The 115,343-nt window shown below is 57.3% G+C and carries 101 protein-coding genes, 2 tRNA genes and 1 pseudogene (1 of these 104 running past the window's edge); 77 read left to right on the top strand and 27 right to left on the bottom strand.

Features of this window, described 5'->3' with window-relative positions; all coding sequences use genetic code 11:
* From otnK to ACK13D_RS13470, 4 genes are all read left to right on the top strand, one after another.
* Nucleotides 1-108, top strand: partial view of a 3-oxo-tetronate kinase gene (gene otnK, locus ACK13D_RS13485; protein WP_418796610.1) — the final stretch only. 1,155 nt of this gene lie to the left of the window's left edge; 108 of the gene's 1,263 nt are visible here — the last part of the coding sequence; its start codon lies off the left edge, out of view; it ends in the stop codon at nt 106-108.
* Complete coding sequence (otnC, locus tag ACK13D_RS13480; protein ID WP_167423425.1) at nt 101-745, top strand: 3-oxo-tetronate 4-phosphate decarboxylase; 645 nt, start codon at nt 101-103, stop codon at nt 743-745. The genes otnK and otnC overlap by 8 nt, the downstream gene beginning before the upstream one ends.
* The gene (locus ACK13D_RS13475) at nt 745-1,530 is read left to right on the top strand and encodes an HPr family phosphocarrier protein (protein ID WP_039389460.1); all 786 of its coding nucleotides are present in this window, start codon (nt 745-747) and stop codon (nt 1,528-1,530) included. Before otnC ends, ACK13D_RS13475 begins: the two co-directional genes overlap by 1 nt.
* Nucleotides 1,531-1,655: 125 nt before the next feature.
* A complete protein-coding gene (locus ACK13D_RS13470; protein WP_052270662.1) occupies nt 1,656-3,011 on the top strand; it encodes a GntP family transporter in 1,356 nt (451 codons plus the stop codon).
* A 58-nt stretch (nt 3,012-3,069) separates the two neighbouring features.
* Here ACK13D_RS13470 and sbcB read toward each other — a convergent pair whose 3' ends face one another.
* A complete protein-coding gene (gene sbcB / locus ACK13D_RS13465) occupies nt 3,070-4,497 on the bottom strand; it encodes an exodeoxyribonuclease I (protein ID WP_010248022.1) in 1,428 nt (475 codons plus the stop codon).
* Between the two features lie 261 nt (nt 4,498-4,758).
* Nucleotides 4,759-4,968: pseudogene (locus tag ACK13D_RS13460) on the bottom strand (type VI secretion system tube protein Hcp); the annotation flags it as partial.
* Between the two features lie 152 nt (nt 4,969-5,120).
* Here ACK13D_RS13460 and dacD point away from each other — a divergent pair.
* The 3 genes from dacD to tmaR all read left to right on the top strand — a co-directional run bounded on the left by dacD (nt 5,121) and on the right by tmaR (nt 8,095).
* Complete coding sequence (gene dacD, locus ACK13D_RS13455) at nt 5,121-6,284, top strand: serine-type D-Ala-D-Ala carboxypeptidase DacD (RefSeq protein WP_187495728.1); 1,164 nt, start codon at nt 5,121-5,123, stop codon at nt 6,282-6,284.
* A 265-nt stretch (nt 6,285-6,549) separates the two neighbouring features.
* Nucleotides 6,550-7,608, top strand: coding sequence for an FUSC family protein (locus ACK13D_RS13450; protein ID WP_010248016.1), 1,059 nt, complete (start codon nt 6,550-6,552; stop codon nt 7,606-7,608).
* Nucleotides 7,609-7,768: 160 nt separating this feature from the next.
* Nucleotides 7,769-8,095 carry a PTS system regulator TmaR gene (gene tmaR, locus ACK13D_RS13445; RefSeq protein ID WP_004571340.1) on the top strand — a complete coding sequence of 109 codons (327 nt, stop codon included), beginning with the start codon at nt 7,769-7,771 and terminating at the stop codon, nt 8,093-8,095.
* A gap of 93 nt (nt 8,096-8,188) precedes the next feature.
* On the opposite strand, the gene ACK13D_RS13440 is transcribed toward tmaR, so the two are convergent.
* The 4 genes from ACK13D_RS13440 to ACK13D_RS13425 form a co-directional block, all read right to left on the bottom strand.
* The gene (locus ACK13D_RS13440; RefSeq protein WP_346461884.1) at nt 8,189-9,250 is read right to left on the bottom strand and encodes a LacI family DNA-binding transcriptional regulator; all 1,062 of its coding nucleotides are present in this window, start codon (nt 9,248-9,250) and stop codon (nt 8,189-8,191) included.
* Between the two features lie 129 nt (nt 9,251-9,379).
* On the bottom strand, nt 9,380-10,294 hold the full coding sequence (locus ACK13D_RS13435) for a ketopantoate reductase family protein (protein ID WP_033758344.1): 915 nt from the start codon (nt 10,292-10,294) through the stop codon (nt 9,380-9,382).
* Between the two features lie 185 nt (nt 10,295-10,479).
* Complete coding sequence (locus tag ACK13D_RS13430; protein ID WP_418796607.1) at nt 10,480-11,253, bottom strand: phosphate/phosphite/phosphonate ABC transporter substrate-binding protein; 774 nt, start codon at nt 11,251-11,253, stop codon at nt 10,480-10,482.
* Entirely contained in the window at nt 11,246-12,208 is a 963-nt protein-coding gene (locus tag ACK13D_RS13425) for a fatty acid desaturase (RefSeq protein WP_418796605.1), read from the bottom strand. Before ACK13D_RS13425 ends, ACK13D_RS13430 begins: the two co-directional genes overlap by 8 nt.
* A gap of 208 nt (nt 12,209-12,416) precedes the next feature.
* On the opposite strand from ACK13D_RS13425, the gene ACK13D_RS13420 reads away from it, so the two are divergent.
* The 4 genes from ACK13D_RS13420 to katG all read left to right on the top strand — a co-directional run bounded on the left by ACK13D_RS13420 (nt 12,417) and on the right by katG (nt 20,460).
* A complete protein-coding gene (locus ACK13D_RS13420) occupies nt 12,417-13,439 on the top strand; it encodes an LLM class flavin-dependent oxidoreductase (protein ID WP_010247994.1) in 1,023 nt (340 codons plus the stop codon).
* A 424-nt stretch (nt 13,440-13,863) separates the two neighbouring features.
* A complete protein-coding gene (locus ACK13D_RS13415; RefSeq protein ID WP_418796603.1) occupies nt 13,864-14,961 on the top strand; it encodes an efflux RND transporter periplasmic adaptor subunit in 1,098 nt (365 codons plus the stop codon).
* Nucleotides 14,958-18,053, top strand: coding sequence for an efflux RND transporter permease subunit (locus tag ACK13D_RS13410; RefSeq protein WP_418796601.1), 3,096 nt, complete (start codon nt 14,958-14,960; stop codon nt 18,051-18,053). Before ACK13D_RS13415 ends, ACK13D_RS13410 begins: the two co-directional genes overlap by 4 nt.
* A gap of 187 nt (nt 18,054-18,240) precedes the next feature.
* Nucleotides 18,241-20,460, top strand: coding sequence for a catalase/peroxidase HPI (katG, locus tag ACK13D_RS13405; RefSeq protein ID WP_301248821.1), 2,220 nt, complete (start codon nt 18,241-18,243; stop codon nt 20,458-20,460).
* 125 nt (nt 20,461-20,585) lie between these two features.
* Here katG and ACK13D_RS13400 read toward each other — a convergent pair whose 3' ends face one another.
* The 4 genes from ACK13D_RS13400 to ACK13D_RS13385 form a co-directional block, all read right to left on the bottom strand.
* Nucleotides 20,586-21,608 (bottom strand): type II toxin-antitoxin system HipA family toxin, encoded by a 1,023-nt coding sequence (locus ACK13D_RS13400; RefSeq protein WP_418796599.1) that lies wholly within the window; start codon nt 21,606-21,608, stop codon nt 20,586-20,588.
* Nucleotides 21,605-21,916, bottom strand: coding sequence for a HipA N-terminal domain-containing protein (locus ACK13D_RS13395; protein WP_010670935.1), 312 nt, complete (start codon nt 21,914-21,916; stop codon nt 21,605-21,607). The genes ACK13D_RS13400 and ACK13D_RS13395 overlap by 4 nt, the downstream gene beginning before the upstream one ends.
* The gene (locus ACK13D_RS13390) at nt 21,901-22,245 is read right to left on the bottom strand and encodes a helix-turn-helix domain-containing protein (RefSeq protein WP_418796597.1); all 345 of its coding nucleotides are present in this window, start codon (nt 22,243-22,245) and stop codon (nt 21,901-21,903) included. The genes ACK13D_RS13395 and ACK13D_RS13390 overlap by 16 nt, the downstream gene beginning before the upstream one ends.
* Nucleotides 22,246-22,613: 368 nt before the next feature.
* Nucleotides 22,614-22,689 (bottom strand) — tRNA-Asn (locus tag ACK13D_RS13385).
* A gap of 333 nt (nt 22,690-23,022) precedes the next feature.
* On the opposite strand from ACK13D_RS13385, the gene ACK13D_RS13380 reads away from it, so the two are divergent.
* Nucleotides 23,023-24,144: a Gfo/Idh/MocA family protein gene (locus ACK13D_RS13380; protein ID WP_010247976.1), complete on the top strand. Its 1,122-nt coding sequence runs from the start codon at nt 23,023-23,025 to the stop codon at nt 24,142-24,144.
* Nucleotides 24,145-24,234: 90 nt separating this feature from the next.
* On the opposite strand, the gene ACK13D_RS13375 is transcribed toward ACK13D_RS13380, so the two are convergent.
* The 3 genes from ACK13D_RS13375 to ACK13D_RS13365 form a co-directional block, all read right to left on the bottom strand.
* Complete coding sequence (locus ACK13D_RS13375; RefSeq protein WP_418796595.1) at nt 24,235-25,065, bottom strand: glycosyltransferase family 8 protein; 831 nt, start codon at nt 25,063-25,065, stop codon at nt 24,235-24,237.
* Nucleotides 25,066-25,077: 12 nt separating this feature from the next.
* Nucleotides 25,078-26,460, bottom strand: coding sequence for a D-arabinono-1,4-lactone oxidase (locus ACK13D_RS13370; protein WP_061703798.1), 1,383 nt, complete (start codon nt 26,458-26,460; stop codon nt 25,078-25,080).
* A gap of 83 nt (nt 26,461-26,543) precedes the next feature.
* Nucleotides 26,544-27,176 carry a TetR family transcriptional regulator gene (locus tag ACK13D_RS13365; RefSeq protein ID WP_010670932.1) on the bottom strand — a complete coding sequence of 211 codons (633 nt, stop codon included), beginning with the start codon at nt 27,174-27,176 and terminating at the stop codon, nt 26,544-26,546.
* Nucleotides 27,177-27,327: 151 nt separating this feature from the next.
* Between ACK13D_RS13365 and ACK13D_RS13360 the strand changes: the two genes are divergently transcribed.
* Entirely contained in the window at nt 27,328-27,867 is a 540-nt protein-coding gene (locus ACK13D_RS13360; RefSeq protein ID WP_010247968.1) for a DUF2058 domain-containing protein, read from the top strand.
* Nucleotides 27,868-27,883: 16 nt separating this feature from the next.
* Here ACK13D_RS13360 and ACK13D_RS13355 read toward each other — a convergent pair whose 3' ends face one another.
* A complete protein-coding gene (locus ACK13D_RS13355; protein ID WP_172608016.1) occupies nt 27,884-28,582 on the bottom strand; it encodes an RluA family pseudouridine synthase in 699 nt (232 codons plus the stop codon).
* On the opposite strand from ACK13D_RS13355, the gene ACK13D_RS13350 reads away from it, so the two are divergent.
* Nucleotides 28,572-28,874: a hypothetical protein gene (locus tag ACK13D_RS13350; protein ID WP_154210388.1), complete on the top strand. Its 303-nt coding sequence runs from the start codon at nt 28,572-28,574 to the stop codon at nt 28,872-28,874. The two genes, ACK13D_RS13355 and ACK13D_RS13350, sit on opposite strands and share 11 nt — an antisense overlap.
* Before the next feature lie 116 nt (nt 28,875-28,990).
* On the top strand, nt 28,991-29,251 hold the full coding sequence (locus tag ACK13D_RS13345) for a hypothetical protein (RefSeq protein ID WP_010247965.1): 261 nt from the start codon (nt 28,991-28,993) through the stop codon (nt 29,249-29,251).
* Nucleotides 29,252-29,680: 429 nt separating this feature from the next.
* On the opposite strand, the gene ACK13D_RS13340 is transcribed toward ACK13D_RS13345, so the two are convergent.
* The gene (locus tag ACK13D_RS13340; RefSeq protein WP_266094094.1) at nt 29,681-31,603 is read right to left on the bottom strand and encodes a methyl-accepting chemotaxis protein; all 1,923 of its coding nucleotides are present in this window, start codon (nt 31,601-31,603) and stop codon (nt 29,681-29,683) included.
* A gap of 713 nt (nt 31,604-32,316) precedes the next feature.
* Between ACK13D_RS13340 and ACK13D_RS13335 the strand changes: the two genes are divergently transcribed.
* Genes ACK13D_RS13335 through ACK13D_RS13320 form a run of 4 tightly spaced genes read left to right on the top strand, consistent with a single transcriptional unit; the run spans nt 32,317 to nt 37,188 of the window.
* Complete coding sequence (locus ACK13D_RS13335) at nt 32,317-33,195, top strand: ABC transporter substrate-binding protein (RefSeq protein WP_010247954.1); 879 nt, start codon at nt 32,317-32,319, stop codon at nt 33,193-33,195.
* Nucleotides 33,192-34,115: an amino acid ABC transporter permease gene (locus ACK13D_RS13330; protein WP_033767719.1), complete on the top strand. Its 924-nt coding sequence runs from the start codon at nt 33,192-33,194 to the stop codon at nt 34,113-34,115. The genes ACK13D_RS13335 and ACK13D_RS13330 overlap by 4 nt, the downstream gene beginning before the upstream one ends.
* Nucleotides 34,108-34,869, top strand: a complete 762-nt coding sequence (locus tag ACK13D_RS13325; RefSeq protein WP_418796592.1) for an amino acid ABC transporter ATP-binding protein — start codon at nt 34,108-34,110, stop codon at nt 34,867-34,869. Before ACK13D_RS13330 ends, ACK13D_RS13325 begins: the two co-directional genes overlap by 8 nt.
* A gap of 33 nt (nt 34,870-34,902) precedes the next feature.
* Nucleotides 34,903-37,188 carry a molybdopterin-dependent oxidoreductase gene (locus ACK13D_RS13320; RefSeq protein WP_418796590.1) on the top strand — a complete coding sequence of 762 codons (2,286 nt, stop codon included), beginning with the start codon at nt 34,903-34,905 and terminating at the stop codon, nt 37,186-37,188.
* A gap of 5 nt (nt 37,189-37,193) precedes the next feature.
* Here ACK13D_RS13320 and ACK13D_RS13315 read toward each other — a convergent pair whose 3' ends face one another.
* Entirely contained in the window at nt 37,194-38,504 is a 1,311-nt protein-coding gene (locus ACK13D_RS13315; protein WP_010670926.1) for an MmgE/PrpD family protein, read from the bottom strand.
* A 79-nt stretch (nt 38,505-38,583) separates the two neighbouring features.
* The gene (locus ACK13D_RS13310) at nt 38,584-39,129 is read right to left on the bottom strand and encodes an N-acetyltransferase (RefSeq protein ID WP_033758314.1); all 546 of its coding nucleotides are present in this window, start codon (nt 39,127-39,129) and stop codon (nt 38,584-38,586) included.
* Nucleotides 39,130-39,381: 252 nt separating this feature from the next.
* Here ACK13D_RS13310 and ACK13D_RS13305 point away from each other — a divergent pair, with 252 nt between their 5' ends.
* The 4 genes from ACK13D_RS13305 (at nt 39,382) to ACK13D_RS13290 (ending at nt 42,780) form a co-directional block, all read left to right on the top strand.
* Entirely contained in the window at nt 39,382-40,452 is a 1,071-nt protein-coding gene (locus ACK13D_RS13305) for an iron-containing alcohol dehydrogenase family protein (RefSeq protein ID WP_418796589.1), read from the top strand.
* Nucleotides 40,453-40,499: 47 nt separating this feature from the next.
* Nucleotides 40,500-41,813 (top strand): LLM class flavin-dependent oxidoreductase, encoded by a 1,314-nt coding sequence (locus ACK13D_RS13300; protein WP_022624972.1) that lies wholly within the window; start codon nt 40,500-40,502, stop codon nt 41,811-41,813.
* A gap of 185 nt (nt 41,814-41,998) precedes the next feature.
* Nucleotides 41,999-42,280, top strand: coding sequence for a hypothetical protein (locus ACK13D_RS13295; RefSeq protein ID WP_010247933.1), 282 nt, complete (start codon nt 41,999-42,001; stop codon nt 42,278-42,280).
* 98 nt (nt 42,281-42,378) lie between these two features.
* Nucleotides 42,379-42,780, top strand: a complete 402-nt coding sequence (locus ACK13D_RS13290; protein ID WP_010247930.1) for a cell envelope integrity TolA C-terminal domain-containing protein — start codon at nt 42,379-42,381, stop codon at nt 42,778-42,780.
* A gap of 76 nt (nt 42,781-42,856) precedes the next feature.
* Here ACK13D_RS13290 and fhuE read toward each other — a convergent pair whose 3' ends face one another.
* Nucleotides 42,857-45,019, bottom strand: coding sequence for a ferric-rhodotorulic acid/ferric-coprogen receptor FhuE (gene fhuE, locus ACK13D_RS13285; protein WP_418796587.1), 2,163 nt, complete (start codon nt 45,017-45,019; stop codon nt 42,857-42,859).
* A gap of 395 nt (nt 45,020-45,414) precedes the next feature.
* On the opposite strand from fhuE, the gene ACK13D_RS13280 reads away from it, so the two are divergent.
* The 3 genes from ACK13D_RS13280 (at nt 45,415) to ACK13D_RS13270 (ending at nt 47,462) form a co-directional block, all read left to right on the top strand.
* Nucleotides 45,415-46,503, top strand: a complete 1,089-nt coding sequence (locus ACK13D_RS13280; RefSeq protein WP_311979194.1) for a YncE family protein — start codon at nt 45,415-45,417, stop codon at nt 46,501-46,503.
* Between the two features lie 298 nt (nt 46,504-46,801).
* On the top strand, nt 46,802-47,155 hold the full coding sequence (locus ACK13D_RS13275; protein ID WP_050680114.1) for a type II toxin-antitoxin system RelE/ParE family toxin: 354 nt from the start codon (nt 46,802-46,804) through the stop codon (nt 47,153-47,155).
* A 4-nt stretch (nt 47,156-47,159) separates the two neighbouring features.
* The gene (locus ACK13D_RS13270) at nt 47,160-47,462 is read left to right on the top strand and encodes a helix-turn-helix domain-containing protein (protein WP_010247918.1); all 303 of its coding nucleotides are present in this window, start codon (nt 47,160-47,162) and stop codon (nt 47,460-47,462) included.
* Nucleotides 47,463-47,552: 90 nt separating this feature from the next.
* Here the strand turns inward: ACK13D_RS13270 and ACK13D_RS13265 are convergent.
* A tRNA-Asn gene (locus ACK13D_RS13265) sits at nt 47,553-47,628 on the bottom strand.
* A gap of 505 nt (nt 47,629-48,133) precedes the next feature.
* Between ACK13D_RS13265 and ACK13D_RS13260 the strand changes: the two genes are divergently transcribed.
* The 27 genes from ACK13D_RS13260 to ACK13D_RS13130 all read left to right on the top strand — a co-directional run bounded on the left by ACK13D_RS13260 (nt 48,134) and on the right by ACK13D_RS13130 (nt 81,059).
* Complete coding sequence (locus ACK13D_RS13260) at nt 48,134-49,057, top strand: sugar ABC transporter substrate-binding protein (RefSeq protein ID WP_010247907.1); 924 nt, start codon at nt 48,134-48,136, stop codon at nt 49,055-49,057.
* A 32-nt stretch (nt 49,058-49,089) separates the two neighbouring features.
* Nucleotides 49,090-50,574 (top strand): sugar ABC transporter ATP-binding protein, encoded by a 1,485-nt coding sequence (locus ACK13D_RS13255; RefSeq protein ID WP_010247905.1) that lies wholly within the window; start codon nt 49,090-49,092, stop codon nt 50,572-50,574.
* 23 nt (nt 50,575-50,597) lie between these two features.
* Complete coding sequence (locus ACK13D_RS13250) at nt 50,598-51,623, top strand: ABC transporter permease (RefSeq protein ID WP_418796656.1); 1,026 nt, start codon at nt 50,598-50,600, stop codon at nt 51,621-51,623.
* A gap of 454 nt (nt 51,624-52,077) precedes the next feature.
* The gene (gene nac, locus ACK13D_RS13245) at nt 52,078-52,995 is read left to right on the top strand and encodes a nitrogen assimilation transcriptional regulator NAC (RefSeq protein ID WP_418796584.1); all 918 of its coding nucleotides are present in this window, start codon (nt 52,078-52,080) and stop codon (nt 52,993-52,995) included.
* A gap of 767 nt (nt 52,996-53,762) precedes the next feature.
* A complete protein-coding gene (gene tssD, locus ACK13D_RS13240; protein ID WP_010670916.1) occupies nt 53,763-54,254 on the top strand; it encodes a type VI secretion system tube protein TssD in 492 nt (163 codons plus the stop codon).
* Nucleotides 54,255-54,266: 12 nt separating this feature from the next.
* Entirely contained in the window at nt 54,267-54,623 is a 357-nt protein-coding gene (locus ACK13D_RS13235) for a tlde1 domain-containing protein (protein ID WP_418796582.1), read from the top strand.
* Nucleotides 54,620-55,072, top strand: a complete 453-nt coding sequence (locus ACK13D_RS13230; protein WP_010670915.1) for a hypothetical protein — start codon at nt 54,620-54,622, stop codon at nt 55,070-55,072. Before ACK13D_RS13235 ends, ACK13D_RS13230 begins: the two co-directional genes overlap by 4 nt.
* Before the next feature lie 185 nt (nt 55,073-55,257).
* Nucleotides 55,258-56,217: an HTH-type transcriptional regulator Cbl gene (gene cbl / locus ACK13D_RS13225; protein WP_418796580.1), complete on the top strand. Its 960-nt coding sequence runs from the start codon at nt 55,258-55,260 to the stop codon at nt 56,215-56,217.
* Nucleotides 56,218-56,377: 160 nt separating this feature from the next.
* Nucleotides 56,378-57,835, top strand: coding sequence for an NAD-dependent succinate-semialdehyde dehydrogenase (locus ACK13D_RS13220; protein ID WP_033758293.1), 1,458 nt, complete (start codon nt 56,378-56,380; stop codon nt 57,833-57,835).
* A gap of 444 nt (nt 57,836-58,279) precedes the next feature.
* A complete protein-coding gene (locus tag ACK13D_RS13215) occupies nt 58,280-59,749 on the top strand; it encodes an aldehyde dehydrogenase family protein (protein ID WP_263054103.1) in 1,470 nt (489 codons plus the stop codon).
* Nucleotides 59,750-59,777: 28 nt separating this feature from the next.
* Entirely contained in the window at nt 59,778-60,446 is a 669-nt protein-coding gene (locus ACK13D_RS13210; RefSeq protein WP_418796578.1) for a haloacid dehalogenase type II, read from the top strand.
* A 10-nt stretch (nt 60,447-60,456) separates the two neighbouring features.
* Entirely contained in the window at nt 60,457-61,734 is a 1,278-nt protein-coding gene (locus ACK13D_RS13205) for an NAD(P)/FAD-dependent oxidoreductase (RefSeq protein ID WP_010247879.1), read from the top strand.
* Nucleotides 61,735-61,816: 82 nt separating this feature from the next.
* A complete protein-coding gene (locus tag ACK13D_RS13200) occupies nt 61,817-63,424 on the top strand; it encodes an ABC transporter substrate-binding protein (RefSeq protein WP_033778880.1) in 1,608 nt (535 codons plus the stop codon).
* Between the two features lie 27 nt (nt 63,425-63,451).
* Nucleotides 63,452-64,408, top strand: a complete 957-nt coding sequence (locus ACK13D_RS13195; RefSeq protein ID WP_010247875.1) for an ABC transporter permease — start codon at nt 63,452-63,454, stop codon at nt 64,406-64,408.
* The gene (locus tag ACK13D_RS13190; protein ID WP_010247873.1) at nt 64,405-65,256 is read left to right on the top strand and encodes an ABC transporter permease; all 852 of its coding nucleotides are present in this window, start codon (nt 64,405-64,407) and stop codon (nt 65,254-65,256) included. The genes ACK13D_RS13195 and ACK13D_RS13190 overlap by 4 nt, the downstream gene beginning before the upstream one ends.
* Nucleotides 65,253-66,917 (top strand): ABC transporter ATP-binding protein, encoded by a 1,665-nt coding sequence (locus ACK13D_RS13185; RefSeq protein ID WP_033767692.1) that lies wholly within the window; start codon nt 65,253-65,255, stop codon nt 66,915-66,917. Before ACK13D_RS13190 ends, ACK13D_RS13185 begins: the two co-directional genes overlap by 4 nt.
* A 135-nt stretch (nt 66,918-67,052) precedes the next feature.
* Nucleotides 67,053-68,384: an NAD(P)/FAD-dependent oxidoreductase gene (locus ACK13D_RS13180; protein ID WP_010247869.1), complete on the top strand. Its 1,332-nt coding sequence runs from the start codon at nt 67,053-67,055 to the stop codon at nt 68,382-68,384.
* 11 nt (nt 68,385-68,395) lie between these two features.
* Nucleotides 68,396-69,238, top strand: a complete 843-nt coding sequence (locus tag ACK13D_RS13175; RefSeq protein WP_022624961.1) for a GNAT family N-acetyltransferase — start codon at nt 68,396-68,398, stop codon at nt 69,236-69,238.
* Entirely contained in the window at nt 69,238-70,164 is a 927-nt protein-coding gene (locus ACK13D_RS13170) for a 2-hydroxyacid dehydrogenase (RefSeq protein ID WP_418796575.1), read from the top strand. The genes ACK13D_RS13175 and ACK13D_RS13170 overlap by 1 nt, the downstream gene beginning before the upstream one ends.
* A gap of 1 nt (nt 70,165) precedes the next feature.
* Complete coding sequence (locus tag ACK13D_RS13165) at nt 70,166-71,299, top strand: M20 aminoacylase family protein (protein WP_033767683.1); 1,134 nt, start codon at nt 70,166-70,168, stop codon at nt 71,297-71,299.
* A 113-nt stretch (nt 71,300-71,412) separates the two neighbouring features.
* Nucleotides 71,413-72,729, top strand: a complete 1,317-nt coding sequence (gabT, locus tag ACK13D_RS13160) for a 4-aminobutyrate--2-oxoglutarate transaminase (RefSeq protein ID WP_418796573.1) — start codon at nt 71,413-71,415, stop codon at nt 72,727-72,729.
* Nucleotides 72,730-73,019: 290 nt separating this feature from the next.
* Complete coding sequence (locus ACK13D_RS13155; RefSeq protein WP_010247853.1) at nt 73,020-73,532, top strand: Lrp/AsnC family transcriptional regulator; 513 nt, start codon at nt 73,020-73,022, stop codon at nt 73,530-73,532.
* Nucleotides 73,533-73,803: 271 nt separating this feature from the next.
* Nucleotides 73,804-74,250: a GNAT family N-acetyltransferase gene (locus ACK13D_RS13150; RefSeq protein WP_033772121.1), complete on the top strand. Its 447-nt coding sequence runs from the start codon at nt 73,804-73,806 to the stop codon at nt 74,248-74,250.
* A gap of 18 nt (nt 74,251-74,268) precedes the next feature.
* Nucleotides 74,269-76,314: a hydantoinase/oxoprolinase family protein gene (locus tag ACK13D_RS13145; RefSeq protein WP_418796571.1), complete on the top strand. Its 2,046-nt coding sequence runs from the start codon at nt 74,269-74,271 to the stop codon at nt 76,312-76,314.
* A 1-nt stretch (nt 76,315) separates the two neighbouring features.
* Entirely contained in the window at nt 76,316-78,274 is a 1,959-nt protein-coding gene (locus tag ACK13D_RS13140) for a hydantoinase B/oxoprolinase family protein (RefSeq protein WP_122458193.1), read from the top strand.
* A gap of 62 nt (nt 78,275-78,336) precedes the next feature.
* Nucleotides 78,337-80,118, top strand: a complete 1,782-nt coding sequence (locus ACK13D_RS13135) for a thiamine pyrophosphate-requiring protein (protein WP_033767679.1) — start codon at nt 78,337-78,339, stop codon at nt 80,116-80,118.
* Nucleotides 80,119-80,216: 98 nt separating this feature from the next.
* Nucleotides 80,217-81,059 (top strand): oxidoreductase, encoded by an 843-nt coding sequence (locus ACK13D_RS13130; RefSeq protein WP_157352489.1) that lies wholly within the window; start codon nt 80,217-80,219, stop codon nt 81,057-81,059.
* 87 nt (nt 81,060-81,146) lie between these two features.
* Here the strand turns inward: ACK13D_RS13130 and ACK13D_RS13125 are convergent, their stop codons facing one another.
* Together ACK13D_RS13125 and ACK13D_RS13120 are read right to left on the bottom strand one after the other, a co-directional pair.
* Nucleotides 81,147-81,374: a hypothetical protein gene (locus ACK13D_RS13125; RefSeq protein WP_029519618.1), complete on the bottom strand. Its 228-nt coding sequence runs from the start codon at nt 81,372-81,374 to the stop codon at nt 81,147-81,149.
* The gene (locus ACK13D_RS13120) at nt 81,358-81,927 is read right to left on the bottom strand and encodes a hypothetical protein (RefSeq protein ID WP_033772110.1); all 570 of its coding nucleotides are present in this window, start codon (nt 81,925-81,927) and stop codon (nt 81,358-81,360) included. The genes ACK13D_RS13125 and ACK13D_RS13120 overlap by 17 nt, the downstream gene beginning before the upstream one ends.
* Nucleotides 81,928-82,294: 367 nt before the next feature.
* Between ACK13D_RS13120 and ACK13D_RS13115 the strand changes: the two genes are divergently transcribed.
* The 3 genes from ACK13D_RS13115 to biuH are packed head-to-tail and all read left to right on the top strand — an operon-like array spanning nt 82,295 to nt 85,711.
* On the top strand, nt 82,295-83,731 hold the full coding sequence (locus ACK13D_RS13115) for an amidase (RefSeq protein ID WP_418796568.1): 1,437 nt from the start codon (nt 82,295-82,297) through the stop codon (nt 83,729-83,731).
* Complete coding sequence (locus ACK13D_RS13110; protein WP_163640116.1) at nt 83,728-85,038, top strand: purine-cytosine permease family protein; 1,311 nt, start codon at nt 83,728-83,730, stop codon at nt 85,036-85,038. The genes ACK13D_RS13115 and ACK13D_RS13110 overlap by 4 nt, the downstream gene beginning before the upstream one ends.
* Nucleotides 85,025-85,711 carry a biuret amidohydrolase gene (biuH, locus tag ACK13D_RS13105; protein WP_033772104.1) on the top strand — a complete coding sequence of 229 codons (687 nt, stop codon included), beginning with the start codon at nt 85,025-85,027 and terminating at the stop codon, nt 85,709-85,711. Before ACK13D_RS13110 ends, biuH begins: the two co-directional genes overlap by 14 nt.
* Before the next feature lie 107 nt (nt 85,712-85,818).
* On the opposite strand, the gene ACK13D_RS13100 is transcribed toward biuH, so the two are convergent.
* Nucleotides 85,819-88,005 carry a putative bifunctional diguanylate cyclase/phosphodiesterase gene (locus ACK13D_RS13100; protein ID WP_418796566.1) on the bottom strand — a complete coding sequence of 729 codons (2,187 nt, stop codon included), beginning with the start codon at nt 88,003-88,005 and terminating at the stop codon, nt 85,819-85,821.
* Nucleotides 88,006-88,421: 416 nt separating this feature from the next.
* On the opposite strand from ACK13D_RS13100, the gene ACK13D_RS13095 reads away from it, so the two are divergent.
* Entirely contained in the window at nt 88,422-89,513 is a 1,092-nt protein-coding gene (locus tag ACK13D_RS13095; protein ID WP_033758264.1) for a mechanosensitive ion channel family protein, read from the top strand.
* Between the two features lie 184 nt (nt 89,514-89,697).
* Here ACK13D_RS13095 and ACK13D_RS13090 read toward each other — a convergent pair whose 3' ends face one another.
* From ACK13D_RS13090 to ACK13D_RS13080, 3 genes are all read right to left on the bottom strand, one after another.
* A complete protein-coding gene (locus tag ACK13D_RS13090; protein ID WP_418796565.1) occupies nt 89,698-91,338 on the bottom strand; it encodes a methyl-accepting chemotaxis protein in 1,641 nt (546 codons plus the stop codon).
* 578 nt (nt 91,339-91,916) lie between these two features.
* Nucleotides 91,917-92,414, bottom strand: a complete 498-nt coding sequence (locus ACK13D_RS13085) for an AAA family ATPase (protein WP_346553931.1) — start codon at nt 92,412-92,414, stop codon at nt 91,917-91,919.
* Nucleotides 92,415-92,554: 140 nt separating this feature from the next.
* Complete coding sequence (locus ACK13D_RS13080; protein ID WP_182504297.1) at nt 92,555-93,184, bottom strand: Vat family streptogramin A O-acetyltransferase; 630 nt, start codon at nt 93,182-93,184, stop codon at nt 92,555-92,557.
* Between the two features lie 255 nt (nt 93,185-93,439).
* Here ACK13D_RS13080 and fos point away from each other — a divergent pair, with 255 nt between their 5' ends.
* The 15 genes from fos (at nt 93,440) to phnE (ACK13D_RS13005) (ending at nt 105,396) form a co-directional block, all read left to right on the top strand.
* The gene (fos, locus tag ACK13D_RS13075; RefSeq protein WP_418796563.1) at nt 93,440-93,838 is read left to right on the top strand and encodes a fosfomycin resistance glutathione transferase; all 399 of its coding nucleotides are present in this window, start codon (nt 93,440-93,442) and stop codon (nt 93,836-93,838) included.
* Between the two features lie 239 nt (nt 93,839-94,077).
* Nucleotides 94,078-94,791, top strand: a complete 714-nt coding sequence (phnF, locus tag ACK13D_RS13070) for a phosphonate metabolism transcriptional regulator PhnF (RefSeq protein ID WP_010247805.1) — start codon at nt 94,078-94,080, stop codon at nt 94,789-94,791.
* On the top strand, nt 94,791-95,237 hold the full coding sequence (gene phnG / locus ACK13D_RS13065; RefSeq protein ID WP_418796562.1) for a phosphonate C-P lyase system protein PhnG: 447 nt from the start codon (nt 94,791-94,793) through the stop codon (nt 95,235-95,237). The genes phnF and phnG overlap by 1 nt, the downstream gene beginning before the upstream one ends.
* Nucleotides 95,237-95,812 (top strand): phosphonate C-P lyase system protein PhnH, encoded by a 576-nt coding sequence (gene phnH, locus ACK13D_RS13060; RefSeq protein ID WP_010247799.1) that lies wholly within the window; start codon nt 95,237-95,239, stop codon nt 95,810-95,812. Before phnG ends, phnH begins: the two co-directional genes overlap by 1 nt.
* Nucleotides 95,812-96,888, top strand: a complete 1,077-nt coding sequence (locus ACK13D_RS13055; protein WP_111533985.1) for a carbon-phosphorus lyase complex subunit PhnI — start codon at nt 95,812-95,814, stop codon at nt 96,886-96,888. The genes phnH and ACK13D_RS13055 overlap by 1 nt, the downstream gene beginning before the upstream one ends.
* Nucleotides 96,881-97,729: an alpha-D-ribose 1-methylphosphonate 5-phosphate C-P-lyase PhnJ gene (locus ACK13D_RS13050; RefSeq protein WP_010247794.1), complete on the top strand. Its 849-nt coding sequence runs from the start codon at nt 96,881-96,883 to the stop codon at nt 97,727-97,729. Before ACK13D_RS13055 ends, ACK13D_RS13050 begins: the two co-directional genes overlap by 8 nt.
* On the top strand, nt 97,719-98,480 hold the full coding sequence (gene phnK / locus ACK13D_RS13045; protein ID WP_013358336.1) for a phosphonate C-P lyase system protein PhnK: 762 nt from the start codon (nt 97,719-97,721) through the stop codon (nt 98,478-98,480). The genes ACK13D_RS13050 and phnK overlap by 11 nt, the downstream gene beginning before the upstream one ends.
* Nucleotides 98,481-99,194: a phosphonate C-P lyase system protein PhnL gene (gene phnL / locus ACK13D_RS13040; protein ID WP_022624938.1), complete on the top strand. Its 714-nt coding sequence runs from the start codon at nt 98,481-98,483 to the stop codon at nt 99,192-99,194. It abuts the gene before it with no gap.
* Nucleotides 99,191-100,327 (top strand): alpha-D-ribose 1-methylphosphonate 5-triphosphate diphosphatase, encoded by a 1,137-nt coding sequence (gene phnM, locus ACK13D_RS13035; protein WP_010247783.1) that lies wholly within the window; start codon nt 99,191-99,193, stop codon nt 100,325-100,327. Before phnL ends, phnM begins: the two co-directional genes overlap by 4 nt.
* Nucleotides 100,327-100,863 carry a ribose 1,5-bisphosphokinase gene (gene phnN, locus ACK13D_RS13030; RefSeq protein WP_418796558.1) on the top strand — a complete coding sequence of 179 codons (537 nt, stop codon included), beginning with the start codon at nt 100,327-100,329 and terminating at the stop codon, nt 100,861-100,863. The genes phnM and phnN overlap by 1 nt, the downstream gene beginning before the upstream one ends.
* A 65-nt stretch (nt 100,864-100,928) precedes the next feature.
* Nucleotides 100,929-101,699 (top strand): phosphonate metabolism protein PhnP, encoded by a 771-nt coding sequence (gene phnP, locus ACK13D_RS13025; protein ID WP_418796654.1) that lies wholly within the window; start codon nt 100,929-100,931, stop codon nt 101,697-101,699.
* Nucleotides 101,700-101,777: 78 nt separating this feature from the next.
* Nucleotides 101,778-102,608, top strand: coding sequence for a phosphonate ABC transporter ATP-binding protein (phnC, locus tag ACK13D_RS13020; RefSeq protein ID WP_010670883.1), 831 nt, complete (start codon nt 101,778-101,780; stop codon nt 102,606-102,608).
* Nucleotides 102,609-102,634: 26 nt separating this feature from the next.
* The gene (gene phnD / locus ACK13D_RS13015; RefSeq protein ID WP_033778922.1) at nt 102,635-103,561 is read left to right on the top strand and encodes a phosphonate ABC transporter substrate-binding protein; all 927 of its coding nucleotides are present in this window, start codon (nt 102,635-102,637) and stop codon (nt 103,559-103,561) included.
* Between the two features lie 93 nt (nt 103,562-103,654).
* Nucleotides 103,655-104,515, top strand: a complete 861-nt coding sequence (gene phnE / locus ACK13D_RS13010) for a phosphonate ABC transporter, permease protein PhnE (protein WP_132500001.1) — start codon at nt 103,655-103,657, stop codon at nt 104,513-104,515.
* The gene (phnE, locus tag ACK13D_RS13005; protein ID WP_418796555.1) at nt 104,512-105,396 is read left to right on the top strand and encodes a phosphonate ABC transporter, permease protein PhnE; all 885 of its coding nucleotides are present in this window, start codon (nt 104,512-104,514) and stop codon (nt 105,394-105,396) included. Before phnE (ACK13D_RS13010) ends, phnE (ACK13D_RS13005) begins: the two co-directional genes overlap by 4 nt.
* Here phnE (ACK13D_RS13005) and ACK13D_RS13000 read toward each other — a convergent pair.
* Nucleotides 105,350-107,965, bottom strand: a complete 2,616-nt coding sequence (locus tag ACK13D_RS13000) for an ATP-binding protein (protein ID WP_191924372.1) — start codon at nt 107,963-107,965, stop codon at nt 105,350-105,352. The genes phnE (ACK13D_RS13005) and ACK13D_RS13000 overlap by 47 nt on opposite strands.
* A gap of 147 nt (nt 107,966-108,112) precedes the next feature.
* Here ACK13D_RS13000 and ACK13D_RS12995 point away from each other — a divergent pair, with 147 nt between their 5' ends.
* The 4 genes from ACK13D_RS12995 (at nt 108,113) to ACK13D_RS12980 (ending at nt 112,591) form a co-directional block, all read left to right on the top strand.
* Entirely contained in the window at nt 108,113-109,627 is a 1,515-nt protein-coding gene (locus tag ACK13D_RS12995) for a sugar ABC transporter ATP-binding protein (RefSeq protein ID WP_010247760.1), read from the top strand.
* A 10-nt stretch (nt 109,628-109,637) separates the two neighbouring features.
* Entirely contained in the window at nt 109,638-110,618 is a 981-nt protein-coding gene (locus ACK13D_RS12990) for an ABC transporter permease subunit (protein WP_010670880.1), read from the top strand.
* 90 nt (nt 110,619-110,708) lie between these two features.
* Nucleotides 110,709-111,647, top strand: coding sequence for an ABC transporter substrate-binding protein (locus ACK13D_RS12985; RefSeq protein WP_089414051.1), 939 nt, complete (start codon nt 110,709-110,711; stop codon nt 111,645-111,647).
* 245 nt (nt 111,648-111,892) lie between these two features.
* Nucleotides 111,893-112,591, top strand: a complete 699-nt coding sequence (locus tag ACK13D_RS12980; RefSeq protein WP_418796552.1) for a D-lyxose/D-mannose isomerase — start codon at nt 111,893-111,895, stop codon at nt 112,589-112,591.
* Here the strand turns inward: ACK13D_RS12980 and ACK13D_RS12975 are convergent, their stop codons facing one another.
* Nucleotides 112,592-113,335, bottom strand: coding sequence for a response regulator (locus ACK13D_RS12975; RefSeq protein WP_192072833.1), 744 nt, complete (start codon nt 113,333-113,335; stop codon nt 112,592-112,594).
* A 422-nt stretch (nt 113,336-113,757) separates the two neighbouring features.
* On the opposite strand from ACK13D_RS12975, the gene ACK13D_RS12970 reads away from it, so the two are divergent.
* Nucleotides 113,758-115,056 (top strand): NCS2 family permease, encoded by a 1,299-nt coding sequence (locus tag ACK13D_RS12970; RefSeq protein ID WP_212685931.1) that lies wholly within the window; start codon nt 113,758-113,760, stop codon nt 115,054-115,056.
* Nucleotides 115,057-115,343 lie beyond the last annotated feature (287 nt).

Here is a 115,343-nt window from a genome sequence, read left to right as displayed (position 1 = left end):
CCCTGGGTGCGCGACATTCATCAGCCGCTCTCTCTGGCACTGAAATCGGGCAATTTTGGCGATGAAGATTTCTTCCGCCGCGCGCAAACGGAGTTTACTGATGTCTGAATCTTTCTCTTTAACAGAACAGCAGGCGCGTGACGAGATGGTGCGTCTTGGCGCTTCGTTCTTTCTGCGCGGCTATGCCACCGGCTCGGCGGGCAACCTCTCAATGTTGCTGGAGGATGGCAATCTGCTGGCGACTCCCACCGGTTCATGCCTGGGTGAATTACAGGGTGACCGGCTGGCCAAAGTCACGCCTGACGGTGAATGGCTCTCAGGCGATAAACCCTCCAAAGAGATTGCGTTTCACCGCGCGCTCTATCTGAATAATCCCGACTGCAGGGCGGTGGTGCATCTGCATAGCCACTACCTGACGGCGCTCTCCTGTTTACAGGGACTGGACACGGACAACTGCATCCGTCCGTTTACCCCCTATGTGGTGATGCGTGTCGGTGATGTGCCGGTTGTGCCTTACTACAAGCCGGGTGATGGGCGACTGGCCGAGGATCTCGCGGCGCTGGCTCCACGTTACCGTGCCTTCCTGCTGGCGAATCATGGCCCGGTGGTAGTGGGGAAATCGTTGCAGGAAGCGGCAGATAACACTGAAGAGCTGGAGGAGACCGCCCGGCTGATTTTTACCCTGGGCGACCGCCCAATCCGTTATCTCAATGATGCCGAAGTGGCGGAATTAAGGAGCCGATAATGCCGAAGTTTGCTGCTAACCTTTCGACGCAGTTTACTGAATTGCCGTTTGCTGAACGCTTCGCTGCAGCGGCGGAAGCCGGTTTCACCGCCGTCGAATTTCTGTTTCCTTATGACTATCCCGCCACGCAGATCAAGCAGTGGCTCGATGATAACCAGCTGCAACTGGTGCTGTTCAATACCGCACCCGGCAACGTCGCAGCGGGTGAGTGGGGCGTTTCGGCCATCCCCGGACGTGAAGCAGAAGCAAAGGCGGATATCGATCGCGCCCTGAGCTATGCGCTGGCGCTGAACTGCCCGCAGGTGCACATCATGGCGGCGACGGTGCCGCCCGACGCTGACCGTCAGCGCTACGTTGAGACCTTTATCAGCAATATGCGTTATGCGGCTGAGCGCTTTGCGCCGCACGGCATCATCCTGCTGATTGAGGCGCTGAATCCCACAACCAAACCCAACTATCTTTATGCCAGCCAGTATCAGACGCTGGAGATGGTCGAACAGATCGATCGACCCAATGTCTTCACTCAGCTCGACCTGTTCCATGCGCAACGGGTGGATGGCAACCTCAGCCATTTGATTCGCCACTATGCCGGACGCTATCGGCACGTGCAGATTGCTTCGGCACCGGATCGTCATGAACCGGATGAGGGTGAAATCAATTACCCCTATCTCTACTCACTGCTGGATGAGGTCGGCTATTCCGGCTGGGTGGGCTGCGAATATATCCCGCGCGGCAGCACTACTGCGGGCCTTGGCTGGTTTGCGCCCTGGGCGAGAAAAACCTGATTTAACGGGCTAAAAAAACCGGTGTTTCGGCACCGGTTGAGATTTTTTCGTCCTTTTTCTGACCCTGCACCTGTTTATTCTGTACGCCGATAACCTAAAAAATATAACAATTTCTGAGGTTTACTATGTCCACCGCACTGCTGTTAGCCATAGCGACCGCCAGCATCGTGATCCTGCTGCTGCTGGTCATCAAAGTCAAAGTTCATCCCTTTGTCGCCCTGTTAATTGTCAGTCTGCTGGTGGCCATCGCCACCGGCATTCCGGCTGAAAAAATCATGGAGACGATTATCACGGGGATGGGCGGGCTGCTCGGGCACATCACCATCATCATCGTTCTTGGTGCCATGCTTGGGGCGATTATTGAAGCCTCGGGCGGTGCCGAGTCGCTGGCGCAGCGTTTCAGTAAAACGCTGGGGCTGAAGCGTACCGTTGCGGCATTGACCATGGCGGCCTTTATCCTTGGCATCCCGGTATTTTTTGAAGTCGGCTTTATCATTGTTATTCCGCTGATTTATGGCTTTACCAAAGTGGCGCGGGTCTCGCCGCTGAAGTTTGGCCTGCCGATGGCGGGTGTGATGCTGACGGTACATGTGGCATTGCCGACCCATCCGGGCGCAGCGGCGGCAGCCGGGATCCTGCACACCGACATGGGATGGCTGATGATACTGGGAATCGCGATTTCCGTGCCGGTCGGGATCATCGGCTACTACGTAGCGAAATTCATGAACCGTCGCCACTACCCTCTGTCGGTGGAGGTGCTGGAACAGTTGCAGATGGCCAGGCCGGAAGGGCAGGAAAAGAAGAATGAACCGGCACCACCCGGTGCGCTCACCATCAGCGGCCTGATTGTGGTCCCGATTGTATTGATCGTGCTGGGAACTCTGTCACACACACTGCTGGCTGAAGGGAGTCTGCTGCGTAGTGTGATGACCGTGATCGGCACACCGCCGATTGCCCTGCTGATTGCCTTAGGGCTTGCGGCCTGGCTGCTGGGCGTAAGGCGTGGCTGGAGCAAAGATAAGCTGGAAGATCTGACCGGCCGGGCCATTCCCACCTCAGCCAGCGTGATTCTGGTGGCCGGGGCCGGTGGTGCATTCGGCAAAGTGCTGGTGGAGTCGGGCGTGGGTAAAGCGCTGGCGGTCACGCTTGAAACGCTGCATCTGCCGCTGGTGCCCGCGGCGTTTATCCTGTCGCTGGCGCTGCGTGCATCACAGGGTTCCGCCACGGTGGCGATCCTGACCACCAGCGGTTTGCTGACCCAGGCGGTGACCGGCGTGACGGATATGCAACGGGTACTGGTCACCCTGGCGGCCTGTTTTGGTGGTCTGGGATTGTCGCATGTCAATGATGCGGGATTCTGGGTGGTGACCCGTTATCTGGGACTTTCGGTGGCCGACGGTTTACGCACCTGGACAGTTCTGACAACGCTAATGGGGCTGAGTGGTTTTGCGCTGACCTGGCTGGCGTGGACCGTGCTCTGATTAAGCAGCATCAGAAAGTCTGACCCGGCAGGGGATACCGGGTCAGACTCTTAGTGCTTCAGGAAACCAACTCCTGCGCATAGAGATAGAGCGCTTTAAGCTGCCCAACCTTTTCTGCATCCGCTTCGTGCAGATTCGCCAGACCTTCCAGTTCCTGCATAAACGCCTGCACCCGATCGGCATTAAGCACGTCACGACGGTGCTGCAACCAGCGTTGCTGCTCGGTATCATCCAGCGTGCCGGGGAAGTTACGCGCCCGGTAGCGGAACAGCAGTTTCGCTACCCGTGCACTCTCAAAGCTCAGGTCCAGCGCAGGCAGATTCGCGGGCGCGGTCTGGCGGATAATATTCATCCCCGCCCGGTCGGCATCACTGAAGAAGCCATCATAGAGTTGCGTGTCCACATCATCTGACGGCGTAAACGGCTCCGCTTCGGCAAATAGCGTAACCAGTTTTTCCCGCACGTCGGGCTGCTGACGCAGCAGCGCCAGATTCGCCAGGCAGTGCTGACGATCAATATTCAGCCGGGCCGCATCTTCCGGCCGCAGCGTACTGGCAGGCGCCAGCACCGGACACTTATTGATATGCACCAGTTTGACCGGCACCGCAGGCAGATCGCCGAGATCGTTTTTCGGCGTGTAAAGACGCTCACGCAGCGTGTCGGCATCCAGTTGCAGCAGCGGTGACATGTCGCCCGCCAGATCCACCACAATCAGCGCATTGCGGTTATCGGGATGCCAGGCCAGCGGTACGATCCAACTGGTGTTACCGCGCGCGGCACCGAACATGCCGGAGACATGAACCAGCGGTTTCATCTGCGGGATATCAATCAGGTTCATCAGCTTGTTTTTGTTACGATGGGTAAACAAAAACTCAAACAGTTTTGGCTGCTTCTCCTTCACCAGCTTCGCCATCGCCAGCGTGGCGTAAACGTCGGACATGGCATCGTGCGCATTTTCATGGGAGACGCCGTTTGCTTTGGTCAGATGCTCCAGCCGGAAACTGGGAAAACCTTCTTCATTCTCAGGCCAGTTGATCCCTTCTGGCCGTAACGCGTAGCAGGCACGCATCACGTCGAGCAGGTCCCAGCGTGAGTTGCCGTTTTGCCAGGCCCAGCCATAGGGATCGTAAAAGTTGCGATAGAAGATATTGCGCGTCACTTCATCATCGAAACGCACGTTGTTGTAGCCCACCACACAGGTTTGCTCCGTGGTGAACAACGCGTGGATGCGTTCAGCGAACTCAGCTTCGATCACGCCGCGACTCATCGCTATCTGCGGGGTAATGCCGGTGATCATCACCGCTTCGGGCTGTGGCAGATAGTCATCAGGCGGACGGCAGTAGAACACTTCGGGTTCGCCGACCGGATTAAACTCACTGTCGGTGCGCAGGCCGGCAAACTGGGCTGGCCGGTCACGAGAAGGGCTGGTGCCGAAGGTCTCGTAATCGTGGAAGAGGAAAGTGGGCTGTACGCGGTCGTTATTCAAATTTCATATCCGTTCATTGCGTTCACTAAACTGATGAACAGAAAGTCATCAGGCTTCCCGTTCGCTGGATGCCTTTCTTCATCGGCGCCTGGCTGCTGGTGCGAGAGCGGTGCCTTTGCCGGGCAAGGTCATTCATGCTCAGGCTTCACTTACTACATGGTAAACCATAATCCCACTGGCCTGAAGTTTCGGATGGTAGCGGGGGGGCGTAGTATCTGACTGAGCGGTCAGGGGCAAGGAGTAAAGCGGACTTTTTACCTCTCAGGCTGTAGCTCGCTCATTCCATGAGTCACGATAGATAATATTCCCTTCGACATATTTCCAGGTTATTGCTGCATAGCGTAATTCCGGTGTTTCCAGATGCGTGCTGCTCATGCCGCTGGGTGCAAGGCAGGGCGATACCGTAGTGACCTTAACGTTTTCCAGGATGATATTGAAATATTCGGTCTCATTTCCTGCATCAATTAGCCGTTACCACCCCCCTGCAGGCATCAGCCATACTCGTCGCAGTTCATACTTTTTTTCAATTTATTCAAACCTTCACAACGCTTTTGCCGTAAAACGTGCGGCTGTTTCCGTTTCGTTTTAGAAATTTTCTCTCCCGTGCAATTAAGGATGAAGTGTTGAAAAGGCGTCTGCTGTTCACCGTTACCGCTACTGTTTTTTGGGCCTCGCTGGCGCAGGCTGATGCGATTCCCTTTCCTGTGACGCCTCCGGCGGTTGATGCGGCTTCCTGGGTGCTGATGGATGCCACTACAGGACAGGTTCTGACCGCTGGCAATCCCGATGAACGCCGTAATCCCGCCAGCCTGACCAAACTGATGACCGGTTACGTGGTTGATCGCGCCATTGACCAGAAGAAAATCAGCCGTGACGACATGGTTACGGTCGGAAAAGATGCCTGGGCGGCGGGTAATCCGGTGTTCAAAGGCTCCTCGCTGATGTTCCTGAAGCCAGGCGATAAGCTGAGCGTCCGGGATTTAAGCCGTGGCGTCATCATCGACTCCGGTAACGACGCCTGCGTTGCCCTGGCTGATTATGTGGCGGGCAGCGAAGCGAACTTCGTCGGCATGATGAATCACTACGTTGAGAAGCTCGGCCTGCAGAATACCCATTTTGAAACGGTTCATGGTCTGGATGCGCCGGGTCAGTTCTCCAGCGCGCTGGATATGGCGAAACTGTCACGCGCCATTATTGATGGTGAGCCTGATTTTTATGCCATGTACAGTGAGAAGACCCTGACCTGGAATGGCATTACCCAGAACAACCGTAATGGCCTGTTGTGGGATAATAATCTCCACGTTGATGGGTTGAAAACCGGTCACACTGAGACCGCGGGCTTTAACATCATCGCCTCGAATGTGGTGGGCAAGCATCGCCTGATCGCCGTCGTCATGGGCGGTAAAAGCCCGAAAGGCCGCGAAGAGCAGGCGCGTAAACTGCTGGTCTGGGGACAGAACACCTTTGATACCGTTCAGCTGTTCCATGCCGGTAAGAAAATTGGCAGCGAAAACGTCTGGTATGGCAATCCTCATCAGGTGGATGTGGGTACCGCAGAAGATGTTTATCTGTCACTGCCGCGCAGTGAAGTGCAGAACGTGAAGGCGAAGTACGTCATCGATCGCAAAGATCTGGAAGCCCCGCTGAAAGCCAACGAAGTCATTGGTGAAATTCAGGTGATGGATAAAGATCAGCAGATTGCCCACTATCCGCTGGTGGCGTTGAGTGCGGTTGAACCTGCAGGCGTCATTACCCGCCTGACGGATTATCTCAAGCAGAAGTTCTGATTAGCCGATTGTCAGCACTAAAACGGGTAGCCTGCGGGCTGCCCGTTTTTACTTGCACGCTGGCTGCCCTGAGCGTGTTACTGAGAGCCGATAAAGGTTAAAAAATCACATTAAGTTGTTTTTAACTACCGGGAAAGTATGTGAGGCGGATGTTGATAATTGTAAGCGAACGTCAAAACTGTTTTAAATATCCGGCCCGCGCTAAGCCTGAGCCGCGTTCAGCGTTAAGATAGCCACATCATGTTCCCGCAACCGGAAAGTCATTTTGCGTCCCGATAAGCCCATATCAAAACTGGAGTTCTGGTTTTATCGCCATTATCGCTCCGTCCACGGTGTGCGTATTGCCATCGCCTTTTTGCTCTGCTTTATCTTTGTGCGGGCGACCGATATCCCTGAAGGCACCTGGCCGCTGATTACGCTGGTGGTGGTGATGGGGCCCATCTCCACCTGGGGGAATGTATTTCCGCGCGCACTGCAGCGCATCAGCGGCACGGTCGCCGGGTCAATATCCGGTCTGATCGCCCTGAAGCTGGAGCTGATCTCGATGCCGATGATGCTGGCCTGGTGCGGCGGCATCATGATGATCAGTGGCTACCTGACGCTGGGCAAACATCCCTACATGGCGTTGTTGATCGGGATTACGCTGAGCGTGGTCGTGGGCGCACCAACCGGCGATTTCACGATGGCACTGTGGCGCGGCGGTGATGTGATTCTGGGATCGCTGATGGCGTTGCTGTTTACCGCTATCTGGGCGCAGCGTGCCTATACACACTGGCGCATTCAGCTCTCCGACGCGCTGGCGGAAATGGCAAAAATCTATCACGCCGGCTTCTCACCCAACCTGGTTGAAAAGCCACGCCTCAACAAGCCGCTGGGCAAATTGCTGAGCAGCGTGATCAAAATGCGGGCGCTGCTGGAGCCGTCAAGCAAAGAGACGCGCATTCCAAAATCGGTGCTTGAAGCGATCCAGACCATCAACCGTAATATGGTTTACACCATTGAGATGCAGATTAATGCCTGGTGGGCATCGCGCGAGAGCCATCTGATTATGCTTAACGCGCCTGCATTGCGCCGCACCCAGCAGATGACTGAGAACACGCTGCGGGCGCTGTCGGTCATGGCGATTGAAGGGGAAACGGAAGAGGTGGTGGCTAACAGTCACGAGCTGACCGAAATCAGTGGCGAACTGCGGCGACTGATCGCGGAAGCGGGCAGCGAAGGTCTGGAGGAGACGCCGATCTACGGCTACGTCTGGCTGACACTGGAACTGGCAAAACAGCTGGAACGGATGACCGACCTGATGCGGATGGCGCTGCGCAAATAATCACCTCAGACAATGACTTAATGTGAAACAGGGTTTCTTTGCGCTAAGATAAGAGCCAGTCTGAATTTAGCTGTGAAAATTGCTTACCTGGCGGGCTAGCCGCTAAGCTGATCGTTTTGACTCTCTCCCTGCGTCAGCAGGCTCAAAGAAAGGTGCCATCATGGAAAATGCCAAGCAATCATTTCAGGACGTACTGGAGTTCGTGCGTATGTTCCGCCGCAAAAACAAACTGCAGCGTGAAATTGTCGACAACGAGAAGAAAATTCGCGACAACCAGAAGCGCGTACTGCTGCTCGACAACCTGAGCGAATATATCAAACCCGGCATGAGCGTTGAGGCTATTCAGGAAATCATCGCCAGCATGCGTGTGGATTATGAAGATCGCGTGGATGAGTACATCATCAAAAACGCCGACCTGTCTAAAGAGCGTCGCGAGCTGTCGAAAAAGATCAAAGCGATGGGCGTGGGCGAACACCCGAAAGCGTAAGGGCAGACAGCAGCGCGCAAGCGCCAGACGTCCTATGCAAACCCGCATCCACTCCGGTGGGGCGGGTTTTTTATTGCCTGCGTCAGCGCAGGGTTATTTTCCCGCCAGCCTGCGGGCGATCACCTGTAACTGCTGTGACAGCGCCACTAAATTGACCCGCTCATCAGCAGGCGGGGCGGTGGTCTCCCGGATCACCAGCGTGGTTTCCAGCGCGTTGTCTGACGCCTCTGCTCCCTGAAGCCGGGCCAGCATCCGCTCGACGCTCTGCGCGCCGAGAAATTGCAAATCCTGCCGCACCGTGGTCAGCGGCGGCTGATACCACGCACTCTCGGCGGTGTCATCATATCCAATCACCGATATCTCGCCAGGAATGGCTACGCCATACTGATGCAGCGCCCGCATCGCACCCAACGCCATCTGATCGTTCGCCACCAGCAGCGCCTGCGGCAGATCGTCGGGAAGCTGCGCCAGTAGCGCCTGATAACCCGACTGCGCGCTCCAGTCCCCGCGCAGAGAACAGTGCAGTGTCAGCTGATGATCGGCCAGCGCCTGACGCCATGCATTTTCACGCTGACGGGCCGAGACCGAGCGCAGCGGCCCGTTTAACAAACCAATCTGACGATGACCCAGCGCCACCAGATGTTCAACGGCGGCACGTGCGCCAGACTCATTCGGGTACTGACACTGCGCTACCGCCGCCTGGGGTTCGACATCCAGAAACAGCACCGGTTTGCTGCCGCAGAGCAACTGGATCTGTTGCGCCTCATCTGCCTCCAGCGGCAGGTTGATCAGCAGTCCATCGACCCGCTGTGCCAGCAGTTCATTCACCGTTGCTGCCGCATCGTTACCACTGTCCATGGCGATCACCAGATGATAACCCGCCCCGGCGGCGCGCTGCTGGATCGCTGAGGCGATCTGCGCAGGAGCCATCAGGGCCAGGTCGCTGGTGGCCAGACCCAGCGTGCGCGTCGCCTTACCGGCCAGCTGCTGCGCCACACGATTGGGCACATAATTGAGCTGCAGCATCGCCGCCTCAACCCTTTCCCGCGTGCGGGCTGACACCTGTTCAGAACGATTTAAAACACGTGAAACGGTTTGATATGAGACGCCGGCCAGTTGAGCGACATCATCGAGGGTCACGGAGCGGGAAGTCATTGAACTCTCCAAAAGATGAAGCGACGAGTGTAGCAAATTTTCCTGCTGCACTGCTGCTGCACACCACACTTTCACGACCACAAAAACCGGGTCCGTTGCAGCACCCGGTCACGGTATCTGGCAGGGCCATTAACGCTGCTGCAGATAGACCTGAAGGTTCACATCCACCGCGTTAAGCAGTGGCGTGGCGAGACTATGGCGTTTCGCCCGCAGCAGCAGGTCACCTATCACCTGATCGGCTTCGATATCAAAGCCCTGGGTTAAATCGCGGTACATTGAGGAGGTCATCGGGGTGGCCGGATCGCTTAACAGCTCAAGAATGCGGGCAGTGGCCGCCGGACGCGTCTGATAGCCTTCGGCAGTAATGACTGACAGAATCTCCGAGAAAACACCCTGTAACAGCGCTTCGCCGCCGCGCGAGGTGAGTATCTGTTGGGTATTTCCGCGCGCCAGGCAGCAAACCGCGCCGAGCGTGCTCAGCAGCAGCCACTTCTCCCACAGCTCATCCATGATGTTATCGCTGAATCGGGTATCGACCTGACAGTCACGCAGCGCCGCATCAACCCGCTGCAGTCGCGCATCGTTGTTACCGTCCAGCGCGCCATAATAGAGCTGATGCAGCGGCGTCATCTGGATAACTTCGCCATTGTCACCCAGCGTCGCGTTGATTTTGCACAGGCCGCCAATCACCTTATCTTCGCCGAAACGCTGTTGCAGCGTTGCGATGTGCCGCAATCCGTTCAGAATCGGCATGATCAGCGTTTCCGGACCCACTGCAGGTGCAATATCCTCCATCACCTGATCAAGGGCAAAGCTCTTCACCGTCACGATAATCAGATCATAGTGGCCCGTCAGGCTGCTCGCCTGAGCCAGCTGCGGCTTTAGTGTTTCAGTGCCTTGCGGCGTCTGCAACACCAGGCCGCTGGCCTGAAGCTGCTGATAACGCCGTTCACGGACCAGAAAAGTCACGTCCTGGCCCGCCTGAGCCAGCCGTGCACCAAAATATCCACCGGTCGCGCCGGCGCCTGCCATCAGAATGCGCATCCCACTCTCCCTCTGCTGAAAACCTCTACCTTAGAACGCCGTGACCGGGCTTACCAGTCTTAGCCTGGGTCAGAGCGCATCGGGGAGCATGAAATGAGAGGCCGGGAAAGCGCGGGCAGGGAGGTGACGATGCAGAGAAATCAGATTTTCCCTGCCCGGTAAGCAGTTCGAAACAGAGGGGGGTGTTACAGCCGGGTGACGCCCAGCGCGGCAGCCTGCTGTTCCCACGCCAGCACGCCCTGATAATCGTCTCGCTGCACCGGGCTGAATCCGCCGATCAGGTTATCGTCGCAGACGGTGCGCCAGGTGGGATCGTTCACCAGCTGATGCAGCGTCGAGCGGAGTCTCTCCAGCCGGCCCACTGACGTCGGGGCTGCCGTGATCAACGGCAATCCGGGCGCGGCTGGCGTTTCACCGATGATATGCAGGCCGCGCAGCGCATCCGGCTCATAGCGCGCCAGCAGCGCCCAGCTGACGCAGTCGATAGCCGCGATATCCGCCTGTGAATCACGCAGTGCTGCCAGCGACTGACGATGCCCACCGCTCAGCAGTAGCTGCGAAAATCTCACGCCCTGAAGCGCAGCCACAAACCGCAGCGCGTTATAGCCGGAGTGAGAGTCCAGGCTGTTAGCTACGGCCCGCTGGTCGTTAAAATCGGCCAGCGTCGCCTGTTTGTCCCGCGCCACCAGCCAGCTGCGATAGTCACGGCCGTTGCAGCCTGGGGCCTGATAGTGAAAGGTGCCGACCAGCTGAACCGCAGGAAGCTGGCTGACCAGCGGATAGCCGCAGGTCTGGCTCAGCAGCAATCGATTATCCTGCCAGTGTGTCAGCAGATCCTCAGGCCAGACCGGCTGCGTAGCGATGCCGTGCTGCGTCAGCAGGGTAACCACTGCCTGCATCAGTGCTCGTGTGGCGGGCGGGTGAATCGCATACATCGGCAAGGCGAGCAGGTTATTCATGCGTTTTCTCCGCTGATCGTCCCGGATGGACATTGACCCCGACCGGTCTGACCCAGAACTGACGCAGCCAGACCCGATAACCCGCCACGCGAAAGCCATGATTGCGCTGGTAGTAATGCTCGCGGTCGCGCAGATAGAGGCGACGCAGGCCATACCAGGGGACGCCGGGGAGGTCGTGATGCACTGAATGGTAGTTCAGATTCAGGAATAGCATGCGCCACGGCCACGCCGCTTCATTATTCACCGACCGTGCCAGCGGATCGTCCGCCGCACGATGCTCATAGAAAGATCGCACTTTGGTCAGCGCCAGCGCCGGATAACTCACCGTCAGCAGATACCACAGCGGCGAAAATCCCTGCCGTGCCATCCAGAAAAACAGTAGTGCCAGCAGCGCCCCGTGCAGCAGCCACATCGCTATCGCGGGCCGATCGCCGCGGCGCAGTGCCTGCCACATCCCGCCGAAGGTCGCCGCCACATCCAGCAGCGGGCCGAGCAGCAACCGTCCCAAAAAAGTGTTACGCAGATGAATCAGCTGCTGCTGCCAGCGCGGCAACTTCGCCCAGCGAGCAGCGGAGAGATAGTAGGTTTCCGGATCCTCATCCGGCTCAGTCAGGGTGTGATTGCGATGATGGGCCAGATGAGAATCGCGATAGAGTCCGTAGGGATACCAGACCGCCAGCGGCAGGGTGCCAAATAGCTGATTCACCCGCGGCCAGCGTGTGGGATGGCCGTGAATCAGCTCATGCTGCAGCGACATATACCAGCCAGTGAAGACGATCAGCAGCAGGGTGGCGGGCAGCCGTCCCAGCATCTGCGCGTTCAGCATCACCGAAAACCAGCCGCCATAGATCACACCGATTAGCAGCCAGGTCGGCAGTTCGCTGCGCCAGAGCCAGCTGCGTGCGCGCGCTTTAAGCCAGGCGCGCTGCTGTAGAGAGAGATAACCGGTGTGCATGATTCACCTGACAGCGGAAGCGGGAATCTGAACAGTGAAAGAAAGGACGGGCAAAGGCAAAGTGGATAATCTGCTTAGCTATGTCGAAATTCCTGAATATGGCGCTGAAAGATATTGACTATCAGTGGCGGCTCCGGGGGCGTAACCTTTCTCTATCAGAAATCGCCTTGCATCCACGGGCGTTTACCGCCTGTCAGGAGAAATACAGATGAAAAATATTGGCTTCTTATCCTTTGGTCACTGGACGCCCTCGTCGCAGTCCGCCACCCGTACCGCGCAGGATGTGTTACTGCAATCGATCGACTTAGCGGTCGCCGCCGAAGAGCTGGGCGCAGATGGCGCTTACTTCCGCGTCCACCATTTTGCCCGTCAGCTCAGCTCGCCGTTTCCGCTGCTGGCTGCCGTTGCAGCGCGCACCAAAACGATTGAGATCGGCACCGGTGTCATCGACATGCGCTACGAAAACCCGCTCTACATGGTGGAAGACGCCAGCGCGGCAGACCTGATCTCCAATGGTCGTCTGCAACTGGGTCTGAGCCGCGGTTCACCTGAGCAGGTAATCGATGGCTGGCGTTACTTCGGCTTTGAACCGAAAGCGGGAGAAAGCGATGCGGATATGGGCCGTCGTCACACCGAAGAGTTTCTGGAGGTGCTGCGCGGCGAAGGTTTTGCTAAGCCCAATCCACAGCCCATGTTCCCCAATCCGCCAGGCCTGCTGCGTCCTGAGCCGCTCTCTGAAGGCCTGCGCGACCGCATCTGGTGGGGATCCGGCTCCAACGCCACCGCAGAATGGGCGGCAAAAATGGGCATGAACCTGCAAAGTTCAACCCTGAAAGATGATGAAACCGGCGAGCCGTTCCACATTCAGCAGGCTAAACAGATCCGCGCCTACCGTGAGGCCTGGAAAGCGGCGGGGCATCAGCATGCGCCACGCGTCTCCGTCAGTCGCAGCATCTTTGCACTGGTGAATGATATGGACCGCGCGTACTTTGGCCGCAGCGGTAACGACCAGGATTCCGTCGGCTTTCTCGATGAGAAAACCCGCGCTATCTTTGGCCGCAGCTATGCCGCAGAGCCAGAGGCGTTAATTAAGCAGCTTGCGCAGGATGAGGCGATTGCCGAAGCCGACACCCTGCTGCTTACCGTGCCTAACCAGCTTGGTGTCGCCTACAACGCCCATGTGATTGAGGCGATCCTGAAGTATGTCGCCCCGGAACTCGGCTGGCGTTAAGCGACAGAGCGCCCTGAAGAGCAGGGCGCTGTGAGATCCACCGCAGGCGCAGATGACATAGCGCCTGCGGTGAATCTGCTGTAAACGCGCGTCATCACTCCCCGCTTTTTCTGCTTTATCCTCTCTGAACTTCTCTCTGGCGAGCCATTCCAGGCCCTGGCAGAGCCTTTTCGTCACTCTGTTTCCAATGTCCGGAATATGCAGATTTTGTGACTTATGATTTATTTCGTCACTTGTTGCTGAATGGGATGTTTCCTCTGCTCAGGGTGGGTCTGTACCCTTCATCAACGCATTTCCCTGGTTTAACGTGTTTTCATAACCTGTATGAACGGATAATACCTTTACGCAATTTGTGACTATTGACAGTATTGGTCACATGATAAGAGAATGGCGGCACTCTCCTGCTTACTGTTGAAGGTAATCTATGCTCAGGTTCAATCCTGCCATTCTGGTTGTTTGTCTGCTGCCACTGGCGCTGGCGGGTTGCCGGGATAATTCACCCAAAGACGATCCGCGCACGCAGCCGCCGCTGGTCAGGGTCACAAAGGTCATCAGCGCCACCGATGGCAGCCGTGCGTTTAGTGGCGTCGTGGTTGCCCGGGTTCAGAGCGACCTCGGCTTTCGGGTCTCAGGAAAAATCCTCGAACGGCTGGTGGACAGCGGCCAGCGGGTGAAGCGCGGTCAGCCGCTGATGCGGCTCGACCCGTCAGATCTCCGGCTGCAGGCCCAGGCTCAGCAGCAGGCCGTTGCCGCCGCGCAGGCACGCGTCAGACAGGCCAGCGCCGATCAGGCGCGTTACCGCACTCTGGTGGCAACCGGGGCGGTTTCCGCGTCGGCATACGACCAGATTCGGGCCGCTGCGGCCACCGCTCAGGCTGAGCTGAAAGCCGCCCAGGCGCAGGCCAGCGTGGCAGGTAACGCCAGCGGATATGCGCTGCTCCTGGCTGATGACGATGGCGTGGTGATGGCAACGCTGGCGGAGCCGGGTCAGGTTGTGAGTGCCGGTGAGGCCGTCATCAGACTGGCCAGAGCCGGACAGCGCGAGGCAAGTGTTCAGTTGCCAGAGACCCTGCGCCCGGCAGTGGGAAGTGAGGCAAAGGCAACGCTGTATGGTGCGGACAGTGCGCCGGTTTCTGCCCGGCTGCGTCAACTGGCTGATGTGGCCGATCCGATGACGCGCACCTTTGAGGCGAGATATGTGCTGGAGGGCACACTGGCCAGCGCACCGCTGGGAGCCACCGTCACAATCACGCTGCCGAATAAACCGTCGCAACCGCTGCTGCAGGTTCCGCTGGCGGCGATCTACGATGCCGGTAAAGGGCCAGGCGTCTGGGATATTACCGGCCAGCCCGCTACCGTTGCCTGGCGGCCGGTGACGGTGGTGTCGATAAGTGACGAGGCGGCCACCGTCACGGGTCAGCTTAATGCTGGCGATCAGATAGTGGCGCTGGGCGCGCATCTGTTGCAGCAGGGGGAGCGCGTGCGCCCCGATGACGCTGCCGTTGCCGGGAGCCAGCCATGAGCCAGGGACGCTTTAATCTGTCAGCGCTGGCCGTGCGCGAGCGCGCCATTACGCTGTTTCTGATCATCCTGATTACCGTGGCGGGCGTCTTGTCCTTTTTCGAACTGGGACGGGCAGAAGATCCACCGTTCACCGTAAAACAGATGACGATTATCTCCGCCTGGCCGGGTGCGACGGCTCAGGAGATGCAGGATCAGGTGGCCGAGCCGCTGGAAAAGCGTCTGCAGGAGCTGAGGTGGTATGACCGTAGCGAGACGTACACGCGCCCCGGTCTGGCTTTCACTATGTTATCCCTGCAGGATAAAACGCCGCCTTCCCAGGTTCAGGATGAGTTTTACCAGGCGCGTAAGAAGCTGGGTGATGAGAGCAGAAATCTGCCTGCCGGGGTCATCGGGCCGATGATCAACGACGAGTTCTCCGACGTGACCTTTGCACTGCTGGCGCTGAAGGCAAAAGGGGAGCCGCAGCGCCTGCTGGTTCGTGAAGCGGAATCACTGCGTCAGCGACTGCTGCATCTGCCTGGCGTGAAAAAGGTCAATATCATCGGTGAGCAGAGTGAACGCATCTATGTGTCGTTTTCACACGATCGACTGGCGACACTCGGCATCACTCCGCAGGCAATTTTTGCTGCGCTGAACGATCAGAATGTCCTGACGCCAGCGGGATCGATTGATACGCAGGGGCCGCAGGTCTTTATACGGCTGGATGGCGCGTTCGATAAACTGGAAAAAATCCGTGAGACGCCGATTGTGGCGCAGGGGAGAAGCCTGAAGCTGGCGGACGTGGCTACGGTGACCCGGGGTTACGAAGATCCCGCCACCTTTATGGTGCGCAATCAGGGCGAACCGGCGCTGCTGCTGGGTATCGTAATGCGTGAAGGCTGGAACGGTCTGGAACTCGGCAAGGCACTGGCGGCTGAAACCGCCCGCATTAACCAGGCGATGCCGCTGGGGCTCTCACTGACTCAGGTCACCGATCAGTCCGTCAATATCCGCTCGGCGGTTGATGAATTTATGGTTAAGTTCGTCGTGGCGTTGCTGGTGGTGATGGTGGTCTGCTTTGTCAGCATGGGCTGGCGCGTTGGGGTAGTGGTCGCGGCTGCGGTGCCGCTCACCCTGGCGGTGGTGTTTGTGGTGATGGAGGCTTCCGGCAAAAACTTTGACCGCATCACGCTGGGTTCGCTGATTCTGGCGCTGGGCCTGCTGGTGGACGACGCCATTATCGCCATTGAGATGATGGTAGTGAAAATGGAGGAGGGCTACGACCGCATTAAGGCCTCTGCCTATGCCTGGAGTCATACGGCGGCACCCATGCTGGCCGGCACCCTGGTTACGGCCGCCGGGTTTATGCCCAATGGGTTTGCGCAGTCCACGGCGGGCGAGTACACCAGCAATATGTTCTGGATAGTCGGCATCGCGTTGATCGCCTCCTGGATCGTCGCGGTGGTGTTCACCCCTTATCTTGGCGTAAAGCTGCTGCCAGGCATCAAAACGGTAGAAGGCGGTCACGCAGCGATCTACAACACCCGCCACTACAACCGCTTTCGCCGCCTGCTGACCCGCGTGATTGCCCGTAAAGGCTGGGTGGCAGGCGTGGTGATTGCCCTGTTTATCGCCGCTGTGCTCGGTATGGCGCTGGTGAAAAAACAGTTTTTCCCGACCTCAGACCGGCCTGAAGTGCTGGTTGAAGTTCAGCTCCCCTACGGCAGCGCCATAGAACAGACCCGCGCAGCGGCTGAAAAGGTTGAGACCTGGCTTAAACAGCAGCAGCAGGCAAAAATCGTCACCACCTATATTGGTCAGGGGCCACCGCGTTTTTATCTGGCGATGGCACCGGAACTGCCCGATCCGGCCTTTGCTAAGCTGGTGGTACTGACCGACAGTCAGGACGCGCGTGAGGCACTGAAAACGCAGCTGCGCGCCGCCATTGCCAGCGGTCTGGTGCCTGAAGCGCAGGTTCGTGTAACGCAGCTGGTGTTTGGCCCATACTCCCCTTATCCGGTGGCGTGGCGGGTGATGGGGCCTGATCCGGCCCATCTGCGCGCGATTGCCGATCGGGTGGAAGCGGTCCTGCGGGCCAGCCCGATGATGAGGACGGTGAACACCGACTGGGGCGCCCCCGTGCCGACGCTGCATTTCTCACTGGATCAGAACCGGCTTCAGGCTGTGGGGCTGACATCCAGTGACGTCGCCCGGCAATTACAGTTTCTGCTGTCGGGCGTGCCTGTCACTACCGTGCGGGAAGATATCCGCGCGGTCCAGGTGGTGGGGCGTGCGGCCGGAGAAACCCGGCTCGATCCGGCTAAAATCGCCGATTTCACGCTGGTGGGCGCCGCGGGTCAGCGTATCCCCTTATCGCAGATTGGTGATGTGCAGGTGAAAATGGAAGATCCCGTGCTGCGGCGGCGCGACCGCACGCCGACCATCACCGTTCGGGGTGATATCGCCGATTCCCTGGAGCCGCCAGACGTCTCGACGGCGCTGAACAAAGCCCTGCAACCGATCATCGCGACGCTGCCCGCGGGCTACCGCATTGAAATGGCCGGTTCAATAGAGGAGTCCGGTAAAGCGACCCAGGCGATGGCCCCGCTGTTCCCAATCATGATTGCAATCACTCTGCTGATCATCATTCTGCAGGTGCGTTCTCTGTCGGCGATGATCATGGTCTTTCTGACTGCGCCCCTCGGGCTGATTGGCGTCGTGCCGACGCTGCTGCTGTTCAGTCAGCCTTTTGGTATTAATGCACTGGTCGGGCTGATTGCCCTGTCGGGCATCCTGATGCGTAACACGCTGATTCTGATAGGGCAGATCCACCACAATGAACAGGAGGGTCTGGCACCCTTTGATGCAGTGGTCGAAGCGACAGTGCAGCGTGCCCGTCCGGTGCTGCTGACGGCAATGGCGGCGATTCTGGCGTTTATTCCACTGACCCATTCGGTGTTCTGGGGAACGCTGGCCTATACCCTGATTGGTGGCACGCTGGGCGGCACCCTGATCACGCTGGTTTTCCTGCCCGCAATGTACGCTATCTGGTTCCGCATCCGCCTGCCGGGCAGCAAAACGGCAGTTGTGAAACCGGCGCTGTCGGAATAGTCTCAGGGTGACGGTTGCCGCTTCGCTGCTCTCTGCAGCCTGGCAGTAACCGTCAATTCATTGTTTTAAGCTTTTGAAGAAGGTGTATAAAAAGGTAAAAGCTATCAAACAGATAGGATGAGACAGGTGTGCGATCCTGAAAATCCTCTATAGAGTAGCGATGAAAATACAAAAAAGAGGTGTGACCATGAGCAATTCCATTGATGAAGATGCAAAAGATGCAAAGCCTATTGTCGAAGCCGATCGCGAAGCGCCCGCGGGCAAATGTCCTTTTCATGCTGGTAAGCCTTCTCAGGAAAATCAGGCGCCGGGCGGCGGAACAACCAACCGCGACTGGTGGCCTAATCAACTCCGTGTTGACCTGCTGAACCAGCATTCATCCCGTTCGAACCCGCTTGATGAATCCTTCGATTACCGTAAAGAATTTGCCAAATTAGATTACTCAGCGCTGAAAGCTGACATCAAAGGGTTGCTCACCGAGTCACAAGCCTGGTGGCCCGCTGACTGGGGCAGCTACATCGGCCTGTTTATTCGTATGGCCTGGCACAGCGCCGGAACCTATCGCTCCGTGGACGGACGCGGTGGTTCAGGTCGTGGTCAGCAACGCTTCGCACCCCTAAACTCCTGGCCAGACAACGTCAGTCTGGATAAAGCGCGCCGCTTACTGTGGCCGGTTAAACAGAAATATGGTCAGAAGATCTCCTGGGCCGACCTCTACATTCTGGCGGGCAACGTCGCGCTGGAAAACTCCGGATTCCGTACCTTTGGCTTTGGTGCCGGACGTGAAGATGTCTGGGAACCGGATATGGATGTGAACTGGGGCGAAGAAGCCGCCTGGCTGGAACACCGTCACCCGGAATCCCTGGCGCAGTCGCCACTAGGCGCTACCGAAATGGGTCTGATCTACGTGAACCCGGAAGGGCCGGAACACAGCGGCGATCCTGCCTCTGCGGCCCCGGCCATTCGCGCCACTTTCGGCAACATGGGCATGAACGACGAAGAGATCGTGGCATTGATTGCCGGTGGACATACGCTGGGTAAAACCCACGGTGCCGCACCGGCCAGCCACGTCGGTGTCGATCCGGAAACTGCACCGATTGAGGCGCAGGGCCTGGGCTGGGTCAACAGCCACGGCACGGGCGTTGGCGCAGATGCGATTACCTCCGGTCTGGAAGTAATCTGGTCTCAGACGCCAACCCAGTGGAGTAACTACTTCTTCGAGAACCTGTTCAAATATGAGTGGGTTCAGACGCGCAGCCCGGCCGGTGCCATCCAGTTCGTGGCAGCTGATGCGCCGGATATTATCCCGGATGCGTTTGACGCCGCGAAGAAACACAAGCCGACCATGCTGGTGACCGATCTGACGCTGCGATTTGACCCGGAGTTTGAAAAGATTTCGCGTCGTTTCCACAACGATCCGCAGGCGTTCAACGAAGCCTTTGCCCGTGCCTGGTTTAAACTGACTCACCGTGATATGGGGCCAAAAGCGCGCTACATCGGACCTGAAGTCCCGCAGGAAGATCTGATCTGGCAGGATCCGCTGCCTGCACCGGTTTATCATCCAACCGTGGCGGATATCGCGCAGTTGAAAGAGAAGATCGCTGCAACCGGCCTCAGCGTCAGCGAGCTGGTTTCGGTTGCCTGGGCCTCGGCATCAACCTTCCGTGGCGGCGACAAACGTGGTGGTGCCAACGGTGCCCGCCTGGCCTTGCTGCCGCAGCGTGAGTGGGACGTCAATGCCGTCGCAGCACGCGTGCTGCCAACGCTGGAAGCGGTGCAGCGTGAAGCGCACAAGGCTTCACTGGCAGATGTGATTGTGCTGGCGGGTGTGGTCGGCGTTGAGCAGGCGGCGAAAGCAGCTGGCGTTGAAATTGACGTGCCATTTACTCCGGGCCGTGTTGATGCGCGTCAGGATCAGACCGATATCGAGTCGTTCGATCTGCTGAAACCGCGTGCAGATGGTTTCCGTAACTACGGTACTGGCTTCGGCAAAACCACCACCGAAAATCTGCTGATCGATAAAGCGCAGCAGCTGACCCTGACCGTGCCGGAGTTAACGGTGCTGGTTGGCGGAATGCGTGCGCTGGGTGCTAACTTTGATGGCAGCCAGCACGGCATCTTCACGCACCACACAGGGACGCTGAACACAGACTTCTTCGTGAATCTGCTGGATATGCGCACCGAGTGGAAAGCCGCCGATTCGACCAATGAGAAATTTATTGGACGGGATCGCGTCACTGGCGAAACCCGTTTCACCGCCACGCGCGCCGATCTGGTGTTTGGCTCCAATGCGGTGTTACGCGCTTCGGCGGAAGTCTACGCCAGCAGCGACGCCCGTGAAAAATTCGTCAAAGACTTTGTTGCCGCCTGGACCAAAGTGATGAATCTGGATCGGTTTGAACTCTGATTGCTGTTAACGTTGTAAAACCTGAAACCCGCTGATATTAGCGGGTTTTTTTATGAGAGCAGGTGAGTTATTCGACCGCTTAACTATCCTTTTACAACTCAGGTACAACAGGTTAATGGCATCATTTAAATTTCGGTCACTGCCAGTAACGTGATTCTTCGGGCCACGTAGGCAAGTACGGCTTCCCGCTGCGATTCAGGCATATGACTTTCATTATAAGTATCAATAATAAGCTGATGATGACTCACCACCTCGGAAAGCCATTTTCGTGCCAGTGTCGGATTAATATCCATACCCTTGGCAAGAAGGATAAAGTCTGCACCCAGATATTCTCCGTACTCTGAATTCATCCCCGGTGCGTTTCCTGCATCATTTTCTTCACGTTCCAGCAGGGGCAAAGCTAAATACTCTCCAAACGCTGTAGGGTAGGGCACAACGCTGATAAAGTCATAAACCGGGGCCAGCCAGGGTGAACCCTGCGGAGGCAGGATAATCCCGATATTGCGCAGATGAAAATCATTGTTTCCCAGCACATAGGCATACACGATGCGCAAAAAGAGGTCACGTTTACTCTTTAAGCTGCTGTTCACTCTGGTATTCAGGAATTTAGCGGCTTTCTCGTAACTGATGGCTTTATGATTATCAATCCTGCCATATTTATCGCCGAGACCCATCGCGCCATCCAGCTGTTCCTGATGTAATCTCGCGTTATCTGACGCTGTCCGGTCATACCTTTTAATGACAAACGCCAGTTCTTCTGGCCGATTTTCATCGTGTCTGAATGGCATCAGCCCGAACGGGGGGACGTCAAATTTCAGACGCTGCATAACGCACATAGTGGCATGCTCGTTTTCTGCCAGGTGTGGGTATTCTTCCGGAGAGGGTTTCAGGATATAGGTGCCATCATTGCTGACGACCACCAGTTCTCCCTTTGCCAGGCGAAGCGACAGTTTGGGTTGATAGCCTGAAATGCTCATGCCTTTCTGACGTTCAGGGAGTTCCTGAATAAACTGACTGCGCGTAAACGGCAGGCTAAGAGCCACATTCAGACTACCCAGCAGATGCCGGATGCCTTTTGTTGAGTAGCCGGTTTTTAGCTCAGATTCTTTAAGCCGTTTTAATGTGATCAGGCAGCGTTCTGAATTCATGATGTTATCTCTTTAAAGACGACAGCCCCAAGCAAATCGTTACCATTTTCCATCAGTAAGCCGAACAGATCTTTATCATCAATTTTTTGAATTTCAGAATAGCGTTTTCGCAACCAGCCTTCCGGCGCTAAACCTTTAAAGAAGGGATGTAGCTCTTCACTTAAATAGGGCTCAGGTCTTACCGGCATGCTGAGAGATATCGCACAACCAGCATAAGTGGGCAGGTAGCAGAAAGTATAACCGTTTTGCCCTTCACTCAGCGTTCCTGCCAGCGTGTTGTAAAGCCACACCTCTATTTTTCGAGCCATACTTTTATACCCAGTTCTTTAAGCAAGGCGTGAAGATTTATTGCCTTTGCAGAAGATGGTTTAGCAATCAGTCGTTTAAATGTTGAGAGTGATACACCAATCTGAATCGCCATCTCTTCATATGTGATGTTTTGTTGTTTGAGTTCATTGGCCAGTAGTTGTGGCAGTGTCGGAAACGTCAGATCACTCAGCTCCGATCGGGTGTCCGGTTTGTCCGCATTTATTGCTTCTGTTGTGACTTCTCTACTCAAAGCTAACCCCGCCAATACCTTTTGCCGATCTGACTCAGAAAAGCTTAGCAGCGAAGATTTAATCTCATCAAGGTTCATTTTTGACCTTTTCTGCAATTTCAGTACGTTTTTGAAACGATATGGTCCGACTATAGTACTAAAAGGGTCATTTTTGAACCTTTTAACGGCAGCATCTTCTCATCTTACCGCCAGAATGCGAAATATGTGGATGAAAGGTCATTTATGACACTTTAAGCCACTGTTAAAACATTTGTTAAAGAGAGTATGAGATGTAGGGGTCAGAAATGAACCTTTAAGTGAGTGCGGAACCGAATGTCTAAGTATCAGGCAATAACGAAAAGAACGGGGAATTTGAAGAGGAAACAGACTGAGTAAGACGCAGGTATTTTATCAGAAGTATGAAAAGCAAAAAACCCGCTTAGTTTCCTAAGCAGGCTTTTCAAATTTGGCTCCTCTGACTGGACTCGAACCAGTGACATACGGATTAACAGTCCGCCGTTCTACCGACTGAACTACAGAGGAATCGTTTGAACGGGGCGCATAGTAACGGCCACGCCGGGCCATGTCAAAGCTCTTTTTCATAAATTAGCGCGACTGCTGAAATAGTCGCCACTATGGCGTTTTAAGCACTGAAAGAGCGGCCTGTGCGGCTGACTCATCCGGCAAAACGCCACGTGTAAAACTGAGGTTTTTATGAGGTGTTATGGCGCTGTATAGCCCTTGTCAGGCGGCCAGGCGCGTGATTTAACCGGATAGTTTTTTACGGGCGTCACAAAGTGTGGATTCTGGCTTTGTCAGCAATAAAAACGAAACGTAGATTCCATTTCAACCCTGAACAGAATCTCTGGAGTTGAAATGAACAAAGTCAGAATCGGCATGATTGGCAGCGGCTATATCGGACGCTGCCACGCGATTGCTTATGCGCAGGCCCCCACCGTATTTGCGCTAAAAGGCGAAATCGTGCGGGAGATGCTGGCTGAAGTGAACCCCGAGCTGGCCGCCCGTCAGGCGGCGACCTTTGGTTTCGCGCGCTCGACGGGTGACTGGCGCGCGCTGGTCAGCGACCCGGCGATTGATGTCGTGGATATCTGCGCCCCCAACTTCCTGCATAAAGAGATGGCGCTGGAGGCGATACGCCACGGCAAACACGTCTATTCAGAAAAGCCGCTGTCGTTAAGCGTGGCGGATGCGCAGGAGATGGTGGCGGCAGCCGATGCGGCAGGGGTTAAAACGCTGGTGGGCTTCAACTATATGAAAAACCCCACCAGCCAGCTGGCGAAAGAGATCATTGCCAATGGTGAGATAGGCGACGTGGTGCATTTCTACGGCACCCATAACGAGGATTATCTCGCCAGGCCGGAAACGCCGCTCGACTGGCACTGTCAGAAAGCGCTGGCAGGTCTCGGTGCGCTGGGCGATCTGGCGGCGCATATCGTTAATATGGCGCACTACCTGGTGGGTGACATTGCTGAGGTCAGCGGCGACATGATGACGGTGATCGCCTCAAGGCCTGACCCAAAAGAGCCTGCGCGGCAGTTACCGGTCGAAAACGAAGATCAGGCCAGCGCGCTGCTGCGCTTCCATAACGGCGCGCACGGCGTGATTGAAACCTCACGCATCGCCTGTGGCGCAAAAATGGGCCTGACTTACGTTGTCACCGGCACTAAAGGCACACTGCGCTACACCCAGGAGCGCATGGCGGAGCTGGAGCTTTATCTGCATGACGAACCGGCTGGGCGTCAGGGATTTAAAACTATCCTGACCGGACCAGCGCACCCTGATTACGCGAACTTCTGTGTTTCTGCCGGACACGGCATCGGCTTTAACGACCAGAAAACGGTGGAGATTCGCGACCTGATCAACGGCATCGCGGCGGGCGATCGCATGTGGCCCGATTTTGCAGAGGGACTGCAGGTTCAGAAGGTGCTGGAAGCGATTGCTCACTCAGCAGTGCAACGCCGCTGGATTGAGGTATAGGGCCGAATCAGAGGGATAAAGGGTATTGCCGATGTGTTGATTAACACTGGCGGGCAGGGCGGGAAACGTTGGCTTCCCGCCCGCAGCCGATCAGATCAGACCGCTTTTTTCCCACCACAATTTATCCAGCGCATAAAAGCGATCGCGCTGACTCTCGGGCTGGCTGAGATCGCGTTTCCACGGTTTTGCCAGAATATAGTGCAGGTTCTTCACCTCTTCATCGTGCCAGAGACCGCTGTGCTGAAACGGCAGCGTTTTCAAGGCATTGTAGATGTAAGAGAGCGGCTTCCAGCGATCGGCAAACACTTCGTTCAGCAGATCCTGCTCGGAGAAGGGATAGTTACTGAGATCATCAATGGCGGCAATACGCTTTTCCAGTGCGTCGAACATCGCATTATCGGGCTTCAGCACCAGAAAACCGCCGTTCAGGTAAAGATCCACACTCTCTGGCGCCTTTTCACCGCGCGCCTGCCAGGTATAGTGGCACTGCTCAGGCTGCCACTCTGCCGGATAAGAGGCAATCTGGTTGGGATTACAGCGGCAGGCGTGACAGGCGGCGAGCGGGTTATCGCCCAGAGCCAGGGTAAACAGCTCATCCATGTTTTGAAGGACCAGCATATCGGCATCCAGAAATACGACGCGCTCATAATCGGTTAGCTGCCAGGCGCGCAGCTTGGTCCAGACTTCGCCGAACTGCGCCGATGCGTAGTGCTGATCCAGATCGTCGCGCGGATAGAGGGGCTCGACCGGTTTAATGACACAGCCCTCATCCTGCAAAATCTGACAGTCAGACGCTGAAATCGCCGGCGTGGTCATCACCACCAGCGGCCACTGGCTCTGGCTCTGTTGCAGCGAACGGTGCAGCGCTTTCACGCCCACCAGATAATCGGGTTGAGTTAACAGCGTTACCCAGGCAAACATAGCTTTCCTCAATCAGTCAAAAAGTGGCGTGATGTAGTCGTTACCCAGTCGGCCATTTGGGTCGAGCTGGCTGCGCAGGGCGCGGAAGGTGTCCCACTGCGGATAGATCTCACGCCAGTTGTAGCGTTCTTCATCGTAATATTTGCCCCAGTGCGGGCGTCCGCCCTCTTCGGCCAGCAGTTTTTCCACTTCAGTCAGGAAGTGCAGGCCTTCCTGTGACAGCGAACCATCGTCGGCGTAATAGACCACGAAGCCGAAAAAGCAGGTTGGCTGGTCAGCGGCCGGACTGAGCCAGGCCGATGATGCACCGGTGCAGCGCAGGATAATCGGGTAGTGCATATGCGGACGGTTCTCGGCATACCACTGCTTGATGCGGCGAATGATGGCCGGGGTTTTTGCCAGCGGCACGCCGATTTCCACATTGATCTGCGGCACCGCAATGCCGCGGCAGAAGAGCTGGTAAATGTCACCGGTAACATCGGTGAAATCACGAAAACGGGTGACGGTGCGAAACTGTTTTCCCCCTTTGCCCTCAATCTGCGTATCGCGGTGCATATGCGCCAGCGTCTGGTCGATGGTGTCGTTGAGGCTTTCGTCAACATCGCCCTCATGTTCCACCACCTGACGACCCTGCGCTTCGTAGCGCTGACGCTCTTCGTCACTCGCCTCATGGGCGTTCCAGACGTGCATCAGGTTGTCATCGACAAACCACCAGGCTTTGCTCAGCGGATAGTCGTTGTTCCAGCGCAGCAGATCCTCTTCAAGGGTATCGGCAGAGACGGCATATTTGTGGCAGGTGAAGATGCTAAACGGCTGGGTACGCAGGGTTACCGCGGTAACAATGCCTAGTGCGCCCAGTGAGACCTGCGCTGCCGGGAAGTCAGCGTCGCCACGAACAAATTCGCGCACGCTGCCATCGGCCAGCACCATTCTGATTGCCAGCGCTTCGTCGGCAATCGAACTCTGCTGCAATCCCTGGCCGTGCGTTCCGGTCGCCATCGCGCCCGCCAGTGTCTGAATCGCAATCACGCCTGGCGATGAAGCCAGCATGCGGTTCATTTCGGTCAGGCTGCGATAGACCTGCTCAAGCGGGGTCGCGCCACCAAAGGTCACGCTCTGTTCATCACTGGCAAGCTGGCCGCTCAGGGCGCTGAGATCGAGCAGCACATCGTCATCACTGACATGCAGCATACGACCAGGCGACAGCTTGCTGCCGATCACCCGAATCTGGCCGTGTGACTCCCGGATAAGTCTCTGTAATTCCGCTTCACTGGCGGGACGCTGAACCTGGTGACGGCTGCCGATTTGCGCGTTCTGCGCCCAGTTCCACAGCGCATCATCATCGGGTTCAACATGGGTCTGACGAAGCGGATAGAGGCGTGCATCTCTGCTCACAACAGCATTCCTTATTATTGCATTTTAGTGACAAGTATCAGTAAGCGTAGACTATGGCTAAGCGCAGCCCGGCCTGCGGGCAATTATTTGCGGATATAGCGTAACGTTGCGGTTACAGCCAGCTGACGATTGCGGCGGATACTCTCTGCTTCGCTGTTGTCCGGGCTGAAAAGGGCGTTGAAGGTGTAGCGGTTTGAGACGTGATGAACGCAGATACTGCTGATCAGGCGATGGACATCGATGGTCTGCACATCGGCAGTGAACACGCCCTGCTGCTGACCGCGTGCCAGAATGTCATCCAGCAGATCCAGCGCGCTGCGGTTAAGGGCTTTAATCTGCGGCGACTGGGTGATGTAGCGCCCGCGCAACAGGTTCTCACTGCAGACCAGCCGGATAAAATCGGGATGCTCGACATGGTAATCAAAACTGGCTTCCACAAGGCGGGTCATGGCCAGTTCCGGCTCCATCGCCGCCAGGTTCAGGCCGGTTTCGTGCTGACGTATCTGCTGATAAACCTGCTCCAGCACGTGGATATAAAGCTGCTCTTTACTGCCAAAGTGATAGACCACCATGCGTTTAGTGGTTTGCGCATGCTCAGCAATCTGCTCCATCCTGGCACCCTGCATACCAAACTCCGCGAAGGTTTTCAGTGCGCCTGCGATGATGCGTTTTTTCAGCCCTTCAGGGTCATTTTTACGTTTTGTTAGCTCTGACATGGTGCTCAATAAGGTGATTTTGACCGGGGGATGTTAGCACAGTGTTGAGAGGCTGCCCGCAATCGCGGGCGCGGCAGGTGCGGCAACCTGGTACAGCCCGGACGATTACAGGTATAATCCCGGACATTATTTCACAGGTTCAGAGACGACAATGACAAAACTCACCTTGCAAGAGCAGATGCTGAAAGCGGGATTAGTATCCAGCAAAAAAATGGACAAGGTTCAGCGGACAGCGAAGAAATCCAGGGTTCAGGCACGCGAAGCCAGAGCGGCGGTGGAAGATAACAAAAAAGCGCAGCTTGAGCGGGATAAGCAGCTGAACGAGCAGCAGAAGCTGGCTGTGCTGTCTAAAGAGTACAAAGCGCAGGTCAAACAGCTGATCGAAATGAACAAAATTGACGTGGCAAGAGGCAACATCAGCTTCAATTTCACCGACAATAACCTGATCAAAAAGATTATGGTGGATAAACTGACGCAGACTCAGCTGATCAATGGGCGTCTCGCCATTGCCCGCCTGGCGGCTGACAATAATGGCGAGAGCCAGTACGCTATCATCCCGGCCAGCGTAGCGGATAAAATTGCGCAGCGTGATGCCAGTGCCATCGTATTAAACAGTGCATTAAGCGAAGAAGCACAGGACGAAGATGATCCTTATGCTGATTTCAAAGTGCCCGATGATTTGATGTGGTAACAGCGCGCTGACGCATTCAGAACGGGCTGTCGGCAGAGAGTTGCAGCGTGCTGCCGCTGACAGGATGAACAAACGTCAATCCGCTGGCGTGCAGCATCAGTCTCTCTGCCTGATCCGCGCCAGGCAGCAAAAGCCCGCCGTAGAGATCACAGCCCAGAATCGGGTGCCGCAGCTGCTGACAGTGAATGCGCAGCTGATGGGTGCGCCCGGTTTCCGGCATCAGTTCAACCCGCGTGACCGGCAATCCCTTTCCCTTTTTTTCCTGATAATAACCGCGTTCTATGACCCGGTAGCATGAGCGCGCAGGTTTCCCCTGGATCGGGCAAATCACCATCCGGGGAAACTGCGCCGGATCTTTCGCTATCGCGGCATCAATAACGCCTTCGTCATCGGCAAGGTGCCCGCACAGCAGCGCCTGATAAGTTTTACGCACGCTGCGCTGGCTGAATTGCTGGCAGAGTGCCGCGTTAATCGTTTTGCTGCGTGCGACGACCATCAGCCCGGAGGTGCCAAAATCGAGCCGATGAACCAGCGTGCAGCCAGGAAAAAGCTTCACCAGCCGATGATGCACCGAATCGAGGTTTTGCGGATTTTTGCCTGACAGGCTCAGCAAGCCGCTGGGTTTATTGATCACCAGCAGATGGTCGTCCTGAAAGAGAAGGGTTATCTCATCAAAGCAGGGCGGGGCGATAAACGTATCGATAATGGCAGACATCGGGCAACCGGCAGGTAAATGGCAACGGATCATAACCGATTGGCCGGTCACTGACGATGCTGCGCGCAGCCATTATTCTTCGCTGATCGTTTCCCCGCTTTGCGTGAAGAGTGACTGGCCAGCCTGCTGCGTTTCAAATTTGCCATGGGCAGCAAAAACGGAGCAGACCGTTGCAGCCAGCAGCGTAAGGAGAATGGAAAGTTTCATGGTGACATCCCATCGTGAATTTAAAAGCAAGTCTGACAGGAAGGGCGGCAGAGACAAACAGAACAATCCGGAAAAAAAACATTAAGAACATTTGTTCAGCAAGTTGCGCGATTTTTAGTGATAAATTCGGGCAGTTCTCTCTTTTACGACTACAGTCTCTGGTGAGGTTGTCATCAATTCGTATCTAATGGAGGATTTTCTGTGTTATTTCAAAACGACGAGAAAGGCCACGTCATTATTGGCGAAGCGGCACTAAGCCTTGCCCTGGGTGAAAAAGAAATCAGTATCGCAACACTCTTTACCCAACTGGGTTATATGGCGAAATCTGAAAGCAACGCGGATCGGCTGACGAAAATCGCCGAAGCCAGAAGCTGGCTGAGTAGTTTTGAGTCACCGGCGATTGCTCAACAGCAGGTGCCGTACCTGCAGACGCTTGCAAGCCTGAACGAAGAGCTGAACTAGCAGTAACGGAACTGATGCCAATGGACGTAGTCCGGCTCCGGCCGGAAAACGACGAAGCGGATGACCTCATCGGTTGCGCGAAAGCGTAGACCGGCCGGAGAAGCTGTCAGGGACGACAACTCTCTCCATCGCTTCTGTACAGGCCGATCGCGATTCTTATCTAACCTCATTTCAAAGCCAGCCGGGATATAAACCGGAATCATCAGGCACGAGCCAGCTTGTTTCAGCTGTCGTGGCCGATAATATGACCTTCCCTCAGTTTCCGGATGCTCGCCTGACCCTGTCATTCCCGCGTTAACCGCTACGGCTTATTATCTTCTGATTAATCAGATCACTTATTTGTCTGAAGAGGGCTGTTATTTCAGCCAGCCTCAATCAATTAAGGCTGGCTCTATTTACCGTCAGACAGAATTAACGCTTCGCTAACCGTTAAAAGCTTTCCCAGCTGGACTCTGCGGATGCATTAACGGGCACAGCGGGCACTAAACGCGGTGACGGGGCAGGTGCGCCCCGGCTGACGCTGCTTTGTCCGGGAGAGAGACGGAATACGGCCACTGTTTTTTCCAGTTCATCTGCCTGAGATTCCAGTGAGCTGGCTGCGGCGGAGGACTCTTCAACCAGCGCGGCGTTCTGTTGCGTCGTGGTATCCATCTCGGCCATTGCCGTGGCGATCTGAGAAATGCCGCGGTTTTGCTCGTCAGAGGCGGCAGCAATTTCACCCATAATATCTTTAACCTGACTGACAGAGCGGACGATGTCATCCATGGTGGTACCGGCGCGTTCCACAAACTCAGAACCATCATGAACCCGATCAAGTGACTCGCGTATCAGCGTTTCAATCTCTTTGGCGGCCAGTGAACTGCGCTGGGCCAGATTTCTGACTTCACCGGCAACCACCGCAAATCCGCGACCCTGCTCTCCGGCTCGTGCCGCTTCGACGGCGGCGTTAAGGGCCAGAATATTGGTCTGGAAAGAGATGCTGTTGATGACGTGAATGATCTCGCCGATTTTGCCCGAACTCTGGCTGATGTTGTTCATGGTTTCGATAACGTCACGGATAATCTCGCCACCACGTCCGGCATTCACTGACGCGTCTGTCGCCAGCTGACTCGCATGGTGAGCGTTCTCCGCATTCTGTTTCACCGTTGAAGAGAGCTCTTCCATGCTGGCCGCGGTCTGAACCACTGCGGCAGACTGCTGTTCTGTGCGGGATGAAAGATCGGTATTACCTGCCGCGATTTCCGCCGAGGCACGCGCCACGCTGCTGACGCCATCACGCACGTTGGTGATGATGTTCTGCAGGCTGATGTTCATTGCATCTACCGCCTGCATCAGCTGACCTAACTCATCACCACGTGTGGTTTTCAGTGAGGTTGTTAAATCACCGCTGGCAATACGTTGCGCTGCGTTCAGCGTCTCTTTCAATGGCAGCGTAATGTTGCGGGTGATCCGCCAGGCAATCAGCAGACTCAGCACCACACAAATCAGCGCGGCAAAAGCAATGCGCCACTCCGCCTGTTTGATAAATTCAGAGGATAGCTGGGACTGATAGGCAAAGGTATCGGAGACCGCCGCATTGAGCCGCTCTGCGGTGGTGGTCAGGCCCGCCGATTCGCTCTTTTCTTTCTCTGTCGCATCGACATAGCGCGTTAAAGCCTGGCGTTGCTGCGTCAGAGTGCTGAGCACATTTCGCGTTACGTCATTAATATTCGGCTGGGCGAAAATATCCAGTTGCTCGCTCAGGGTGTTGATAGCGGTGTATTCTTCAAGAATCGCCTCTCTGCTGGCCTCAGACGGCTTATCGAGAAACGCTTTTTCAACATTGGCCGCATCAAACAGCGCTGCGGCCAGGTGCATGACCGGCAGCGCCGCATCGGGTGTCAGAGCCATATCGAGTGATTCAAACTGATGCGCAAGCGCAATCAGGGCACCCGGTTTAATGGCATCAAAGGCGCTGCTTGTCGCCTGCGCAGCCGTCACGAATGTCTGGCGCTGATTCTGATAATCGTTAAGTAACTGCCCCATCAGCGCGACTTTCTGCTGGCCCATCTCATCCCATTTAAATCCATCCAGCCGTTTATAAAGGGCATCTAACTCCTTCAGGGCCTGAACGTTCTGCGTGGCAAATTTGGGGTCTTTGGTGTACTGGTAGAGGGTGCGGTTAAGGCGTGCCTTGCTTAACGTGTTTACCATCTCCACGGTAATCGTGCGCCGGGCGGAGTTGTCTTTAATACTGCGAAAACAATCGAAAGCGATAAAAGTAATGGCGAGGGAGGCAGCAATGACGACGATAAAACCGACGCCCAGTTTTTTCCCAATTTTAATATCGGAGATGCGTTGAGCAAGGCCCATAAGGTTCACCTTTAGTGAGATATCAGAAGCAGAGAAGAGGCTGTTAAATAATTCAAAGATAATCTTCTTATCGTCAGCGCCAGACGAAGCTTTAATATTATTTATGCTTACTCAATGATCTGATTAATGAGGCTTTCATTATTCTCAAGGGAAACTATCTGCCTGCTAATCTTTGATTTGCTTCGTGTAATGTATTGATAATTTTGATTAAAATTATGATTCCCGTGCCTGCCGCAGTCTTTACATTACCTGAATAAATAGTTATTGATTTTGATCAAATAATTCCCGGATAAAAGAATCGGTCAGGCGCAGAGGGATGATTTTTCAATAAATACTTATCAATGAAATTATATTTTTATTAATCATCAGAGCCTGGCTGTGCCAATTAATTAACCGCAGTATGACGTTTTCTCGCCTCGCCAATCCTTACCAAACTGCTCATCTCTTCGGTCACAGGATGCCAGCGCCTGTTCAACAGGCTGGCAAGGCGCGCCATTGCCATATTCCAGCAAAATATTCCCGGTTTTAGCATTTGTGATCGCCGCCGGTCTTCACTGAGAATGACAACAGAACGTTACGAGGATGATAAAAGCTCTGGAGCCCGCCGCTTATCTGGCTTTCTTTCAGCGCTGACAACAGGTCACGATCGCTTTTCCCTCTGGGGGAACATTTTAAATATCAGGAGAAAGGTTCCGGTGAAATTGATAAAAAGAATGACCCTTTTCACACTCGTGCTCAACGCATCCGTCAGCTTTGCGGCAGAACCCTCAGTGCCTGCTGACAGCAGCATACATGTTAAAGCCGATCCGGCGCTGAAAACGCTGATTCCTGCGGATATCCTCAAGCGTGGCTACATTGTGGCAGGAACAAACCCGAATACGCCGCCAACTACCTTTTATAAAGAAGATAATAAGACGCTGGCCGGTCGCGAAATCGACATCATGAATGCGGTGGGTGAACGTCTGGGTATCGCGGTAGAGTGGCGCGACACGGGCGGCTTCGACAACATCATTCCCGGTCTGAAAACCGGACGTTACGATGTGGCGCTGTCGAACATAAATGCCACACCGACCCGCCTGAAACAGATCGACTTTGTCGGCTACTACAACGCCAGCCTGCTGGGAATTATTTCCCGAAAAGACGCCAGTATCGCCCCGTTTAAATCACTCAGTGACGTCTGCGGCAAAGAGGTCGGCGCCGGTTCCGGTACCACCCAGGTTACGCGGCTGGAAGAAGCCAGTAAAGCCTGTGAGGCCGCAGGTAAGCAGCCCATCAAGGTAGCGATATTCCCGGATCGTCCGGCTGGCGTGCAGGCGGTGGTCAGCGGGCGCGTACCGCTGTTCCTGGGTCCCTATGAGGGGCTTCTGTGGCAGGTTAAGGTAATCAAACCGCTGACCATGAGCGGCGAAATCACCGTTAACGATGCACCGGTCTCTGTCGCTTTCCCAAAAGCCTCTCCGCTTGAACCTGCCGTGCAGGCCGCGCTGAACTCATTAATCAAAGATGGCAGCTACCGGAAAATCCTCGATAACTGGGGAATCGGATTTGGTGCTGTGACCGAAGCCCGACGCAACGAAGAGATTTTTAAATGAGTGAGATTCAGAACCACACTGACGATCTGAAAATCGTCAGTAAACGCTACTACGGACGCTGGCTGAGTGCGCTGGTGGTGCTGTTGTGCGTGGTGGCGATGGCACATTCGATGATTAACAATCCGCGCTTTGAGTGGGGGATCATCGCAGACAACTTCACTGCGCCCTCCATTCTGCAGGGGGTGTTAATGACGCTGCAGCTCACCGCCATTTCAGTGGTGCTGGGCTTTGCCTTCGGCACGGTGCTGGCGCTGATGCGTCTCTCATCAAACCCGGTTCTGGTTGCGGTGAGCTGGGCCTACACCTGGTTTTTCCGTGGTGTGCCGATGCTGGTGCAGCTGTTTCTCTGGTACAACATCGCGGCGCTCTATCCCAGAATAGCGTTGTCGATTCCCGGTTTAGGTGAGATCTGGAGTGCACAGTCCAACGCGCTGGTCAGCCCGTTTAGTGCGGCAGTGATCGCGCTGGTCATGCATCAGTCCGCCTATGCCGCAGAAATTGTGCGCGCGGGTATCCAGAGCGTGGGTAATGGGCAGATTGAAGCGGCACGCGCGCTTGGATATCGCCCGGCTCAGATTTTCCGTCATACCGTTTTACCGCAGGCGATGCGCGCCATTATGCCGCCAGCGGGTAACGAGATCATTGGCCAGTTGAAAACCACGGCAGTGGTGTCAGTGATTTCTCTGCAGGATGTGCTGTTTTCGGCGCAGATTATCTATCAGCGCACCTATGAAGTGATCCCGCTGCTGCTGGTCGCCACCCTGTGGTATCTGCTGATGACCTCAGTGCTGTCGGTGGGCCAGTATTACGTGGAGCGTTATTTTGGCCGCGGTGTCACGCGACGTGAAAAGCGCAGCCTCTGGCCGTCGTTGCCGCGCTTTTCGCTGCCGAAAACCCAAAGGAGTGTGAGCAATGGCTGAAGCAATTGCACTGCGCAAGGTCACTAAGCGCTTCTCTGGCGTAACCATCCTCGACGACGTTAACCTGGATATACCTGCCGGGTCGGTCACGGTGATTCTGGGGCCATCCGGCTCCGGTAAATCCACGCTGCTGCGCTGCATTAATCACCTTGAGAAGCTGGATGGTGGCACCATCCGTATCGGCGGCCAGATGGTGGGATACCGACAAAAAGGCCAGGCGCTGCACGAACTCAACAGCAGTGCCATTGCACGCCAGCGGGCGGAAATCGGCATGGTGTTTCAGCAATTTAACCTGTTCCCGCACCGTACAGTGTTGCAGAACATCACGGATGCGCCGATGCGGGTGAAAAAGCAGAGTCGCCATCAGGCGACCAGCAAAGCACTGGTGCTGCTGAAACAGGTGGGGCTGTCTGGTCGCGAAGATGAGTGGCCGCAAAACCTTTCCGGTGGTCAGCAGCAGCGCGTTGCGATTGCCCGCGCACTGGCGATGGATCCTGGCGTTATGTTGTTTGATGAACCGACCTCGGCGCTTGACCCGGAACTGGTGGGTGAAGTGCTGCAGGTCATTAAACAGCTGGCGCATTCCGGTATCACCATGGTGGTTGTCACCCATGAAATCGGATTTGCCCGCGAGGTCGCCGATAACATCGTCTTTATGGAGAGCGGCAAAATTGTGGCGGCTGGCCCGACGCAGCAGGTACTCGACGATCCGGACAACGGACGCGTCAGAAACTTTATCGCAACGGCGCTCTGAGCACCGTTTCTTTTGTGAAAGCCAGGAAGCAGGATGACGCAAAAACCGGTAATGCACAGCGCCCACTGGGGCGCTTTTCACGCTGAGCGCAGCGGCGATCAACTGCTTATTGAGCCGTTCGGGGGCGATCCCGACCCCAGTCCGCTGTTGCAAAACTTCCGTCATGCACTTAATCACCCGGCACGCGTCGCACGGCCGATGATACGGCGTGGCTGGCTGGAAAACGGGCCTGGCCCGGATCGGCGTTGCGGGGCAGATGAATATGTCGCGGTTAGCTGGGAGGAAGCCAGTCATCGGGTTGCACAGGAGCTTAAGCGGGTCGGTGAAGCTTACGGCCCGGCGGGGATTTTTGGCGGATCTTACGGCTGGTCAAGCGCAGGCCGTTTCCATCACGCCCAAAGTCAGGTGCACCGTTTCCTGAACACCACGCTGGGCGGCTATGTTCGCTCAGTTAACAGCTATAGCTCCGGCGCGGCATCGGTTTTGCTGCCGCATATTGTGGGCGACATGAATGAAGTCGCCCGGCGTGGCGTGAGCTGGGAAGAGATTGCCGGTCACAGCGAGGTGGTGCTGGCGTTTGGCGGGCTGGCGCTGAAAAATGCCCAGGTGGCCAGCGGCGGCCTGAGTGAGCATACCGAGCGCGGTTTTATGCAGCGTGCGGCACAGCGCGGCACCCGTTTTATCTCGGTAAGCCCACTGAAAAGCGATTTGCCAGAGGAAGCACAGGGTGAGTGGCTGGCGCTGCGACCCGGAACGGATGCGGCGTTTATACTCGGCCTGCTGGCGGTATTAATCACCGAAGGGTTAACCGATGAGGCATTTCTGGCGCGCTACTGTGTCGGCTGGCCTCAGATGGTGGCCTACATCCGGGGTGAAGAGGATGGCGTGGTGCGTGACGCGCCGTGGGCGGCCGCGATCTGTGGCGTCAGCAGCGACCTGATCAGGCAGTTCGCCCGACAGCTGCACGGCAAGCGCGTACTGGTTACGGTCGCCCATGCCTTACAACGCGCCGAGCATGGCGAACAACCGGTGTGGCTTGGCCTGGTGCTGGCGGCGGCACTCGGACAGCCCGGGCTGCCCGGCGGCGGCTATACCTATGCACTGGGTGCGCTGGGCCATTATGGCAAACATCACAATCTGGTCAGCTTTCCGTCCCTGCCGCAGGGCAAAAATGGCATCGACCGCTTTATTCCGGTAGCCCGTATTGCCGATATGCTGCTCAATCCTGGCACCAGGTTTGACTACAATGGCCGTCAGCTTACTTATCCTCATATCCGGCTGGCTTACTGGGCGGGCGGCAATCCGTTTCACCACCATCAGGATCTGGCCCGGCTGCGTCAGGCGTTTTGCCAGTTGGATACGTTCATCGTGCATGAGAGCGTCTGGACCGCCAGTGCGCGTCATGCTGATATCGTTCTGCCCGCCACCATGACCCTGGAGCGTGAGGATATCGGCGGTGCGCCGACCGATCGCCATTTAATCGCCATGCAGCCAGTGGCACAGCCTTACGCCGAAGCCAGGGACGATTACACGATTTTCCGTGAGCTGGCCAGGCAACTTGGCCGGGAAGAAGCGTTTAGCGAAGGGCGCGATGCGCGAGGCTGGTTGCAGCATCTTTACCATCAGCTACAGGAAAAACTGGCGGCGCATCAGGTGCAGACACCGGATTTCAATCAGTTCTGGCAGCAGGGCATCCTGGCGTTGCCGCAGGTGAAGGATGGTGGACGGATGATCAATGCGTTTCGCGCTGACCCTGATGCTGCACCGCTGCCCACAGCAGGCGGCAAAATTGAGATCTTCTCCGCCACTATCGCCAGCTTTGGTTATGACAACTGTCCCGGCCATCCGGTATGGCGTGAACCCCAGCAAAAACCCAGCGCCGACTACCCATTCTGGCTGATTGCCAATCAGCCCGCGACGCGCCTGCACAGTCAGCTCGATTTTGGTGATTTCAGTCAGAGTGGCAAGCGTGGCGGGCGCGAAGTCTGTAGCCTCAACAGCGAGGATGCCGCAGCCCGGGCTATCGCGGATGGCGACATCATTGAGCTTTATAACGATCGGGGCCATGTGCTCGCCAGCGCACGTCTCACCGACACGGTTATGCCTGGCGTGGTACAGCTGCCAACCGGTGCCTGGTACGATCCGGTCGACGCCACTGCCGCCCGTCCGCTTTGTCGTCACGGTAATCCCAATGTGTTGACGCTGGATATCGGGACGTCATCTCTGGCACAGGGATGTAGCGGGCAGATTACGGTGGTGCAGGTACGTAAATTTGCCGGGGAAGTCACGCCGGTGCAGGCCTTTATTCCCCCGTTATGAGTAGGTTACAGGGCGCTCAGCACTGCGCGGCCCAGCGCCTGCAAATCTGCCGTTGAACGCAGCTCACTGGCTGCCAGCAGATCGGGCGACGACGCCTTCAGCGCCAGCTGCAGTTTCCTGTTTACATCCACACTCTCTGCCAGTGACTGCTGGCGCGTGCGGCGCTGATGCAGCTTTGTGCTATCACTCAGCGTCAGCGTAACGTCATGGAAGCGCAGGGCGGGATTAATCGCATCGGGCGGCGCGCTGTTATCGGGAGTACGACGGACGCGGGCGGCCAGTGGCATAATCTGATGATTGAGATCGCCTTCGGCAAAATCCTGCAAACGCAGATCGCCGTAGATCAGCATCGCAGCAATCACATATTCCAGGCTGAAACGCGCTTCAATGCCGTGCGTCGGAACGGATATGGAAGCGGCGATGTCACCGCCTGGCGGGAAGGCGACGGTGATATCGACAATCTGGCTCAGCAGCGCATCAAGAGGTTTGCCGGCTGCCAGCCACTGCTGGCGCAGCATTTGTGCCGCTTCCGCTGCGCTGTGGGTGCCTGCGCAGGTTGGGAAAGGTTTGAACTCCAGTCCGGGCGCGCTAATCCGCCAGGGGCGGCCCCAGTTTTCCAGCAATTTCTCCGGCTGCGCCTGACCCGAACTGCTGGCTGCCAGAAAAGCCTCAATCACACCCGCCTGACGGCCATCTATTCCGGCCAGTGTCAGCAGAGCCGCTGACACCGCACGTTCTGCGGCAAAACCAGCGTGCAGTGGTTTCACCGCCGAACCAAACTGTGCGCGTAGCCCGCTGGCCTGGGTGGCAGCGATCCCCAGCAGGGTCGCGGTTGCATCACTCTCCAGCGCCAGCAAACGCGCCAGTGCCGCCGCCGCTGCCAGGGTGCCCAGCGTTGCCGTGTTGTGATAGCCCAGCGCGTAATGTTGCTGGCTGACAGCCAGTCCCAGACGACCAGCCATTTCCACACCCGTGACGTAAGCATCCAGAAAACGGTTCAGGCGCTTTGGCTGATATTGCTGCCAGGCGAGCAGGGCGGGCAGGATCACTACGCTGGGGTGACCGCGAAAATCGGCATGAAAATCATCGTAGTCCAGCGCATGTCCGGCATAGCCCAGCAGCAGCGCCTGCGAGCGCACGCTGCCGTCGCGGTAGATTGTGCGCAGTGCCGGTAAGCCGCTATCCGGCACCTCGCCCTGTAACACCGGCCAGCTCACTGCCAGGAAGTCCCGCACACCTTCACGCGCATGCTGGTGCGCTGACTCATCCGGCTGACCATAAAGGATATGTTCAGCCAGCATTACGCTCAGGTTCATTGCGGTCGCTCCGGAAAACGGTGTAGTTCGTGGCGAAACGCGATCGGCTGTTCGCCCAGTGATGCGGGATTATCGCTGCTCATAGCGGGTTTCCTTCTGCTGCTGTCTGGCGGCTCAGCCAGGCATCATGTGCCGCCGGGTCCAGTACTTTTTTCATATAGAGGGTGATGTGACCTTTACCGAGATCGCGGGTATGCATCGGCTGGAAGCCACGTTTCAGATACATCTCTTTCAGCCAGGGGTGATGGGTGGCGGTGCCCAGCGAGACCGCAGGGGCATGCAACTGATCGATCAGGATTTCCTGCTCTAACCGATCCTGAACCTGGCGACCAAAATGGTGGCCGGGATAGTCGGGATGCGCGCCAAACCAGCCGATATGCGGCAGCCCAAACGGGCCGGGCAGCGGCCCCCAGGGATAGCGAACGGTCACTGATGAAACCATCTGGTCACGCATGTAGAGCGCATACACGCCATGATTCTGCAGATGGCGTAATGCTGTAGCGCGGTCAGCCGTGGCGGCATCAAATTTAATGCCCAGTGCTTTAACGGGTGCATAGGCGGCATGCATCAGCGCCAGATAAACATCTACCTCATCTTCTCTGACCTGACGAAAATCGAGTTGCATAATATTTCCCGGAAAACTGCCAGGCAGGCAGTTAATTCATTCAGCCAGAATGAGAGATTAACAGTAAAAGCCGGGTCGCTATGTGTGAAAAATAACTAACCTAATGCGGATTTGTGAATATGAAATGGCCGGTTTTTGATTGCTTAAATTGTTATTTGTCGTAGTATTCAGAAAAGAAATTAAATTCCATGAAACGCTATTAACTCACTGTAATAAAAGTCTTTTTCTATTTTATATAATCAGGATGCTGCTGTGTTAGCCATTACATCTCCGCGAGCCTATGCGCATGAGGCGGGCCTGCGCATCCGCGCCGGTCAGTTTATTAAACCCTATGCCACCCATATTCGTATTTTTACCTCTCCTCAGGCGTGGCAGGCGGTTAATCCGGAATTAAGCCAGAGTCTTGAAGAGAATGGCATCCGCTGGCAGCTCGACTATTTAGAGGGCGAATGTACAGAACAGGCCATCGCCAGCTTAAAACACCATACCGAACAGCAGGGCGCAGAACTGCTGCTGGCGATTGGGGGCGGACGCGTGCTGGATGCGGCTAAAGCCGCTGCCAGCCAGTTGCCGGCGGTCACACTGATTAACTTTGCGACCCAGGCGGCAACCTGCGCGGCCTGGTCACCGATTGCCATCATCTATAACGAGCAAGGGGGCCATCTGCACAGCCAGCCGCTGGGGAAAATGCCGGAGCTGGTGCTGGTAGACAGTGAAGTGATCGCCCGGAGCGACGTGCGCTACCTGAAAGCGGGTATTGTGGATGCGCTGGCCAAATATTATGAATTCCGGCCTTACCAGCAGCACAACCCTGATGATTTGGCTTTGGATCTTAAGGTGATGACCGCGCGGCAGGCGCTGGACACTTTCCGGCAGCAGGGAGACGCCGCGATCCTGGCCTGTCAGCAGCAGCGGGTCACGCCTGAACTGGTCAGAGTCATTGATGCCACTATCGTGCTCGCCGGGCTGGCGAATAGTGTGCGCGACCTGCTGCCGACGCCGGGCTTTGCGCACGCCATTCACAATCGACTGACGCACCTGCCGGAGCTGCATCACTGGCTGCACGGTGAGAAAGTCGGCTTCAGCCTGCTGGTGCAGTCGCTGATGGAACATGACGGTGTCGCGGATGCAGAACTCCTTGCGCTGCTGCGTCACTACGATATGCCGCTGAAGCTGCCGGTGTTACGCGGCGATCGCCATAGCGCGCTGCGCAACCTCGCGCAGCAGATTAAATTCCCCCAGGCTTGCGCAGAACGGCTGCCGTTTAGCGTCTCTGCCCGCGCGCTGGAGCAGGCGCTGCTGGCGACGGACACCCTTTTTTAAGCGCGCGCTGCGGCGCGCCTTTTCACCTTACAGACCAGGAATCGTTCATGAATCATTTCACTCCATCACGTCGCCTGCGGCTCGGCCTGTTTGTTCAACCGGTGGGTCAGCACGTGAGCGGCTGGCGTCTGACGGAACAGCTGGGCGATCCCACTGATATCGACTGGCTGATCACGCTGGCTAAAAAAGCCGAAGCGGGTAAGTTCGACCTGTTTTTTGTGGGTGATGCACTGGCAACCAGCATGTATCGTCTGCCGTCGACCATGGCACGCCTTGAACCGCTGACGATGCTGGCGGCGCTGGCGGTCAACACCAGACGTATTGGCCTGGCCGCAACCGCCTCTACCACCTTCAGCGATCCCTTTACGCTGGCGCGCAGTTTCTCGTCACTGGATCACATCAGCCGTGGCCGGGCCGCGTGGAACGTCGTGACCTCGTTTTCCACTGACGTTGCACGTAACTTCAGCCGCAGCGATATGCCCGACCACGCTTCCCGCTATGCTCGTGCGCGGGAGTTCCTTGAGGTGGCAGACAAATTGTGGCAGGGCTGGGAAGCGGGGGCAGTGCAGCCCGACAAAGCGTCCGGGGACTATTTTGTTGATGAGAAGATCAAACCGATCAACCATCAGGGCGAGCATTTTCAGGTACAAGGCCCCCTGAACATCACGCGTTCGCCCCAGGGACGTCCGGTGATTATCGAAGCAGGTTCTTCTGCTGATGGTCAGAAGCTGGCGGCTGAGACAGCGGAAGTGATCTTTACCGCCTCCGCCAGTCTGGAGGAAGCGCAAGCGTTCTATCGCACTCAAAAGGAGCAGGTCATTGCCGCCGGGCGTAACCCGGATCATGTCGTGATCATGCCCGGTGTCATGCCGATTATTGGCCGCACGCGTGAGGAGGCGAAGGCGCTGTGGAAAAAGCTGAATACGCTGGTGGATATTGAGAACGGGCTTCGTCAGCTCTCACTGCGGTTCAGTATGGATCTCAGCCAATATCCACTGGATGGCCCGGTACCGGAGGTTCCGCTGGGCGAAGGTAATCAGAGCCGCGTTAAGCTGATGACCGATATGGCAAAGCGCGAGAATCTGACGCTGCGTGAGCTGGCCGCCGTCGCCGCCGGTTCACGCGGACACCGCGTGATTGTCGGTACCGCTGAAGATATCGCCGACGACTTCCAGCAGTGGCTGGAACAGGGCGGGGCGGACGGCTTTAACATCATGCCAGCCATTATGCCGGAACAGCTGGATCTGTTTGTGGAGCTGGTGATCCCGGAACTGCGCCGTCGCGGACTGTTTCGCGATGAGTATGAGTTTGCCACGCTGCGGGAGAATCTGGGGCTTAAAGTGATAACCGAAGAGAGTTAACAGCCACGGTCATCACGGGAAATATTACCGCAATACTGCATGCAGTTTGCTGGAAAAGGATATGCGGTTAACTCAGCAGGGAGGCTGGAGCCTGTATTGTGCCGCACTATTTTCCAAAAGCGTTCTGCAAACCCATTCATACCCGATATAGTGCAAATCTATCCTCCGGGATGTGAGATCGCTGAATGTCAGAATACAGGTTCTATACCAAAGGCAAATACACTGTTGCACTTGAAAGATCGGACGTAACACGAGCTTTCGATCTGACAGAGCAGGGTTATAAAAAACAGTTCGAGGAAGTTCGTGCCTCAGATGAAAAACAGGCACTCGCACGCTTCGCGGATATCCGCAGGGACAAACGCATCGACCAGCACAACTTTCTGGCGGGCGCGGCCACGATGCCCCTGATTGGCGTATTAACAGCGATTGCTTTCTCTCTCTTCTGGCGAAAAAAAACGGGAAAATAACCCTGTGTTGATTCACTTTGCAGGGGTTTAGCTTAGCCTGATATCAGAATAACCAGGGAGCAGGACGCCGTTCCCTTTTCACCTAAAAGGACTTATCCATGAAAAAGATCATTCCCATTTTCTGCTGTGCCCTGTTAGCCGGTTGTGCGCCTCTCACTCCACACGAATGCATTAAAAAAAGCGCACTCGAAACCTGCAGCTATAACCGTTCAGGAAAAGTCGGGGACAACGATATCTATGGTCAGCAGGCATCTGGCATAAAAAAAGCGCTGGATGCTGCACTATCAGAGCCGCACGCCTGGAAGGGGAAACGCTGTAATGCCCATCTGGATTTCAAAATTGATGGCACCCTGGATAATTTTATTATCAAAGGGGGCGATAAAGATTATTGCAACGCGCTCAAAGTGGCGGCAAAACGCGCCAGATTTCCGGCTTTCACCGACCAGCATGTTTTCGATGTGATGGGATCAGCGCGCTGGAATATGGAAGGACAGCCCTGACACGCATCATGCCCGTTAAATCAGCCCACCAGACAGCCCGCAATCGCGGGCTGTCTGGCCTCTCAGCTCACCATTATCAGAACTGATAAGACACGCTGACATTCACGTTACGTGGCTCACCGTAAACGTAGCTGTTCATATAGCTGTAATATTCACGGTCAAAGAGATTATCGACGTTGGCCTGTACGGCAACCTGCTTATTTACCTGATAGCGGGCAAACAACGAGGCCAGCGGGTAGCTGCCCTGATATACCCGTACGCTGTCGCCGCTGGCATTGGTCACATCTTTAAACACCCGGTTCTGCCAGTTAATTCCGCCACCAACGGTGAGCTCGGGGATTGCGTCCAGCTGATAACGGGTGAAAAGCTTGAATGAGGTTTGCGGCTGATAGCTGTTGAACCGGCCACTTTTATCGCGTGCCACATAGCGGGTTGCGCCAAAGGTCAGCTGCAGATTATCGGTCAGTGCGCCATTCAGCTCGAACTCGGCACCTTTACTCACTGCACCTTTGGCGGCGTCATAGGCCTGCTCATTGCCGCTCAGATAAACGCCATCAATTGCCTGTCCAACGTTATCCTGCTCGATGCGGAAAATCGCCACGCTGGCGGTCAGCAGGCCATCGTTCCAGGCGGATTTCAGACCGGTCTCGTAACTTTTACCTGTCACCGGTGAGAGGTAACTGCCGTGAGTATCGCGATAAGTCTGCGGCAGGAAAATGGCGGTGTAGCTGCCATAGGCGGACCAGGTGTCATTAATGTCATACACCAGCCCTGCATAAGGCGTGGTGTTATTTTTAGTCATCTCTCCGCTGCTGCCATGGGTGCTCCACTGGGTATAGCGAGCGCCAATAATCAGCGACAGCGGATCGGCCAGCGACAGACGTGCAGCGCTATAGACCGATTTCTGACGAACAGTGTCATCAGCGTTGAGATACCAGCCCTGCCACTCCGGCTCCGCTACGTTACCGGTCCAGCTATTATTGAAAATCCCCATATCGGCGGCAGTGATTTCACCCGCCTCCGCATCGCTGAATCCATCCTGACTGTAAGCGGCATTATGCTGGCGGCTGTAGCTTGCTCCGGCCATCAACAGGTGCTGACGACCCAGCAGTTCAAACGGGCCGCTGGCAAAGCCATCGATTGAATCCATTTTACGCTTGCCGCGATCCATACTGCCGTAACCGGTAGTGCCTTCACCGCTCTCCTGATCGGGATTGCCCATCACATAGAGCAGCTTATCGCTGAAGGTATTCTCAGCATGCGTGCCGTTGATATGAATATTCCAGCCGTTATCGAAGTTATGGTCGATATCCGCAAAGACTTTGCGCGAGTTAGTGTTGTAACGCGCCCAGTTAGCTGATGAATTCAGGCTGCGGTCGTAATGTGTCGTGGCGTTATTACTGTAAAACATCGGCAGGCCACCCCAGGTTGGATTGCCGGTGTTATCATCTTCATAGTCGTAGCCCAGTGACAGCGTCGTCTTCTCGGTAAGGTCCGCATCAATCACGCCATAGATGAATTTTTTGGTTTTTTGATAGCGATCCAGCCAGCTCTCCTGATCGGTATAACCGGTCACCACACGGCCGCGCAGGCTGCCATCGCTGTTAAGCGGGGCAGAGAGATCCGCCACGTAGCGCTGCTTGTTCCAGCTGCCATAGCTGGCACTCAGCGTGCCGGTCGCGGTTTTGCTGTCAGCATGTTTACGCACCATATTGATCGAGGCCGAAGGGCTGCCCGCTCCGGTCATCAGGCCGGTCGCACCGCGCACGATTTCAATACGGTCATAGATTGCCGTGTCGGACGCCGCATCGCCGTAATTCCAGTTATCGTTAACCGAGGTCGGAATGCCATCGAAAGTGAAGTTGCTGACTTTGAAGCCGCGTGAATAGTACTCGGAGCGTTCACTGTCGATAAGATTGGTGGAGATACCGGTGGCGTTGGTCAGCACATCATTAACCGATTGCAGATCCTGATCCTGCATTCGCTGCTGCGTCACCACGCTGAGTGACTGAGGCACATCTCGCGGTGTCAGCATTAATTTGGTGCCCGCGCGGGTGGTCTGCACCGCGTAATTCTGCTTACCGCTGTCACTGGTTTCGTCAGTCGTGGCGCTGACCACCATATCCTGCGATGTCTCCTCCGCCGCCAGGGCGGGGTGGAAGAGGGCGTGTATCGCCAGTGTCAGTAATGAGACGCTAAAGCTGTTTCTGAAACCTGATTCCCTGCCACTACGAGCCATAAAATTTTCCATTAAAAATTGGTATTGAGTTAAACCGTTGTGTCTTTGGTTGTTATTTTTTATCCACTCATCTTCTGGAAAAAGACGCTCAGCCAGTCATGAGAACGCCAATGATAATCATTTGCTTTATATATTCTTCAAAGGATTCAATCGAAAGTGTAACCTTATGTTAATTATTTATAATTCAATGTGATAGGAAAATTTAAAGCCTTTTAGTTGCTGGTGTTTATCAGATTTGAAAGCAGAAAAAGGGCATTCAGGTGGAATTTCACGGGGCAGTTAAGCGGTTTAACGCGGGTAAAATGACCGGACAGGTCTGGATAGCAGCGTCGCCATTTGATTACTGGCTGTTAATGCGTATGATTCTCATTCTTTATTTCCTGACGGAGTTCAGCATGAAATCGTTAAGCCCGCGCAAAGCCGCTGTTGCCATGGCAGTTGCCGCTGCCTTTAGCCTGACAGCGTGTCAGGCTCCTGCTAAAAAAGCCGATGCGCCTGCCGCTGAAGCCCCAAAACCGGTTAATACCGCAGTGACACAACGCGCTCTGGGTGATGGTCTGTACGAAATGGCTTACTCCCCTGCGTCAAAAGCGTTGTTTGTCGCCAGCGCGCAGGCGTTTAAGGATGTGAACGGCGGCATGATCTATCGTCTCGATCCGGCCACGCTGACGACCAAAGGCGAAACGCATACCGACATGAAAAACTTCGGTACCGCTATCGATGAAAACGGTCAGGTGTTCTACACCACCAACTCACTGGATGGCGCGATCTCCAAAGTGGATGCCCAGAGTGGCAAAGTGCTGCAGCGTCTGGTGTTCCCGGGCAAGATCAGTAAAGAGGGCTATCCGGCGGGTGCGCGTGAAGTCCTGTGGCACGGCAACGAGCTCTATGTCGGTCGCGTAGCCGAACCGGGCTATATCTCCGTCGTAGATACCCGAACCTTTAAGCTGAAAACCGAGATTAAAAACGCCGGGAAATGGGTCACCGGTATCATCTATTCCCCGCTGACTGAGCGCATTTATGCGGCTAACGGCTCGGGTGAAATTCTGGTGATCAATCCACGCAGCCATAAAATCGAGAAGCGCTGGACCGCAGGCGATGGCAAAGAGTATCTGTTCCTGAACATGGCGGAAGATCCTGCTACCGGTCGCCTGTTTGTTACTGACGACTCCAAAGGCAAAACCACGCTGATCTTTGATGAGCGCACCGGCAAAGTGATCAAGCGCATCGAAGGCGATGCGATGGGCATCAAGTTCAACGCTAAACGCAATGAGCTTTACATCAGCCAGCGCGAATCGAAGAAAGTGCTGCAACTGGATGCCACCACCTACGTGGTGAAAAACAGCTGGTCGTTTGACAAGAACCCAAACAGCCTGCTGATTGGCCCGGACAACAATACGCTCTATGTCACGCTTAAGGCGGAATTCAACAAAGATTCCTCCACCAAAGGCACTGACGAGATTGCCCGTATCGCGCTGCCGTAATCACGCGCTAAAAGCGTCACTCTGCATTGGCAGGGAAGCGATGCAAACAAAGTGAAAGCCCGCTCAGGGAAGCCTGAGCGGGCTTTCTTATTGATAACAACGCCTCACATCATCTCACCCCATAACCAATCCGGTACAGCTCGCAAAACGATGAAGGTTGTGTGGATTCATCACTGACCCGGCTGAACGCTTCTCTCACTTTGCACTAAAAGCACAGGCATCTGAAATCCCCCTGCATCACACTCGATTATCGCTTTACACCTATATAGTATTTAACCTATATTAATAAGGAGATCTCGTGTGGATGATTAAAACGACGGAGAGGTTTGATCGCTGGTTTACCTTGCTTAATGAGAGCGATCGCGCCTGCGTACTGGCAGCATTAATGGTGTTGCGCGAAAAAGGGCCGGGGTTGTCCAGGCCATACGCGGATACGCTAAAAGGCCCTGTTTATATCAACATGAAAGAGCTGCGTATTCAGAGTCGCGGCGATCCGATAAGGGCTTTCTTTGCTTTTGACCCAAACCGAACGGCGATTGTGCTTTGTGCCGGAAATAAGGTGGGCAATGAAAAGCGTTTTTATCAGGAGATGCTTCCGGTTGCCGATCGGGAATTTACACACTGGCTGAATAGCTTTAAAGATGAGGAGTAACCAGATGGGCAGAACGCTTGAACAGCTTATTGCGGATGAAAAACCGGAAGTCGTTGCCGACGCACAAGCGATGGCGACGGATATCCTGCTCAACATTCACCTTGCCGAGCTGCGTGAGAAAGTGCAGAAAACACAGGTCGAAATGGCAAAGGCGCTGGGCATTACACAGCCTACCGTGGCGGGTATGGAAAAGCCGGGCCGCGATCTGAAGCTCTCCACGCTCAAGCGCTATATCGATGCGGCAGGGGGTAAGCTGCGGCTGGTGGTGGAACTGCCGGACGGCTCGCACTACGGGTTTGAGGTGTAAGCCATTCAGGCGGGGATGTCATGCCGCCGTGACCGAAAACATAAAAGCAAAAAGCCCGCTCAGGTTTCCCTGAGCGGGCTTTTCTAATTCTGGCTCCTCTGACTGGACTCGAACCAGTGACATACGGATTAACAGTCCGCCGTTCTACCGACTGAACTACAGAGGAATCGCTTGAACGGGGCGAATATTAGCGGCGCAGATCCCGCTTGTCAAAGCCCTGTTTACCGAATTGCGTTCAGATGCTCGTAAAAGCAGCGGATTGGCGATTTTTACCCGATTCTGCTGGATTTTCAAACTGCCAACAGGATCTCACTTTGCGGGCATTTCTCCGCAGATGTTAGAGGCATGTCAAAGTTTTGTTGTTTGCCGATGTTAAAACAACCGTTTCAGTGCTTTTATGATAAAAATTTCAAAACGTGATTATATGGAATAAATAAACTGCTTATCATCACGGTCGTCATTATCGTCTGAAAGTGAAACGCTATTTTGAAGTTAACTGTTTGCAGATCAAGTGATTGTGAAAAGGAGTGGTCGATCACAAAAATAGTCAGAACCTGAAGTCTTACCTCAAATTTCCCGAAACAGACGCCAGACAGGCTGGGTGAATGTAAAAGATATTTTTCATTCGCGGTCACAGCCGCTGAGCAAGTTAACAAATAAGAAGGGTCCCTATGAACATTAAAAAAACGATTGTCGCCTCACTGTTAGCCTGCATGTTACCTGCCGCGGTTATGGCAAAAGATATCTCAGTTGGCGTCTCCATGGCGCTGTTTGATGACAACTTCCTCACCATTCTGCGTACCTCAATGCAGAAAGAGATGCAGAAAGATGGCGTTAAAGGGCAGGTTGAGGATGCAAAAGGCGACGTTTCACAGCAGCTGCAGCAGGTTCAGAACTTTATCGGTCAGGGTGTTGATGCCCTGATCGTCAACCCGGTCGATACCAATGCGGTGAAACCGATTATGGACCAGGCGAGCAAAGCGGGTATCCCGCTGATCTTTGTCAACCGCCGTCCACAGGCTGAGCTGACCGGCAAAATGGCCTACGTCGGGTCCGATTCGGAACTGGCCGGACGCTTACAGATGGAAGCGCTGGCTAAAGCGATGAACGGCAAAGGCAACGTTGCCATCCTGATGGGTGACCTGGCGAATGAAGCGACCCGTGACCGTACCAAAGGTGTGGAAGAGGTTGCGGCTAAATTCCCTGGCATCAAAATTGTTCAGAAACAGACCGCCAAATTTACCCGTAACGATGCGGTAGACGTAGTCAGTAACTGGATGACCGCCGGTGATGAGATCAATGCCATCGCTTCTAACAACGATGAAATGGCGATCGGTGCGCTGCAGGCACTGGGTAAAAATCCGGACAAAATCCTGATCGCTGGCGTCGATGGCACACCCGATGCGCTGCAGATGCTGAAGCAGGGCAAGATGGTCGCCACGGTATTCCAGGATGCGCAGGGCCAGGGTGAAGGTGCGGTGCAGACGGCAATCAAACTGGTGAATGGCGAGAAAGTTCAGAAAGTCATCAATATCCCCTACCAGTTGATTACTAAAGAAAACATGGAACAGTTTACCAAGCGTAACCTGAAATAGTCGTTCCCGACCCAGCTGTACGGAGGTGATGTATGAACGCTTTTGCGCTTGAAGCCGAAGGCATCAGCAAGTTCTTCCCCGGCGTTAAAGCCCTCGACAACGTCTCGTTGCGGGTGCGTCCGGGAACGGTACATGCCTTGATGGGCGAAAATGGCGCGGGCAAATCCACTTTAATGAAGTGCCTGATCGGGATGTATCGTCCCGATCAGGGCACCATCAAAATTAAAGGGGAGCCGGTGCAGTTTCAGGACACCATGGACGCGTTGCGTTCCGGCATTTCAATGATCCACCAGGAACTCAACCTGGTGCCTTACATGACCGTCGCCGAGAATATCTGGCTGGGTCGCGAGCCGATGAGATTTGGCTTTGTCGATCACGCCCGGCTTAATCAGATGACGCAGGAACTGCTCAACCGCCTGAATATCCGCCTGAAAGCCGATCGGATGGTGGGCGAGCTTAGCATCGCGTCGCAGCAGATGGTTGAGATTGCCAAAGCAGTTTCATGGGATTCAGACATCGTGATCATGGATGAGCCCACCTCCGCGCTGACAGAAACCGAAGTGGCGCATCTGTTTACCATTATTCGTGACCTGCGGGAGCAGGGCAAAGCGATCATCTACATCAGCCATAAGATGGATGAAATTTTCACCATCACCGACGAAGTCAGTATCTTCCGTGACGGCAGTTGGATCGCCAGCGATCAGACGTCGAAATATACCCGCCAGTCGCTGATTACCCAGATGGTGGGACGCGAACTGACCCAGCTGTTCCCGAAATTCAACAGCGCAATTGGTGAAGAGGTGCTGACGGTGCGCAATCTCACCTGCAAAGATCGTTTCACCGACGTCAGTTTCAGTGTGCGCCGGGGGGAGATCCTCGGCGTCGCCGGACTGGTGGGTGCGGGTCGCAGCGAGGTGATGGAGAGCCTGTTCGGCATGGAGAGCTTCGACAGCGGCGAGATCCTGATTGATGGCGTGCCGGTGACGATCGACTCACCCTCAACCGCGATTGAAAAGGGCATGGCGTTCCTCACCGAAGACCGTAAAAAGTCCGGCCTGTTTCTGGTGCTATCGGTAATGGAGAACATGAGCATCGTTAACATGCCGGAGTACAGCGGCAAAAGCGGGTTTGTCAGCCATGTGAAGATGGCGCAGGACTGCATGGATCAAATCCGTCGTCTCAACATCAAAACGCCGACCATGGATCAAATCATCAATAACCTCAGCGGCGGTAATCAGCAGAAAGTCCTGATTGCCCGCTGGTTGCTGGCGCAACCGAAGATTCTGATTCTGGACGAACCGACGCGCGGCATTGACGTCGGCGCGAAAGCGGAGATTTACCGCTTAATCAGTGAACTTGCCAACCGTGGCGTGGCTATCATCATGGTCTCCTCTGAACTGCCGGAAATTCTTGGCATGAGCGACCGGGTGATGGTTATGCACGGCGGGCGTATAACCGGCATCCTCGATAAAGAAGAAGCCGATCAGGAAACCATTCTGTCGTTGGCATCCGAGTGAGGCGCGAGACCACTATGAGCAATATGAAAGCTACTGCCACCCCGGCAGCCCCGCAGCAACCCTCTTTTTTTGCCAGCCTGCGTCATAAATTGCCGAAAGATACCGGCATTTTCGTGGTGATGATAGGGATTGCGTTAATTTTTGAAATGTTCGGCTGGTACGTGCGTGACCAGTCTTTCCTGCTCAACACCAACCGTCTGATCCTGATTGTATTGCAGGTGGCGATTATCGGGATTATCGCCGTCGGCGTGACCCAGGTCATCATCACCACCGGTATCGATCTCTCCTCCGGATCCATTATTGCCCTGGCGGCAGTGGTGGCCGCGAGCCTGGCGCAGACCTCTGACAGCCTGTCGCCAATGTATCCGTCGCTGGTGAATATGCCTGCGGTGATCCCTATCGCGGCCGGTATCGGCGTCGGTTTGCTGGCGGGCGTGGTCAATGGTGTACTGATTACCCGCACCGGCATTCCGCCCTTTATTGCCACGCTGGGCATGATGGTGTCGGCACGTGGTCTGGCGCAGTATTACACCCAGGGCAATCCGATCAGCTTCCTTTCCGATGGCTTTACCTCAATCGGACAGGGTGCCATGCCGGTAGTGATTTTCCTGGTGGTGGCGCTGCTGTTCCATATCGCCCTGAAGCATACCCGCTACGGTAAATATGTTTACGCCATCGGCGGCAACATGACCTCGGCGAAAGTCTCCGGTATCAACGTTAATAAGTATCTGATTATCGTCTACACCATTGCAGGCGCGCTCTCTGGCCTGGCGGGTGTAGTACTGGCGGCGCGCGTCAGCAGCGGTCAGTCGAGCATGGGGATGTCGTACGAGCTGGATGCCATTGCTGCAGCCGTTATCGGTGGCAGCAGCCTGATGGGTGGCGTGGGCCGTATCACCGGTACATTGATTGGCGCAGTGATCCTTGGCCTGATTAAAAGCGGATTCACCTTCGTTGGTGTCGATGCGTACATTCAGGACATCATCAAAGGGATGATTATTGTGGCTGCGGTCTCTATCGACATGCACCGTAACCGCAAAAAACGTTAATCAGCAGGCGTTGCCTTCTTCCGGATGCGGGAGAGGGCAACGGCTGCTTTTTATCATCCGGCAATCACCAGCGATAAGAAATCCTGCTGATAGCGGTTACATTTACTCCCTGTTTTTCACGCCTCTGTTCAGGCGCTGCAAGCCTTCATCAGGTGCAATGCGTTTCCACTGCACTCAAACTGTACAGTCTGTCATCACTTTTCTGCACGTCTGACTCGCAGCGTCTGCACTGTCACAGTGCGCCTGACGGCTTTACTCTCTCTTCTCAGCCATTCCTGATCCTTATTAACCCATAAGAGGTAATCAGAAACGCTTATTTTCCGGGCCGTTAGGAAAAATCTGGCTGCTTGATGGCCTGAGTTTTTTAAACCTGGCCTGCATCTTGCAAAATCTCTGTTATCAGGGCGATGGGATCAGACCCATTTCGCTATTCGGGGTGAGTGACGGAGGCAAGATGAATTTAAGACGACTGAAGTACTTTGTGAAAATCGTCGATATCGGCAGTCTGACGCAGGCAGCAGAAGTGTTGCACATCGCCCAGCCTGCACTCAGTCAGCAGGTCGCGACGCTGGAAAATGAACTGGATCAGCAGTTGCTGATTCGTACCAAGCGCGGTGTTACGCCAACTGAGGCGGGTAAGATTCTCTATGCTCATGCGCGCACCATTCTGCGCCAGTGTGAGCAGGCCCAGACTGCGGTAATTAACGCTGGTCAGGTACTGAGTGGACAGGTATCGATTGGGCTGGCCCCAGGGACGGCGGCTTCATCGCTGACCATGCCGCTGTTGCAGACTGTGCGCGATCAATTTCCGGAAGTGCTGGTTTATCTGCACGAAAATAGCGGCAGCGTGCTGAATGAGAAAGTGATGAACGGTCAGCTGGATATGGCGGTGCTGTACGATCGCGCGCCCACTGCCGGGATCACCAGCATGCCGCTGATGAAAGAGGATCTCTTTCTGGTAGGCGCCACCGATTACCCGGGAGCCAGTGTCGATCTGGCCGATGTGGCGCAGATGAGTCTGTTCTTACCGCGTGATTACAGCGCAGTGCGCAAGCGGGTCGATGAGGCCTTTTCGCTGCGTCGGCTGAGTGCACGCATCATCGGTGAGATCGAATCGATTTCAACCCTGACCGCAGCCATTTCCAGCGGCATGGGCGTGACCGTATTACCTGAGTCCGCCGCCCGTTCGCTGGTGGGATCCACCGATGCCTGGATGTCACGCATCAACAGCCCGTCATTGAGTCTGCCGCTGTCACTGAACGTCTCCGCCCGGTTGCCGCTGTCACCTTCAGCGCAGGCAGTGAAGAACATTCTGCTGTCGCTGCTGAATAAGCCGCTGAGTGAGGAGCGGGAGTTGATGTTAGTGAGTTAAGAGGGCGCTTGCAGCGGGCTGGCAACCAGCCGGTTTCGCTTTGCAGCGGGTTTCGCTTTGCAGCGGGCTACACTGAGCGGGTTACGCCCGCCAGGCGATGGAGGCTGTGAGCCTTTAGCAGCGGGTATGCACTGAGGAAGTTTCGCCCGCCAGGCGATGAGGAGTTTCAGGTTGCCCGAGCAGGCGGACGCGTCAAGGGGCGGACGCCCGCCCCTTAACAATCCCGGCGTCCGGCTGCCTGCGCGCCCCGCTGTGCGGGGTGCCTTCGTCACGCCCTGCGGCCGACGGACCGTCCGGACTCGCCATCCCTGGCTCGTACCGTCCTTTCGCCGACGTCCTGTCGGCTCATCCTTGCCTGCGGTTGTTCCTCAGCGCTCCGGACGCCTCTGGTAAACCTTCGTCTGTAATTTCTGTATTTATTTGCTGCACAAAGCTGTTTACTGGCTGGACAGGAAGAGGTTCTATCTTTCCATTTCGACACAATGTGAACTTCATAGCACGAATGATAAATCCATGTTGGCGTGAAGAATTGCTGATGCGACTTTTAAATTATTCTGAATAGCTTTTGGGCACGTTTTTTTTCTCTGATACCGGGTTATTCCGCGATCTCTATATCTGAAACAATAAAACTTCAATCAGGTTGATTTCACGCTGTATGAAAATTGATCTGATGTTTGCCGGAAGATAGTTTAATCAGGCTGTGAAAGCAGTGGGCCTGTCAGCAGAAAACAGGCTGGCTTTCTCTTTTTAAAATGGAGTTTAAAACGATGGCTATTCCAGCTTATCTCTGGCTTAAAGATGACGGTAACAACATTATTGTCGGATCAGTCGACGTGGCAGGTCGTGAAGGCGCTATTGAAGTCCTCGGCCTGAATCACGGCGTCATGCTCTCCACAGACAACGTGACGGGTAAAACAACCGCTGTCCGCGAACACGCTTCTTACAGTTTTGATAAAGAGATCGATAAGTCCAGTCCCTGCCTTTACAGGGCTGTGACCTCAGGTCAAAAGCTTTGCTCAGCGGAAATAAGATTTTACCGGATAAATGACGCGGGGCAGGAGGTGGAATATTTCAATACTTTGATGGAAGGCGTAACCGTTATCTGTGTGGGCCCGATGATGTATGACGTTAAATCCCGCTATGGTGAGGCGCGGGATCATCTGGAAACTGTAGAGCTGATTTACGAAAAAATTACCTGGCGATATGCAGACGGAAATATCGTCCACTCGGACAGCTGGAATGATCGAGTGACAGCATAAAGGAATATAACGATGACATGGACATATGAGCAAAGCACGGGTCACTTATACCACAACAGTGAATTTATTGAGGCCGGCTACTCAGGTAGTCTGACTAACAAAAATAATCCCGATCGCCAGCATGTAAGAGGGATGGGGCCCCTTCCTCAGAGAACGTACAGAATTGCAGGGCACTCCACATCAAAAGGACCCCTGACCATTATTCTGGTGCAGACTTCCGGAGAGTCTTTTGGCCGTTCGGCATTTCGCATTCATGGCGAAAGGGTCAATAAGCCAGCGGGCTTCGCCTCAGAAGGCTGCATCATTATGTCACTTGCAACCCGGCGACGCGTGCTGCGTGAAGGCGGGACGCTGGAGGTGGTCCGATGAAATATCTGATATTGATTGGCCTTCTGCCCTTCGCGGTCTGGGCTGGAGCGAATACATCCGACTGGGAAAATTCGCTGAAGGGCATCGCGTCAGGAGAGCAAGCCTGGCTTGCAAAAGTGCCTCAACTGGCAGCTACGGCTGATGTTCAGCAGGCAACCCGGATGGAGGATGCCCTTGCCTCGGCGTTAGCAAAGAATACCCCGGGCGTGCTGGAGACGCTCCGGGTTATTGACGCCAGATCCTGGCCCCATATGGCAGGTACAGACATTGTCTGCAGCGTTCCGGCTGAGCAACCTACAGCCTTTATAGAGGATTTTTATCAACAAACCCGTCTGGCGCTACTGGCAACTGACCAGGGTGCGACCTGTCTGTGGATCCTGGAAGCAAGCTATGAAGAGATGAAAGCAGAGAGCGCCAGAATGCGTAATCTATCGCCTTCTGTAAAATAGCCTCTCCCCCAGGCCGGGTTTCAGTCAAATTCTGAAGTCCGGCCGCCCATCTCAAACCTCTCTGCACCCCCAAAACCCACCCCGTTATTCCCTAAAGTCATAAATCCGAATTTTTTAGTATTTCCGGTTATCAATAATAGTTCTTACCATCAGATAATCAGATTATGTAAAGGGAGGTAAATACCGTGAATTTCCAGCAGCTTAAAATCATCCGCGAGGCGGCCCGCTGTGAGTTTAACTTAACGGAAGTCGCTAATACGCTGTTTACCTCCCAGTCGGGAGTAAGTCGGCATATTCGTGACCTGGAAGATGAACTCGGGGTTGAGATCTTTATCCGTCGCGGCAAGCGCCTGCTGGGGATGACCGAGCCGGGCAAAGCGCTGCTGACCATCGCTGAGCGTATCCTGGATGAAGCGGGCAAAGTGCGACGTCTGGCCGATGTCTTTACCAATGAAACCAGCGGCATCCTGACCATAGCCACTACCCATACTCAGGCGCGCTACAGCCTGCCGAAAGTCATCAAAGCGTTTCGTCAGCTCTATCCTAACGTCCGGCTTGAACTTAATCAGGGTTCGCCGCAGGAAATTGTCACCATGCTGCTGGCGGGTGAGGCGGACATTGGCATCGCCAGTGAATTACTGGTCAACAACAGCAGCCTGGCGGCGTTCCCCTGGTTCAGCTGGCATCACGCCTTACTGGTGCCGAAAGGGCATGAACTGGTGCAGAATCAGCCGGTTTCACTGAGCACGCTCAGCCGCTATCCATTAATTACCTACCGGCAGGGTATCACCGGACGTTCGCGGGTTGACCGTGCATTCCAGACGGCCGGTTTAAAACCAGATATCGTGCTCAGCGCTCAGGACTCCGATGTAGTGAAAACCTACGTAAAACTCGGTTTAGGCGTGGGGATACTGGCCGATCAGGCGAGTGAAACTGAAGAGAGTGAAGAGCTGGTACGCCTCGATGCCACGCATCTGTTCGATGCCAGCACCGTATGGCTCGGCCTCAAGCGCGGCCAGCTGCAACGCAACTACGTCTGGCAGTTCCTGGAACTCTGCAACGCCAACCTGTCGCTGGAAGAGATCAAGCGTCAGGCGCTCTCTTACAGCAATGACGACGAACCGGTTATCGACTTCCAGATTTAAGCACACGGCGCATCCACCCGGATGCGCGCCTGTTTCCGCACGGCATAAAATTTCAAATCATTGCGAAAATCTCCCCTATCGACCTTTCTCACCCCGCACAACAACATCCTGCGCTGACCCGGCGCGATAAAGTGGAATCAGCTGACCACAAGGGGATGATATGTCGCGACTACAACTTAACGATAGCGATCTGCTGCGCCAGCAGGCGCTGTTTAATGGACGCTGGCAGGATGCGCATCAGGGCGCCACGCTGCCGGTTACCGATCCCGCCACGGGCGAAACCCTGGCGACTATTCCGGCACTGGGTCGGGCAGAAACCGGGCAGGCGATAGCTTATGCGGAAACGGTGCGCATCAGCTGGGGCAAAACCACCAATGCCAGCCGTGCCGCGCTGCTGGAAAAGTGGCATCAACTGATTATTGAACACGCTGACGACCTGGCGATTATCATGACCGCCGAGCAGGGCAAACCGCTGGCGGAAGCCAGAGGCGAAGTGCTCTATGGAGCCAGCTTCGTGAAATGGTTCGCGGAAGAGGCACGCCGCATCTATGGCGACACCATTCCCGCACCCAGCGAGGACCGGCGCATCCTGGTGCTGAAACAGCCGGTAGGCGTTGCCGCCGCGATCACGCCGTGGAACTTCCCGATTGCGATGATCACCCGCAAGGTGGCGCCCGCGCTGGCCGCCGGATGTCCGATTATTGTTAAGCCTTCCGAGTTGACGCCGCTGTCGGCGCTGGCACTGGCGGTGCTGGCAGAACGTGCCGGCTTCCCGTCCGGCGTGTTGCAGGTGCTGACCGGCCTGCCCACGGAGATTGGCGCGACGCTGACTGAAAGCCGCACGGTACGTAAAATCTCCTTTACCGGTTCAACCCGCATCGGACAGTTGCTGATGCAACAGAGCGCCGACAGCATCAAGCGCCTGAGTCTGGAGCTGGGTGGCAACGCGCCACTGATCGTGTTTGATGATGCCGATATTGAGATTGCCGTCGCGGGGGTCATGCTCAGCAAGTTCCGCAACGCCGGGCAGACCTGCGTCTGCGCTAACCGCATCCTGGTGCAGCGAAGTATCTATCCGCGTTTCACCGCCCGGTTGCTGGAGGCGGTCGCCACCCTGAAAGTGGGCGATGGTTTTGCGCCCGACAGCACTATTGGTCCTTTGATCAACAGCCGCGCGGTGGAGAAAGTGAACGGTCATATCGATGATGCGCTCAGTCAGGGTGCAACGCTGCTGACCGGCGGCATCAGCCAGGGCAACGGGACCTTTGTGCAGCCCACGGTGCTCGGTGAGGTCACCGCCACCATGCGCATCGCCCATGAAGAGACGTTTGGTCCGGTCGCGCCGCTGTTTATCTTCGATGATGAAGAGGAGGCAATCGCGATGGCAAATGACACGCCCTACGGCCTGGGTGCCTATTTCTTTACCGAGAACATCCGGCGCGCATGGCGGGTAGCGGAGGCGCTGGAGTTTGGCATGGTCGGCTTTAATACCGGCGCTATTTCCCTGGAGGTCGCGCCGTTTGGCGGCGTGAAACTCTCCGGTATTGGCCGGGAGGGTTCCCGCTACGGAATTGATGAATATCTGGAACAGAAAACATTTCACATTGGCAGTCTGTAACTAAAAATGAAAAAAGGCCAGCCGGATAATCCGGCTGGCCTTTTTTTGCCTGAGGCTCCGTAAAAACTTACCGGCGTCAAATAATTGTTCTGAAAAATTAAAGAATTTATCAGGGATGTGAAGCGGGTCGTTAAATCGGCGGGTCATGTGAACCGGAATGAGCCGCCTGACCCGAAATATCCGCTTTGGTGCAATTTCCGTGCAGGTTGCACCAGCAGGGCGCATAAATTTTGTGAAGTAAATCATCTGTTTAATTGTTCGGCAATTCCACAAAAAATCCCCCGCCAATACGGCAGAAAATTTTTTTGCACTGTTTTAAACGCATTTTAATTTTTTGCCCGGCTGGCATACTTTCTGCATTAGATTATTAACAGCGCAGAAACCGGCAGTTTTAAACGCTAATAAACCAGCAACTGATGGGTGTAACAAATAAGGAATTCTTCCATGTTAAGTTTCGACCCGGAAAAAGTTTCTCTTCCAGCTGGCCATTATATTGGCGGCCAGCACTGCCAGAGCCAGGGTGCATCCTTTGAGGTTAAACGTCCCTCGGATGGCAGGGTTTATGCCACGCTGCAGGACGCCACGCTGCAGGATGTTGATCGTGCCGTGACTGTGGCGCATCAGGCGCTGAAAAGCAGCGGCTGGTCCGGTTGTCCGCCGCGCGAACGCGGACGGGTACTGCGCCGCTGGGCCGATCTGATTGAGCAGGACGCGCTGCTGGCACAGCTGGAAGCGCTGGGCTCCACCCGGCCGATCAATGACGTGGTGCTGCACGAAATTCCTTTTACCGCCGAAGCGATTCGCTTCTATGCCGAATGCGCTGACAAATACAGCGGGGATCTCTTTCCCACCCGCGACAGCAGCCTGGGCATGCTGATTGCCGAACCTTATGGCGTTATCGCCGCGATTACCCCGTGGAATTTCCCGCTGTCGATGGCGTCGTGGAAATGCGGACCGGCGCTGGCGGCGGGCAATGCGGTGGTGCTTAAACCCTCTGAACTGACCCCGTTTTCTACCGTGCGCATGGCCGAACTGGCCATTCAGGCGGGCTTGCCGGCGGGCGTGCTGAACATTGTCCAGGGCAGTGGCGCGGTGACCGGCAGTGCACTGGTAAAACATCCGCTGGTGCGCAAAGTCTCGTTTACCGGCTCGACCCTGACCGGCGCGCGCATCATGAGCGATGCCGCGCAGCACGGCATGAAGCCGGTGACGCTGGAACTGGGCGGCAAAAGTCCGCAACTGGTGTTTGATGACGCGGGTGACCTTGAGGTGCTGGCCCAGCGTATTCTGCGCGGCTTCACCGCCAACGGCGGTCAGGCCTGTGTGGCGGGCACCCGTCTTATTGTGCAGCGCAACATTGCCGATCCGCTGGTTGAGCGGCTGGCTCAACTCTGCCGGGAGGTTAAACCGGGCGTCACCTGGCAGGAGGACAGCCGCTACGCGCCGCTGATCGATGAACGACAGGGCAACAAAGTCTGCTCGGTTATTGAAGCGGCAAAAGCGCAGGGCGCAGAAGTACTGGTGGGCGGTGAGCGTTTTGCCGACACCGACGACGGCTGGTTCTGGCAGCCCACCCTGCTGAGTCACGTGGCGCAGGATAACCCGGCAGTCCAGCAGGAGATTTTTGGTCCGGTGCTGACGGTGCAGACGTTTGATGATGAAGAGCAGGGACTGGCGATGGCCGCCCATGACACTTATGGCCTCTGCGCCGGTGTTCACACCCTGAGTCTGCCGCGCGCGCTGCGGGCAATGCGCGCCATTGACGCGGGCACCGTCTGGATCAACCGCTATGGACGCTCCGGCGACTTCATCATTCCGACCGGTGGCTTTCTCGGCTCCGGCATTGGTAAAGATTTAGGCCGCCAGGCGTTTCAGGCCTGCCAGCGCCAGAAGAGTGTACTCATCGATTTCTAAGCGCAACTGACAATGACGAGGGTGTTACATGGCACTGTTTAAACCGAAATTCATCACGTTTGACTGTTACGGCACGCTGATTCGCTTCGATATGGCGGGTGCCGCGCAGAGCTGTTTCAGCGACCGCGTCGACCCGGACGCAATGCACGCATTTACCACCGACTTTTCCAGCTACCGGCTGGATGAGGTGCTCGGCGCATGGAAACCCTATTACGACGTGGTGAGTAATGCCCTGCAGCGCACCTGCAAAAAGTGGGGCGTCCGCTGGGACAAAGCCGACAGCGACTTTATCTACACCGACTGCGCCAGCTGGGGTCCGCATCCCGACGTGCCCGCCGGGCTGGCAAAGGTGGCTAAGGAGTTTCCGCTGGTGCTGCTGACCAACTCGATGAAAGACCTGATCCCGCATCACGAACCGCGTCTGGGTGCACCAATCTATATGGCTATCACGGCAGAAGAGACGGGAGCCTACAAACCACAGATGAAGGGCTTCGAGTACATGCTGGATAAGCTCGGCTGCGGCCCGGAGGAGATCCTGCACGTCTCCTCCAGCTTCCGCTATGACCTGATGACTGCCCACGATCTCGGCATCAAAAACAAAGTCTGGGTCAATCGCGGTCATGAACCGGCGAATCCGTATTACCAGTACACCGAAATCAACGATATCGGCGGCCTGCCTGGCGTCGTCGGACTCTGAGGAACACCCCATGAAACTGGAATCGTTCTGGCAGGCTACCGCTCCGGCCTTTACCGGTGCCGCACGCGAACCGCTGCCGGCACAGGCGGACGTGGTGGTGATTGGCGGTGGCTTCACCGGCATCTCGGCGGCCCTGAACCTGGCGCGCAGCGGCATCAGCGTGGTGCTGCTGGAGAGTGGCGACGTGATGAGTCAGGCCTCGGCGCGCAACGGCGGCCACTGCAACACCGGTGTGGCGCAGAACTTCGCCTCGCTGGTGGCGAGCCAGGGTCTGGAGCAGGCCAGCCGCTTCTACCGGGCGTTTGATGAGGCGGTGAGCTATGTCCAGCAACTGATCCAGGATGAAGCGATCGACTGCGACTTCCGGCTGTGCGGCAAACTCAAGCTCGCCAGCAAAGCGTCGCATGTGGCCGGGCTGCAGGAAGCGTATGAACTGATGCGCCGCACCGTTGACCCGGAGATCGAACTGCTCGACAAAACGGCAGTGCGTGACGAGATCGCCAGCGATGACTTCCACGGCGGCCTGCTGCAGAAACGTGGCGGTCAGATGCACATGGGCAAGTTCGGCGTCGGGCTGGCTGAGGCCGCCGCCCGCAGCGGCGCGAAGATTTTTCCGCACCACGCCGTGACGAAGCTAGAACGCCTGAAGGGTTATCAGCATCGGGTAGAGACCGCGCAGGGCACCATTCTGGCGGACAAAGTGCTGATGGCGACCGGCTGCTCCAACGTCGGCCCTTTTCCCTGGTTTCAGCGCCGCATTGTGCCGGTCGGCAGCTTTATCGTGGTGACGGAGGCGCTCGACCCGGCGCTGCTGCGGCAGGTGCTGCCAAAGGATCGCACCTACGTCACCTCACTGAATATCGGCAACTACTTCCGTACCACGGCCGATCGCCGTTTGGTGTTTGGCGGGCGGGCGCGGTTTGCCGTCAGCAACCCGACGTCGGACTCGCGTAGCGGCGAGATCCTGCGCCGGGCGATGACGCAGATGCTGCCACAGCTTGGCCAGTCGCAGGTGGATTACTGCTGGGGCGGTATGGTCGACATGACCGCCGACCGTCTGCCGCACGCGGGTGAACAGGATGGCCTCTTCTATTCGCTGGGCTACAGCGGTCACGGCACCCAGATGTCGGTGTGGATGGGACGCGTCATGGCCAGTCTGCTGGCTGAAAAGCGCACTGAAAATCCCTGGCAGCGCGACACATGGCCCGCGCTGCCCGGTTATCACGGCAAGCCATGGTTTTTACCGCTCGCAGGACTCTATTACAAAGCAAAGGATCGCCTTTCATAACGTCCCGTCGGGTGCTGACCGCCAGGTTATCAGCACCGCCAGAACATGATCCCCGGTTCGCCTGACTATTGAGGGTACAGAGATGAGTAAATTTGATAATAACGACGCTGATGCGGTAAATCCGGCACTGACGCGCATGATCACCGAAGGCTCACTTTCACGTCGCAGTCTGATGAAAATGCTCTCAGCCGGTGCGGTGATGAGCAGCGGCCTGATCACTTTTTCAGGGGCGGCACTGGCGGATGACAAGCCGGTCAGGGGCGGTAAACTGCGGGCAGCGATGTCGAATGCCTCGGCCACCGATACACTTGATCCGGCCAAAAGTAACAACAGTGCGGATTACACCCGCCAGTTCATGTTCTACAGCGGCCTGACCGAGCTTGATAAAAACCTGATGGCGCAACCGGCGCTGGCCGAATCGCTGGAATCCAGCGACGGCATTACCTGGCATATCAAACTGCGTAAGGGGGTCACTTTCCATGATGGCAAACCGCTGACCGCCAAAGATGTCATCTACTCACTCAGCCGTCACAAAGATCCGGCCATCGCCTCTATCGCCTTTAAGCTGGCCGATCAGTTCAAAACCTTCAGCGCGGTCAATGATAATGAGGTGCAGCTGGAGCTGAGCAGCGCTAACTTCGACGTCCCTTATATGCTGGCGACGCCGCCGTTTCTGATCGTACCGGACGGCACCAAAGATTTCAGCAAAGGCATCGGCACTGGTCCGTTTGTCTGCAAAGCCTTTATGCCGGGTGTGCGCACCATCGGCACCAAAAATCCCAACTACTACAAGCCTGGTCTGCCACATCTGGATGAGGTAGAGCTGATTGGCGTCACCGACGGCGCAGCGCGCGTTAATGCCCTGATGTCGGGCGATCTGCAGATGGTCTCCACGCTGACCGCTGCCGACTGCAAACGCATCAAAGCCAGCAGCGAATTTGGCGTGCTGGAGAGTAAATCGGGCATGTACACCAACCTGATTATCCGCACCGATGTGAAGCCGGGTAACAATGAAGATTTCGTGCTGGCGATGAAATATCTGCAGCCACGTGAAATGCTGGTGAAAACGGTGCTGCAGGGTTACGGCGACGTCAGTAATGACACCCCGGTGCCGCCGTGGCATCCGCTCTATAACGCCGATCTCAAACCGCGTGCGCTGGACATTGAAAAAGCGAAGTTCCACATCAAAAAAGCGGGCATGGCGGGCTCCACGGTGGAGATCATCACCACGCCGAATATCGAAGGGGCAAATGAAGGCGGTCAGATGATCCAGCAGATGGCGCGCGGGGCAGGGCTGAACATCAAAGTGCGACGTGTGCCGTATGACGGTTACTGGTCTTCGCACTGGATGAAAGATCCGGTGGGATATGGCTCGATAAACCCGCGTCCGACGCTCGACATGCTCTTCTCACAGTTTTATCTCTCTACCGCACCGAATAACGAATCGGGCTGGAAAAATCCTCAGTTTGATCAGTTGGTGGTCGCGGCACGCGGTGAGCGCGATCAGGCGAAACGCAAGCAGATGTATGGCGACATGCAGAAGTTGATTTATGACCACTGCGGCACCCTTATCCCGACCTTTATCAGCTCCACAGATGGCTACAACAAAAAGGTCAAAGGGGTGGAGGCCTGGCCGTCAGGCATGATGATGGGCTATCGCTTCCATGAATTTGCGTGGCTGAGCGCCTGATACGTTATTTGAGGAAGGAGTACGCCGATGAACCGATACATGCTGTTCCTGATTGCCCGGCGAATTGGTGCCGGCATCCTGACTTTGCTTATCGTCTCGGCGGTGGTGTTTTTCATCACCAGCCTGCTGCCGGGCGACGCAGCGCAGATGATCCTCGGCCAGAACGCCACGCCGGAAACGGTGGCGGCGTTACGGCAGCAGCTGGGTCTCGATCAGCCTTTGCTGATGCGCTACTTCCACTGGCTGACAGGCATGGTGCAGGGCGACTTTGGCACCTCGTTTGCCAGCCATTTGCCGGTCTCGCAGCTGGTGGCGCAGCGCATTCCCGCCACCTTTGAACTGGCGGGTATCACCACGCTGATCTGCGTGCCGCTGGCGCTGATTATCGGCATTATTGCGGCGATGAATCGCGGTTCCCGGCTCGATCGGGCGCTGGTCATCGGCACCATGGCGACGGTTGCCGTGCCGGAGTTTCTGGTGGCGACGGTGGCGGTGCTGATTTTTGCCGTCAAGCTGCACTGGGTCTCGGCGATGTCGTTTGGCAGCCCGGATAGCGATCTGCTGAGTTACCTCAAAGCCTATGCGCTGCCGGTGCTGACCCTCTGCTGCGTGCTGGTGGCGCAGATGGCGCGTATGACGCGGGCAGCCATTATCAACCAGCTCGACAGTCCTTATCTGGAGATGGCGCTGCTGAAAGGGGTTTCACCGCTGAGAGCGGTGCTGCGTCACGCACTGCCTAACGCGGTCGGCCCCATCGCCAATGCCATTTCACTCAGCCTCTCCTATCTGTTTGGCGGGGTGATCATCATCGAAACTATCTTCAGCTATCCCGGTCTCGCCAGCCAGCTGGTGGATGCGGTCAGTAACCGCGACCTGCCGGTGGTGCAGCTCTGCGTGATGCTGTTCGCCGCCTGCTACCTGGTCCTGCTGCTGGCGGCAGACATTCTGACTATCGCCTTTAACCCGAAATGGAGAAGCGCATGAATATTCTCTCGTTGCCCTGGCGTTTCTTACAGTCGCTCTCCTGGTCGGGACGGCTGGGTCTGATAATGTCGCTGTTCTGGCTGCTGATGGCGGTATTCGGCACCCCGCTGGCCCCGCACAGCATTGATGACATCGGCGGCGGCCCGCTGATGGGCGGCCTGACGTCTGATAACCTGCTGGGCACCGACTACCTTGGGCGCGACATGCTGAGCCGGATTCTCTATGGCGCAAAGTTCTCTATCGGTCTGGCGCTGAGTGCGGCGCTGCTGGCCAGCCTGATCGGCACGCTGCTGGCGCTGCTGGCAGCGGTGGCGGGGCGCTGGCTGGAGGAGGTACTGGGCCGCGTCAACGACGCGCTGCTGGTACTGCCGGGCAAAGTGCTGTCGCTGATGATAGTCGCGGTATTTGGCTCCTCACTGCCGATGCTGATCCTCACGGCGGTCTTCACCTACTGGCCGGGCGCATTTCGTATCGCGTTTGCCATGGCCAGCTCGCTGCGCAGCATGGATTACGTCCGGGCGTCACGGCTGCGGGGCGAAAGCCGCTGGTATATCGCCATTCACGATATCCTGCCCAACATGGTGCACCCGATGCTGACTGACTTTGGTCTGCGCTTTGTCTACATCGTGCTGCTGCTGAGCGGCCTGAGCTTCCTCGGTCTGGGTGTTCAGCCGCCCTACGCCGACTGGGGCACGCTGGTGCGTGAAAATATGCAGGGGCTGTTTGACGGCTCGCCTGCGGTGCTGATGCCCGCGCTGGCGATTGCCAGCCTGACCATTGGCGCCAACCTGTTTATTGACAGCCTGCAGGCGATGCGTCCGATGACCCTGGCGAAGGAGGGAGCATGAACGTGACACCACATACCGCCATGCCGGTGATTTCGGTGGATAAACTGCGCGTCACTGCGCAGACCGATCGCGGCGAAGAGATCGACCTGGTTTCCGACATTCACTTTACCGTGCAGAAGGGCGAAGTGCTGGCGCTGATTGGCGAATCCGGCTCAGGTAAAACCACTATCGCGATGGCGCTGATGGGTTACGCCCGCAGCGGCTGCCGCATCGCCGACGGCAACATTCACGTTGCCGGCACCGACGTTAACAGCCTGACGCCGGGGCAGCTGCGCGCCTTTCGTGGCAACAAAGTCGCCTATATCGCCCAGAGCGCGGCAGCGTCGTTTAATCCGGGCATGAAGATCCTCGACCAGGTGATTGAGCCGGTGGTTATCCACGGCACCCTGACCCGCAAAGCGGCAAAAGCCAAAGCGATTGAGCTGTTCCGCGAACTGGCGCTGCCCAACCCCGAGACCATTGGCGACCGCTTCCCGCACCAGGTGTCGGGCGGTCAGTTACAGCGTCTGATGACGGCGATGGCGCTGATTGGCGATCCTGACGTGGTCATCCTTGATGAACCTACTACCGCGCTGGATGTGACCACGCAGGTGGAAGTGCTGAAGGCGTTTCGCCGCGTGGTGGTGCAGCGCGGCGTCACGGCGATTTACGTCAGTCACGATTTAGCCGTGGTGGCGCAGATGGCAGACCGGATACTGGTGCTACTGCGCGGCAAAATGGCGGAGTATGGCAGCACCGCGCATCTGATCGGCGCGCCGCAGGCGGAGTACACCCGTTTACTGATGGAGGCGGCGCGGCAGAAAGAGCGGCCCAGCAACTGGTGCCCGGTTGCCGCCGATATTCAGCCGCTGCTTGAGGTGCGCGACCTCAGCGCAGGTTATGGTCCGCGCGGCAGCGATGGCTACCCGAAAATACGCATTCTGGAGGATATCAATCTCAGGCTGTGGAAAGGGCAGGCGATTGGCATCATTGGTGAGTCAGGCTCAGGCAAAACCACCCTGGCGCATGCCATAGCCGGACTCAACGCTCCAAGCCACGGCCATATTCTGTTTAACGGCCACTACATCTCGGGCGATATGCAAAAACGGCCTGACAATGAGCTGCGCCGCATTCAGTATGTGTTCCAGATGGCAGACACCGCGCTGAACCCGGCCCACAGCGTTGAACGCATCCTGTCGCGTCCACTGACGCTGTTTCACGGTCTGAACGGTGCGGCCCGACAGCAGCGGCTTTATCAGCTGCTGGATCTGGTGCAGCTTCCGCGCAGCGTGCTGTGGCGGCGTCCCTGGGCGCTCTCCGGCGGGCAGAAGCAGCGCGTCAATCTGGCGCGCGCACTGGCGGCTGAGCCGGATCTGATTCTGTGCGATGAAGTGACCTCGGCGCTGGATACAGTGGTTGCCGCCGCCGTCCTCGACTTAATAAGCGAACTGCGCCGCGAACTGGGACTCTCGGTGATCTTCATCAGCCACGACATGCATGCGGTACGCGCGGTGTGTGATGAAATCGTGGTGATGAAGAGCGGTCGCATCGTCACCCAGCTGGCGCGCAGCGACTACGACAAGCCGACCAGCGAGTTGTATTTCGAGCGGCTGAAACGCGCGGTGCCGGAGCTGCGTCAGGGCTGGCTGGATGAGCATGAAGAGATTTTAAAAGCAGAGTGAGTTGCCTGAAGCAACGGGCACCCTGATTAATCCGCCTGCGCAGCACTGATGTAATGCGTAGGCGGCACGGGTCAAGGCACAGCGGTGATATCGCCCTGTGCCAGACCAGATACTGACAACAGAGGTAGTCTTGTTATGCCTGCACCGATTCGTTATGTACAGGACAGTGCGAATTTTCCCGATTCCGCCGATGTAGTGGTGATTGGCGCCGGTATCGCCGGAGCTGCCGCCACCTGGGAGCTGGCGAAGCAGGGACTGAAGGTCGTGCTAATCGAAAAAGGCCTGGTAGGAGCGGAGCAGTCGAGCCGTAACTGGGGCTGGTGTCGCCAGCAGAACCGTGATGAACGTGAATTGCCGCTGATTATTTATGCGCTGCAACGCTGGGGTGAGCTTAACGATGAAACCGGCGAAGAGCTGGGTTTCCGCCGCAGCGGCCTGGTCTATGCCACGCAGGAAGAGTCGGACATCGCGGCCTGGGATAAGTGGATCCAGATGGCAAAAGGCTATGGCGTGCGCAGTTCGATTCTCACAGCGGAGCAGGCCAAAGCGATGACGCCCGGCAGCACCACAAGCTGGCGGGGCGGTCTCTCAGCGCCTACCGACGGTCACGCCGAACCACGGCTGGCCGCGCCCGGGCTGGTGGCGGGCGCGCTGAAAAAAGGGGCGCTGCTGTTTCAGCAGTGCGCGGTGCGCGGGCTGGATATCGCCGCCGGACGGGTCAGCGGCGTCTGGACCGAGCGCGGCCTGATCAAAACCAGCCGGGTGATCTGTGCCGCCGGGGCCTGGACCTCCATGTTCTGCCGTCGTCACGGTATCGATCTGCCGCTGGGCAACGTGATTGGTACCGCCTTCCGCACGCAGCCCATTGAGCAGGCGATTGCCATGCCACTCTACACACCTGGCTTTGCCTGTCGGCCACAGATGGACGGCAGTTACACCGTCTCCGTCTCGGGTCGCGGGCGTCTGGAACCTGGCGCGCAGGGGCTGCGCTATGCCCGCCAGTTCTATCCGACCTTTAAAAGTCGCCGCAAGAATCTCACCCTGAATCTTGGCCTGTCGCCGTTCTTCAATGGCCCGGAAGCGATGGGTGGCTGGGCATTTGACCGCGAGTCGCCGTTTGAGCGCATGCGCATACTCGATCCGGCAGCCGATGCGACGATCGTGGAAGAGGGGCTGGCGGCGATGCGGCGTGAATATCCGGCGCTGGCGAACCTGCGGCTGGCGCAGTCCTGGGGCGGCATGATTGACAGCACCCCGGACGCGATTCCGGTGATCTCCACCGTGGCGAAATTGCCGGGGCTGGTGCTCTCGGCGGGCTACAGCGCCCACGGCTTCGGTATCGGACCGGGTGCCGGACGACTGGCAGCCGATCTGGCGACCGAAGCCACGCCAGTCGTTGATCCCACCCCTTATCGCTACAGCCGTCTGGTTGACGGCAGCGGACTTGAAACGCCAGGCATGATGTAAGGAGACCTGCAATGAGCCTGAAAATACGCGCAATGACGCCGGACGATATCGACCCCTGTTTCACCTTAACGCAGGCACTGAAATGGCCCCACCGACGTGAAGACTGGGCGCTGGCGCTGCAGCTGGGCGAGGGCACGGTGATTGAAGAGCAGGGCAAGCTGATTGCGAGCGCGGTGCTCTGGCGCTGGGGCGAGCGCGCCGCCACGCTGGGGCTGGTGATCGTCGATAACCAGCAGCAGGGGCGTGGCCTTGGCAAACAGCTGATGCTGGCGCAACTGGAAAAATTACCCGACTGTAATGTGCGTCTGCACGCCACCGAAATGGGCAAAGGTTTGTATGAAAAACTCGGGTTTGTCAGTTGCGGTGAAATTCGCCAGCACCAGACCCGCGCAGTGACCACCCTTCCAGACGTCGTGATCCCGGCGGGACTGCAGCTGCGTCCGGCAACACTGGCCGATCACGCCACACTGGTGACGCTGGATCAGCAGGCGCACGGCATGCATCGTCCGGCACTGTTCGACCACCTGCTGCGCGACTGCCAGACGGTGCTGTTGCAGGATGACCAACAGCAAATTCAGGGCTTCGCCAGCCTGCGCCGCTTTGGTCACGGCTGGGCGATAGGCCCGATCATCGCGGGAGACTTCGCGGTAGCGCAGGCGCTGGTCGCCTCGCTGATGCAGCCGCTGCAGGGGGAATTCCTGCGCATCGACACCGATGCCGCGCTGCCGATGGCCGCCTGGCTACAGAGCCTGGGCATCCCTCAGGTCGATGCGCCTGCGACTATGGTGCGCGGCACGCCCTGGACACCGCAGGGTATGCAGGCGTTTGGACTGATGACGCAGGCGATGGCCTGATGCATATCGTCTATAAATCGGAGCCGGAACGTGGCCGCATCTGGCAGCGCTGGCTGGCAGCGCATGCGCCTGACATTCAGCTGCATATCTGGCCTGAGACCGGCGATCCAGAGCAGGTTGAGGCGCTGGTCGCCTGGCAGCCACCGGCTGACATCACCGTGCTTTTCCCCCGGCTGAAACTGCTGTTCTCCGTGGGTGCCGGGGCCGATCAGTTTGACCTTGGCGCGCTGCCGCCCGACCTGCCGGTGATCAGGATGATCGAGCCAGGCCTGACCCAGGGCATGGTGGAGTATGTCACCTTCGCGGTACTCGGCCTGCATCGCGACATGCCGCGCTATTTTCATCAGCAACGCCAGCAGCAGTGGCTGGCACACGCCGCATTACCTGCCGCGCAGCGTCGGGTAGGCGTCATGGGGCTGGGCGAACTGGGCCAGGCCGCATTGCAACAGCTGGTGGCGCTGGGCTTTGACTGCGCTGGCTGGAGCCGCACACCGCGCCAGATTCCCGGCGTCCGCTGCTGGCACGGTGACGATCAGCTCGGGGCGTTTCTGGCGCACAGCGAGATTCTGGTCTGCCTGCTGCCGCTGACTGACACCACACAGGGTTTGCTTAACCGCACCCTGTTTAATCAGCTACCACAGGGCGCGGCGCTGGTGCAGGCCGGGCGCGGCCCCCAGCTGAATCAGGACGATCTGCTGCAGGCGCTGGAGAGCGGTCAGCTCCGTGCCGCCGTGATAGATGTGACCGACCCGGAGCCGTTACCGCCGGGTCATCCCTTCTGGCACCATCCCGCCATCTGGCTCACACCCCACATCGCCAGCCAGACGCAGAATGAGAGCGCCATTGCGGCACTGCTGGAAAATCTGCGGCGCTATCAGCGTGGCGAGCCGCTGCACGGTGAGATTGACCGTTCGCGAGGATATTAAGATGGAACATCTGGTGGCATTGCGCCGCGACCTGCATGCGCACCCGGAACTGGGCTTTCAGGAGCAGCGCACCAGCGACATCGTGGCGAACTTTCTGCAACAGCTGGGCATTGAGGTGCATCGCGGCATCGGTAAAACCGGCGTGGTCGGGATACTGAAAAAGGGCAGCAGTGAACGCATGATTGGCCTGCGGGCTGATATGGATGCGCTGCCGATGCAGGATCAGAGCGGCACCGACTGGCAAAGCCGCGCGGAGCAGGTGAGCCACGCCTGCGGCCACGACGGTCACACCGTGATGCTGCTGGGAGCGGCAGAAAAACTGGCGCGCGACGTCAGCTTTGATGGCAGCGTCTGCTTTATCTTCCAGCCCGCCGAAGAGGGGCTGGCGGGCGCAAAGGCAATGATTGACGATGGCCTGTTCAGCCGCTTTCCCTGCGAGGCGGTCTACGCCATTCACAACTGGCCGGAACTGCCGCTCGGCCAGGTACAGACCCGCCCTGGCGCGATCATGGCAGCGGCTGACCGTTTTGATATCCGGGTACTGGGCGGAGGCGGTCATGCCGCGCAGCCGCATCTGACGCGCGATACTCTGCTGGCGACCAGCGAGCTGGTGGTGCAGCTGAATACTCTGGTCTCACGCGCGCTGGATCCGTGCGAAACGGCGCTGCTCACCGTCACCCGGATGCAGGGCGGCTTTTCGCACAACATGATCCCGGCGGAGGCGAACATCACCGGCACGGTGCGCACTTTCAGCCCGGCAGCGCAGGCGACGATTGAAGCACGACTGCGTCAGATGGCGGAGCACATCACCGCCGCCCACGGTTTGCACGCAGAGGTCAGCTATCTGCGCTACTACCCGGCGACCCTGAACAGTAATGCTGAAGCGCAGTTTTGCCTGCAGGCGCTGACGCAGGCGGGCATTAAGGCTGAGGCCGCGCCCCAGCCCGCACTTACCTCAGAAGATTTTGCTTTTATGCTGCAGGCGCGGCCCGGTGCCTATCTGTGGCTGGGGTCGGCACCCTGCAAGCCGCTGCATCATGCTGCATACGACTTCAACGATGCGCTGATCCCGCATGGCGTTAACGTTTTTGTCACGCTGATTCGTCAGGCGCTGGCAGAGAAATTTCCCTGCTGAATGCCGCAGGATTTTGACAGGAAATGCCGCTGTCTGGGGAATTACGGCAGCGTGACAAACCAGCGGGTTGCGATACTTGAGCCAACCGAACGTTACGTGGATGAGGGTTTAAAATGCAGAATGTCATGGCAGAGCAGCAAGCATACTCCGATAACAGCCTGTTACTGGATGCACGCGAGCAGAACGTGCCGCGCGGCGTAGTTACCGCCCATCCGCTGGTGATCGAACGCGCCAGAGGCAGTGAAGTGTGGGACGTGGAGGGCAATCGCTATCTCGACTTTGTCGGCGGCATCGGGGTGCTGAATGTCGGCCACAATCACCCGGCGGTGGTCAATGCGGTGACCCGCCAGCTCGGTCTGGTGTCTCATGCCTGCTTTCAGGTGTTGGCCTATCCGGGCTACATCGAGCTGGCGCAGCGGCTGAACAAACTGGTGGGCGGCGATGAGGCGTACAAAAGCGTCTTCTTTACCAGCGGCGCCGAAGCGGTGGAAAATGCGGTGAAGATTGCCCGCTCACACACCCAGCGCTCTGGCATTATCGCTTTTGATGGTGCGTTTCATGGCCGCACCCTGCTGGGTATCACCCTGACCGGCATGTCCGCGCCTTACAAACAGAATTTTGGCCCGTTCCCCGGCGATATTTACCGTCTGCCCTTTCCGAACCCGCTGCACGGCATTACTGAAGCGGACTGCCTGAAATCGCTGGATCAGCTGTTTGCGGTGCAGATCCTGCCGGAGCGGGTCGCGGCGATTATCATTGAGCCGGTTCAGGGTGACGGCGGCTTCCTGCCCGCTGGCCCGGCATTTATGCAGGCGCTGCGTCGCATCACCAGCCAGCACGGTATTCTGCTGATTTGTGATGAAATCCAGTCCGGCTTCGGGCGTACCGGCACGATGTTCGCCTTCCAGCAACTGGGTATTAAACCCGATTTAGTCACGCTGGCGAAAAGCCTGGGCGGCGGTCTGCCGATTTCCGGCGTGGTGGGGCGTGCAGAGATCATGGATGCACCGACGCCTGGCGGGTTAGGCGGTACTTATGGCGGCAACGCACTGGCCTGTGCGGCGGCGCTGGCGGTACTGGATCTGTTTGAGCAGGAAAACCTGTTGCAGCGCTCCTGCCAGCTTGGTGAGCAACTCAATGCACGACTGCGGCAGCTGGCGGATAAATATGCCTGCATCGGTGACGTCCGCGGCGTGGGCTTTATGCAGGCGGTGGAGATCCTCGATTTCGAAACCGGTCGCCCGGATGCGGCCTTAACCCAGAAGATCCTCGACAGCGCCTGTCAGGAGGGATTGCTGCTGATCAAATGCGGCCTGCATCGCAACACCATCCGTTTCCTGGCGCCGCTGGTCACCACCGACTCACAGCTTGAAGAGGCGCTGCATATCTTCGATATTGCGCTGGCCCGCGCCACAGGCCGGTTGGGATAAAGTGCGATTCCTCATTGATATTGTTAAAGTAATTTGAAAATCTCCCGCTGGTATAACCACTGCGAAGCGCTGGCGCGTTTACGGTAAAGCGTGATATACCTTCGGGAGGTTCTGCACATTTAATTAAGCGTCTATCCCATCAGGCTATTTCATTTGTCAGTCTGAACCTGGTCAGTGCTTACAATCCTCACGTACGCCATGTACGCGCCGGTTGTTCCGCGCTGTCCGTCTCCAGACTGCCTGCAACAATGACGCCTGGCGGGACAGACTCTGACAATGAGGGGGGTGCTATGAACGGCTTAATGAAACTCGACCGCATCGACATCAACATCCTGGTGCAACTCCAGAAAGATGGCCGTATCAGCAACGTTAACCTCGCCGACGCCGTAGGCCTTTCGCCCAGTCCCTGTCTGCAACGGGTCAAACGTCTGGAACAGGCCGGTTTTATCACCGGTTATGAAGCGCACATTAATCTCACCCGCATTACCGATTCGGTGACGGTCTTTACCGAAGTCACCCTGTCAGGCCATCGCCGCGAAGACTTTATGAAATTTGAAAGTGCGATGCGCGACGTCGATGAGCTGATGGAGTGCCATCTGATTACCGGCGGCTATGACTATTTGCTGCGCTTTATTACCCGCAGCATTGAACATTACCAGGAAGTGATTGAGAAGATGCTCGACGCTCAGATCGGCATCGATAAGTACTTCAGCTATATCGTGATCAAATCCCCGATCATGAAAAGCAGCGTGCCGTTGCGATCGCTGATCGGCAAGCACAATTCGGTGGAGTTCGGCGTGTAGCGGGCGGCCAGGCGTCGCCCTCGCCATGTTTACCGGTGGAGAGAGGGCCGTCACCTGCCTTGTTTCTGCTTACTCTTTCCTGATTCACCCCAGCCGCACTTTTGTTCGCCCATCCGCTTCACTTCTCCCGTTAATGTGCCAGATGCCCCCTCAGCATAAAATTTCTTCATGACGCAAAATTCAGTCGCAACAGCCGGTTCTATAGCGCGCTACAGCCTCAACCGTTGGGCGAACCCTTTTACACTGTTTTCAACCGATACAAGGAGTTGTCATGGACTCATTACAGATTGCTGACCAGCAGTGGCAGCGCGAGGCGTTCACTGTCTCCACCAGCCGCCAGCGGCTCGACCTGGCGTGGATCCACATCCAGCTGGCGGAGAAGTCCTACTGGGCCAAAGGCCAGCCGCTGGCCAAAACCGTGCGGGCGATTGCCGGTTCACTGCCATTTGGCCTCTATCACCAGCAGAGACAGATTGGCTTTGCCCGCCTGATCACCGACTACACCCGGTTTGGCTGGCTGTGTGACGTAATGATTGATGAAAACTGGCGCGGTCACGGGCTGGGCAGCTGGCTGGCAACCTGCGTCCGTGAACACCCGGAGCTGCAAACGGTGCATCGCTGGATGCTCTCAACCCAGGATGCCCATCAGGTCTATCAACGGCTCGGCTGGCGTGTGGTGCAGCATCCCGAGGCGCTGATGGAATTTCCCCCTTCCTGACACTGGAGTTACCCCGATATGCGATACCGCGTTGGCGTGGATATTGGTGGATCCTTTACCGATTTCGCCGTGCTCGATCAGCAAACGAACCAGATTCACACCCTGAAAGTCCTGTCGCGACCGGATCAGCCAGGCAGCGAAATCGTTACCGGGCTGGCGCAGTTTCAGCAGCATCAGGGTATTGACCCCGCTGAGATTGGCTACTTCACCCACGGCACCACGGTAGGCATTAATGCGGTGATCCAGCGGCGTGGCGTGCGGCTGGCACTGTTCGCCACGGAGGGCTTCTGCGATGTCCTGGAGCTGGCCCGGCTTAAAATCCCGCATATTCACGATCTTTTCTCCCGGCGTCCTGCTCCGCTGATCACCCGCGATCGGGTGTTTGCCATCCGTGAACGCAGTGACGCGCACGGCAACGTGCTGCAAGCGCCTGATCGTCAAAGCGTGCTCGACGCAATCGCTCAGGCACGCGCGGCAGGTTGTCAGGGCATTGTGGTGTCGCTGCTGCACAGCTATCGCAACCGGCACAATGAAGCGGCGGTGAAGGCGATTATCGACGAGGTGGCACCCGAGCTGCTGACCTCCTGTTCCGCTGACATCTGGCCGATCATCCGTGAATATGAACGCACCATTACCGCCACCATTAATGCCTACGTGCAGCCGATGGTGATCCACTACCTGGAATCCTTTGAGCAGGCGCTGCAACGGCTCGGCGTCAGGCCGCCGCCGCGCATCACCAAATCCAACGGCGGGGTGATGGGCGTCGATCAGGCGAAACGCGAATGCGTGCAGATGGTGCTCTCCGGCACCGCATCCGGGGTGATTGGTGCCAGCTATCTCGCCAGCGCCTGTGGTTTTGACAAAATCCTCAGCCTGGATATCGGTGGCACCAGCGCCGACGTGGCGGTGATCATCGACGGCAAAGTGGCGCAGGGCAACGGCGAAATCATCGGGGATTTCCCGATCTTTATTCCTTCTGTCGCCGTCACTTCGGTGGGGCAGGGCGGCGGCTCGCTGGCGTGGATCGATGGTCAGGGCGTGCTGCAGATGGGCCCGGACAGTGCCGGATCGCTGCCTGGCCCGGTCTGCTTCCGGCGCGGCGGCACGCAACCCACTGCCACCGATGCGTTCGCCGCCTGCGGCATGATGGGCCATGGCGCGCTGGGTTATAACGCCGTCACTGTTGATGTGGACGCCGCCTGTGCGGCCTGGCAGCCGCTGGCGGATGCGCTTGGCGTCACCGTGCAGGAAACGGCAGAAACCGCCATCCAGCTGGCGATCTCCAGCATGTACAGCGACACCAGCGGGCTGCTGTCGCGCTTTGGTCTCGATCCGCGTGAATTCTGGTTCCTCGCCTTTGGCGGAGCGGGTCCGATGATGGGCTGCTTTCTGGCCCGCGAACTGAATATGAAAGGGGTGATTGTGCCGCCGACGCCGGGCGTGCTGTCCGCGCTGGGCGGGCTGGTAGCAGATATCCGCAACGATTTTATCCGCACGCTCTACGGCGATCTGACACCCGCCCTGGCCGACACCCTGGCCAGTGAAGCCGAAGCATTACAGCAGCGCGCCTGTGGCTGGCTGGCCCAGGAGCACGGCAGCGATATGCCTTACAGCCTGCAGTTCAGCGCGGATATGCGCTATCGCGGTCAGTCGTTTGAGATCGATGTACCGCTGGAGACGAACTGGCTGGCGCAGGCGGATTTCACTGCGCTGCATGACGCCTTTGATCGCCAGCACCAGCAGCTGTTTGGTCACTGTGACCCGCAGGCGCCGGTGCAGTTGATCAACCTGCGGCTGGTGATTGCATCACCGACGCCGAAACCGGTGATTAACCCACTGGCTCCGGCCACGGAACAGGTGCCGGTACTGAAACAGACCAGGGCGTGGATCGACGGCGGCTGGCATCAGGTTGATTTAGTGCTGCGTTCGGTGCTGCGTGCCGGCCATCAGCTCAGTGGCCCGGTCATCATCGCCCAGGATGACTGCACCACCTGCGTGCCGCCCGGCATGGGCGTCACGGTCGATTCATTCGGTAATCTGCTGATCACGGCGAACGAGGCATAACATGGCGATTGATGGACGTAACTTACAGATCCTGGCGAACTACTGCGCCGCCGCTGCCGATGCGATGGCCTTTACGCTGATGCGCACAGCGCACTCCACCTTTGTTAAAGAGACGGAAGATTTCTCCTGCCAGATTGTCAGCCGCAGCGGCCTGGCGTTTGCCTCGCCGCGCAGCTTCGGCGCCCCCTGGTACAGCGGCATCGACTATGCGCCGGTGCTGGCACTGATTGAAGAGTACGCTGACGGCGACATCTGCATTACCAACGACGCTTACGCCGGCAACGTGGCGACCCACTCGCCCGATATCCATATCTGGAAACCGGTGTTCCACCAGGGTGAAATTGTCTGCTTCGTGGTGGGCCACATTCATAACACCGACGTCGGCGGCGCGGTGCCTGCCTCGCTGTCGCGCTCGCTGACCGATATCGTGCAGGAGGGGATTCGCATCCCGCCGCTGAAGATCATGCGGCAGGGTCAGCTCAACGAAGAGGTCGCCAGCATCATGCGGCTCAATGTGCGGGTGCCGGATCAGAACTGGGGCGATTTCAAAGCCCAGCTGGCGTCGGTGAACGTCGGCGAGCGTAAAATCCACGACATTATTGCCCGCTTTGGCATCGCCGATTTTTTGCAGGGCATTGAGGGCATTCTCGATTACGCCGAAGCGCAGGCGCGCAGCATTATCAAAACCATTCCCGACGGGGAATACTTCTATGCCGACTACGCCGATGAAGATGGCGAGGGCGGTTATCCCTGCCGTATCGCCATTACTCTGCGGGTGCAGGGCGATCAGCTGGAGCTGGACTACACTGGCAGCGATCCGCAGCTGGCCTCGTCGCTGAATATGCCGACTGGCGGACGTGAGCGACATCCGCTGGCGCTGGTGGGTGTTACCTATGTGCTCTCTACGCTGGACCGCTCACTGCTGCTTAACGCCGGTACGCTGCGACCCACCCGGGCAATCCTGCCGCCTGGCACGGTAATGAACTGTGAAGCGCCCGCAGCGGTAGGGATGCGCTCGCTGACCTGTGCACTGTCGCAGATTGCCACTATCGGCGTCTTCTCGCTGGCGATGCCGGAGCGTTTGCCCGCGAATTCACCGGGCGGCAACTCAATCATGAACATCCGTACCCAGACGCAGAATCGCAGCGTGGTCGCCTCGCTGGGTCCGGTGGGCGGCGGCGCGGGTGGCACGCCGCGTCACGACGGGCCTGACGGCTCCGGCGGTCTTTCAGCCTTTCTGAAAAATACCCCGATTGAGATCAACGAAGCGGAAGTACCGATCCGCTTTCATCGCTACGGACTGGCTCAGGACAGCGCCGGAGCCGGTCGCTATCGCGGCGGTTTAGCCACCGAAATGGCGTTTGAGATTTTCTCGCCCAATACCACCATTACCGCGCGCAACCGTAACCGATCGGTGTTTGCCTCGGCGGGCGTAGTCGGCGGCCAGAGTGGGGCGCTCTCTTACTTCCGTACCCGGCGTGACGGTGAGGTCATCAATCACGGTAACACTGATGTGATCCACTGCCTGCCGGGTGACGTGGTCGAAGTGCGCGGACCCGGCGCGGGCGGTTATGGCCTGCCAACACAGCGCGATGCCGACGCGGTGATGCAGGATGTGCGCTGCGGTTATCTCAGCGTCGCGGCAGCCAGGACGCAGTATGGCGTGGTAGTGGTTGATCACCACGTGGATCGGGCAGCAACGGAGCACCTGCGCGCCACGATGCCGCAGCAGGCTGCGCACCATTTTGAGCACGGCGAAGCACGGAGTCGCTTCGAAATGCTCTGGACGCCACAGCGTTATCAGTTACTGACCGCCTTTCTGGCAAGCGCGCCGGTGAGCTGGCGTCACTTCCTGAAAACCCAGGTATTCCGGGCGGTGGCAGAGATAGGCGAAACGGCGGATATGGCACAAATATTCAGTGATTTGCGTCAGCGATACCCGGCAATGGCGAACAATTAACGGCGATTGCCCATCGTCTACTACGCTTTAAGTCTGCATGGACTACAAGGGGAAACGCGACGATGAGCATGAAAACCAGTGATTTTTTTGTCCAGCGCCTGAAAGAGTGGGGCGTCACACGCATCTATGGCTATCCGGGAGATGGCATCAACGGGGTGCTGGGCGCCATTCAGCGTGCTAACGCCAAAGGCGACGGCATCGAATTTATTCAGGTACGTCACGAAGAGATGGCGGCCTTTATGGCGGCCGGACACGCCAAATTCACCGGTGAGCTGGGCGTCTGCCTCTCTACCGGCGGGCCGGGCGCGACCCATCTGCTGACCGGACTCTATGACGCCAAAATGGATCATGCCCCGGTGCTGGCGATTGCCGGACAGGCGGAAGCGACCGCGCGCGGCTCCAGTTATCAGCAGGAGATGAACCTGGATCGCATCTTCTCGGACGTTGCCAACTTCGTTCAGGAAGCCTCGACTTCGACCCAGGTGCGCCATCTGCTCGACCGGGGCGTGCGCATCGCCAAAGCGCAAAACGGCGTGGCGGTGATCATCATCCCTAAAGATATTCAGGATGAAGAGTGGCAGCCGCCGCAGCATCTGCACGGTTTTACCCATTCCGGCAGCGGCTATCAGCGTCCTAAAGTGATCCCTTATGAAGCGGATCTGCAACGCGCCGCTGAAGTGCTTAACGCCGGCAAAAAAGTGGCGATTCTGATTGGCGCAGGCGCACGTAACGCCGCCGTCGAGGTGGTACAGGTCGCCAATGTGCTGGGTGCGGGCGTGGCAAAAGCGCTGCTGGGCAAAGATGTGCTGCCGGACGATGCGCCGTTTGTGACCGGTTCGATTGGCCTGCTGGGCACGAAGCCCTCATCCGATTTAATGCAGAACTGCGACACCCTGCTGATGATCGGCAGCGGCTTCCCGTGGACAGAATTCCTGCCGGAAGAGGGCAAGGCGCGTGCGGTGCAGATCGACATCGATCCCGCCATGCTCGGCCTGCGCTATCCCAGCGAAGTGAACCTGCATGGCGATGCGGCTGAAACCCTGCGCGCCCTGCTGCCGCTGCTGGAGCACAAAGAGGATCGCAGCTGGCAGGAAGATATTGCGCTTCAGGTGCGCGACTGGTGGACGCTGATGGAAGAGCGCGCCATGGCACCGGCTAATCCGGTCAACCCGCAGCGGGTGGTGTGGGAGATGTCGCCACAACTGCCGGATAACGCCATTGTCACCTCGGACTCCGGTTCCTGTGCCAACTGGTTCGCCCGCGACTATCGGGTTAAGCAGGGTCAGCGCGCCTCGCTCTCCGGCGGTCTGGCCTGTATGGGCGCAGCGGTGCCTTATGCGATTGCCGCAAAATTTGCCCATCCCGATAAACCGGTAGTGGCGCTGGTGGGTGACGGTGCGATGCAGATGAACAATATGGCGGAGCTGATCACGATTCAGAAATACTGGCAGCAGTGGGCCGATCCGCGCCTGATCGTCTGCGTGTTCAACAACCAGGATCTCAATCAGGTTACCTGGGAGCAGCGGGTCATGGAGGGCAATCCCCGCTTTGACGCCTCGCAGCAACTGCCGGACGTGAAGTATGCCGAGTTTGCGCAGTCGCTGGGGATGGTCGGTATTTTTGTCGATAATCCTGACGATCTGGCGGCGGCCTGGCAGCGTGCGCTCAGCGCCGATCGCCCGGTATTGCTGGAGGTGAAAACCGATCCGGAAGTTGCTCCGTTACCGCCGCACATCACCTTTAAACAGGCGAAAGCTTTTATGGCGTCGATGGTGAAAGGCGATCGCGGTGCGGCACAGATCATCAGCGACACCGCCAGCCAGCTGTTCAATAAAAAGCATTAAGGGCTAAGTGAGGCGGTCGCGCCTCGCTAACCTTAAATCCCGGATGCACTCGCGTCCGGGTCTCCAGTCACTTCATCATCATCAACGGGAGTCTTACCATGACTGCTCACTCCAGCCCTGTCTGGTTAATATCGGGATGTTCGACCGGATTTGGTCGTGAACTGGCGCAGCAGACCATCGCGCGTGGTTTTAAGGTCGTCGTGACAGCACGTGATACCTCTTCCATTGCCGATCTGGTTGAGGGACACGACAACGCGCTGGCAGTAGCGCTGGATGTGACCCACCAGGCGAGCATCGACCAGGCCGTCAAAGCGGCACTGGACAGGTTCGGCACCATTGATGTGCTGGTAAACAACGCCGGTTACGGCTATCAGAGCTCGGTGGAAGAGGGTGTGGAAAGCGAAATCCGCGCGCAGTTTGATGCCAACGTCTTTGGCCTGTTTGCCCTGACCCGCGCCGTGCTGCCCGCGATGAGAAAGGCGCGCAGCGGCCACGTCATCAACATTACCTCGGTGGCAGGCTTAATTGGTTTTGCCAGCTCAGGCTACTACTCTGCCAGCAAACATGCGGTGGAAGGTTGGTCAGATTCGCTGGCGCTGGAAGCGGGACCGCTGGGCATTCGCGTCACCTGTGTTGAGCCAGGTCCGTTCCGCACCGACTGGGCGGGACGCTCCCTGCATCAGACACCGAGCACGCTGCCAGACTATGCAGAGACTGCAGCCGCACGGATGAAAGCCACCGCCGAATACAGCGGCACGCAGAAGGGCGATCCGGCGCGGGCCGCCACGGCGATGATTGCCATCACTGAGCATGATAACCCGCCACGCCATCTGGTAATGGGCGCCTGGGGCCATGATGCCGTAACCAGCAAGCTCAAAGAGCGGCTGGCTGAGATCGAAGCGTGGAAACAGACGTCGGTGGAGACGGATTTTCCGGAGTAGAGGTGAGTTGCGGGTGGCGGAAAGCCGTCTGCGAGTGAGCCAGAAGCTGATAAAAAAACGAAAGGCCCGCTATCGGGCCTTTAAGCGTTAAGCGCTGATCTTAGCTTTCTGCATTTCGCGCGCATTCAGCTCTTTCAACTTGCGGCGTAACAGGGCAGACGACGAGCGTTTTTTCCTCTGAGCTAACTGGGCTTTAATGGCGGGCAGATCGGGTCTGGCCAGCCATTCAGCAATCAATAGTGCCCTTAACTCCTTATACCTGGTTTCGACCGGAGCCAAAGGGGTTGTTTCATCGTGTTTATTGTAAAACGACATAGCAAGCTCTCCCTGTAGTCACTACTTTATAAGCCCGGAAACAGTCCGGGATTAAAGGTTGCGGCGCTTTCTTTGGCAACCCTGTCCGGCGATTGTAGCGTAGTTCATTTTTTAACCCAAGCAAAGCATCGTAGATCTCCTCAAGGGGGGTCGGGCGATTGCGGTCAACGATCTCTCCTGATGCAGCCTGGAAAACAAAACCGCCTATAAAGAAGCTTTCATGGTGTGCCATTAACGCCAGGAGTACGCTTTTGAAAACGACAGCACTGCCTAATCCTGCAAAGCTGATATGGCGGAAATCGCCCAGGCATTCCAGACCATCGAACACGTCAAAACAGACTTCAGCCAGCCCGTTAACCGGAAAGGCGATACCGGGTGGCATCCGGTATCCGATGCGGTTAAAGGTCTGTTCATCTATCCGGTCGCCAACGATGACGGTGTAAGTCTCATTACCGACAACAAACACGTAGCTGTGATAAACCTGACGATCATAAATGAATCTTTTACGTCTGATTTCGTAGTTTTCGAGATAAATATCTTCTTCAATGCGCACTTATCATCCCTGCAGGCTGCATGTGAATCTTTAAGCCGTGATTTTTTAGTGCCTGCTCAGACCGGTCAAACATCCATGGTAAAAATGTGGTTATTCATTCCAGCATATCGGCCGCTGTTGCTGATAACCGACATCGTTTTGTAAACCAGCCCGCAAACCATTCAGCTATTACGCCCCCTTATCGCGCAGCCCTGCGCCATCATCGTGCTGGAAAAATAAACAGCCGCCTTCACCTGGCATCATAAGAATTCGATCTTGTATCCCAGCCCGTATTCCATCTGGCATCCCCGTTTCAGACCGGATGATTCACCGCTAACTGGCACGCTTCATGCACTAGCTGACAGGTACACTTTTGGCGAGGTAACCCATGTTTGACTCCTTATTAGACGAAGATGCCACCACGATGGCCGCTCTGATTCGCAGCGGGGACGTGTCGGCTTATGAGCTGACCGGGGCGGCGCTGGCACGGATGGAACAGCGGGAACCGGCGATACAGGCTTTTTGTACCCCGACGCCTGAACTGGCAATGGCACAGGCCAGAGCCGTGGATGCCCGACGGGCACGCGGTGAAACACTGGGCGCGCTGGCAGGCGTACCGCTGGCGGTGAAAGATTTAATCTGCACCGCAAACGTCAGAACCACCTCCGGTTCGGCGGCGTACAAAGATTTCGTGCCGGAAGATGATGACATCACGGTGGAACGGTTGCTGGCCGCCGACGCCATTCTGCTTGGCAAAACCACCGCACCGGAGTTTGGTTACAGCGGGGTCGGGCACAATCCGCTGTTTCCGTCGCCACGGAATCCCTGGGATTTGAGCATGACGCCAGGAGGGTCCAGCGCCGGTTCGGGTGCGGCGGTGGCGGCGCGGCTTTGCCCGATTGCTCTGGGCAGCGACGGCGGCGGGTCGGTACGCATTCCGGCGGCGCACTGCGGTATTTTCGGCTTCAAGGCGTCGATGGGCCGGGTGCCGCTCTGGCCCGGCTGTCGTGATGAGCGCTACCCCGGCGTGTCGAGCTGGGAGTCACTGGAGCACATCGGTCCGATGACGCGCAGCGTGCGCGATGCCGCGCTGATGATGTCACTGATGGCCGGACCAGATATGCGCGATCGCCACTCGATTCCCTGCAGCGATGTCGACTGGCTGGGTGCGCCACACCATCTGCCAGGCAAACTGCGCATCGCCTTCAGCGCGGATTTTGGCTATGTGGCCGTTTACCCGGAAGTGCGGGCAGTGGTCAGCGCGGCGGTGCAGCGTTTTGCCGCTGAAATCGGTGCTGAACTGGAACTGGCCGATCCGGGCTTCCCTGATCCGTCGGCGGCCTTTGGCGCGCTGGTGGCGATGGAGAGCGATCTCACCGGCATGCGCCGGATGATGGCGAAGCAGGGCAGCGAGATGTCGCCGCACCTGGTCGCCATGCTGCAGCGCGACTGGCGGGCGGAAAACTTCACCGATGCCATCACCACCCGCAAAGCGGTCAGCAACAGCCTGTGGCGCTTTATGCAGCGCTTTGACCTGCTGATTACCCCGACGCTGGCGGTGCCGCCGTTTCCGCTGGGGATGCAGGGACCGGAGATCATTGATGGCCGCATGGTCCGCAGCGATCACTGGCTCTCGTTCTGCTATCCGTTCAACTTCACCGGTCAGCCCGCCGCGTCCGTTCCCGCCGGTTTTACTGCCAGCGGCTTGCCCGTCGGTCTGCAGATTGTCGGACGTCATCTTGATGATGCCTTAGTGCTGGCTGCCAGTGCCGCTTTCGAGCGCATTCAGCCGTGGAATCACCTTCAACCCGGAATCGCCCAATGAAAACGTCTACTACGCCTGCGCTGGAGCAGGAGTTTGAACATGAGCCGGTACCGCTGTCGCACCGTCATTCTACCCGCTCCGTCTCGGCCGTCTGGTTTGGATTTCCGATGATCCTCACCAATGCGCTGTTTGGCGGCATCATCACCTGGCATCTGGGGTTCTGGCCTGCGCTGATCGCCATTCTGCTGGGAAACCTGGTGCTGTTCGCCTATGTCGGCGCGCTGAGCTGGTACGCCGGTAACAGCGGAATGAATTTCGCCCTGCAGGCCAGACGCACTTTTGGCAGCAAAGGCTACATCCTGGTCTCGGGTTTTCTCTCGACGGTGGTGATCGGCTGGTATGCCTTCCAGACCGGCCTTACCGGCACGGTCATTAATCAGACCTTTGGCTGGAATGCGCTGGCGGTGACGGCCTTTGCCATGATCCTCTATACCGGCATCACGTTCCTGGGCGTGCGGGCGCTGTCGGTGCTGGGGATGATCGCCGCGCCGCTGTTTGTGGTGCTGGGAATGGTGGCGCTGTGGCTGATTAGCAAACAGCACGACTTCTCCGTGGTGACGCAGTGGAAGGGCAGCGCCAGCGTAGCCGGTGCAATGAGTATGGGCACCGCCGTCACCATGGTGGTGGCCGGTTTTGCTGACTCCGGCACCATGACCGCTGACTTTACCCGCTGGTCGAAGAATGGCCGTTCGGCGGTGATCGCCGCGTTCTCTGCCTTCCCGGTCGCCAATGTTATCTCCTATCTGTTTGGTGTAGTGATTGTGGCCGTGGGCGCCGCGGTTGATCCGCTGACCAATGGCGGTAACTTCCTGCCGATGCTGATGGGGCACAGCGCCTTTTTGTCGGTAGTGGCCTGCCTGTTTGTCTTTATCAATCTCGGATCGGTCTGCACACACTGCCTCTATAACGGGGCGGTGGGCTTCAGTCATCTGTTCAGCAGTAAAATGCGGCTCTGGACGCTGATCCTGGGTGCCATTGGCGGCGTGCTGGCGCTGGCGGGCGTCTGGTCTTACTTCCTGGAGTGGCTCAGCCTGCTCGGCATTGTGGTGCCGCCGTTTGGTGCGGTGATGATCGTGGATTTAATTTTTATGGCGCGCATCAGCGAACAGCGTCCGGCGCAGCGTTTTCGTGGTACTGCGTTTGCCGCCTGGGCGATTGGCAGCCTGTGTGCGGTGATCGCCCACGTCGCTTTCCCTCAATTTGGTGAAGCGGTTATTGGTCTGGTGACCGCCGCCATCAGCTACAGCGTGATCAGCAAAATGCGCATGCCGCGCCCGGTAATGGAGAACAGCAATGTCCGACTATAGCGTTAATTCAACCCCCTACGCCTGGCCGTTTGACGGCACTTTTACACCGGCTGACACCGCGCTGATCGTGATTGATATGCAGACCGACTTCTGCGGCGTGGGCGGCTATGTCGACAGCATGGGCTATGACGTGAGTCTGACCCGCGCGCCCATCGCACCGTTGCAGCAGGTGCTGGCGGCGATGCGTGCCCGGCAGTTTCCGGTTATTCATACCCGCGAAGGGCACCGGCCCGATCTCAGTGATTTGCCCGCCAACAAACGCTGGCGCTCGCGACGGATGAACGCCGGGATCGGGGATGAGGGACCGTGCGGCCGTATTCTGGTGCGCGGTGAACCGGGCTGGGAGATTATCCCGGAGCTGGCACCGCTGCCGGGTGAGGTGGTGATTGATAAGCCGGGTAAGGGATCGTTTTATGCCACCGATCTGGAGCTGATATTGCGCAGTCGCGGCATCCGTAATCTGATCCTCACCGGCATTACCACCGACGTCTGCGTCCACACCACGCTGCGCGAAGCCAACGATCGCGGCTTTGAGTGCCTGGTGCTGTCTGATTGCTGTGCTGCGACCGAGCAGCATCATCATGAGGCGGCGCTGAGCATGATCCATATGCAGGGCGGCATCTTTGGCGCGGTCGCCCATTCTGCCGCGCTGCTGGATAGCCTGGGGGTTTAATTTCCCGCAACAACGGGTGAAGGGTGATGTTGATCTTCTGATCTCAGATGCATCACGCAGCCGGAAAGCCTGAGCACAGAGCTGCGCTCAGGCTTTCCACATCAGTATCACTCATGCTGCGCATTGTCTGGCGCAATCGTTTTCATCAGCGCCGCGAGCTGATCGGCGGGCACTGCCTGACTGAACAGATAGCCCTGCAACTGATTACAGCCTGCATCTGCCAGCGCAGACATCTGTCCTGGCGTCTCGACGCCTTCTGCTGTCACCATCAGACCCATGGCATGACCCAGTTTCACCACCGATTCAACAATCGCCACTGAATTTTCCGCCACGCCCAGCGACTGGGTGAATGAGCGATCGATTTTGATTTTATCCACCGGAAAGTTGCTGAGATAGTTCAGGCTGGAGTAACCGGTGCCAAAGTCATCCAGCGCAATCCGGAAGCCCGCGTCACGCAGCTCCACAATAATGGCGCGTGCTTCACGTTCATCTTCGATTAACACCCCTTCGGTGATCTCCAGTTCCAGGCGCTTCGGATCGCCGCCGTTCTGGCTGACAATCGCCATCACCCGCTCAACAAAGCCGGTAGAGCGGAACTGCACCGGCGAGACGTTGACCGCCACCAGCAGCTCGGGAAAACGTTGCTGAGTGACGCAGGCTTCAGCCAGCACCCATTCGCCCAGCGGAATAATCAGGCCGGTCTCTTCGGCAATCGCGATAAATTCACCGGGCGCAATCAGGCCGCGGGCTGGATGGTGCCAGCGCAGCAGCGCTTCGATGCCCACCATCTGCTGACCGCCAATATCCATCAGCGGCTGATACCACACCTCCAGCCCCTGATGGGTATGCAGCGCCGTACGCAGGTCGGCAGCGATGGTCTGTCGGGTCCGCACCGACTCATCCATCGCCCGTTCAAACTGACGATACGTGCCGCGCCCGCCGCTTTTGGCCTCATACAGCGCAATATCCGCTTTGCGCATCAGTTCCAGCCGATCAACCCCATCTTTGGGTGCCAGCGCCAGTCCAATACTGGCGCCACTCCAGACATCGCTGCCAAACAGCGTAAAAGGCTCACTCAGTTCATCCATAATGCGCTGCGCCAGGCTATGCACCTGGCCGATATTATCGACATCTGGCATCACCACGATAAATTCATCACCGCCGATGCGTCCTACCGTATCGCTGGCCCGCACGATACGGCTCAGGCGCTGTGCGACCGCGATGATCAGTTCATCTCCGGCATGATGACCGTGAGTGTCGTTGATGGTTTTAAAGCGGTCGAGGTCGATGAGCAGCAGCGCCACCCGCTGATCGTGGCGCGTCGCCAGAGCCAGCGCCTGGGTTAAGCGGTCTTCGACCAGTGCGCGGTTCGGCAGGCCGGTCAGCACATCATGAAACGCCAGATGCTGTGCCTGAGCCTCCGACGCGCCGAGCCTGAGCATGGATTGCGAGAGGTTCACCGAGGAGTTCCAGAGTCGCCGCACCATATAAAGGCAGAGCAGGGATATCGCCAGTACCGCCAGCCCGGTAGATGGCCCGATGGTGCGCAGCATCTGCGCACCGGGACGGGAGGGGATCCAGTTCAGATAGCCAACCGCTTCACCCGCCTGGGCGATCAGCAGATAGCGCGCGCCGGTTCCCGGCTGTGGCGTGCCGTCGGAGAAGTGCAGTCCCTGCAGCTGATTGCGTTCCGCCAGACCCGCCAGATAGCCGTCATCAAGAAATTTCAGGCTCACCAGCCGGAAACGCGGCAGGGCATTATCATCCCGCTGGATGTTACCCACTGCCAGCGCGGCGGCACGGTTTGTCACACGGGCATAATCCGCGTTATCGTGGCGCGCCGGATCGTTGACCAGCGGGCTTTGCAGCACCTCACCAATCAGCGGGTCATCTTCAGGGGCAGAGACCGGCTGGCCTTCGCGCCAGACTCTGACGATCTGATTTTGCTGGTCCAGCACCAGAATCAGCTGATGGCCGAACATCTCATACAGCCACAGCCCAATGTTCTCATCCAGCCACCTGCTGCTGTTGCCCTCTGCCAGATGCTGCTCAAAGGGTCCCCAGCGCGACAGGCTATGCAGCTGGCGCAGATGCTCATTCAGACTCTGTGAAAAAGAGGCTTCAATCATCCGTTGCTGCTGATGGCGGGCCTCCGTATTGGTGAGTGAGGTACCAACAAAGAGCGCAGCGCCTGCACCTACAAACGTCAGCAATAAGATAGCGACCAGCGGCACCAGGACTTCACGCAGGAAACTGCGACGAAAATCAGAGGAAAGTTTAAGGGTGTTAATCATATTGTTGTTTTTCTCAGCAGCAGGGGAACAGCTTAAAAATTAGCAGATTGCACAAAAACGTCCACGCAAAGCGTTACGCTTAGTGATTCTGGCAACGTTTTTGTTGCCGGATGGCCAGGGCAGCCTAAATAATGGAGAGTGAAAAAGTGGCCGTGTTGTATCAGATATTTTAATGGGGTTAGCTGGCTGGACGGTGACATGAGGGCCAACATTCGGCCTCTGTATCAGTAGCCATAAGGCTGGCGCGCGACAGCCTCTCTGGACGCATCACCGTGCATTTCCTGTTAACTTCGCCGCTATGGTTCATACTCATGTGCGCTGATTGTGTTACGAACGGATAGCCGTGAAGACAACGGTTACTGAGTTTGTCACTTATCTGACAGCCTGAGGTTGTCAGCTTACTATAAGGGAAAATAATGCCATTGTTATTCGGTGAGTTATCTGGTTTCCCGTCATGGGTGCCTGTTGTATTACTCGTCTCGCTCTCTTTTGTGCTGGGATTTCTGGCCCGCCTTATCCTGCTCCGGTTCATCCGCTACTGGCAGATTCGTGACAGAAAACTGTTTAAATCCCTTGAGAAGCATCTTAGCGGCTCGATGTTCTTTTTTATTCCGTTATTAATGATTAATGTCGGCGTTAATTACATCGATTTCCAACCGGAATCTCTCTCTTTAATCACCAATATCATCAATGTCTTTATTATTATGTCATTTTGCTCGGTCTTAATCCGGCTGACCAATGTGGCGCAGGATATGCTTTATATCCGCTATGACATTAATATTTCCAATAACCTTCGTGCGCGTAAAATTCGCACGCAGATTATCTATGTCAAAAAAGTGGTTATTGTCATCCTGGTTCTGTTCTGTGTTTCGCTGATTCTGCTCAGCTTCCCTGGCGTCCGGAAATTCGGCACCACCATTCTGGCCGGTGCGGGTGTCGCCGGCATCATTATTGGTTTTGCGCTGCAGAAGTCGCTGGTCAATCTGTTCGCCGGTATTCAGATTGCCTTTACCCAGCCTATTAAAATTGATGATGCGGTAGTGGTAGAAAAAGAGTGGGGCTGGATTGAGGAGATCAACCTGACCTATGTGGTGGTGCGCATCTGGGATTTGCGTCGGCTGGTGTTGCCGATCACCTACTTTACCGAAAACCCGTTTCAGAACTGGACGCGCAATAACGCCCAGATCTTAGGCTCGGTGTTCCTTTACGTGGATTACTCCATGCCGCTGGAGCCGCTGCGCAAGCATTTTGAAAAGGTGCTGAGCGAAACCAAGCTTTGGGATCAGGAAACCTCTGTGCTACAGGTGACCGACACCACCGAGAAAACCATGACCATCAGGATGCTGATGACCGCGCAGAACTCCCCGATCGCCTTTGATTTACGCTGTTACGTGCGTGAAAAGATGATTGAGTTTATTCAGCAGAATTACCCGGAAAGCCTGCCGCAGGTGAGAGCGTCACTGACGGATACCGGGCGTGAGAAGGTGGGAATAGGGACGGCAGAATAGGGGCAAGCTGGGAGCGGCAGTTTGAGAGGGTGTGTGCATCCTGATGGCTGTCGCTCCGTTGTTCTTTCAGGGCAGGCGATGGTGTGTTTGTCCGCATGGTGTCTGAAGCGGACATAATTGTTTTGGCCATCTTCTGGTAGGCCCGATGTCTGCAGAAGAAGCTGCAGACATCAGCCTGACTCAGTTAAAAGCTCACCCACGGATCGCTTGAAACTTTTTCTTTCACCTGAACAGACGGTATGGCCGGGGAGCGTATGTCTGTCACGACCGCACCAGTCTGCAACCTGAACCGGCTGGTAATCGCACTTAACGATTTAACCTGTTCCTCCAGTACACCCGTAGCAGCAGCAGAAGCCTGAACCAGCGTGGCGTTCTGTTGAGTCACACTGTCCATTTCGGTTACAGCCGTGCCGATCTGATTTATTCCCTTACTCTGTTCAGAAGACGCCGCCGCAATCTCTCCCAGCAGCGAGGTCACGCCGGTCACATCGCTGATAATTTTTTCTGTTGTCAGCGAAACCTGAGCCACTTTCTGCTCACCCAGACCGACGTTCAGATTGGATTCAGCAATCAGCTTTTCAATTTCCCGCGCAGACTGTGTGCTGCGTTGTGCAAGCGTGCGAACTTCGTTAGCAACCACCGCAAAACCGCGACCCTGGTCGCCTGCACGTGCTGCTTCTACCGCTGCGTTCAGTGCCAGAATGTTTGTCTGAAAGGCAATGCTGTTTATTACGGAGGTAATTTCACTGATGGCCATTGCGCTGGTTTTGATGTCTGCCATCGTGCGCACCACTTCCCGCATTGCCGCGCCGCATTCCGAAGCGGTTCCGGAAGCCGCAGATGCCGCGTCGCTGGCGACTGAGGCATTACCGGCGTTGAGTGAAACAGTAGACGAGAGCTCCTCCATGCTCGCCGCGGTCTCTTCGAGCGCTGCCGCCTGTTGCTCCGTCCGGCTGGAAAGACTGTGGTTGCCGTCGCTTATCTGCGTGGTAACGCGAGCCACTTCGCTTACGCCATTGACGATTTCACTGACCATCGTTTTCAGGCCAAACTGCATATTTTCAAGCCCCTGCAGAAGCCTGCCCATTTCATCGTTGCGGAGATTGTGGAACTCCGATATCAGATCGCCGGCACCAATGGCTGCCGTTACTTCGCCAGCACGACGCAGGGGCTTGATCAGCACATTTTTCAGTACCACCGCCACAATGACTGAAGCCAGGATAAAGAGCATGACCGACACACCCGCAGCAACATAAGCAATGTGCGTATCGGTATCGGCCTGTTGGGTGATGTTTACGGCTGACTGTTTATGTATGGCAATAACCTTGTCCAGCGGAACGCGGTAAGCCTCATCAAGTGCCACGACTTTTGTACCAGCAAGCATCAGAAAAGCGGGTACATCCCTTTTCTGCAGCGCGGTGAAAAGGGCACCAACGCCTTGCTGAGTGTAATCGTTGTAGCGTGCGGCCAGCTCCCGTGACAGTTCCGCTTCACCGGCCATTTTTGGTGCAGCCTGATAGGCCTGCATAAAGCGCAAGCCGCCATCATAGTAAAATCTGGCCTGGGCCAGCGCGGCATTAAACGCCTCTGGATTGCTGCCGTCAGCATAAGGAACAGCGGCCAGCAGTGTGGTGCGAGCGGCACGTATCCAGTTGGTCGTGTCAGCGACGCCAAGGGTGGCAGAGACTTCATGGTTGAGATTTTTGAGAGACTCCGCGCTGCGATTCAGATAAATCACACTCAGCAATGAAGAAGCAAGAAAGACAAAAAACAGGAACAGTCCGGATAACGTCAGGATCGTGGTGAGACGTGTATTTTTCAGCATGGCTGTAAAGCCTCCAGGTAGGATGTATTACGATTATCGGCCTGGATCAGCCAGAGATTACTCACCGTTATTAACCAAAGGCAGTGGAAAAATCGTGCACAAATTTAAGAAGGCAGACTTCAGTAAAAATAAAATGGCATTTTAAAATTATGATATTGAATCAGATGGTTTATTTATTTTTTAAGGATTTGAACATGCAGAATAACTTAAAAAATAGTGGAAAATTACAATGTTAATTTGAGAGGGAATGATGGGATACCATCAAAAGGGCATCAGAATTTTGCCAGCCGGGATGCTTTTTGATTCAATTCTCTGCGACCTCCACTCTATTTCAGTTTTGAAAAAGCCTTTGGGACATGATCAACTGTTCAGGGATTACGTCCGTTTTCTCTCATTGAGTACCTGACCCTGGTTACCTCATTAATCCTCTCCAGAACGTGCTGATATTGCCGCTTAAGCTGAGGGAATAGCGTGGCTACTTCTGTTTTACCGGTTTTAATCCCTGAGGGTAGGGCAACATGCAGCCTCAGGTTAAAACATTTATTGCCGTTAAGGGTGCGGGCTAACCGCGGCCAGGGCTAAATGCTCTTCTGGAGGATGATATCAACGCACTCAGCAGGCGATAATTCCGCGGTATCTAATTGCAGATGCTCTCTGCTCCACGGTTCATAAACACGATCCACAACGGCCTGCCAGTCAGGCACTTTTAAACCAGGAATATCTGAGATTCTGTTCTCTACACGGGCACGATGCTGTTCGGGATCAGAACAGAGGATTTCTATCTCCAGAAAGGGAACACCTGATGATAGTGCGATATCACGAAAACTATCGCGCACCAGGTTAAGATCATTCACCGAGTCAGTGACAACAGGTGATCCCAGTCTGAGATTGTCCCGCGCAAGCTCATAAAGGATGAAATAGCCTTCAGGGCCAATATCCCTGAAAGTTGCTGAACTATTACGCAGAGCCTGTTCGATCGTATCTACGCGTAAATACACCGCTTTCAATTTTCCAGATAGCATTTTAGCGATAGTGCTTTTGCCGCAACCCGGAAGGCCACTTAAGATGTAGAGCATAACGACTCCTGTTTTAACCCGCGCTCCAGTGGTAAAGCAGACACATTGATACATCAGTCTGCGCGAAATTATGCGAACCCGTGTCGGATGACCGCCACCCTTTGCCAGCAGCGGGCAGTGTTTATTCCACTTCTGCCCGGCTATTCATCTGGCAAGGCTTTAAGGTCTGCGGAGATAATTGCCGGTAAGTTTTGGGTAATCTTTTCTACCGGCCAGTCCCACCAGGCCAGCTTCTCTAGTCGGGATATGGTTTCATCGGTAAAACGCTGCCTGATCACTCTGGCCGGGTTGCCACCCACAATCGAATAGGCCGGGACATCCGACGTCACAACAGAACGTGACGAGATTATTGCGCCGTTGCCGATTTTAACGCCTGGCATAATCAGCGCCTGATAACCCACCCATACATCATTACCAATCACCGTATCGCCTTTATAGGGCAGATCGCCGGCCTGAGGCTGGGCTGTTTCCCATCCATTTCCGAAAATGTAAAACGGAAAAGTGGAGAAACCTGCCATGTTATGGTTTGCCCCGTTCATGATGAACTGAACGCCCCTGGCTATCGCGCAGAATTTACCCATGATCAGTTTGTCACCAATAAAGGGGAAGTGATAAAGGACATTGCGCTCGAAGTTTTCTGAGTCTTCAGGATCATCATAATAAGTAAAATCCCCGATTATGATGTTGGGGTTTTTCACCGTATTTTTGATAAAACAAACCTGTGGGAAGCCTTCCATTGGATGGGGATTAGCGGGATCCGGTCCGTACATACTCTCTCCTAAGCGCAACGTTAGTTCATTCCAGTGTACACCATCAAGCCTGTCGTTCCTTTCGTGCAAGCCCGGGCTTCATTATCTGCTCATCGCGCGCCGGCCCCGGCTGTATTGCCGGCTCCTGTTTCCTCTTTCCGGGATGGGCCCGGCAGAGATTCAGCAGATATATAAACGGTTGTTAATTCTGTTTGTGTGCAAAGAAATCTAATTCCTGTAAATTAAATTCTTCTGCATTCTGATAAAGAGTTTTACATGCTGACCGGACTCAATCACCTCACCCTCGCAGTTAGCAACCTGGCCAGTAGCCTGAATTTTTATACGGAGACCCTTGGATTCACCCCCAAAGCGGCATGGGATCACGGCGCTTATCTTTCGCTGGGTGAACTCTGGCTCTGTCTCTCTGTGAATACCGTCTCTGCTGGAAATGATTACACACACTATGCATTCACTATTCCTGGTGACGAATTTGATGCGTTCGTTGAGCGATTGAGAGCGGCGGGTGTGACAGAGTGGAAGCGCAATAAAAGCGAGGGGAACTCCTTCTACTTTCTGGACCCCGATGGCCACAAGCTTGAAATCCACGATGGCGATCTTGAGAGCCGTATCAGAGCCTGCCTTGCTCAGCCTTATCAGGGAATGACGTTCTTCTGATTGATTGACTCCCGGCCCGGCAGAGGAAATGATCGCTTAAGCGGGGGCTATTACCCCATGCCCGGCGGTTTCCTGCCAGTCACGCACCCTGACAAGCACTCCTCATTTTCCAGCCACCACATTCACCTCTCCTTCACCCCCGCGTCACGGTTCTGTCATCTGATCCCCTCAAGCTAACACCATCCCGCAGCGTCTTTTCACTGCGTTCCCACTCTGTAACCCGTGAGGATTTCATCGTGATGGAGTTATCCAGACATCCGACCACTGTCTATCAGGCTGTTGCCGCACAACTGGAGCAGGCGCTGAAAGAGCGCTACCGCTGCGGCGACTATCTTCCTTCCGAGCAACAGCTGGCCGATCACTATGAGGTGAATCGCCACACGCTGCGTCGGGCGGTGGATGAGCTGGTGCACAAAGGGCTGCTGCAGCGCCGTCACGGCGTCGGCATCCTGGTTTTGATGCGCCCTTATGACTATCCGCTGCATGCTCAGGCGCGATTCAGCCAGAACCTGCTGGAGCAGGGCAGTCATCCCACCAGCGAACGGCTGCTGGCGGTGCTGCGTCCGGCCAGCAACGACGTTGCCAATGCGCTGGGCGTGAAAGAGGGCGACAACGTCATTCATCTGCGTACCCTGCGTCGCGCCAACGGCGTGCCGCTCTGCCTGATTAACCATTTCCTCGCCGACCTCAGCTGGTGGCCACAACTTCAGCAATTTAACAGCGGATCGCTGCACGACTTCTTGGTTGAGCACACCGGCAAGCAGCTGGTACGCACCCAGACCCGCATCAGCACCCGCCGGGCGCAGGCCAAAGAGTGTCGGCAGCTCGACATCGCGCTGCATTCCCCACTGCTCTGTGTGCGGACCCTGAACAAAACCAGTGATGGCGCGGTGGCAGAATACTCCGTCAGCCTGACGCGCGGTGACATGATTGAACTGACTCTGGAGCACTAATGGAACAGCAAACGGATCGCCAGCGCTGGCTGTCGGTGCTGGCGCACAGCAGCGCCGCCTTGCTTGAGACGCACTGGCAGGCGCTTAACCTCCAGCCCGCCTATACCCTGATCCGTCCGGCAGAGGTCGGGCTGACACGGTTGCAGGCGCGGATGGGGGCCACCGGCAAACGCTTTGTGATGGGCGATGCCACGGTGACGCGCGCGGTGGTGCAGCTCAGCGACGGCACTCTGGGTTACAGCTACCTGTTAGGGCGCGACAAAGCCCATGCCGAACGCTGCGCCCTGCTGGATGCGCTGTTGCAGCAGCCGGAAACCCGGCAACTGCTGGAAGAGAAGATTATTACCCCGCTGGCGGCGTGGCGCGATGAGCAGCGACAGCTGCGCGCCCGCGAGATCGCCAGCAGCAAAGTGGATTTCTTTACGCTGGTTCGCGGAGATAACTGATGACTTTACTGGCAAGTTTTAACCATCCGGTGGCGGATGCGCAGCGCGCGTTTCGCCGCATTCTGAAAGCGATGAGCGAACCGGGCGTGATGGTCTCGCTGCCGCTGCAACAGGGCTGGGGCGCACTGTCACCGGCGGCCACGGCGCTGCTGCTGACGCTGGTCGATCAGGAAAGCCCGGTCTGGCTGGATGCGGAAATCGACAACGAACAGCTGCGCAACAATCTGCGCTTCCATACCGGTGCGCCGATCACCACGCAGCAGGATGCGCCTTTTGCCCTGAGCCATGCAGCGGCGCAGCCCGACCCGACGCAGTTCGCGGCCGGTGACAACATGTCACCGGAAAAAAGCACCACGCTGATTATCGAAGTGCCGTCACTGAATGGCGGCCTGACGCTGCGCCTCTCCGGCCCTGGCCTGCGCGAAACCCGCGCCATCGCGCCACAGCTGCCCGAAAGCGTGCTGGAATATCTGCGCACTCGTCCGCATCCGTTTCCACAGGGCGTGGACCTGATCTTCACCTGTGGCGAAGCGATCATGGCCGTGCCGCGCACCACCGTTGTGGAGGTGTGCTGATGTATGTCGCGGTGAAAGGGGGCGAAAAAGCCATTTCAAATGCCCACCAGTTGCAGGCCGATCTGCGGCGCGGCGATAGAGCGGTAGCCGAACTCGGCTGCGATCAGGTGGCGCAGCAGCTGGGACTGGCGGTGGATCGGGTGATGACCGAGGGAGGAATTTACGATCCTGAGCTGGCGGCGCTGGCGATTAAGCAGGCCAGCGGCGATCTGGTCGAGGCGATCTTTCTGTTGCGCGCCTATCGCACCACGCTGCCACGCCTGGCGGAGAGCACGCCACTGGCGACCGGTGCGATGCGCATCGAACGCCGCATCTCGGCGGTCTATAAAGATCTGCCGGGCGGCCAGGTGCTGGGACCAACTTACGACTACAGCCACCGTCTGCTCGACTTCACCCTGCTGGCCAATGGCGAAACGCCTGCCGCGCCGCGTGACGATCGTTCGGTGCCTGACCAGTGCCCGCACATGTTCAGCATGATGAGCGATGAAGGGCTGGCCGCCGCTGAGATGGATGACGGCAGCGAGCCTGTCGATATCACCCGCGAGCCGATGAGCTTTCCCGCCTCACGCGCCGCGCGCCTGCAACAGCTGGTGCGTGGCGACGAAGGCTTTCTGCTGGCGCTCGGCTATTCGACCCAACGCGGCTATGGGCGCACCCATCCGTTTGCCGGCGAGATTCGCACCGGCACTCTCAGCGTCAGTATCTGTCCCGAAGAGCTGGGTTTTGATCTCGAGATTGGTGAGCTGCTGCTGACGGAGTGTGAAATGGTCAACGGCGTTGCCCACAGCGACGACACGGCGCCGCACTTTACCCGGGGCTATGGGCTGGTGTTTGGCCGCGCCGAACGTAAAGCGATGGCGATGGCGCTGGTGGACCGGGCGCTGCAAAGCCGCGAACAGCATGAGCGTGTTACCAGCCCGGCGCAGGACGAAGAGTTTGTGCTGTCGCACGCCGACAACGTTGAAGCCGCAGGCTTTGTCTCGCATCTCAAGCTGCCGCACTACGTCGATTTCCAGGCGGAACTGGAACTGCTGAAACAGCTGCAGCACGATTATCAGGAGCGCAACCATGGCTGAACTCACCGGCTATAACAACGGCTATCTCGACGAGCAGACCAAGCGCACCATCCGCCGCGCCATCCTGAAAGCGGTGGCGATCCCTGGCTATCAGGTGCCGTTCGCCGGACGTGAGATGCCGATGCCCTACGGCTGGGGCACCGGCGGCATCCAGATCACCGCCAGCGTGATTGGCGATCAGGATGTGCTGAAAGTGATCGATCAGGGCGCAGATGACACTACCAATGCGGTGTCGATCCGCCAGTTCTTTAAGCGGGTCAGCAATGCTGCCACCACCGAGCGCACCGCCGATGCCACCCTGATCCAGACCCGGCACCGCATCCCGGAAACGCCGCTGGAAGAGGATCAGATCCTGATTTTCCAGGTGCCGATTCCGGAGCCGCTGCGCTTTATCGAGCCGCGCGAAACCGAAACCCGCACCATGCATGCGCTGGAGGAGTACGGCATCATGCAGGTGAAGCTGTATGAAGATATCGCCCGCTACGGCCACATCGCGACGACTTACGCCTATCCGGTCCGGGTCAACGATCGCTATGTGATGGATCCATCGCCGATTCCCAAATTCGACAACCCGAAGATGCACATGATGCCCGCGCTGCAGCTGTTTGGTGCCGGCCGTGAAAAGCGCATCTACGCCTTGCCGCCTTACACCCGCGTGGAAAGCCTGGACTTCGACGATCATCCGTTCACCGTGCAGCAGTGGGATGAACCCTGCGCGCTGTGCGGCTCGCGCCACAGCTATCTCGATGAGGTGGTGATGGACGATCAGGGAACGCGGATGTTTGTCTGCTCCGACACCGACTTTTGCCATCAGCAGCAGGAACAGCAACATGCACAGTGAACAGCCGCTGCTTGCGGTGAACCAGCTCACCCACCTTTATGCGCCGGGCAAAGGGTTTGAGCAGGTCAGTTTTGATCTCTGGCCCGGTGAAGTGCTGGGCATTGTCGGCGAGTCCGGCTCCGGTAAAACCACGCTGCTGCAGAGCCTGTCGGCGCGTCTGACGCCGCAGCAGGGCAGCATTCTTTATCAGAACCGCGACCTCTATCAGATGAGTGAAAGTGATCGCCGTCGCCTGCTGCGTACCGAATGGGGCGTGGTGCATCAGCATCCGATGGATGGGCTACGTTCGCAGGTCAGCGCGGGCGGTAACATCGGCGAACGGCTGATGGCGACCGGACAGCGCCACTATGGCGATATCCGCGCCGAGGCGAGCCGCTGGCTGCAGGCGGTGGAGATTGACGCCGGTCGCATCGACGATTTGCCCACCACCTTTTCCGGCGGCATGCAGCAGCGTCTGCAGATCGCCCGGAACCTGGTGACGCAGCCGCAGTTGATGTTTATGGATGAGCCGACCGGCGGGCTGGATGTGTCGGTGCAGGCGCGACTGCTGGATCTGCTGCGGACGCTGGTGCGCGAACTGAATCTGGCGGTGGTGATTGTCACCCACGATCTCGGCGTGGCGCGACTGCTGGCGCATCGCCTGCTGGTGATGAAGCAGGGGCGGGTGGTGGAGAGCGGTCTGACTGACCGCGTGCTGGACGATCCTCATCATCCTTACACTCAACTGCTGGTCTCTTCGGTGCTCAATTAAATGACAACTATCACTCCGCGCCTGCGGGTCGAGAATTTGTGTAAAACCTTTGTGCTGCATAACCAGAACGGCGCGGCGCTGCCGGTGCTGCACAACGCCAGCCTGACGGCAGGCGAGGGCGAATGCGTGGTGTTGCACGGTCACTCCGGCAGCGGTAAATCCACACTGCTGCGCGCGCTTTACGGCAACTATCAGCCCGACAGCGGCCACATCCGGGTCGCGCATCAGGGCGAGTGGATCGACATGGCGCAGGCATCGGCGCGCCAGATTATCGCCCTGCGCCGCGACACGCTGGGCTGGGTCAGCCAGTTTCTGCGGGTGATCCCGCGCGTGCCGACGCTGGAGATTGTGATGCAGCCGCTGCTGGAGCGCGGCGTCGAGCGCGCCTTCTGTGAGGCGCGTGCCGCCGAACTGCTGACCCGGCTCAACGTGCCGCAGCGTCTCTGGTCGCTGGCCCCATCCACTTTCTCTGGCGGAGAGCAGCAGCGCGTGAATATCGCTCGCGGCTTTATCGCCGACTATCCGGTGCTGCTGCTGGATGAACCCACCGCCTCGCTCGACAGTGTAAACAGCGAGGCGGTAGTGAGCTTAATTGAACAGGCGCGCGCCCGTGGTGCCGCCATCGTCGGTATTTTTCACGATCGGGCGGTGCGCGAGCGGGTAGCGGACCGGCTGCACCTGATGCACCCAATCGAGACAGGAGCGCAGGCATGATCATCAATAACGTCAGACTGGTGCTGGAAAACGAAGTGGTAACCGGATCGCTGGAGTTTCGCGACGAGCGCATAAGCAGCTTCAGCGAAACCACCAGCCAGCAGCCGGGCGCGCTGGACGGTGAGGGCGCATGGCTGATGCCGGGTCTGGTGGAGCTGCACACCGATAACCTCGACAAGTTTTTCACGCCGCGTCCGAAAGTGGACTGGCCGGCACACTCGGCGATGAGCAGCCACGATGCGCTGATGGTTTCCAGCGGCATTACCACGGTGCTGGATGCGATTGGTGTCGGGGATGTGCGCGACGGCGGGCACCGGCTGGATAACCTCAGCAAGATGATCGACGCCATCCGCGACAGCAACCGCAAAGGTCTGAACCGGGCCGAGCATCTGCTGCATCTGCGCTGTGAACTGCCGCATCCCACCACTGCGCCGCTGTTTGAAGCGCTGATGGGCACGCCAGAGCTGGCGCTGGTGTCGCTGATGGACCATTCGCCGGGCCAGCGCCAGTATGCGTCGCTGACGAAGTATCGCGAATATTATCAGGGCAAATATCAGCTCAACGACGCGGAGATGGATCAGTTCGAGCATGACCAGCTCACCCTGGCAGCAGAATGGTCACAGCCTAATCGTCAGGCGATTGCCGGACTCTGCCGGGAACATGGCATCGCCATTGCCAGCCACGATGATGCCACCGCGGCGCACGTTGAAGAGTCCCATGCCGCGGGCAGCCGCATCGCGGAGTTTCCTACCACGCTGGAGGCGGCACGCGCCTCGCGTTATCGCAATATGCAGGTGCTGATGGGCGCGCCAAACATCGTGCGCGGCGGCTCGCACTCCGGCAACGTCGCCGCCTGGGAGCTGGCGTCACACGGCCTGCTGAATATTCTCTCCTCCGATTACTATCCGGCGAGCCTGCTGGATGCAGCGTTCCGGCTGGCAGATGATGAGCGCAACAGCCTCGGCATGGCGCAGGCGATCGCGCTGGTCACCTGTAACCCGGCGCGCGCCTTAGGGCTCGAAGATCGCGGGGTAATCGCCGAAGGCTGCCGCGCCGATCTGGTGCTGGCGCACACCGCACACGGCTACCCGCACGTGCGGCATGTCTGGAGCAAAGGCCGGCAGGTGTACTGATGGCGCGGCTGATCTGGCTCACCGGTCCCTCGGGCTCGGGTAAAGACAGCCTGCTGGACGCGCTGCGGGCGGTACCTCCGCCACGGCTGCTGATCGCCCATCGCTACATTACCCGCGCCGCCGATGCGGGCGGTGAAAACCATGTGGCGCTGACCGAGGCGGAGTTTGCCCGTCGCGCAGCACTCGGTCTGTTCGCGGTGAGCTGGCAGGCGCACGGTTTCAGCTATGGTATTGGCTGTGAGACGGAACAGTGGCTGCTGCGCGGGCAGAATGTGGTGGTGAATGGTTCGCGGCTGCATCTGGCGCAGGCGCAGGCCCGTTTCGGCTCGCAGCTGCTGCCGGTCTGTCTGCAGGTCACGCCCGCCGTGCTGGCAGCGCGGCTGCGCCAGCGCGGACGGGAAGATGAGGCGGAGATCGCCCGGCGGCTGGCGCGCGCCGCACAGCCACAGCCCGATGGCTGCCTTATCCTCAACAACGACGGCGCGCTGGCGGATACCGTGTGCCTGCTGCGTCAGATACTGGAGGCGCATCAATGAAACTCTCTTATCCTGGCACCGGCGGAGACAGTCCGGCATCGACATCCGCTACCAAAGGTGCATCAATGAAACTCACTTTTCTGGGTACTGGCGGGGTCACTGCCGCACCGCTGTCGGGCTGCGCCTGTCGCGCCTGTCAGCGGGCGCAGCTCAACAGTGGCTACGCGCGTGCACCCTGCAGCGCGCTGATTGAGTTTGGTCGCGAGCGCATCCTGCTGGATGCCGGTCTGCCGCTGCTGGCGTCGCGCTTCCCGCCCGGCACGCTGACGCGCATTCTGCTGACCCACTACCACATGGATCATGTGCAGGGGCTTTTTGCACTGCGCTGGGGAGTGGGCGCGCCGGTTCCGGTCTGGGGTCCACCCGATCCGCGAGGCTGTGACGATCTCTACAAACATCCTGGCCTGCTCGATTTCCGTCCCGCCTTAACGCCGTTTGTAGCGCACGCCTTTGGTGAACTGCAGGTCACGCCGCTGCCGTTGCAGCACTCGAAGCTGACGCATGGCTATCTTTTCGACTGGCACGGCACCCGGCTCGCCTGGCTGTGTGATACCTGCGGATTGCCACCCGACACCGCCGACTTCCTGCGCGGTCAGCCGCTGGATCAGCTGGTGATTGACTGCAACGATCCGCCGCGCCCAGAGCCGCGTAACCATAATGATGTGACCCAGGCGCTGGCGATAGCAGAGATGCTCCAGCCGCGTCAGACCTGGCTGACCCACCTCAGTCATGAGATGGATAACTGGTTAGCGGAAAACCCGTTGCCGGACGGTGTGCAGCCTGCCCGTGACGGCCAGAGATTGCTGTGCGGCGCGCACTGGCCTGTCACGGTTTGATCATCTGACTGTCATCTCGTGTTCATCGCGTCACGCCTTAATAACCCGCAGAACGCAATCAGCGATGACGGAGAAACCATGGCACAGGCACTTCTGAAAACGGTGGTCGACAACGACCTGCCACCGGCCAGCCTCAGCGGACAAAAAGTGTTGTCGGTGCAGAAACTGAGCAAAGCCTACGGCGACACTCAGGTGCTGGATCAGGTCAGTTTCGACCTGCACGCCGGTGAGCTGGTGGCGGTGATTGGCCGCTCTGGCGCGGGTAAATCGACCCTGCTGCACATGCTCAACGGCACGATTGAAGCGACTTCCGGCGCGATTATCAGTCTGCATCATGGCGGAGCGGATCGTAACGTGGTTACGCTCAACAGCCGCCAGCTGCGCGAATGGCGCAGCCAGTGCGGCATGATCTTTCAGGATTTCTGTCTGGTGCCACGCCTCGACGTGCTGACCAACGTGCTGCTGGGCCGTCTGAGCCAGACCGGTACGCTGAAATCCTTCTTTAAAATCTTCTCCGACAATGACCGGGCGCACGCCATCGAACTGCTGCAGTGGATGAACATGCTGCCGCAGGCGCTGCAGCGGGCGGAAAACCTTTCTGGCGGGCAGATGCAGCGTGTGGCGATCTGCCGTGCCCTGATGCAGAACCCCAAAATCCTGCTGGCCGATGAGCCGGTGGCGTCACTCGATCCCAAAAATACCAAGCGCATCATGGATGTGCTGCGTCAGGTCAGCGAGCAGGGCATCAGCGTGATGGTCAACCTGCACTCGATTGAGCTGGTGAAAAGCTACTGCACCCGGGTGATTGGCATTCAGCGCGGCGTGGTGCTGTTTGACGGCCATCCTTCAGGACTGACCGACAGCCTGCTGCACCAGCTGTACGGCGATGAACTTAACCAAATCCATTAACTTCCACAGCAAGAGAACAACCCCGAATGAAACTGACTTCTTTAGCACTCCTGACCAGTGTAATGGCGTTTGGTGTCAGCGCAGCGGATGCGCCGAAACAGCTTAATCTGGGGATTCTGGGCGGTCAGAACGCCACCCAGCAGATTGGCGATAATCAGTGTGTGAAGACCTTCTTTGATAAAGAACTGGGTGTGGATACCCAGATGCGCAACGCCTCCGACTACTCTGGCGTGATTCAGGGTCTGCTGGGTGGCAAGATCGATATGGTGCTGAGCATGTCGCCAGCCTCGTTTGCGTCGGTCTACATTCAGGACCCGAAAGCGGTCGATGTGGTTGGCATTGTGGTGGATGACAAAGATCAGTCACGCGGCTACCACTCGGTGGTGATCGTCAAAGCGGACAGCCCCTACAAAAAACTGGAAGACCTGAAAGGGAAATCTTTCGGTATGGCCGATCCCGACTCGACGTCCGGCTTCCTGATGCCGAACCAGGCGTTTAAGAAGATGTTCGGCGGCTCAGTGGATGACAAATATAACAACACCTTCTCCAGCGTCACCTTCTCCGGCGGCCATGAGCAGGACATTCTGGGCGTGCTGAACAACCAGTTTGATGGCGCAGTGACCTGGACCTCACTGGTCGGTGACTACAACAGCGGCTATACCTCTGGCGCGTTTGGCCGTCTGATCCGCATGGACCATCCTGATCTGATGAAGCAGATCCGCATTATCTGGCAGTCACCGCTGATCCCCAACGGTCCGGTGCTGGTCAGCAACAAGCTGCCCGCTGGCTTTAAAGCGAAAGTGGTGTCGGCAATTAAAAAGCTGGATAAGGAAGATCACGCCTGCTTCGTGAAAGCGGTGGGCGGCGAGCAGCACATCGGTCAGGCAACGGTTGCCGATTATCAGAACATCATCGATATGAAGCGCGACCTGATGAAAGGCAGCCGCGGCTAAATCCAGCTACTTCTTATCTTCTCCGCTCAGGCGGGGAAAGCGGGACGCAGCAAACTCGCCTGCGTCCCGCTGCTTTAGCGCCGGAGATCCCCTTTGACCGAATTCGAACACTACTACCAACGCATCCGCCGCCAGCAGAAACGAGACGCGCTGCTCTGGTCACTGCTGCTGGTGGCACTCTACCTGGCGGCGGGCAGGGTGGCAGAATTTAATCTGCTTACCGTCTGGCAGTCGCTGCCGCACTTCTTTGACTACCTGCACGAAATTCTGCCGGTGTTGCATCTGCCGCTGCTGTTTGCCGACGGCAAGACCGAAGGCTCGCTGGCTTACTGGGGCTACCGTCTGCCGATCCAGCTGCCGCTGATCTGGGAAACACTACAACTGGCGCTGGCTTCGACGCTGGTGGCGGTGGCACTGGCCGCGGTGCTGGCCTTTTTCGCCGCCGACAATACCCAGACGCCGGTCAGCGTGCGGATGACGATTCGCGCCTTTGTCGCCTTCCTGCGCACCATGCCGGAGCTGGCGTGGGCGGTGATGTTTGTGATGGCCTTTGGCATCGGGGCGATCCCCGGTTTTCTGGCGCTGGCGCTGCACACCGTGGGCAGCCTGACCAAGCTGTTTTACGAGGCGATTGAGTCGGCGTCGGATAAGCCGGTACGCGGCCTGGCCGCCTGCGGAGCCAGCAAACTGCAGCGGATGCGCTTCGCCTTCTGGCCACAGGTTAAGCCGGTCTTTCTCTCCTACAGCTTTATGCGGCTGGAGATTAACTTCCGCTCCTCAACCATCCTTGGGCTGGTCGGTGCAGGCGGCATCGGCCAGGAGCTGATGACCAACATCAAACTGGACCGCTACGATCAGGTCAGTATTACGCTGCTGCTGATCCTGATTGTGGTGTCGCTGCTGGATACGCTCTCCGGCCAGCTTCGTCGCCGTGTGACAGGAGACAGGACATGATAAGCACCGTTCCCGATATCGCGCTAATGAAGCAGCAGCATCGTGAACTCTTCGCCTCACAGCCGCGCTATCTGCGTCGCCTGGCGCTGATCACACTGGCGGTGCTGCTCTATTACCTCTTTTTCTTTTCGGTATTTGGTCTGGAGTGGTCGCGTTTGCTGATGGGCTGCCAGCAGCTGGGGCGTTATTTCCTGCGGATGTTTGTCTGGCACGATTTCGTGAACTGGCCGTTTGGCTACTATCTGTCGCAGGTCGGCATCACCTTAGGGATTGTCTTTGCCGGCACGCTGACTGCCTCGCTGCTGGCGCTGCCGCTGTCGTTTCTGGCGGCGCGCAACGTGATGCACAGCCGAACCGCGAAACCGCTGGCGTTTCTGATGCGCCGTCTGTTTGACGTATTACGCGGCATCGACATGGCGATCTGGGGGCTGATCTTCGTCCGGGCGGTCGGCATGGGGCCGCTGGCCGGGGTGCTGGCGATTATCCTGCAGGATGTCGGTCTGCTCGGCAAACTCTACGCCGAAGGGCACGAAGCGGTGGAGCGTTCACCGGGTCGCGGACTGGGCGCAGTCGGCGCCAACAGCCTGCAGAAACACCGCTTCGGCATCTTCACCCAGTCATTCCCGCAGTTTCTGGCGCTGAGCCTTTACCAGATAGAGTCCAATACCCGCTCAGCGGCGGTGCTGGGCTTTGTCGGCGCCGGGGGCGTCGGTCTGGTTTACGCTGAGAATATGCGCCTGTGGAACTGGGATGTGGTGATGTTTCTGACGCTGATTCTGGTGGTGGTAGTGATGGTGATGGATGTGATCTCCAGCCGCCTGCGCAAGCGCTACATCAGTGGGAAGCCGGTGCCGTTGTGGCAGCCTGCTGCGCGCGATTAAGCCGTTCGCTGCGCTGCCAGGCCCGCTGTAACGCCTGCACCAGCTGTGCCTGCTGCCAGGGCTTCGCCAGCCGTTCGCACAGCGGCAGCGTCACCGGCTGATGGCGCAGGTCCTGACCGCTGATGAGCAGCGTCGCCAGCTGCGGCCAGTTCTGCTGCGCCTGGCGGATCACCTCCGCGCCGTTAATCTCGCCGGGCAGCATCAGGTCGCTGATCAGCAGGTCGATATCGGGTGTCTGGCGCAGCAGCGCCAGCGCCTCTTCACCGTCACCACACTCCAGCGTCAGATAACCCAGCTGATGCAGATGTTCACAGAGTGTCTGGCGCACCGCCGGTTCATCATCCAGCACCAGCACCAGCCGGTTACTGGCCGCCGCAATGTCCGTCTCAATGTGCACAGGCGATGGCGGGGCGATCACTGCGGCGACGGCGGCTTCCGGCGCACGTGGCAACAGCAGCCGCACCGTGGTGCCCTGGCCTGGCGCGGTTTCCAGTTCGATCTGGCCGCCTGACTGCCGTACAAAACCATAAACCATCGACAGGCCCAGCCCGCTGCCGCTGCCGGTAGCCTTGGTAGTGAAAAAAGGCTCAAACACCTGCTCACGAACCCCGGCCGACATGCCGCAGCCGTGGTCTATCACCTCGATTGTGACCCTGTCACGCTTTTCATCCCCCTCCAGACGACGCTGATTCCAGATGCGCAGCCGGATTTCACCGCTTTGCTGATGCATCGCATCGCGGGCATTCACCACCAGATTCATCAGCGCATTTTCCAGCTGGCTGGCATCAATCCAGGCGGGCCAGCCGGGACGCTGCGCATCAATAATCAGCTGCTGACCGGGCAGCAGCGAGTGCTGCAGCAGCCCCTGCAGGTTATCCACCAGCGTCACCACCGACACCGCACGGGGATAGAGTGCCTGCTTGCGTGAGAACGCCAGCAGCCGCTGGGTCAGCTGGGCAGCGCGATCGGCCGCCTGCCGCGCCCGCTCAATCCGGCTGGCCAGCGGGCCGGGCGTCAGCTGGCCTTCGGTCAGCGCCAGACTGCCGATAATCACCGCCAGCAGATTGTTGAAGTCGTGTGCCAGTCCGCCGGTCAGCTGGCCGACAGCCTTCATCTTCTGGCTGTGCTGCAGCGCCTCCTCCAGCGTTTTACGCGAGGTCCGGTCCAGCACGGTATTGACCATGCCGCGCCGCGGGATTGGGCTGAAGCGCAGCTCAAGCGTACGACCATCGGCCAGCCGGATCTCCTGCGGTTCACCGGGATCGTGCAGATCCACCGCCAGCGGCGCCAGCAGTTGCTGCCAGGGAACGCCGCGATGCAGTTCATGCGGCGCGATGCCGAGCAGCTCCGCATACTGGGCGTTCCACACCACCAGCTGACCGTTGTTATCAAACAGCGCAAAGCCGTCGCGCATCGCCAGAAAGGTGGACTCCAGCTGATTACTCTTCTCTTTCAGCAGCCGTGAGGTGTGAGCCAGCGAGGCGGTATTACGCGCAAAGACGTTAAATGCCCGCGCCAGCTCGCCCAGCTCGTCGCGGCGTTGCAGCCCTGGCACGCTGACGTTCTGCTCGCCCTGCGCCAGCCGAGTCATGGCCCCGGCAATCGCCGTCAGGCTCGACCCGAGATTGCGGTAGATGTAGATACCGGCATAGCCGGTGATCGCCAGCGCCAGCAGCGCAAACAGCGCGATAAAGCCGATGATGGAATCCAGCTCACGGTGGGTCGCCAGGGTGCGCGCCTCACTCTGTAACGCCACCTGCTGCACCGAGGCGCTGATATCTTCATTCAGCATCGCCACCAGCGCTTTAATCCGGTAGGTGGCATAGGCGATCGCCAGGTCGCTCTGCTCCAGCGCCTCTGCCAGCGGTAGCAGGCGCTGCTGGGTAGCCAGCAGTCGCTGCACGTTTTCGCCGGTCACGCCCGTCAGCGGCACGTTGTGCCACTGCGCCATCACCTGCTGGAGCTGTTCGATGACGGCGATGGGCGAGGGTGTGCGGATCGCGATGGTGATCAGCCGTTCGGTTTGCTCCCGCAGCGCGGCATCCGGCAGCGTCCGCTGTTCCCGCTGTACCAGCTGGTCGATATGGCTGAGCAGAATCTGCGTCTGCCACAGGTCGCTCAGCATGTTGTTGCGCTGCAGATGACGCTGGTGGCCGGTCAGCAGCAGGGTGTTAATCGTCTGTTCCAGCATCAGGCTGCGGGCACGGATCCGGGCAATGCGCTCCGGCTGACGCGCCGCCAGCGGCGCACTGGCCAGCAGGCTCAGCGACTGCTGCAACGCCTGCTGATTCTGCTGCAGCCGCTGTGATTCGCTCTGATACTCCAGCGCGCCCACCACCTGTGACAGCCGCACTGCCGCTGTCGCCACGTTGGCGGTATCCCGCGCCAGCGCCAGGCTGCCGTTCATGTCGGCCAGGGTCTGCGCCTGTGCCTGCTCCTGAATCGCCCCGGCATGACGAAAGCCGAAGATCGCCACCACGCTGACCATCAGCGTGACTGATACCACCAGCAGATTGAACAGCAACAGGCGTCCACGTGCCCCGGCCTGCCACGGATAAGTGCGCTGCATCCCACGACCTCTCATTCACTGCAACGATGGGCCGAGTATAGGAGCGTGCAGGCGGGCGTTTATGACAAATATGAATGGCCGCTGACATTTTCCGTTTATCTGGCGTTGCTTTACTGACGGCTATCCACAGTCCGCAGGAGCGAGGCGATGACAGCCACACCGATACTGGAAATGCGGGGAATTACCCGGCGCTTCGGCAGCTTTTATGCCCTGAAGGGCGTCGATCTCACGGTTTATCCCGGTGAGGTCCACGCGCTGATGGGGGAGAACGGCGCGGGTAAAAGCACACTGATGAAGATTCTGGCCGGTGCCTATACCGCCAGCAGCGGGGAAATTTTAATTGAAGGCAAGCCCTGGGCGCTGAAAGGGCCGAAAGAGGCTCTGGCCGCCGGGATCACCCTGATTTATCAGGAGATCAACCTGGCACCTAACCTGACGGTGGCGGAGAACATTTTTCTCGGCAGCGAAATCGCGCCCGGCGGGCTGGTGAAGCGGCGGCAGATGGCCGAAGAGGCGCAGCGGGTCATTGATCGGCTCGGCGCGCAGTTCAGCGCCTGGGATCTGGTCAGCCGTCTCAGCATCGCCGAGCAGCAGCAGGTGGAGATCGCCCGCGCGCTGCAGCGCAACAGCCGCATTCTGGTTATGGATGAGCCGACCGCCGCGCTCTCCAACCGCGAAACCGAACAGCTGTTCGCGCTGATCAAACGGCTGCGCAGCGAAGGTATGGCGATCATCTATATCAGCCACCGCATGGCGGAGGTGTATGAGCTGTCCGATCGCGTCAGCGTGCTGCGCGACGGGGAGTATGTAGGCAGCCTGACCCGTGATCAGCTTAACGCCAGCGAACTGGTGCGGATGATGGTCGGACGGCCGCTCAGCGACCTGTTTAACAAAGACCGTGCTATCCCGCTGGGCGATATCCGGCTGGCGGTCAATCACCTTACCGATGGTGGCAAAGTGCATCCCAGCAGTCTTGAAGTGCGGGCCGGAGAGATTGTCGGCCTGGCCGGGCTGGTGGGCGCAGGCCGCAGCGAGCTGGCACAGCTGATTTTTGGCGTGCACAAGCCGAAAGAGGGCGAGATCTGGATCGATGGCGAGAAGGTCACCATCCATTCACCGCGCGATGCGATTGCACGCGGCATCGGTTTCCTCACCGAAAACCGCAAAGAGCAGGGACTTTTTCTGGAGATGGCGGCGCAGGAGAACATCGTGATGGCGACGCTGGAACGTGACGCCAGTTACGGGATGCTGAACCGCCGCAAAGGGCAGACCATCGCCAATGAGGCGATCGCTTCACTCAATATTCGCGTTCCTCACGCTCAGGTCCGGGCGGGCGGTCTGTCGGGCGGTAACCAGCAGAAGCTGCTGATTTCACGCTGGGTGGCGATTGGTCCGCGCATTCTGATCCTCGATGAGCCGACGCGCGGCGTCGATGTCGGGGCGAAAAGTGAGATCTACCGGATGATGCAGGAGATGGCGCGGCAGGGTGTGGCGATTCTGATGATCTCCAGCGAACTGCCGGAAGTGGTCGGGATGAGCGACCGCGTATACGTGATGCACGAAGGCACCATCGTCGGTGAGCTGGAGGGCAGCCACATCAGTCAGGAAAATATTATGACGCTGGCAACCGGTGCGCACAGCGCGTCAGCAGGCGAAATCTAAGGAGACCACCATGACACAACTGGCCCGCACCAAAGCACCGACGCTGAAACGCGCCCTGATGGGCGATCTGCTGCAAACGGTGGGTATCCTGCCGATTCTGATCCTGATCGTGGCGGTATTTGGTTTCGTCACGCCGAACTTCTTTACCGAAGCAAACCTGCTCAACATCACCCGTCAGGCGTCGATTAACATCGTGCTGGCGGCGGGCATGACCTTTGTGATCCTCACCGGCGGCATCGACCTGTCGGTGGGGTCAATGCTGGGGACCACCGCGGTGGTGGCGCTGGTAGCATCACTGGATCCAATGCTGGCTTCCATGACCATTCCGATGGCGCTGGGCGCAGGCCTGGTGATGGGGCTGTTCAACGGCATCCTGGTCGCCTGGGCCGGGTTGCCGCCCTTTATCGTCACGCTTGGCACCTACACCGCACTGCGCGGAGCGGCTTACCTGCTGGCGGATGGCACCACGGTAATCAATTCCGATATTAACTTTGAGTGGATCGGCAACGGCTATCTCGGGCCGGTGCCGTGGCTGATTGTGATTGCCTTTGCGGTGATCGCCATCTGCTGGTTCATCCTGCGCCGCACCACGCTGGGCGTCCATATCTACGCGGTCGGCGGCAATATTCAGGCGGCGCGTCTCACCGGCATCAAGGTGGGGATGGTGCTGCTGTTTGTCTACGGCATGAGCGGCCTGCTGTCGGGGCTCGGCGGTCTGATGAGCGCTTCGCGGCTTTACAGCGCCAACGGCAACCTCGGGGTGGGCTATGAGCTGGATGCGATTGCGGCAGTGATCCTCGGCGGTACCAGCTTTGTCGGCGGCATCGGCACCATCACCGGCACCCTGATTGGCGCACTGATTATCGCCACGCTGAATAACGGCATGACGCTGATGGGGGTCTCCTATTTCTGGCAGCTGGTGATTAAGGGCGCGGTCATCATCATCGCGGTCCTGATCGACAAATATCGTACCCGTCATCATGTGAGTTGAGTCTTATAAGGGCGGATGCGTCATTTCACCTCCGCAACCTAAAAAACGCCATTAAGTGGTTGGCACCTTGAAAACAGCAGGAGAAGGTCTATGCGTTTTAATCCGATTGTAACCGGGCTGCTGGCGGCGACGCTGTTCAGTACCGGCCTGGCTCAGGCAAAAGAACTCAAATCTATCGGCGTAACGGTCGGCGATCTGGCAAACCCCTTCTTCGTGCAGATCACCAAAGGCGCAGAGATGAAGGCGCGTCAGCTGGCGGGCGATAAGGTGAATGTGACGCTGGTCTCCAGCGGCTACGATCTCGGTCAGCAGGTGGGCCAGATTGATAACTTTATTGCGGCCAAAGTCGACATGATTATTCTCAACGCCGCCGACTCCAAAGGGATCGCCCCGGCGGTGAAGCGGGCGCGTGATGCCGGTATCGTAGTGGTGGCGGTCGACGTGGCGGCCGATGGCGCGAATGCGACCATCACCTCCGATAACACCGAGGCGGGCGCGATGGCCTGTAAATATATTGCTGACCGGCTGAAGAACAAAGGCAACGTGGTGATCATTAACGGACCACCGGTCTCTGCGGTGCAGAACCGCGTTGAAGGCTGCATGACCGAACTGAAAACCCATCCTGACATCAAGCTGCTCTCATACAACCAGAACGCCAAAGGCAGTCGTGAAGGCGGACTGGAAGTCATGACCGGTCTGCTCTCTGCTAATCCAAAGATTGATGCGGTGTTTGCCATCAATGACCCGACAGCGATTGGCGCAGACTTAGCGGCGAAACAGGCGCAGCGCAATGAGTTCTTTATCGTTGGCGTCGATGGCTCGCCGGACGGTGAAGAGGCGCTGAAGCGCAAGAATTCACTGTTCGTCGCGACGCCTGCGCAGGACCCGCAGGTCATGGCCGCCAAAGCGGTCGAGATTGGTTATGACATTCTGCAGGGCAAACCGGCACCCGATAAGCCGGTACTGATCCCGGTGAAACTGATCGATCGTAATAATATCGGCAGCTACCAGGGCTGGACGGTGAAATAAGCTTTAGTGCGGCACCCGCTTCAGACTTCTGACAGACTTAAATCAGGGTGAATCTGGCAGCAACGAATAACCTTATCGCGCAGGGAACCCGGTCAGAGGAGGAAAGCGTCCCGCGCCAGGGACGGCGCGGGCCGAGCGGCCAGGGATTGGCCTTAGCGACTTTCCGATCTGACCGGGCTCTCTGCGCAGGCTCGCTCTTACAGCTAACCCGGGCCAGACTTTGTCAGTACCCTCAGGAGGCCACCATGCAACGTTCAGAGGTTAATTATTACCTGCAACATACGCGCGAGTTTTTCCGACAGCAGGATGTGCATCTGCCGCCGTGGGCCGATTTTGATGTGAGCCAGTGGCGGGCTCAGGATCGTGAGGTAGCGCAGGAGATTCTGACGTTGCGGCTGGGCTGGGATCTCACCAGTTTTGGTGCGGCTGATTTTCTGCAGACCGGGCTGACGCTGTTTACCCTGCGCAACGGTTCACCAGGCGGGCAGCCGTGGCATAAACCCTACGCCGAGAAAATAATGCATGTGCGGGAAGGGCAGCAGACGCCGATGCACTACCATCCGCGCAAGATGGAAGACATCATTAATCGCGGCGGCGGGAATCTGATTGTCGAACTGCATAACCGCAACGGTGACGGGCTGGCTGACTCGCTGGTGGCGGTGTCGCTGGATGGCCTGCGCCAGACCCATGCCGCCGGTTCACAGCTACGGCTCTCACCGGGTGAAAGCGTGACGCTGGAGGCGGGCATCTGGCACAGTTTCTGGGGTGAAAGTGGCTTCGGCGACGTGCTGGTGGGCGAGGTGTCGATGCCCAACGATGACGAAAACGACAACGTGTTTCTGACGCCGCTGGCTCGTTTCAACCCGCTTGAGGAGGATGAAGCGCCGCGCTGGCTGCTGTGTAATGATTACGCGCACTGGTTATCCTGCGCGCGGCAGGCGTAATCAGGCAATCTGACTGGCACGCGTTGTCGAATCGGGTTTCACCACATCGGCCGAAAAGACATAACCCAGTCCGCGAATGGTGCGGATCAGGTCGGGCTGGTGCGGGTTGATTTCGATTTTACGGCGCAACCGCATGATCAGCACGTCGATGGTGCGATCAAACACGTCGAGACTTTCGCTGTGGGTCAGCTCCAGCAACTGATCGCGGGTCAGCACTTTTCGGGCGTGGCGAACCAGCGCGCGTAACAGGCTATATTCCCCCTGGGTCAGCGGCACCAGCTCGCGCTGCGGATTAAACAGCTGGCAGCGGCCATCATCCAGTTGCCAGCCGCCAAAACGCCAGCCCTCCTGTTCAGGGTCTGCCTGGGCAATGCGTCCGCTGCGGCGCAGGGCCGCCCGGGTTCGCGCCACCACCACGCGTGGATTAAAGGGTTTGGCGATGTAGTCATCTGCGCCCATCTCAAGGCCCACCACCATCTCCGCTTCAGAACCCATACCGGTCAGCATAATCACCAGCACTTCGGGTCGCTGACGCTGAAGCTGCTGCAACACCAGTAGCCCGTTGGTATCGGGCAGCATCATATCCAGCATCACCAGCGAGATTTCCGGGTGTTCGCCGAGCATCGATAGCGCCTCGCGTCCCTGATGACAGCGGTAGACCGTTAACAGATGTTCACTTAACGCATCCTGCAAGACGTCGCAGACTGCAGGATCATCATCCACCACCAAAATTGCTGGCTTCATTGCGCGGCCTCAATGTTACGAAAGAGTTAATTCAGGAGTCTACACAGGCCAGAAAAGCTTGCTGAGGCAGCGTGCTGAAACGTGACCAGCTTCGCCTGTGAGAGTGCGGAAGCGTGCGCTGGCGCAGAGTTTTTCGGGGCTCGCCGTTTGCCGCAGGAAAACGATTGCGCGGCATCGGTGCATTGCACCATAATCGCTCCTCGTTTTGGTTCGGAATTCTCTTAGCCGTACCCGGCTCTGCCAGGTAATCGATTGCGTCGGTAGATGGCATGGCAATTGCTTTGGGCAGTGGGTAAGTCAGGGATTTCAGGCGATTCTGGCACGCAAGTATGCAGCGGCCGGTATCAGTGTCCCGGAAACAGAATAATCAGCATGCAAACCCCTTTGGCAAGTGAGACTGATGTCTCCTGTATCGAGAGATGATGATGTTAGAAAAACTATTCAAACTCAAAGCGCATAACACGACGGTTCGTACTGAGATTATCGCCGGGATCACCACCTTCCTGGCGATGGCTTATATTCTGTTTGTGAACCCAAGCATTCTGGGCGCGACCGGCATGGACAAGGGCGCGGTATTTGTCGCCACCTGTCTGGCGGCGGCGATTGGCTGCGTGCTGATGGGGCTGATCGCCAACTATCCGATTGCGCTGGCTCCGGGTATGGGACTGAACGCCTTTTTCACCTACACCGTTGTGCTGCACATGGGCTACACGTGGCAGATTGCGCTGGGCGCGGTGTTTCTCTCGGCGGTGATTTTCTTCGCGATGTCGCTATTTAAGATTCGTGAATGGATTATTGCCAGTATTCCGCTGCCGCTGCGCGCCGGGATTGGTGCCGGTATCGGGCTTTTTCTGGCGCTGATTGCGCTGGAAGGGGCGGGTATCGTGGTCGATAACCCGGCGACGCTGGTGGGCATTGGCGACCTGACTAAACCGGGTCCGCTGCTGGCGATGCTTGGCTTTGTGGTTATCGTGGTACTGGAAGCGCGTCGGGTGACGGGCGCAGTGCTGATCGGTATTCTGCTGGTGACCTTTATCTCCATGGGCATTGGTCTGTCGCCCTTTGCCGGGGTCTTCTCTGCACCGCCGTCGATTGCACCGACCTTTATGCAGCTGGATATTGCCGGCGCGTTTAACGTCGGCCTGATCAGCGTGATTTTTGCCTTCCTGTTTGTTGATGTGTTTGATAACACGGGCACGCTGCTGGGTGTGACCAAACGCGCCGGTCTGGCGGATGAGCAGGGTAACGTGCCGAAGATGGGCCGTGCGCTGATTGCTGACAGTGCGGCTGCGCTGTTTGGTTCACTGCTCGGCACCTCGACCACTACCAGTTATGTGGAATCGGCGGCGGGCGTGAGTGCCGGTGGCCGTACCGGCCTGACCGCGATTGTGGTCGCCGTGCTGTTCCTGCTGGCCCTGTTTTTCTCGCCGCTGGCCTCCAGTGTTCCGGTTTATGCCACCGCGCCTGCGTTGCTGTTTGTAGCGGTGCTGATGGCCTCGGGCCTGGCAGAGATTGACTGGAAAGATATCACCACCGCCGCGCCGGTCACCGTGACCGCGCTGACCATGCCGCTGACCTATTCGATCGCCAACGGCATCGCGTTTGGTTTTATTACCTGGACGCTGGTGAAGTTGCTGAGCGGACGTGCGAAAGAGGTGAATGCGGCGCTGGTTATCCTGTCGATTCTGTTTGTGATTAAGCTGGGATGGTTGAGTGCTTAGTTGTTGCCTGGCGGCAGGGAAGGTCGCTTAGCAGCGGGCGGATTTCGCTGTGCAGCGGGCAGGCACACTGAGTAAGTTTCGCCTGGCAGCGGGCTGGCTGTGAGCAGGTTTCGCCCGCCCATGCGAGGGGAGTTTCAGATCACTTAGCCGCGCGTAAGCACTGAGCGGGTTTCGCCCGCCAGGCGATGGGGAGTTTCAGGTTGCCCGTGCAGGCGGACGCGTTAAGGGGCGTACGCCCGCCCCTTAACAATCCCGGCGTCCGGCTGCCTGCGCGCCCCGCTGTGCGG

The organism is Pantoea sp. K16, assembly GCF_048452805.1.
Classification (GTDB): domain Bacteria; phylum Pseudomonadota; class Gammaproteobacteria; order Enterobacterales; family Enterobacteriaceae; genus Pantoea; species Pantoea agglomerans.
Note: the sequence above shows the minus strand (reverse complement) of the source record. Positions and strands in the feature narration are given on the sequence as shown.

Bases quoted from the DNA above. Each gene is read 5' to 3' on its own strand.
- otnC (WP_167423425.1), top strand. From the start codon at position 101: ATGTCTGAATCTTTCTCTTTAACAGAACAGCAGGCGCGTGACGAGATG.
- ACK13D_RS13475 (WP_039389460.1), top strand. From the start codon at position 745: ATGCCGAAGTTTGCTGCTAACCTTTCGACGCAGTTTACTGAATTGCCG.
- ACK13D_RS13470 (WP_052270662.1), top strand. From the start codon at position 1,656: ATGTCCACCGCACTGCTGTTAGCCATAGCGACCGCCAGCATCGTGATC.
- tmaR (WP_004571340.1), top strand. From the start codon at position 7,769: ATGGAAAATGCCAAGCAATCATTTCAGGACGTACTGGAGTTCGTGCGT.
- ACK13D_RS13440 (WP_346461884.1), bottom strand. From the start codon at position 9,250: ATGACTTCCCGCTCCGTGACCCTCGATGATGTCGCTCAACTGGCCGGC.
- ACK13D_RS13435 (WP_033758344.1), bottom strand. From the start codon at position 10,294: ATGCGCATTCTGATGGCAGGCGCCGGCGCGACCGGTGGATATTTTGGT.
- ACK13D_RS13430 (WP_418796607.1), bottom strand. From the start codon at position 11,253: ATGAATAACCTGCTCGCCTTGCCGATGTATGCGATTCACCCGCCCGCC.
- ACK13D_RS13425 (WP_418796605.1), bottom strand. From the start codon at position 12,208: ATGCACACCGGTTATCTCTCTCTACAGCAGCGCGCCTGGCTTAAAGCG.
- ACK13D_RS13420 (WP_010247994.1), top strand. From the start codon at position 12,417: ATGAAAAATATTGGCTTCTTATCCTTTGGTCACTGGACGCCCTCGTCG.
- ACK13D_RS13415 (WP_418796603.1), top strand. From the start codon at position 13,864: ATGCTCAGGTTCAATCCTGCCATTCTGGTTGTTTGTCTGCTGCCACTG.
- ACK13D_RS13410 (WP_418796601.1), top strand. From the start codon at position 14,958: ATGAGCCAGGGACGCTTTAATCTGTCAGCGCTGGCCGTGCGCGAGCGC.
- katG (WP_301248821.1), top strand. From the start codon at position 18,241: ATGAGCAATTCCATTGATGAAGATGCAAAAGATGCAAAGCCTATTGTC.
- ACK13D_RS13400 (WP_418796599.1), bottom strand. From the start codon at position 21,608: ATGAATTCAGAACGCTGCCTGATCACATTAAAACGGCTTAAAGAATCT.
- ACK13D_RS13395 (WP_010670935.1), bottom strand. From the start codon at position 21,916: ATGGCTCGAAAAATAGAGGTGTGGCTTTACAACACGCTGGCAGGAACG.
- ACK13D_RS13390 (WP_418796597.1), bottom strand. From the start codon at position 22,245: ATGAACCTTGATGAGATTAAATCTTCGCTGCTAAGCTTTTCTGAGTCA.
- ACK13D_RS13380 (WP_010247976.1), top strand. From the start codon at position 23,023: ATGAACAAAGTCAGAATCGGCATGATTGGCAGCGGCTATATCGGACGC.
- ACK13D_RS13375 (WP_418796595.1), bottom strand. From the start codon at position 25,065: ATGTTTGCCTGGGTAACGCTGTTAACTCAACCCGATTATCTGGTGGGC.
- ACK13D_RS13365 (WP_010670932.1), bottom strand. From the start codon at position 27,176: ATGTCAGAGCTAACAAAACGTAAAAATGACCCTGAAGGGCTGAAAAAA.
- ACK13D_RS13360 (WP_010247968.1), top strand. From the start codon at position 27,328: ATGACAAAACTCACCTTGCAAGAGCAGATGCTGAAAGCGGGATTAGTA.
- ACK13D_RS13350 (WP_154210388.1), top strand. From the start codon at position 28,572: ATGGCAGACATCGGGCAACCGGCAGGTAAATGGCAACGGATCATAACC.
- ACK13D_RS13355 (WP_172608016.1), bottom strand. From the start codon at position 28,582: ATGTCTGCCATTATCGATACGTTTATCGCCCCGCCCTGCTTTGATGAG.
- ACK13D_RS13340 (WP_266094094.1), bottom strand. From the start codon at position 31,603: ATGGGCCTTGCTCAACGCATCTCCGATATTAAAATTGGGAAAAAACTG.
- ACK13D_RS13335 (WP_010247954.1), top strand. From the start codon at position 32,317: ATGACCCTTTTCACACTCGTGCTCAACGCATCCGTCAGCTTTGCGGCA.
- ACK13D_RS13330 (WP_033767719.1), top strand. From the start codon at position 33,192: ATGAGTGAGATTCAGAACCACACTGACGATCTGAAAATCGTCAGTAAA.
- ACK13D_RS13325 (WP_418796592.1), top strand. From the start codon at position 34,108: ATGGCTGAAGCAATTGCACTGCGCAAGGTCACTAAGCGCTTCTCTGGC.
- ACK13D_RS13320 (WP_418796590.1), top strand. From the start codon at position 34,903: ATGACGCAAAAACCGGTAATGCACAGCGCCCACTGGGGCGCTTTTCAC.
- ACK13D_RS13315 (WP_010670926.1), bottom strand. From the start codon at position 38,504: ATGAACCTGAGCGTAATGCTGGCTGAACATATCCTTTATGGTCAGCCG.
- ACK13D_RS13310 (WP_033758314.1), bottom strand. From the start codon at position 39,129: ATGCAACTCGATTTTCGTCAGGTCAGAGAAGATGAGGTAGATGTTTAT.
- ACK13D_RS13300 (WP_022624972.1), top strand. From the start codon at position 40,500: ATGAATCATTTCACTCCATCACGTCGCCTGCGGCTCGGCCTGTTTGTT.
- ACK13D_RS13295 (WP_010247933.1), top strand. From the start codon at position 41,999: ATGTCAGAATACAGGTTCTATACCAAAGGCAAATACACTGTTGCACTT.
- ACK13D_RS13290 (WP_010247930.1), top strand. From the start codon at position 42,379: ATGAAAAAGATCATTCCCATTTTCTGCTGTGCCCTGTTAGCCGGTTGT.
- fhuE (WP_418796587.1), bottom strand. From the start codon at position 45,019: ATGGCTCGTAGTGGCAGGGAATCAGGTTTCAGAAACAGCTTTAGCGTC.
- ACK13D_RS13280 (WP_311979194.1), top strand. From the start codon at position 45,415: ATGAAATCGTTAAGCCCGCGCAAAGCCGCTGTTGCCATGGCAGTTGCC.
- ACK13D_RS13270 (WP_010247918.1), top strand. From the start codon at position 47,160: ATGGGCAGAACGCTTGAACAGCTTATTGCGGATGAAAAACCGGAAGTC.
- ACK13D_RS13260 (WP_010247907.1), top strand. From the start codon at position 48,134: ATGAACATTAAAAAAACGATTGTCGCCTCACTGTTAGCCTGCATGTTA.
- ACK13D_RS13255 (WP_010247905.1), top strand. From the start codon at position 49,090: ATGAACGCTTTTGCGCTTGAAGCCGAAGGCATCAGCAAGTTCTTCCCC.
- ACK13D_RS13250 (WP_418796656.1), top strand. From the start codon at position 50,598: ATGAAAGCTACTGCCACCCCGGCAGCCCCGCAGCAACCCTCTTTTTTT.
- nac (WP_418796584.1), top strand. From the start codon at position 52,078: ATGAATTTAAGACGACTGAAGTACTTTGTGAAAATCGTCGATATCGGC.
- tssD (WP_010670916.1), top strand. From the start codon at position 53,763: ATGGCTATTCCAGCTTATCTCTGGCTTAAAGATGACGGTAACAACATT.
- ACK13D_RS13235 (WP_418796582.1), top strand. From the start codon at position 54,267: ATGACATGGACATATGAGCAAAGCACGGGTCACTTATACCACAACAGT.
- ACK13D_RS13230 (WP_010670915.1), top strand. From the start codon at position 54,620: ATGAAATATCTGATATTGATTGGCCTTCTGCCCTTCGCGGTCTGGGCT.
- ACK13D_RS13220 (WP_033758293.1), top strand. From the start codon at position 56,378: ATGTCGCGACTACAACTTAACGATAGCGATCTGCTGCGCCAGCAGGCG.
- ACK13D_RS13215 (WP_263054103.1), top strand. From the start codon at position 58,280: ATGTTAAGTTTCGACCCGGAAAAAGTTTCTCTTCCAGCTGGCCATTAT.
- ACK13D_RS13210 (WP_418796578.1), top strand. From the start codon at position 59,778: ATGGCACTGTTTAAACCGAAATTCATCACGTTTGACTGTTACGGCACG.
- ACK13D_RS13205 (WP_010247879.1), top strand. From the start codon at position 60,457: ATGAAACTGGAATCGTTCTGGCAGGCTACCGCTCCGGCCTTTACCGGT.
- ACK13D_RS13200 (WP_033778880.1), top strand. From the start codon at position 61,817: ATGAGTAAATTTGATAATAACGACGCTGATGCGGTAAATCCGGCACTG.
- ACK13D_RS13195 (WP_010247875.1), top strand. From the start codon at position 63,452: ATGAACCGATACATGCTGTTCCTGATTGCCCGGCGAATTGGTGCCGGC.
- ACK13D_RS13190 (WP_010247873.1), top strand. From the start codon at position 64,405: ATGAATATTCTCTCGTTGCCCTGGCGTTTCTTACAGTCGCTCTCCTGG.
- ACK13D_RS13185 (WP_033767692.1), top strand. From the start codon at position 65,253: ATGAACGTGACACCACATACCGCCATGCCGGTGATTTCGGTGGATAAA.
- ACK13D_RS13180 (WP_010247869.1), top strand. From the start codon at position 67,053: ATGCCTGCACCGATTCGTTATGTACAGGACAGTGCGAATTTTCCCGAT.
- ACK13D_RS13175 (WP_022624961.1), top strand. From the start codon at position 68,396: ATGAGCCTGAAAATACGCGCAATGACGCCGGACGATATCGACCCCTGT.
- ACK13D_RS13170 (WP_418796575.1), top strand. From the start codon at position 69,238: ATGCATATCGTCTATAAATCGGAGCCGGAACGTGGCCGCATCTGGCAG.
- ACK13D_RS13165 (WP_033767683.1), top strand. From the start codon at position 70,166: ATGGAACATCTGGTGGCATTGCGCCGCGACCTGCATGCGCACCCGGAA.
- gabT (WP_418796573.1), top strand. From the start codon at position 71,413: ATGCAGAATGTCATGGCAGAGCAGCAAGCATACTCCGATAACAGCCTG.
- ACK13D_RS13155 (WP_010247853.1), top strand. From the start codon at position 73,020: ATGAACGGCTTAATGAAACTCGACCGCATCGACATCAACATCCTGGTG.
- ACK13D_RS13150 (WP_033772121.1), top strand. From the start codon at position 73,804: ATGGACTCATTACAGATTGCTGACCAGCAGTGGCAGCGCGAGGCGTTC.
- ACK13D_RS13145 (WP_418796571.1), top strand. From the start codon at position 74,269: ATGCGATACCGCGTTGGCGTGGATATTGGTGGATCCTTTACCGATTTC.
- ACK13D_RS13140 (WP_122458193.1), top strand. From the start codon at position 76,316: ATGGCGATTGATGGACGTAACTTACAGATCCTGGCGAACTACTGCGCC.
- ACK13D_RS13135 (WP_033767679.1), top strand. From the start codon at position 78,337: ATGAGCATGAAAACCAGTGATTTTTTTGTCCAGCGCCTGAAAGAGTGG.
- ACK13D_RS13130 (WP_157352489.1), top strand. From the start codon at position 80,217: ATGACTGCTCACTCCAGCCCTGTCTGGTTAATATCGGGATGTTCGACC.
- ACK13D_RS13125 (WP_029519618.1), bottom strand. From the start codon at position 81,374: ATGTCGTTTTACAATAAACACGATGAAACAACCCCTTTGGCTCCGGTC.
- ACK13D_RS13115 (WP_418796568.1), top strand. From the start codon at position 82,295: ATGTTTGACTCCTTATTAGACGAAGATGCCACCACGATGGCCGCTCTG.
- ACK13D_RS13110 (WP_163640116.1), top strand. From the start codon at position 83,728: ATGAAAACGTCTACTACGCCTGCGCTGGAGCAGGAGTTTGAACATGAG.
- biuH (WP_033772104.1), top strand. From the start codon at position 85,025: ATGTCCGACTATAGCGTTAATTCAACCCCCTACGCCTGGCCGTTTGAC.
- ACK13D_RS13100 (WP_418796566.1), bottom strand. From the start codon at position 88,005: ATGATTAACACCCTTAAACTTTCCTCTGATTTTCGTCGCAGTTTCCTG.
- ACK13D_RS13095 (WP_033758264.1), top strand. From the start codon at position 88,422: ATGCCATTGTTATTCGGTGAGTTATCTGGTTTCCCGTCATGGGTGCCT.
- ACK13D_RS13090 (WP_418796565.1), bottom strand. From the start codon at position 91,338: ATGCTGAAAAATACACGTCTCACCACGATCCTGACGTTATCCGGACTG.
- ACK13D_RS13085 (WP_346553931.1), bottom strand. From the start codon at position 92,414: ATGCTCTACATCTTAAGTGGCCTTCCGGGTTGCGGCAAAAGCACTATC.
- ACK13D_RS13080 (WP_182504297.1), bottom strand. From the start codon at position 93,184: ATGTACGGACCGGATCCCGCTAATCCCCATCCAATGGAAGGCTTCCCA.
- fos (WP_418796563.1), top strand. From the start codon at position 93,440: ATGCTGACCGGACTCAATCACCTCACCCTCGCAGTTAGCAACCTGGCC.
- phnF (WP_010247805.1), top strand. From the start codon at position 94,078: ATGGAGTTATCCAGACATCCGACCACTGTCTATCAGGCTGTTGCCGCA.
- phnG (WP_418796562.1), top strand. From the start codon at position 94,791: ATGGAACAGCAAACGGATCGCCAGCGCTGGCTGTCGGTGCTGGCGCAC.
- phnH (WP_010247799.1), top strand. From the start codon at position 95,237: ATGACTTTACTGGCAAGTTTTAACCATCCGGTGGCGGATGCGCAGCGC.
- ACK13D_RS13055 (WP_111533985.1), top strand. From the start codon at position 95,812: ATGTATGTCGCGGTGAAAGGGGGCGAAAAAGCCATTTCAAATGCCCAC.
- ACK13D_RS13050 (WP_010247794.1), top strand. From the start codon at position 96,881: ATGGCTGAACTCACCGGCTATAACAACGGCTATCTCGACGAGCAGACC.
- phnK (WP_013358336.1), top strand. From the start codon at position 97,719: ATGCACAGTGAACAGCCGCTGCTTGCGGTGAACCAGCTCACCCACCTT.
- phnL (WP_022624938.1), top strand. From the start codon at position 98,481: ATGACAACTATCACTCCGCGCCTGCGGGTCGAGAATTTGTGTAAAACC.
- phnM (WP_010247783.1), top strand. From the start codon at position 99,191: ATGATCATCAATAACGTCAGACTGGTGCTGGAAAACGAAGTGGTAACC.
- phnN (WP_418796558.1), top strand. From the start codon at position 100,327: ATGGCGCGGCTGATCTGGCTCACCGGTCCCTCGGGCTCGGGTAAAGAC.
- phnP (WP_418796654.1), top strand. From the start codon at position 100,929: ATGAAACTCACTTTTCTGGGTACTGGCGGGGTCACTGCCGCACCGCTG.
- phnC (WP_010670883.1), top strand. From the start codon at position 101,778: ATGGCACAGGCACTTCTGAAAACGGTGGTCGACAACGACCTGCCACCG.
- phnD (WP_033778922.1), top strand. From the start codon at position 102,635: ATGAAACTGACTTCTTTAGCACTCCTGACCAGTGTAATGGCGTTTGGT.
- phnE (WP_418796555.1), top strand. From the start codon at position 104,512: ATGATAAGCACCGTTCCCGATATCGCGCTAATGAAGCAGCAGCATCGT.
- ACK13D_RS13000 (WP_191924372.1), bottom strand. From the start codon at position 107,965: ATGCAGCGCACTTATCCGTGGCAGGCCGGGGCACGTGGACGCCTGTTG.
- ACK13D_RS12995 (WP_010247760.1), top strand. From the start codon at position 108,113: ATGACAGCCACACCGATACTGGAAATGCGGGGAATTACCCGGCGCTTC.
- ACK13D_RS12990 (WP_010670880.1), top strand. From the start codon at position 109,638: ATGACACAACTGGCCCGCACCAAAGCACCGACGCTGAAACGCGCCCTG.
- ACK13D_RS12985 (WP_089414051.1), top strand. From the start codon at position 110,709: ATGCGTTTTAATCCGATTGTAACCGGGCTGCTGGCGGCGACGCTGTTC.
- ACK13D_RS12980 (WP_418796552.1), top strand. From the start codon at position 111,893: ATGCAACGTTCAGAGGTTAATTATTACCTGCAACATACGCGCGAGTTT.
- ACK13D_RS12975 (WP_192072833.1), bottom strand. From the start codon at position 113,335: ATGAAGCCAGCAATTTTGGTGGTGGATGATGATCCTGCAGTCTGCGAC.
- ACK13D_RS12970 (WP_212685931.1), top strand. From the start codon at position 113,758: ATGATGTTAGAAAAACTATTCAAACTCAAAGCGCATAACACGACGGTT.